The organism is Duganella aquatilis, assembly GCF_009674565.1.
Classification (GTDB): domain Bacteria; phylum Pseudomonadota; class Gammaproteobacteria; order Burkholderiales; family Burkholderiaceae_D; genus Rugamonas; species Rugamonas aquatilis.
This window is the reverse complement of the sequence record NZ_WKJL01000008.1, coordinates 110,402-206,749: the sequence shown is the minus strand read 5'-3', so window position 1 is coordinate 206,749 and position 96,348 is coordinate 110,402. Positions and strand designations below refer to the sequence as shown.

At 64.7% G+C, this 96,348-nt stretch carries 75 protein-coding genes and 1 tRNA gene (1 of these 76 running past the window's edge); 39 read left to right on the top strand and 37 right to left on the bottom strand.

What is annotated here, in order from left to right; all coding sequences use genetic code 11:
* Window positions 1-619 precede the first annotated feature (619 nt).
* Window positions 620-695, bottom strand: a tRNA-Arg gene (locus GJ698_RS13585).
* A 201-nt stretch (window positions 696-896) separates the two neighbouring features.
* Between GJ698_RS13585 and GJ698_RS13580 the strand changes: the two genes are divergently transcribed.
* Window positions 897-1,466, top strand: coding sequence for a c-type cytochrome (locus GJ698_RS13580; RefSeq protein ID WP_154358145.1), 570 nt, complete (start codon window positions 897-899; stop codon window positions 1,464-1,466).
* Window positions 1,467-1,514: 48 nt separating this feature from the next.
* On the opposite strand, the gene GJ698_RS13575 is transcribed toward GJ698_RS13580, so the two are convergent.
* The 6 genes from GJ698_RS13575 to GJ698_RS13550 all read right to left on the bottom strand — a co-directional run bounded on the left by GJ698_RS13575 (window position 1,515) and on the right by GJ698_RS13550 (window position 11,481).
* Window positions 1,515-2,075, bottom strand: coding sequence for a hypothetical protein (locus GJ698_RS13575; RefSeq protein ID WP_154358144.1), 561 nt, complete (start codon window positions 2,073-2,075; stop codon window positions 1,515-1,517).
* Window positions 2,076-2,247: 172 nt separating this feature from the next.
* Window positions 2,248-4,311 (bottom strand): M13 family metallopeptidase, encoded by a 2,064-nt coding sequence (locus GJ698_RS13570; RefSeq protein ID WP_371865295.1) that lies wholly within the window; start codon window positions 4,309-4,311, stop codon window positions 2,248-2,250.
* A gap of 68 nt (window positions 4,312-4,379) precedes the next feature.
* Window positions 4,380-6,401: a M13 family metallopeptidase gene (locus GJ698_RS13565; protein WP_154358143.1), complete on the bottom strand. Its 2,022-nt coding sequence runs from the start codon at window positions 6,399-6,401 to the stop codon at window positions 4,380-4,382.
* A 77-nt stretch (window positions 6,402-6,478) separates the two neighbouring features.
* Window positions 6,479-8,473: a M13 family metallopeptidase gene (locus tag GJ698_RS13560; RefSeq protein ID WP_154358165.1), complete on the bottom strand. Its 1,995-nt coding sequence runs from the start codon at window positions 8,471-8,473 to the stop codon at window positions 6,479-6,481.
* 57 nt (window positions 8,474-8,530) lie between these two features.
* Window positions 8,531-10,762 carry a TonB-dependent receptor plug domain-containing protein gene (locus tag GJ698_RS13555; protein ID WP_154358142.1) on the bottom strand — a complete coding sequence of 744 codons (2,232 nt, stop codon included), beginning with the start codon at window positions 10,760-10,762 and terminating at the stop codon, window positions 8,531-8,533.
* A 119-nt stretch (window positions 10,763-10,881) separates the two neighbouring features.
* Window positions 10,882-11,481 (bottom strand): hypothetical protein, encoded by a 600-nt coding sequence (locus GJ698_RS13550; RefSeq protein WP_154358141.1) that lies wholly within the window; start codon window positions 11,479-11,481, stop codon window positions 10,882-10,884.
* A 344-nt stretch (window positions 11,482-11,825) separates the two neighbouring features.
* On the opposite strand from GJ698_RS13550, the gene GJ698_RS13545 reads away from it, so the two are divergent.
* Both GJ698_RS13545 and GJ698_RS13540 read left to right on the top strand, forming a co-directional pair.
* Window positions 11,826-13,259, top strand: coding sequence for a S41 family peptidase (locus GJ698_RS13545; RefSeq protein ID WP_154358140.1), 1,434 nt, complete (start codon window positions 11,826-11,828; stop codon window positions 13,257-13,259).
* A gap of 194 nt (window positions 13,260-13,453) precedes the next feature.
* Window positions 13,454-14,575, top strand: coding sequence for a beta-ketoacyl-ACP synthase III (locus GJ698_RS13540; protein WP_154358139.1), 1,122 nt, complete (start codon window positions 13,454-13,456; stop codon window positions 14,573-14,575).
* On the opposite strand, the gene GJ698_RS13535 is transcribed toward GJ698_RS13540, so the two are convergent.
* Both GJ698_RS13535 and GJ698_RS13530 read right to left on the bottom strand, forming a co-directional pair.
* Entirely contained in the window at window positions 14,572-15,102 is a 531-nt protein-coding gene (locus tag GJ698_RS13535) for an FMN-dependent NADH-azoreductase (RefSeq protein WP_154358138.1), read from the bottom strand. The two genes, GJ698_RS13540 and GJ698_RS13535, sit on opposite strands and share 4 nt — an antisense overlap.
* Window positions 15,099-15,518: a GNAT family N-acetyltransferase gene (locus GJ698_RS13530; RefSeq protein WP_154358137.1), complete on the bottom strand. Its 420-nt coding sequence runs from the start codon at window positions 15,516-15,518 to the stop codon at window positions 15,099-15,101. The genes GJ698_RS13535 and GJ698_RS13530 overlap by 4 nt, the downstream gene beginning before the upstream one ends.
* An 80-nt stretch (window positions 15,519-15,598) precedes the next feature.
* Between GJ698_RS13530 and pdxR the strand changes: the two genes are divergently transcribed.
* The 4 genes from pdxR to GJ698_RS13510 all read left to right on the top strand — a co-directional run bounded on the left by pdxR (window position 15,599) and on the right by GJ698_RS13510 (window position 20,120).
* Entirely contained in the window at window positions 15,599-17,008 is a 1,410-nt protein-coding gene (gene pdxR, locus GJ698_RS13525) for a MocR-like pyridoxine biosynthesis transcription factor PdxR (protein ID WP_154358136.1), read from the top strand.
* An 87-nt stretch (window positions 17,009-17,095) separates the two neighbouring features.
* The gene (locus GJ698_RS13520) at window positions 17,096-17,542 is read left to right on the top strand and encodes a carboxymuconolactone decarboxylase family protein (RefSeq protein ID WP_154358135.1); all 447 of its coding nucleotides are present in this window, start codon (window positions 17,096-17,098) and stop codon (window positions 17,540-17,542) included.
* Between the two features lie 80 nt (window positions 17,543-17,622).
* Window positions 17,623-19,338 (top strand): cation:proton antiporter domain-containing protein, encoded by a 1,716-nt coding sequence (locus GJ698_RS13515; protein WP_154358134.1) that lies wholly within the window; start codon window positions 17,623-17,625, stop codon window positions 19,336-19,338.
* On the top strand, window positions 19,338-20,120 hold the full coding sequence (locus GJ698_RS13510; RefSeq protein ID WP_154358133.1) for a substrate-binding periplasmic protein: 783 nt from the start codon (window positions 19,338-19,340) through the stop codon (window positions 20,118-20,120). Before GJ698_RS13515 ends, GJ698_RS13510 begins: the two co-directional genes overlap by 1 nt.
* 10 nt (window positions 20,121-20,130) lie before the next feature.
* Here the strand turns inward: GJ698_RS13510 and GJ698_RS13505 are convergent, their stop codons facing one another.
* The gene (locus GJ698_RS13505) at window positions 20,131-22,176 is read right to left on the bottom strand and encodes an NADPH-dependent 2,4-dienoyl-CoA reductase (RefSeq protein ID WP_154358132.1); all 2,046 of its coding nucleotides are present in this window, start codon (window positions 22,174-22,176) and stop codon (window positions 20,131-20,133) included.
* 96 nt (window positions 22,177-22,272) lie between these two features.
* Here GJ698_RS13505 and GJ698_RS13500 point away from each other — a divergent pair, with 96 nt between their 5' ends.
* Complete coding sequence (locus tag GJ698_RS13500) at window positions 22,273-22,869, top strand: SRPBCC family protein (protein ID WP_229259973.1); 597 nt, start codon at window positions 22,273-22,275, stop codon at window positions 22,867-22,869.
* Here the strand turns inward: GJ698_RS13500 and GJ698_RS13495 are convergent.
* The 6 genes from GJ698_RS13495 to GJ698_RS13470 all read right to left on the bottom strand — a co-directional run bounded on the left by GJ698_RS13495 (window position 22,866) and on the right by GJ698_RS13470 (window position 28,046).
* Entirely contained in the window at window positions 22,866-23,318 is a 453-nt protein-coding gene (locus tag GJ698_RS13495) for a hypothetical protein (RefSeq protein WP_154358131.1), read from the bottom strand. The two genes, GJ698_RS13500 and GJ698_RS13495, sit on opposite strands and share 4 nt — an antisense overlap.
* A 20-nt stretch (window positions 23,319-23,338) precedes the next feature.
* Window positions 23,339-23,779 carry a DUF2721 domain-containing protein gene (locus tag GJ698_RS13490; protein WP_154358163.1) on the bottom strand — a complete coding sequence of 147 codons (441 nt, stop codon included), beginning with the start codon at window positions 23,777-23,779 and terminating at the stop codon, window positions 23,339-23,341.
* A gap of 69 nt (window positions 23,780-23,848) precedes the next feature.
* A complete protein-coding gene (gene pip, locus GJ698_RS13485) occupies window positions 23,849-24,805 on the bottom strand; it encodes a prolyl aminopeptidase (RefSeq protein WP_154358130.1) in 957 nt (318 codons plus the stop codon).
* Window positions 24,806-24,896: 91 nt separating this feature from the next.
* On the bottom strand, window positions 24,897-25,637 hold the full coding sequence (phbB, locus tag GJ698_RS13480) for an acetoacetyl-CoA reductase (protein WP_154358129.1): 741 nt from the start codon (window positions 25,635-25,637) through the stop codon (window positions 24,897-24,899).
* A gap of 73 nt (window positions 25,638-25,710) precedes the next feature.
* Window positions 25,711-26,889 (bottom strand): acetyl-CoA C-acetyltransferase, encoded by a 1,179-nt coding sequence (locus GJ698_RS13475; protein ID WP_154358128.1) that lies wholly within the window; start codon window positions 26,887-26,889, stop codon window positions 25,711-25,713.
* Window positions 26,890-27,137: 248 nt separating this feature from the next.
* Entirely contained in the window at window positions 27,138-28,046 is a 909-nt protein-coding gene (locus tag GJ698_RS13470) for a LysR family transcriptional regulator (protein ID WP_154358127.1), read from the bottom strand.
* 107 nt (window positions 28,047-28,153) lie between these two features.
* Here GJ698_RS13470 and metE point away from each other — a divergent pair, with 107 nt between their 5' ends.
* The 4 genes from metE to minE all read left to right on the top strand — a co-directional run bounded on the left by metE (window position 28,154) and on the right by minE (window position 32,490).
* Window positions 28,154-30,499 carry a 5-methyltetrahydropteroyltriglutamate--homocysteine S-methyltransferase gene (metE, locus tag GJ698_RS13465; RefSeq protein ID WP_154358126.1) on the top strand — a complete coding sequence of 782 codons (2,346 nt, stop codon included), beginning with the start codon at window positions 28,154-28,156 and terminating at the stop codon, window positions 30,497-30,499.
* A 117-nt stretch (window positions 30,500-30,616) separates the two neighbouring features.
* Window positions 30,617-31,393, top strand: coding sequence for a septum site-determining protein MinC (gene minC, locus GJ698_RS13460; protein WP_154358162.1), 777 nt, complete (start codon window positions 30,617-30,619; stop codon window positions 31,391-31,393).
* 27 nt (window positions 31,394-31,420) lie between these two features.
* Window positions 31,421-32,236, top strand: a complete 816-nt coding sequence (minD, locus tag GJ698_RS13455; protein WP_166455020.1) for a septum site-determining protein MinD — start codon at window positions 31,421-31,423, stop codon at window positions 32,234-32,236.
* A gap of 2 nt (window positions 32,237-32,238) precedes the next feature.
* Window positions 32,239-32,490: a cell division topological specificity factor MinE gene (gene minE, locus GJ698_RS13450; protein WP_154358125.1), complete on the top strand. Its 252-nt coding sequence runs from the start codon at window positions 32,239-32,241 to the stop codon at window positions 32,488-32,490.
* Here the strand turns inward: minE and GJ698_RS13445 are convergent, their stop codons facing one another.
* Window positions 32,491-33,003: a hypothetical protein gene (locus tag GJ698_RS13445; protein ID WP_154358124.1), complete on the bottom strand. Its 513-nt coding sequence runs from the start codon at window positions 33,001-33,003 to the stop codon at window positions 32,491-32,493. It lies immediately after the preceding gene.
* A 236-nt stretch (window positions 33,004-33,239) separates the two neighbouring features.
* Here GJ698_RS13445 and GJ698_RS13440 point away from each other — a divergent pair, with 236 nt between their 5' ends.
* The 5 genes from GJ698_RS13440 (at window position 33,240) to prmC (ending at window position 37,837) form a co-directional block, all read left to right on the top strand.
* Complete coding sequence (locus GJ698_RS13440) at window positions 33,240-33,929, top strand: response regulator transcription factor (RefSeq protein ID WP_154358123.1); 690 nt, start codon at window positions 33,240-33,242, stop codon at window positions 33,927-33,929.
* Window positions 33,930-34,026: 97 nt separating this feature from the next.
* The gene (gene hemA, locus GJ698_RS13435) at window positions 34,027-35,301 is read left to right on the top strand and encodes a glutamyl-tRNA reductase (protein WP_154358122.1); all 1,275 of its coding nucleotides are present in this window, start codon (window positions 34,027-34,029) and stop codon (window positions 35,299-35,301) included.
* Between the two features lie 69 nt (window positions 35,302-35,370).
* Window positions 35,371-36,447 (top strand): peptide chain release factor 1, encoded by a 1,077-nt coding sequence (gene prfA / locus GJ698_RS13430; RefSeq protein WP_154358121.1) that lies wholly within the window; start codon window positions 35,371-35,373, stop codon window positions 36,445-36,447.
* Window positions 36,448-36,518: 71 nt separating this feature from the next.
* On the top strand, window positions 36,519-36,998 hold the full coding sequence (locus tag GJ698_RS13425; RefSeq protein ID WP_154358120.1) for a disulfide bond formation protein B: 480 nt from the start codon (window positions 36,519-36,521) through the stop codon (window positions 36,996-36,998).
* Window positions 36,995-37,837, top strand: a complete 843-nt coding sequence (prmC, locus tag GJ698_RS13420) for a peptide chain release factor N(5)-glutamine methyltransferase (RefSeq protein ID WP_154358119.1) — start codon at window positions 36,995-36,997, stop codon at window positions 37,835-37,837. The genes GJ698_RS13425 and prmC overlap by 4 nt, the downstream gene beginning before the upstream one ends.
* Here prmC and GJ698_RS13415 read toward each other — a convergent pair.
* From GJ698_RS13415 to GJ698_RS13405, 3 genes are all read right to left on the bottom strand, one after another.
* On the bottom strand, window positions 37,827-38,756 hold the full coding sequence (locus GJ698_RS13415; protein ID WP_154358118.1) for an ATP-binding protein: 930 nt from the start codon (window positions 38,754-38,756) through the stop codon (window positions 37,827-37,829). The two genes, prmC and GJ698_RS13415, sit on opposite strands and share 11 nt — an antisense overlap.
* Entirely contained in the window at window positions 38,753-39,556 is an 804-nt protein-coding gene (locus GJ698_RS13410) for a response regulator transcription factor (RefSeq protein ID WP_371865296.1), read from the bottom strand. Before GJ698_RS13410 ends, GJ698_RS13415 begins: the two co-directional genes overlap by 4 nt.
* A 107-nt stretch (window positions 39,557-39,663) precedes the next feature.
* Entirely contained in the window at window positions 39,664-52,719 is a 13,056-nt protein-coding gene (locus tag GJ698_RS13405) for an Ig-like domain-containing protein (RefSeq protein WP_166454860.1), read from the bottom strand.
* A 239-nt stretch (window positions 52,720-52,958) separates the two neighbouring features.
* Here GJ698_RS13405 and gshA point away from each other — a divergent pair, with 239 nt between their 5' ends.
* Both gshA and GJ698_RS13395 read left to right on the top strand, forming a co-directional pair.
* Window positions 52,959-54,560, top strand: coding sequence for a glutamate--cysteine ligase (gene gshA / locus GJ698_RS13400; protein ID WP_154358115.1), 1,602 nt, complete (start codon window positions 52,959-52,961; stop codon window positions 54,558-54,560).
* Window positions 54,560-55,603 carry a histone deacetylase family protein gene (locus tag GJ698_RS13395; RefSeq protein WP_154358114.1) on the top strand — a complete coding sequence of 348 codons (1,044 nt, stop codon included), beginning with the start codon at window positions 54,560-54,562 and terminating at the stop codon, window positions 55,601-55,603. The genes gshA and GJ698_RS13395 overlap by 1 nt, the downstream gene beginning before the upstream one ends.
* Here the strand turns inward: GJ698_RS13395 and GJ698_RS13390 are convergent.
* Window positions 55,569-56,615 carry a serine hydrolase domain-containing protein gene (locus GJ698_RS13390; protein WP_208023818.1) on the bottom strand — a complete coding sequence of 349 codons (1,047 nt, stop codon included), beginning with the start codon at window positions 56,613-56,615 and terminating at the stop codon, window positions 55,569-55,571. The two genes, GJ698_RS13395 and GJ698_RS13390, sit on opposite strands and share 35 nt — an antisense overlap.
* Window positions 56,616-56,640: 25 nt before the next feature.
* Window positions 56,641-59,034, bottom strand: a complete 2,394-nt coding sequence (locus GJ698_RS13385; protein WP_371865293.1) for a PepSY domain-containing protein — start codon at window positions 59,032-59,034, stop codon at window positions 56,641-56,643.
* A 190-nt stretch (window positions 59,035-59,224) separates the two neighbouring features.
* On the opposite strand from GJ698_RS13385, the gene GJ698_RS13380 reads away from it, so the two are divergent.
* Both GJ698_RS13380 and GJ698_RS13375 read left to right on the top strand, forming a co-directional pair.
* The gene (locus GJ698_RS13380) at window positions 59,225-59,650 is read left to right on the top strand and encodes an organic hydroperoxide resistance protein (RefSeq protein ID WP_154358113.1); all 426 of its coding nucleotides are present in this window, start codon (window positions 59,225-59,227) and stop codon (window positions 59,648-59,650) included.
* 92 nt (window positions 59,651-59,742) lie between these two features.
* Complete coding sequence (locus tag GJ698_RS13375; RefSeq protein WP_154358112.1) at window positions 59,743-60,195, top strand: GNAT family N-acetyltransferase; 453 nt, start codon at window positions 59,743-59,745, stop codon at window positions 60,193-60,195.
* Here GJ698_RS13375 and GJ698_RS13370 read toward each other — a convergent pair.
* Together GJ698_RS13370 and GJ698_RS13365 are read right to left on the bottom strand one after the other, a co-directional pair.
* Window positions 60,192-61,403, bottom strand: coding sequence for a sensor histidine kinase (locus GJ698_RS13370; protein ID WP_154358111.1), 1,212 nt, complete (start codon window positions 61,401-61,403; stop codon window positions 60,192-60,194). The two genes, GJ698_RS13375 and GJ698_RS13370, sit on opposite strands and share 4 nt — an antisense overlap.
* On the bottom strand, window positions 61,393-62,775 hold the full coding sequence (locus tag GJ698_RS13365) for a sigma-54-dependent transcriptional regulator (protein WP_154358110.1): 1,383 nt from the start codon (window positions 62,773-62,775) through the stop codon (window positions 61,393-61,395). Before GJ698_RS13365 ends, GJ698_RS13370 begins: the two co-directional genes overlap by 11 nt.
* A 168-nt stretch (window positions 62,776-62,943) precedes the next feature.
* Between GJ698_RS13365 and GJ698_RS13360 the strand changes: the two genes are divergently transcribed.
* Genes GJ698_RS13360 through GJ698_RS13345 form a run of 4 tightly spaced genes read left to right on the top strand, consistent with a single transcriptional unit; the run spans window position 62,944 to window position 69,754 of the window.
* Window positions 62,944-64,248, top strand: a complete 1,305-nt coding sequence (locus tag GJ698_RS13360) for an efflux RND transporter periplasmic adaptor subunit (protein ID WP_229259971.1) — start codon at window positions 62,944-62,946, stop codon at window positions 64,246-64,248.
* A gap of 32 nt (window positions 64,249-64,280) precedes the next feature.
* On the top strand, window positions 64,281-64,961 hold the full coding sequence (locus GJ698_RS13355) for an ABC transporter ATP-binding protein (protein WP_154358109.1): 681 nt from the start codon (window positions 64,281-64,283) through the stop codon (window positions 64,959-64,961).
* A complete protein-coding gene (locus GJ698_RS31275) occupies window positions 64,961-67,351 on the top strand; it encodes an FtsX-like permease family protein (protein ID WP_154358108.1) in 2,391 nt (796 codons plus the stop codon). The genes GJ698_RS13355 and GJ698_RS31275 overlap by 1 nt, the downstream gene beginning before the upstream one ends.
* A 3-nt stretch (window positions 67,352-67,354) precedes the next feature.
* A complete protein-coding gene (locus GJ698_RS13345) occupies window positions 67,355-69,754 on the top strand; it encodes an ABC transporter permease (protein WP_154358107.1) in 2,400 nt (799 codons plus the stop codon).
* A gap of 44 nt (window positions 69,755-69,798) precedes the next feature.
* On the opposite strand, the gene GJ698_RS13340 is transcribed toward GJ698_RS13345, so the two are convergent.
* Both GJ698_RS13340 and GJ698_RS13335 read right to left on the bottom strand, forming a co-directional pair.
* On the bottom strand, window positions 69,799-70,638 hold the full coding sequence (locus tag GJ698_RS13340) for an FKBP-type peptidyl-prolyl cis-trans isomerase (RefSeq protein ID WP_229259970.1): 840 nt from the start codon (window positions 70,636-70,638) through the stop codon (window positions 69,799-69,801).
* 115 nt (window positions 70,639-70,753) lie between these two features.
* On the bottom strand, window positions 70,754-72,634 hold the full coding sequence (locus GJ698_RS13335; protein WP_154358105.1) for a potassium transporter Kup: 1,881 nt from the start codon (window positions 72,632-72,634) through the stop codon (window positions 70,754-70,756).
* Window positions 72,635-72,842: 208 nt separating this feature from the next.
* Between GJ698_RS13335 and rarD the strand changes: the two genes are divergently transcribed.
* From rarD to GJ698_RS13305, 6 genes are all read left to right on the top strand, one after another.
* Complete coding sequence (gene rarD / locus GJ698_RS13330; protein ID WP_154358104.1) at window positions 72,843-73,727, top strand: EamA family transporter RarD; 885 nt, start codon at window positions 72,843-72,845, stop codon at window positions 73,725-73,727.
* A 64-nt stretch (window positions 73,728-73,791) separates the two neighbouring features.
* Window positions 73,792-75,705 carry a CocE/NonD family hydrolase gene (locus GJ698_RS13325; protein WP_154358103.1) on the top strand — a complete coding sequence of 638 codons (1,914 nt, stop codon included), beginning with the start codon at window positions 73,792-73,794 and terminating at the stop codon, window positions 75,703-75,705.
* 110 nt (window positions 75,706-75,815) lie between these two features.
* A complete protein-coding gene (gene ettA / locus GJ698_RS13320) occupies window positions 75,816-77,483 on the top strand; it encodes an energy-dependent translational throttle protein EttA (RefSeq protein WP_154358102.1) in 1,668 nt (555 codons plus the stop codon).
* Between the two features lie 66 nt (window positions 77,484-77,549).
* Window positions 77,550-77,813, top strand: coding sequence for a hypothetical protein (locus GJ698_RS13315; RefSeq protein WP_154358101.1), 264 nt, complete (start codon window positions 77,550-77,552; stop codon window positions 77,811-77,813).
* A 91-nt stretch (window positions 77,814-77,904) separates the two neighbouring features.
* Window positions 77,905-78,336, top strand: a complete 432-nt coding sequence (locus tag GJ698_RS13310; RefSeq protein ID WP_154358100.1) for a hypothetical protein — start codon at window positions 77,905-77,907, stop codon at window positions 78,334-78,336.
* A complete protein-coding gene (locus GJ698_RS13305) occupies window positions 78,333-78,623 on the top strand; it encodes a hypothetical protein (RefSeq protein WP_154358099.1) in 291 nt (96 codons plus the stop codon). Before GJ698_RS13310 ends, GJ698_RS13305 begins: the two co-directional genes overlap by 4 nt.
* Window positions 78,624-78,688: 65 nt before the next feature.
* Here the strand turns inward: GJ698_RS13305 and GJ698_RS13300 are convergent, their stop codons facing one another.
* From GJ698_RS13300 to GJ698_RS13290, 3 genes are all read right to left on the bottom strand, one after another.
* Entirely contained in the window at window positions 78,689-79,294 is a 606-nt protein-coding gene (locus GJ698_RS13300; protein ID WP_154358098.1) for an outer membrane beta-barrel protein, read from the bottom strand.
* Between the two features lie 186 nt (window positions 79,295-79,480).
* Window positions 79,481-81,145 carry a methyl-accepting chemotaxis protein gene (locus tag GJ698_RS31270; RefSeq protein ID WP_307766655.1) on the bottom strand — a complete coding sequence of 555 codons (1,665 nt, stop codon included), beginning with the start codon at window positions 81,143-81,145 and terminating at the stop codon, window positions 79,481-79,483.
* 93 nt (window positions 81,146-81,238) lie between these two features.
* The gene (locus tag GJ698_RS13290) at window positions 81,239-81,835 is read right to left on the bottom strand and encodes an alpha-ketoglutarate-dependent dioxygenase AlkB family protein (RefSeq protein ID WP_154358096.1); all 597 of its coding nucleotides are present in this window, start codon (window positions 81,833-81,835) and stop codon (window positions 81,239-81,241) included.
* Window positions 81,836-81,878: 43 nt separating this feature from the next.
* Here GJ698_RS13290 and GJ698_RS13285 point away from each other — a divergent pair, with 43 nt between their 5' ends.
* On the top strand, window positions 81,879-82,457 hold the full coding sequence (locus tag GJ698_RS13285) for a putative pterin-binding protein (protein WP_154358095.1): 579 nt from the start codon (window positions 81,879-81,881) through the stop codon (window positions 82,455-82,457).
* A 100-nt stretch (window positions 82,458-82,557) separates the two neighbouring features.
* On the opposite strand, the gene GJ698_RS13280 is transcribed toward GJ698_RS13285, so the two are convergent.
* From GJ698_RS13280 to GJ698_RS13250, 7 genes are all read right to left on the bottom strand, one after another.
* Window positions 82,558-82,920, bottom strand: a complete 363-nt coding sequence (locus GJ698_RS13280; protein ID WP_154358094.1) for a hypothetical protein — start codon at window positions 82,918-82,920, stop codon at window positions 82,558-82,560.
* A 231-nt stretch (window positions 82,921-83,151) separates the two neighbouring features.
* Window positions 83,152-83,979 carry a Rossmann-like and DUF2520 domain-containing protein gene (locus GJ698_RS13275; protein WP_154358093.1) on the bottom strand — a complete coding sequence of 276 codons (828 nt, stop codon included), beginning with the start codon at window positions 83,977-83,979 and terminating at the stop codon, window positions 83,152-83,154.
* Window positions 83,979-84,551, bottom strand: a complete 573-nt coding sequence (locus GJ698_RS13270) for a DUF924 family protein (RefSeq protein WP_154358092.1) — start codon at window positions 84,549-84,551, stop codon at window positions 83,979-83,981. Before GJ698_RS13270 ends, GJ698_RS13275 begins: the two co-directional genes overlap by 1 nt.
* 11 nt (window positions 84,552-84,562) lie before the next feature.
* Window positions 84,563-85,309 carry an MgtC/SapB family protein gene (locus tag GJ698_RS13265; RefSeq protein WP_154358091.1) on the bottom strand — a complete coding sequence of 249 codons (747 nt, stop codon included), beginning with the start codon at window positions 85,307-85,309 and terminating at the stop codon, window positions 84,563-84,565.
* An 8-nt stretch (window positions 85,310-85,317) separates the two neighbouring features.
* The gene (locus GJ698_RS13260) at window positions 85,318-85,569 is read right to left on the bottom strand and encodes a hypothetical protein (RefSeq protein WP_154358090.1); all 252 of its coding nucleotides are present in this window, start codon (window positions 85,567-85,569) and stop codon (window positions 85,318-85,320) included.
* Window positions 85,566-87,380 carry an aminopeptidase P family protein gene (locus GJ698_RS13255; RefSeq protein ID WP_154358089.1) on the bottom strand — a complete coding sequence of 605 codons (1,815 nt, stop codon included), beginning with the start codon at window positions 87,378-87,380 and terminating at the stop codon, window positions 85,566-85,568. Before GJ698_RS13255 ends, GJ698_RS13260 begins: the two co-directional genes overlap by 4 nt.
* An 82-nt stretch (window positions 87,381-87,462) precedes the next feature.
* Window positions 87,463-88,236 carry an SDR family oxidoreductase gene (locus GJ698_RS13250; protein ID WP_154358088.1) on the bottom strand — a complete coding sequence of 258 codons (774 nt, stop codon included), beginning with the start codon at window positions 88,234-88,236 and terminating at the stop codon, window positions 87,463-87,465.
* Window positions 88,237-88,312: 76 nt separating this feature from the next.
* Here GJ698_RS13250 and GJ698_RS13245 point away from each other — a divergent pair, with 76 nt between their 5' ends.
* On the top strand, window positions 88,313-89,254 hold the full coding sequence (locus tag GJ698_RS13245; RefSeq protein WP_371865291.1) for a LysR family transcriptional regulator: 942 nt from the start codon (window positions 88,313-88,315) through the stop codon (window positions 89,252-89,254).
* Window positions 89,255-89,279: 25 nt separating this feature from the next.
* On the opposite strand, the gene GJ698_RS13240 is transcribed toward GJ698_RS13245, so the two are convergent.
* Window positions 89,280-89,969, bottom strand: coding sequence for a Crp/Fnr family transcriptional regulator (locus tag GJ698_RS13240; protein ID WP_154358087.1), 690 nt, complete (start codon window positions 89,967-89,969; stop codon window positions 89,280-89,282).
* Between the two features lie 110 nt (window positions 89,970-90,079).
* On the opposite strand from GJ698_RS13240, the gene GJ698_RS13235 reads away from it, so the two are divergent.
* The 6 genes in view from GJ698_RS13235 to GJ698_RS13210 are tightly spaced (at most 21 nt apart) and all read left to right on the top strand, a layout consistent with a single transcriptional unit that may run on beyond the window.
* Window positions 90,080-92,026: an AMP-binding protein gene (locus tag GJ698_RS13235; protein ID WP_154358157.1), complete on the top strand. Its 1,947-nt coding sequence runs from the start codon at window positions 90,080-90,082 to the stop codon at window positions 92,024-92,026.
* A gap of 18 nt (window positions 92,027-92,044) precedes the next feature.
* Entirely contained in the window at window positions 92,045-92,869 is an 825-nt protein-coding gene (locus GJ698_RS13230; protein ID WP_154358086.1) for an ABC transporter ATP-binding protein, read from the top strand.
* On the top strand, window positions 92,869-93,765 hold the full coding sequence (locus GJ698_RS13225) for a branched-chain amino acid ABC transporter permease (RefSeq protein ID WP_208023817.1): 897 nt from the start codon (window positions 92,869-92,871) through the stop codon (window positions 93,763-93,765). Before GJ698_RS13230 ends, GJ698_RS13225 begins: the two co-directional genes overlap by 1 nt.
* A 3-nt stretch (window positions 93,766-93,768) precedes the next feature.
* Complete coding sequence (locus GJ698_RS13220) at window positions 93,769-94,827, top strand: branched-chain amino acid ABC transporter permease (RefSeq protein ID WP_154358084.1); 1,059 nt, start codon at window positions 93,769-93,771, stop codon at window positions 94,825-94,827.
* Window positions 94,828-94,848: 21 nt separating this feature from the next.
* Window positions 94,849-96,153, top strand: coding sequence for an ABC transporter substrate-binding protein (locus GJ698_RS13215; protein ID WP_154358083.1), 1,305 nt, complete (start codon window positions 94,849-94,851; stop codon window positions 96,151-96,153).
* Window positions 96,153-96,348, top strand: partial view of an ABC transporter ATP-binding protein gene (locus GJ698_RS13210; protein WP_154358156.1) — the beginning only. The gene runs 608 nt beyond the window's last position; only the first 196 of its 804 coding nucleotides appear in the window; its start codon is at window positions 96,153-96,155; its stop codon lies off the right edge, out of view. The genes GJ698_RS13215 and GJ698_RS13210 overlap by 1 nt, the downstream gene beginning before the upstream one ends.

Sequence of the window (96,348 nt, the reverse complement as noted above, 5' to 3'; positions counted from 1 at the left end):
AGTAATGCCACGTCAATCACTCCGATCCCCTACTCATTCAGATAAGTAGGATTGTGTGCTAAACGTGGGTCAATTTTCGATGCAAATTATGCGGCTAAGTGGGTCAGTTTTCGGTGCAAATCAACACGCAGAATTTATTTTGACTACAGATATGCCCAAACTGTCTTACGAACAGACCGAGCCTCTGCTGGAGCTTGTGGATAATCTTCTCAAGAAAGTCGACGGGTCGTCAAAAGAAAAGCTCGCTTCTATTCTAAAGCGCGAACGCGATGGTAAATCGAAACAACGCCTTGGAAAAAACTAAGGATTTGGATGGGATGCTGGCGGCGATGAGGGACAACAATCCCTACAAAGAATAGTTTAAGCCGCACGAAGCAATTGCAGACACTTTTGACTCAAATCAAAAATCTGTGAAAAATTTTTAAGCAAGGATGTCGCCATAAACGCCGAATTCAAGCTTTAAGACCGATTCGCTTCGCAGCGAGCGAGATAATAAATGCTGCAGTGGCACAATACAACGACGGAATCTGGCACAATTTTGGCAGAGTGACACTGCTCTTTATTGCAGAATAACGCACTACATTGCACAAGCTAAGTATTTGATTTTATAGAGAATATATGGTGCGGCTGGCGGGGATCGAACCCACGACCCTTGGCTTCGGAGGCCAATACTCTATCCACTGAGCTACAGCCGCGACAGGGGGATGCGCTAACGCGTGCCGTAGGATACCGTTTTTATCGGGAGCCGTCCATGGGCCAGTGTCGTTTTAGACATGTTTGCGTTTCCTTCGCGGCATTCTTGTGTCTATAATCACCCGTTTGGTGAAGGTTTTACAAGGCAGCTGCTGATCAACTCTTCGCGCCACCCGGCTTGAATTTAGTCTCTTAAGGAAATCATGAGCGACGCACACAACGAACAAGAATCTCTTATCCGCACTCCCAAGCAGCTCGTAGTCGCCGTCGTCGGCTTCTTCGCAGTCACTATTCTCGGCATCATCCTGCTGGTTCAATACGTCACCACCACCAAGCTGACCGGCGCCGGTTCCAACAGCCAGGCGCCGGAAGAAGTGGCGGCGCGCATCGCGCCTGTAGCCAACGAAGGCTACACGCTGAAAGACGCCAACGGCCCGAAAGTGCTGCAGACCGGCGAAGCGGTCTACAACGTGACCTGCGTGGCCTGCCACGGCACCGGCGCCGCCGGCGCACCGAAGTTCGGCGACGCCGGCGCATGGAGCGCGCGTATCGCCCAGGGTTATGACACCATCGTCAAGCACGCGATCGAAGGCCTGCGCGCGATGCCGGCCAAGGGCGGCAACCCGGATCTCGACGACGTCGAAGTGGCGCGCGCGGTGGTCTACATGGCCAACAATGGCGGCGCCAAGTTCAAGGAACCGGAAGTGCCGGCGGCCGCCGCGGCTTCCGCCTCCGCTGCTGCCGCGCCAGCTGCGTCGGAGCCACCGAAGTAAGCTGCGCTTGCCTTCAATAAAAAACCGGCCCTCGCGGCCGGTTTTTTATTAGCTGCACAGACCGTAGGCTTTGCGGTCCGCGAAATAGCGGTAGGTGAAGGTGCGCATCGGATATTTGTGCAGCGCGATCTCGAACGCCGGCGGCGTCAGGTCGAAACGCTCCGGCAGTTTTTCCGTCACGCGCAGGCGCACGCGCCAGATGGTTTCCTCGCCGGTGGCGCCGGCGATCAGCATGTCCGGCACTTTCGGAATCGCTTCGACGATTTCGGCCGGCGAGTTGGTGGTGCGCTGGTAGAAGGTCACCAGTTTGGCGTTGGCGATCACCGGGCCTTTCGGCTGGGTGACGTTGTAGTCGCGGGTCTGGAACAGCGCACGCTCGCCGCGCGGCACCAGGTAGACGAAGGTGAACTCGGCGCCGCCATCGGGCAGCGTCACCGGCGGCGTGGTCGACACGCTGATGCCGCGCGGCAGCTCGAAGCGCGAACCCTCCTGCCACGCCTTGCACTCCGGCGTCTTGGCCATGTACAGATCGACAGGCGTATAGGAATCGCCGCAGGCGCTCAACAGCAGCGGCAGGACAAGGGAAGATGCGACGTAACGCAAACGCATGATGGCTGGCTTCTTGAATGGACAAGCCGCTAGTATAACCGGGGTCAGTTCTGCCAATCGCACACGGGCTCAACTACGCTGTAGTTGAGCCCGTGTGCGATTGGCAGAACTGACCCCGGATGAAAAAAGGCCGCATCGCTGCGGCCTTTGCTTTCATTGCGATGTCACCGCATTACCACATGATCACGCGGTCTTTGGGCGCCAGGTACATCTTGTCGCCTGGCTTGACGCCGAAGGCGTCGTAGAAGCCCGGCTGGTTGCGCATCGGGCCGTTGGCGCGGAACTGGCCTGGCGAGTGCGGGTCGGTCTTGATCTGCTGGATCTGCGCCGCTTCACGCATCTTCAGGCGCCACACTTGCGCGAAGCCCATGTAGAAGCGCTGGTCGCCGGTCAGGCCGTCGATCACCGGCGCCTTCTTGCCGTGCAGCGACAGCTTGTAGGCCTTGTAGGCGATCGCCACGCCGCTGTTGTCGGCAATGTTCTCGCCCAGGGTCAGTTCGCCGTTGACGTGGTAGCCAGGCAGCGGGCTGAACTCGTTGTACTGCTCGACCAGCATCTTGGTCTTGGCCGCGAACGCCTTGTGGTCGGCGGCGGTCCACCAGTCGCGCAGATTGCCGTCGCCGTCGTACTGGGCGCCCTGGTCGTCGAAGCCGTGGCTGATTTCGTGGCCGATCACGCCGCCGACAGCGCCGTAGTTGACCGCGTCATCCGCGTCGAAATTAAAGAACGGCGCCTGCAGGATCGCTGCCGGGAACACGATTTCGTTCATCTCCGGGTTGTAGTAGGCGTTGACGGTTTGCGGCGTCATGCCCCATTCGTCGCGGTCGATCGGTTTGCCCAGCTTGTTCAGTTCCTTGTTGTAGTCGAACTGGCGCGAACGCAGCACGTTGCCGACCAGGTCATCCTTGCTGGTGGTCAGCGCCGAGTAGTCGCGCCATTTGTTCGGGTAGCCGATCTTGTAGGTGAACTTGGCCAGCTTGGCTTGCGCCTGCTTCTTGGTGGCCGGCGTCATCCAGTCCAGCTTGTCGATGCTGGTCTTGTAGGTGGCCAGCAGGTTCTTCACCATCTCTTCCATGCGCGCCTTGCGGTCGGCCGGGAAGTATTCCGCCACGTACAGTTTGCCGATGGCTTCCCCCAGTGCGTTCTGGGTCACGGACACGCCGCGCTTCCAGCGTGGACGCTGCTCGGTCACGCCGCTCAGCACGGTGCCGTAGAAGGCGAAGTTCTCATCGACGAAGGCTTTGTTCAGGTAAGCCGCGTTGGTGCGCAGCAGCTGCCATTGGAAGTAGGCCTTCAACGTGTCCAGCGGCGTGCTGTCCAGCAGCGCGGTCATGCCTTTCAGGTAGCTTGGCTGGCTGACGATCACGTAGCTGACCTTGCCGGCGACGCCGGCGTCGGTCAGGTAGGCGTTCCAGTCGTAACCTGGCGCCACGTCGTTCAGCTTGGCGATGTCGACCTTGTTGTAGGCCTTGATCGGATCGCGCAGTTCGACCTTGGTCCATTGCAGCTTGGCCAGTTCGGTTTCAAACGCGACGATGGCGTGGGCGGTTTCCGCGCCGTGGGCATCGCCCGCCAGCGTCAGGATTTTCGCCACGTGCAGTTCGTACTTGGCCAGGATGTCGGCCAGTTTCTTGTCGTCCGCTTTCAGGTAGTAATCGCGGTCCGGCAGGCCCAGGCCGTCCTGCGAGATGTCGGCCACGTACTTGGTCGAATCCTTGTTGTCCTGGTGGATGCCGTAGCCGTAAGGCGCGGTCACGCCGATCTGGTTGAAGTGCGAGATCAGTTGCGGCAGCTGTTTCTTGTCGTTCAGCGCGGCGATCTTGGCCAGTTCCGCGTTCAGCGGCGTCAGGCCCAGTTGCTCCAGCCGGGCTTCGTCCATGAAGCTGGCGTAGAAGTCGCCGATGCGCTGCGCTTCCGGACCGCCGGCCTTGTTGCTGGCGGCGCCTTCGATGATCGCGCGCAGTTGCGGCTGGATATCGTCATTCAGTTTGGCGAAGCTGCCCCAGCTCGATTTGTCGGCCGGGATTTCGGTCGTCGCCAGCCACTTGCCGTTCATGTGGGTGAACAGATTGTCCTGCACCCGCACCGACGGATCGATGTACTCGGTGGCGATGCCGGAGACGGGTTTCTTGACTTCCTTGGCGCTGGCCGGAGCGGTGCTTTTGGCAGTGTCCGCGGCGCCTGCCAGGCCTGCGATCAGGCTCAGCATCAATGCACTTACGAGATGACGTTTCACGAGTTATCCTTCTACTATATTAAGTGAAGGCCCATTGCTCACATGGGCCGAACTGCTTTTATATCACATCACCACATGATGACGCGGTCTTTCGGCGCCAGGTACATCTTGTCCCCCGGCTTGACGCCAAAGGCTTCGTAGAAGCCCGGCTGGTTGCGCACCGTGCCGTTGGCGCGGAACTGATCCGGCGAGTGCGGATCGGATTTCAGATAGACGATTTGCTGGGCGTCACGGATCTTGCTGCGCCACACCTGGCCGAAGCCCATGTAGAAGCGCTGCTCGCCGCTGAGGCCGTCGATCACCGGCGCCGGCTTGCCCTGCAGCGAAATCAGGTAGGCCTTGTAGGCGATCGCCGCGCCGCTGTTGTCGGCGATGTTCTCGCCCAAGGTCAGCTCGCCGTTGACGAAGTAACCCTTGACCGGACTGTAGGCGTTGTACTGCTTGACCAGCATCTGCGTCTTGGCCGCGAAGTTCTTGTGGTCGGCCTTGGTCCACCAGTCGCGCAGGTTGCCGTCGCCGTCGTACTGCGCGCCCTGGTCGTCGAAGCCGTGGCTGATCTCGTGGCCGATCACCGCGCCGATGGCGCCGTAGTTGACGGCGTCGTCGGCGTCCGCATCGAAGAACGGCGGCTGCAGGATCACGGCCGGGAACACGATCTCGTTGAGCTCGGGGTTGTAGTAGGCGTTCACCGTCTGCGGCGTCATGCCCCACTCGTCGCGGTCGATCGGCTTGCCGAGCTTGTCGACTTCCTTCTGGTAATCGAAGGCGTGCGAGCGCAGCACATTGCCGACCAGGTCATCCTTGGCCACCGTCAGTTTCGAGTAGTCGCGCCACTTGTTCGGATAGCCGATCTTGGTGGTGAACTTGGCCAGCTTGGCCTGCGCCTGCAGCTTGGTTTCCGGACTCATCCAGTCCAGCGTGTTGATGCTTTCCTTGAAGGCCGCCAGCAGGTTCTTCACCAGCGCTTCCATGCGCGCCTTGCGCTCGGCCGGGAAGTGCTGCTCGACATACAGCTTGCCCAGCGCCTCGCCCAGCGCGCCGTCGGTGGCGTTGACGCCGCGTTTCCAGCGCGGCTGCTGCTCGTCGATGCCGCTCAACACCTTGCCGTAGAAGGCGAAGTTCTCCAGCGCGAAATCCTTGGCCAGGTAGGGCGCGTTGGCGTGCAGCACCTGCCACTGGAAGTAGACCTTCCAGGTCGACAGCGGCGTCTTGTTCAGCAGCTTGTTGAAGCCGGTGATGAAGCTCGGCTGACTGACGATCACGTAATCGACCTTGCCGCCGATGCCGGTATCGTTCAGCCAGGTGGTCCAGTCATAGCCCGGCGCCAGCTTGGACAGCTGGTTCAGCGGCACCTTGTTGTAGGCCTTGACCGGATCGCGCAGCTGCACCTTGGTCCATTGCAGCCTGGCGATCTCGGTTTCCAGCGCCACGATGGCCTTGGCGTCGGCCGCGCCGTTGGCGTTGCCGGCCAGGGTCAGCATCTTCGCCACGTGCTGCTGGTACTTGGCCAGCGTTTCGGCCAGTTTCTTGTCCGATTTTTTCAGGTAATAGTCGCGGTCCGGCAGGCTCAGGCCGTCCTGCATCAGGTCGGCCACGTACTTGGTCGAATCCTTGTTGTCCTGGTGGATGGCGAAGCCGTAGGGCGCGGTGTAGCCGTAGCGGTTGAAGTGGGCGATCAGCGCCGGAATCTGCTTCTTGTCGCTGAGCGCGGCCACGCGGTCGAAGTCGGCCTTCAGCGGCGCCAGGCGCACTTGCTCCAGCCTGGCCTCGTCCATATAGCTGGCGAAGAAATCGCCGATGCGCTGCGCTTCCGGGCCGCCGGCCTGGTTGGCGGCCGCGCCTTCGATGAGGGCGCGCAGCTGCGGCTTGGTGTCGTCGTCCAGTTTCTCGAACGAACCCCAGCTCGACTTGTCGGCCGGGATCTCGGTCTTGGCCAGCCACTTGCCGTTCAGGTTGAGGAAGAAGTTGTCCTGCGGCCGCACCGCCGGATCGATGTCGGCGATGTCGACGCCGGAGGTTTTTGGCTGTGCCTGTACGCCGGCCGAAGCCAGCAGCGCCAGCAGCAAGGCGCTGAGCAGATGTGATTTCATTGTAGTGGCTCTCCCGAAAGTCTTGAAACAATAACAAAAAAGCCACGCGAGGTGGCTTTTTTGCAGGGGCTAAACGCTTACCAGATGATGATGCGCTGTTCTGGCGCAACATACAGCTTGTCGCCCGGTTTTACGCCGAAGGCGTCGTAGAAGCCCGGCTGGTTGACCACCGGGCCGTTGGTGCGGTACTGGCCCGGCGAATGCGGATCGGTCTTGATCTGCAGGATCTGCTGGTCTTCGCGCATCTTCACGCGCCAGATCTGGCCGAAGCCCATGAAGAAGCGCTGCTCGCCGGTGAAGCCGTCGATCACCGGCGCCGGCTTGCCGCCCAGCGACAGCTGGTAAGCCTTGTAGGCGATCGCCATGCCGCTGTTGTCGGCGATGTTCTCGCCCAGGGTCAGCGCGCCGTTGACGTGGTAGCCCGGCAGCGGGCTGTAGCCGTCGTACTGCTTGACCAGCGCGTCGGCCTTGGCCTTGAAGTTGGCGCGGTCTTCCTTGGTCCACCAGTCGCGCAGGTTGCCGTCGCCGTCGGACTGGCTGCCGCCGTCGTCGAAGCCATGGCTGATCTCGTGGCCGATCACCGCGCCGATGGCGCCGTAGTTGACCGCGTCGTCGGCCTTGGCGTCAAAGAACGGCGGTTGCAGGATCGCGGCCGGGAACACGATCTCGTTCATGGTCGAGTTGTAGTAGGCGTTGATGGTCTGCGGCGTCATGCCCCATTCCTCGCGGTCGATCGGCTTGCCCAGCTTGGCCAGCATGCGCTGGTGGCGGTAGTTCGAGGTGCGCAGCACGTTGCCCACCAGGTCGTTCTTGATGATCACCAGCGTCGAGTAGTCGCGCCACTTGCTCGGATAGCCGATCTTCGGCGTGAACTTGGCCAGCTTGGCCTGGGCTTCCAGCTTGGTGGCCGGGCTCATCCAGTCGAGATTGTCGATCGAGGTCTTGTACGAGGCCAGCACGTTCTTCACCAGCTCGTCCATGCGCGCCTTGCGCTCCGGCGGGAAGTAGTCGGCCACGTACAGCTTGCCCAGCGCTTCGCCCAGGCTGCCTTCCACCAGGCCGACGCCGGTTTTCCAGCGCGGCGGCTTGACCGCCACGCCGGTCAGCACGGTGCTGTAGAAATCGAACGACGCATCGGCGAAATCTTTCGACAGGAACGGCGCGGTCTCGCGCAGCAGCTGCCATTCAAAGTAGGCTTTCCAGGTGGCCAGGTCGGTCTTCTCCAACACCGCGCCGAAGCCGGTCAGGAAGCTCGGCTGGCTGACGATCACCGAGTCGATCTTGTTGGCAACGCCGGCGGCGGCCAGCGCGTGGCCCCAGTCATAGCCCGGCGCCAGTTCGGCCAGCTGCTTGAGCGGCATCTTGTTGTAGCGCTTGACCGGGTCGCGGTTCTCGACCTTGGTCCATTGCACTTCGGCCAGCGCGGTTTCCAGCGCGATGATTTTCTTGGCGTTGGCGCCCGGATTGCGGTCGCCCGACAGCGTCAGCAGCTTGGTGACGAACAGCTCGTACTTGGCCAGGGCGTTGGCCATCTTGGCGTCGTCTTTTTTCAGGTAGTAGTCGCGGTCCGGCAGGCCCAGGCCGCTCTGGCTGACGTACACCGCGTACTTGGTCGATTCGCGCGCATCCTGGCGCACGCTGACGCTGTACGGCGTGGTGATGCCGATCTGCGCCAGGTGGGCGATCAGGATAGGCAGGCCCTTCTTGTCCTTCAGCGCGCGGATGTGGTTCAGCTCGCCGGCCAGCGGACGGATGCCCAGCTCGTTGAGCTTGGCTTCATCCATGTAGCTGGCGTACAGGTCGGCGATCTTCTGCGCTTCGCTGCCGTTCTTGCGGGTCTTGTCGGCTTCGGCTTTTTCGATCAGGCCGCGCAGCTGCGGCAGCGTGTCGTCGCGCATCTTGGCGAAGGTGCCCCAGCTCGATTTGTCGGCCGGGATCTCGGTGGTCTTCAGCCAGCTGCCGTTCAGGTAGGTGAAGAAATCGTCTTGCGGACGCACGCTGGTGTCCATGTTCGGAATGTCGATGCCGGAGGACAGGGTGTCGGCGGCGGTGGCGGCGCCGAAGGCGGTCATCAGGCTCAGGGTCAGAGTGGTCAGCAGCAATCGTTTGTTCACAGCGTGTCCTTATGGTTAGAACTTCATTTCATATTTGACGCTCCAGACGACATACGTCTGGTTGGTCGTGTTGGCCAATTGTGTCAGGCCGTTGGTGCTCACGGTGTTGGCGCCGATGGCGTCCTCCGCCATCAGATTATTGGCGGAAACGCGCAGCTGGTTGCGGGCGTTGAACTTCCACAAGCCATAGGCGTCGAACGAGCGCTTGCGGCTAGTGTAAACCAGCTGCGACACGCTGCTCTGGATCAGCGTTTCCGGCGTCCAGTTGAGGCTGCCACCGAGAGTCAGCGGCGCGTCCTTCATGCGGTAGTCCAGGCCGACGTTGGCGGTCTGTTTCGGCTGCGCGTCGAGGCGGTTGTTCGGGCCCGGAATATCATCCACGCTGGACCAGAAATGGCTGTAGTTGCTGCGGAAATCGATGGCCGGTCCGTCGGCCACCAGCTCCTGCAGCTGGAACTTGGCTTCCAGCTCGATGCCCTTGGTCTGCGCGTGACCGATATTGCGCGGCGTCGACACCCAGCGCGGACCGGTCAGCGTGTTTTCCAGCGAAATGTCGCGCCGGATCAGGTCTTCGATATTGCGGATGAAACCGCTGGCGCTGAGGATACCGGCGCGGCCCAGGTAATGCTCGTAGGCCAGATCGAGGCCGGTGGCCAGCTCCGGCTTCAGGTTGGGATTGCCGGTGCGGTCAGGCTGCGTGGCGCTGTTCAGGCGCGACAGCGCCGGCAGCGCGATCAGGTCCTGGATATTGGCCGCCTTGTAGCTCTTGGTCAGGCTGGCGCGGATCTGGTCCTTGTCGTGGCCGGGAATGCGGTAGACCGCGTGCAGCAGCGGGCTGAGTACGCTGCTGGTGTTGCTGATCTCGCCCGCGCTGCCGCCGCTGCTGGTGGTGCGGATGCCTTCCCAGCGCACGCCGGCATAACCCGACCATTGCGCCGAGATATCCCACTCGTCCTGCGCAAAGACCGCCAGGCGGCGCGTGTCGGCGGTCAGGTTGTCGCCGGAATCGGCAAACTGCGCGGCGCCGTTCTTGTCCAGCGAGACCTTGGTTTCCTGGCGGTGGCCCAGTTCCACGTCCCAGCCGGCCGCCAGCGAGTGCTGCTTGCCGATCGGCGTGCTGTACTTGCCGCCGGTGTTGGCGCTGCGGTCGCGCACGGTGGCGGTGTCGGTAAAGCGGTCCAGCAGATTGCCGGCGTTGTCGTACTGGTAGCGCAGCGCGTCGTTGTCGCTGTGGCCGGCGCCGAAGCCGAACTTGACGTCCAGCTTGGAGGCGCCCTGCAGCTTGTGCACCCAGTTGCCGAAGCCGCGCAGAAAGGTCGACTCGGTGTGACCGTCGGTCAGCGCCAGATTGTATTCTGGCGGTTGCAGCAGACTGGGCGGCACCAGGCCGGCGCCCTGCGCCAGGTCGCTGCGGCCGTTGCTGTCGCTGCGGTTGGCCATCAGGAAGGGCTGGAAATTCAGCGTGTCGCCGCTGTCGAACTTGTACGACAGGCGCGGAGTCAAAAACAGGCCGCGCGTCTCGCGCCGGGTCTCGTCGAGGACGTTCTCGTCCTTGACCACCACGCCGTCGGCGCGCGTGTCGCGGTCCACGGTTGCGGTCTGGTCGTGCTGGTGGTTGTCGAACAGCGAGCCGGTCAGCAGCCAGGTCAGGCTGCCGGTCTTGCCCGGCACCGTCAGCGAGAGATTCGGCGAATGGCGGCCCTGCTCGATCGAATCGGTGAGCTTAAGCTGGTTGTCGCGCTGCTGGTAGCCGTCGCGCAGGATGATGTTGATGGTGCCGGCGATGGCGCGCGTGCTGTGCTCGGCCACCGGGCCGCGCATGATCTCGACCCGCTCCACCTGGTCCGGCGCCAGCGACTCCATCGAGAAGCCGGCCGGCGGCCGTTCGCCGTTGACCAGGATCTGCGTGTAGCCGCTGCCCATGCCGCGCATGCGCACGTCGCCGCCGCGGCCCGGGCGGCCGCCCAGCGTGACGCCCGGCAGGCGCTTGAGCACGTCGCCGAGGTTGCTGTCGCCGTTGCGGTCCAGCTCCTCGCGGCCATAGACCTGCTTGCCGGCCACCGAGTTGCGGCGCTCGTCCATGTCGCTGGCGCGGCCGCCGCTGATGGTGACCTGTTGTACTTGCTTGTCGTCCGCTGCCGCCTTGACGGCGGGCCGTGGTGCATCCGCCGCTGCGCTATCTGCTTGCGCGCAGGCGTCGGCCGCGCCCAGCACGGCCAGCCAGGCGAGGGGTAGTAATTTGCTCATGATCGTTATCGGATGGAATTCTTGCCGGGAATTCTACCGTCAGCCCAGCCGGCAGCCATGCTTGCGGCGGGCTTTTTACTTTACGATACAGTAGCAACAACACTTCCTACGTGTATCCCTTAGCCGCCGCTGCCCGGCAGGCTGACGTTGACGCCGCCGGCGCCGACACCCATGCCGCCGCCGCCCATGCCGCCACGGCCGCCGCCCTTGCCGCCGCGATGCTCGCCGCCCTCTTCCTTGCGCTCCGGACGCGCAGCGCCGCCGCTGTCCGGCACGCGCTGCAATTGTTCGCTGAGCAGCTGCACCACGGTCTGGCGCTGGCTTTCGGACAGGGCGTCGTTGACCATCAGCCACCATTCGCGCAGCTGCTTCTCTTCCGTGGTGCTGAGGTTGGTTTCATCGTCGATGGCCTTGGCCAGGTCGCGCAGCTCGACGTTGGCGCCTTGCGTGCCGGCCAGCGTGGCGGCCTGCAGGCGTTCGCGGCGCGCCTTGCGTTCGCGCAGCAGGTTGCGGGTCCGGGTTTCGGTCTGCGCCCACAGCGTTTGCTGGTTGGGGTTCAGGTTCAGCGATTTCTTCAGTTCGGCCGCCATCGGCAGATAATCTTCGGCGCGCATCTCCATCACCGGCAGGGCGAAGGCGGGCGACAGCAGGGCCGACAGGGCCAGCGCGGCGCCGGCGCGGCGCAGGAAGGACGGGGATGGAAATGGCAGAAATCGCATGTATGCTCCGTAGATAAAAAAAAGCCAGCGCTTGGGGCGCTGGCAAAAAACCACTTCAGGGTAGAGAGAAATACGAGCTCAGTGTAGGGCGCGAAATTGGGTGTTTCAGGGGTTCTTACAATTACTTACCGTCGTCAACGGTAGGGATACACTGTACACAAACCTGTCAACATAACGTTACGCCAGGCCCCGTTTGGTGCCGTTTAAAAGTCAACGGCAAGCGTTGTAAAACCTCGTAAAGGTATAAATCATTTCGTGACGGCTACTACGTTTGCTGGGAATCAGGTTTATACTCAATTCATGCAGGCTGCAACTCCGCAGCGGCTAGCTAAGACAGGTGAAACATGGGCAAGAAGTTAAAGAATTCCGGTCTGGTCGGACTGGGCGTGGTGGCCGGCGTCGCCATTTCTCTGCAATTTTCCGCCATGGCGCAAAAGCCGGTGGACCCGCCGCTGCCGCTGGAAGAGCTGCGCCAGCTGGCCGATGTGTTCGGCCTGATCAAATCCGACTACGTCGAGCCGGTCGAGGACAAGAAGCTGCTGACCGAAGCCATTTCCGGCATGGTCGCCTCGCTCGACCCGCACTCCGCCTACCTGGACAAGAAAGCCTACGCCGAACTGCGCGAAGGTTCGCAGGGCAAGTTCGTCGGCCTCGGCATCGAGATCGGCCCCAGCGAGGATGGCTATATCAAGATCGTGGCGCCGATCGAGGACTCGCCGGCCTGGCGCGCCGGCATCAAGCCGGGCGACCTGATTAGCCGTCTCGACAACATTCCCGTCAAGGGCATGTCGCTGGACGACTCGGTCAAGAAGATGCGCGGCGAACCGAACAGCAAGGTCAGCATGACCATCCTGCGCAAGGGCGAGGCCGAGCCGCTGGTGTTCAACATCACGCGCGAGGAAATCCACCAGAAGAGCGTCAAGGGCAAGCTGGTCGAGCCGGGTTATGCCTGGCTGCGCATCTCGCAGTTCCAGGAGCCGACGGTGGACGACATGGCCGCCAAGATCCTCGAACTCTATAAACAGGACCCCAACATCAAGGGTCTGGTGCTGGACCTGCGCAACGACCCGGGCGGCGTGCTGCAAGGCGCGATCGGCGTCGCCGCCGCCTTCCTGCCGAAGGATTCGCCTATCGTCTCGACCAACGGCCAGCTGCCGGACCAGAAGCAGATTTTCTACGGCCGTCCCGAATACTACGAGCTGCGCGGCGAGAACGACGCGCTGGCCAGGCTGCCGGCTGCCGTCAAGAAAGTGCCGATGGTGGTACTGGTGAATACCGGATCGGCCTCGGCCTCGGAAATCGTCGCCGGCGCGCTGCAGGACTACAAGCGCGCCGACATCATCGGCTCGCAGACCTTCGGCAAGGGCTCGGTGCAGACCATCCGCCAGCTGACCGCCGACACCGCCGTCAAGCTGACCACGGCGCGCTACTACACGCCGAACGGCCGCTCGATCCAGGCCAAGGGCATCACGCCGGACGTGGCGGTGGATGAAAACGCCGACGGCGACGGCCTCAACGCGCTGCGCACCCGCGAAGCCGACCTCGACAAGCACCTGGCCAACGACCGCGAGGCCGAAGGCGCCAAGAGCAAGCGCGACGAGCTGGAAGAGCAACTGCGCATGGTCGCTTTGGAAAAGAAACGCAAACCGCTGGAATACGGCAGCGACGACGACTTCCAGCTGCAGCAGGCGCTGAACCACCTGAAGGGCCTGCCGGTCCAGCTGGCCAAACAAGGCACCACCGTGGTCTCGGTGGACACCGCCGCGCTTAAAAAATAAGCAGTGGTTGTAGCGAACCCCAAACCGGGGTCAGTTCTGCCAATCGCACACGGGCTCAACCATTGCAATGGTTGAGCCCGTGTGCGATTGGCAGAACTGACCCCGGTTGTTTTTATTTGCGCTGACCGCGCACGCATTGTGTAGAATTTGCTCCATTATTGGCATCTGCCATTGCTCAATTTGAAAGTTTAATCATGAAACAAGCCGTCATCAGCGGTACCGGCCTCTTCACTCCGGCGCAGTCGATCAGCAACGAAGAACTGGTCGCATGCTTCAACGCCTACGTCGAACAGTTCAACGCCGACAACGCCGCCGCCATCGCGGACGGCGCGGTGACGGCGCTGGAACCGTCCAGCGTGGCCTTCATCGAGAAAGCCTCCGGCATCAAGGCGCGCTATGTGATGGAAAAAGCCGGCATCCTCGATCCCAAGCGCATGGTGTCCTACATCCCGGAACGCGCCGACGAGGAACTGTCGCTGCAGGCCGAGATCTGCGTCGCCGCCGCGCGCCAGGCGCTGGACCGCGCCGGCCGCACCCCGGCCGATATCGACATGGTGCTGGTGGCCTGCTCCAACATGCAGCGCGGCTATCCGGCCATGGCGGTCGAAGTGCAGGGCGCGCTGGGCATCGACGGCTACGGCTTCGACATGAACGTGGCCTGCTCCTCGGCCACCTTCGGCATCCAGCAGGCGGTGGCGGCGGTGCAGAGCGGCCAGGCGCGCGCGGTGCTGGTGCTGAATCCGGAAATCACCTCGGGCCACCTGAACTGGCGCGACCGCGACAGCCACTTCATCTTCGGCGACGCCTGCACGGCGATGGTGATCGAAGCGGCCGACACGGCCAAGGGCGCGCACCGCTGGGAAATCCTGGAGACCAAGCTGAAGACCAGCTTCTCCAACAACATCCGCAACAACTTCGGCTTCCTCAACCGCTTCGACGAAGCCGGCGTGGGCCAGGCCGACAAGCTGTTCCGCCAGCAGGGCCGCAAGGTGTTCAAGGACGTGTGCCCGATGGCCGCCGAAATGATCAAGGACACCATCGCCGGCGCCCAGCTGGAAGTGCCGCAGGTGAAACGCTTCTGGCTGCACCAGGCCAACCTGAACATGAACCTGCTGATCAGCCGCATGGTGCTGGGCCGCGACGCCGAACCGGGCGAAGCGCCGGTGATCCTGGACGAATACGCCAACACCTCGTCGGCCGGCTCCATCATCGCCTTCCACAAATATTCCGACGACATGGCGGCGGGCGAGCTGGGCGTCATCTGCTCCTTCGGCGCCGGCTATTCGATCGGCTGCGTGGTGGTCAAGCGCCTCTAAACGAAATGCAGGTCTTGCAGGCCGATGGTGCTCAGGATGGCGCGCAGGTAGGGTTCGAGGAAGTCCGGCTGGCGCGCGCGTTCGCCGCTGCGCGGACCGCCTGAGCTGACCGCGATATAGACCGGCCGGTCGGCCAGCGTGCCGACCTTGCCTTGCGGCGTGGCGTTGAAGGTGACGCCGATGCGCACCACGTGATCCAGCCACGCCTTCAGCACCGACGGCACGGTGAAGTTGTGCATCGGCGTGGCGATCACCACCGCGTCCGCCGCCTTCAATTCCTCGATCAGCAGATCCGACCACGCCAGCGACGACAAGCCCTGCGCATGCGCCGCGCCGCCCGGCAGCCGCGCCAGCGTGCTGGCATACAGGCTGTCGATATGCGGCACCGGTTCGGCGTACAGATCGCGCGACACCAGCCGGACCTCCGGATGCTGTTCCCGCAATTGGGCGATCACCTGCCGCGACAGGCGGTAACTGGCCGATTCCTCGCCGCGCGCACTGGCGCTGATATGCAATATCGTCTTCATGCAAACACCTTCGCAAAACGCAGCGAGCCAGGCAGCATCCCTTCGCGGAAGTAGAAACGCTGCGCCAGCACATTGGTCAGTCCCGTATCCAGCACCAGCCGGGCGCATTGCGCTTCCTCGGCCATCGCCGTCAGCTTGGTCAGCAGCAGCGCGCCCCAGCGGCGGCTGCGGTGCTGCTCCGCCGCGATGAGATCATCGACGTACAGGAAGCGGCCGTACACCGTGTTCTCCTGCAGGCGGTAGCCGGCCAGCGCCACCACTTCCCCGCCTTCCCACACCGCCAGGATGCGGTAGCCCTGTTCGCGCTGGCGCAATATCTGCGCCACAAACGCGTCTTCCGATTGCAGGTGCGGGCGCAGCTCCTTCATCACAGGATAGCAGGCGCGCAGCTCTTGTTCCGTTTCTACGATTTTCATGGCATGTCCTTTCAAAGACACCATCGTAGTCCGCCGATGGCATAATCCACAGAGCCATGAAATGACATATGGAGTAGACCATGGATTTCCTGCAGCTGGACACCAGCGCGGCGGAGCCGTTGTACCGCCAAATATACACCCGCTTCCGCAACGCGATCGCGGAAGGCCTGCTGCAGCCGGGCGACCGCATCCCCGCCGCGCGCGCCCTGGCGCTGGAGCTGGGCCTGGCGCGCGGCACGGTGGAATCGGCCTACGGCCTGCTGACGGCGGAAGGCTATGTGGAAGCACGCGGCCAGGCCGGCACCGTGGTCACGACCGCGCTGGCGCACCGCGCACCTGCGACGCCTGCCCCCATCCAGTCCTCGGCGCCGGTCCACAGCAACCTGGGCGACGCCGCCTCCTCCACTAGGCCGTTCCAGATGGGCATACCGGCGCTGGACGTCTTCCCGCGCAAGGTATGGGCGCGGCTGGCCGCGCGCGCGATACGCGCCACGCAGCCGGAGCACATGATCTATCCGCCGTGGGCCGGCCTGCCCGAACTGCGCATCGCCATCGCCACCTATCTGCAGCTGTCGCGCGGCATCGACTGCACGCCGTCGCAGGTGTTCATCACCAACGGCTACCGCAACAGCATGGAGCTGGTCACGCGCGCGCTGCTGCAGCCGGGCGACCAGGCGTGGGTCGAAGATCCCGGCTACCCGCCCACCAGCGAGCTGCTGCGCGACGCCGGCCTGACGCCGGTGCCGGTACAGGTGGACGCGGAAGGCCTGATGGTGGCGCACGGCGTGGCCAGGGCGCCGCGCGCCAGGGCCGCCATCGTCACGCCGGCGCATCAAAGCCCGCTGTGCGTGTCGCTGTCGCTGCCGCGCCGCCTGGCGCTGCTGGACTGGGCCGCGCAGGCCGGCGCCTGGATCGTCGAGGACGACTACGACGGCGAATACCGCTACGTCAGCCGCCCGCTGCCGGCCCTGAAAAGCCTGGACCGCGACGGCCGCGTGCTGTACTCCGGCACCTTCAGCAAGGTGCTGTTCCCGGCGATCCGGCTGGCCTACCTGGTGGTGCCGCCGGCGCAGGTGGAGCGCTTCGAACACATCACCCGCACCTTCGCCGCCGCCGGACCGACGCTGATGCAGCACATCGTCGCCGACTTCATGAACGAGGGCCATTTCGCGCGCCACATCCAGCGCATGCGGCGCCTGTATGCGGAGCGCCGCCAGATCGCCGCCGACGGCCTGGCGGCGGCGCTGGGCCAGCACGTGCAGGTGGAACCGCAGCCGGGCGGCATGCACCTGGTGCTGCGCATGAAGGGCCGCCACACCGACCGCGCCGTGGCGGCGCGCATGCGCGACCATGGCATGTCGGCATTGGCGCTGTCCGAACGCGGCGTGCTGCCGCACGGCGGCCCGGCGCTGCTGCTGGCCTTCACCAATATCGACACGCCGGCGCGCGCGCGTGAGCTGGGCAAACGCATCCTGAAAATCATGGCCTAGTTCCAAATGCCATTTATGGCCCTTCAAGCATAGGCCATATGCGCGCACAATGATTCCATCGTCATTCACCACTTAAAGGAAATCATCATGAGCAAGCGTCTGGAAGTATTCAAATTTGCCCCTGAAGCGTATAAAGGCTTCGGCGCCGTCCACGAGTATGTGAAGTCGGCGCTGCCGGCCGAGCTGCTGGAACTGGTCTACCTGCGCATTTCGCTGATCAACGGCTGCGCCTACTGCATCGACATGCACACCCGCGACCTGCTCAAGCAAGGCGTGAAGAGCGACAAGATCGCGCTGGTGCCGGTGTGGGACGAAGCGGCCGCCCTGTTCAGCGACAAGGAACAGGCCGCGCTGGCCTGGGCCGAAACCGTCACCCGCGTCGAGCAGACCAAGGTGCCGGACGCCGCCTACCAGCAGGCGCTGAAAGTGCTGAGCGAGCAGGAACTGGCCGACATCACCGTCGCCGTGGCGCTGATGAATGCCTACAACCGCTTCGGCGTCAGCTTCCGCATGCAGCCGGCGGCATTGGCTTAAAAGGCAAGCTTAAGGTTCTGGCAGGGCGAGTATGATAATCTCAGGGTTTCCCTTATCATTTTTGAAGGAACCCTGTACGCATGCCCCACAATATCAGTCTGATTACCACCATCGCCGCCGCGCTGGGAGCCGGTCTCCTGTTCGGTTATCTTGCAACGCGCCTGAAGCTGCCGGCGCTGGTGGGTTATCTCGCTGCGGGCATTATCATCGGTCCGGCCACACCGGGCTTCGTGGCGGATACCGCCCTGGCCGGCCAGCTGGCCGAAATCGGCGTGATGCTGATGATGTTCGGCGTCGGCCTGCACTTCTCGCTGGAAGACCTGTGGGACGTGCGCAAGGTGGCGCTGCCCGGCGCCATCCTGCAGATCGCCGTCGCCACCGCGCTCGGCATGGGACTGGCCCACTTCTGGGGCTGGACCATCGGCGGCGGCCTGGTATTCGGCCTGGCGCTGTCCGTGGCCAGCACCGTGGTGCTGCTGCGCGCGCTGGAGGAACGCGGCATCCTCGATACCTTCAACGGCCGCATCGCGGTCGGCTGGTTGGTGGTGGAAGACCTGGTCACCGTGCTGGTGCTGGTGCTGCTGCCGGCGCTGGCCGGTTCGCTCGGCGGTGAGGCGGTGGATGGCCACGGCGCCGCCGGCGACGGCGGCCTGTGGACCACGCTGGCCATCACCCTGGGCCAGGTCGGCGCCTTCATCGTGCTGATGCTGGTGGTCGGCCGCAAGCTGTTCCCGTGGATTTTGTGGCAGGTGGCGCGCACCGGCTCGCGCGAGCTGTTCACGCTGTGCGTGATCGCCGCCGCCGTCGGCATCGCCTACGCCTCCACCCATTACTTCGGCGTGTCGTTCGCACTGGGCTCCTTCTTTGCCGGCATGGTGCTGCGCGAATCGGCGCTGGCGCACCGCGCGGCCGAGGAATCGCTGCCGCTGCGCGACGCCTTCGCGGTACTGTTCTTCGTCTCGGTCGGCATGCTGTTCGAGCCGTCGATTCTGGTCGAGCAGCCGCTCAAGCTGCTGGCCGTGGTCGCCATCATCGTGGTCGGCAAATCGGTGGCGGCCTTCCTGCTGGTGCTGCTGCTGCGCTACCCGGCCAAGACCGCGCTGATGGTCTCGGCCAGCCTGGCGCAGATCGGCGAGTTCTCCTTCATCCTGGCGGCGCTGGGCCTGTCGCTGAAGCTGATGCCGGTGGAAGGCCAGAGCCTGATCCTGGCCGGCGCCATCATCTCCATCGCCGTCAATCCGGTGGTGTTCCGCCTCACCAAGCCGCTGGAGCGCTGGCTGGGCAAGAATCCCGGCCTGGCCGCCAAGTTCGACCGCCCGGCCGACCCGCTGGCCGAGCTGCCGATGAACGTGCCGCACGAGCACCTGCGCAACCAGGTGGTGCTGGTCGGCTACGGCCGCGTGGGCCGCCGCATCGCCGCCGCGCTCAAGGAGCAAAAGATTCCCTACGTGGTGGCGGAGCAGAACCGCGAAGTGGTGGACCAGCTGCGCAAGGAAGGCACGCCCGCGGTGGCCGGCAACGCCGGCGAGCCGGCGGTGCTGATCCAGGCCCACATCCAGCACGCGTCGATGCTGGTGATCGCCACGCCGGACACCTTCCACGTGCGCGCCATGATCGAAACCGCGCGCGCGCTCAATCCCGGCATCAAGACCGTGGTGCGTACCCACAACGATGCGGAAGCGGACCTGCTGCGCAGCGAGCGCGCCGGCGAGATCTTCATGGGCGAGCAGGAACTGGCCAAGGGCATGACCGCCTACGTGATGGACACGCTCAAGAAAACCGACCACGCGCATTAATGAAGAACACTGTACTCGCCTTGTTGGCGCTCGCCGTCCTGAGCGCCGTAACGCCGGCCCAATCGGCCACCCAGGCCGATGAACGGCAGGAGATCCCGGTATTCCTGCCCGAGCAGATCGAACCGAATGGCCAGCCCTCCACCGGCATGGTGACCATGAGCGGCATCATCAACCTGCTGGCGGCCGAATCGGGACTGAAGCTGGTGGTGCATGCCTATCCATGGCGCCGCGCGCAGATGAAGGCGAAGAATGGCGAAGGCCTGCTGTTCGGCGCCGCCGAAACACCGGAACGCGCGCGCATCTTCAACTTCACCAAGCCGCTGTATGAAGTCAACCAATGGCTGGTGACGACGACGCAGCGGCCGATCGATTTCCGCACCTGGGAAGACTTGCGCGGCAAGGTCATCTCGATTCCCAGCGGCGGCCAGTTCGGCCCTGATTTCGAAGCGCATCGCGGCAAGACTTTTACCGTCGAAGAAAACGCTGTCACGATCGCCAGCCGCTTCAAGATGCTGGACACCGGCCGCGTCGACGCGGTGCTGGTCGACAGCAACCGCACCGCGCCGCAGCTGGAAGTGCGCCTGAATTGCCTGTTCCCCGCCACCGGCAAATGGGTGGTGACGCCCAAGTCGGTCAACGCGGAACCGGCGGTGATCGCGGTGCCGAAAGCCTCGTCCTTCAACAGCTATATACCGGCGCTGAACGAGGCGGTCGAACGCATGAACAAGGCGCACAGCGTGCAGAAATACCTGGACAAGCGCAGCGCCGAGAGCAGCTGCTGACCGCCCGCTGCTAGAGCGCCACGGCCAGCTCGGCGCCTTCCTTGATGGCGCGCTTGGCGTCCAGTTCCGCCGCCAGCGCGGCGCCGCCGATCTTGTGGAAGCGCGGCCATTGCGCATTCGCCCTGGCCTCTTCCTCGCTCGGCATCAGCTCCACCAGGCTGTCCTGCCCGGCGCAGATCACCACGTTATCCACCGACAGCAGGCGCTGTTCGCCGCCCACCGTGATGTGCAGGCCCTGCTCGTCGATGCGGTCGTACTGCACGCCGGCGATCATCACCACGCCGTTGCGCGCCAGTACCGCGCGGTGCACCCAGCCCGAGGTCTTGCCCAGGCCCGCGCCAAGGCGCGAGGTCTTGCGCTGCAACAGATACAGCTGGCGCACCGGCTCCGGCTGCGACGCCGGCACCAGGCCGCCCGGCGTATCGCCCTTCATGCTGACGCCCCACTCTTTGGCCCAGACATCCAGCGCCAGCGGCAGCGGATGTTTTGCATCGTGCAGCAGGTACTCGCCCATGTCGAAGCCGATGCCGCCGGCGCCGATGATCGCCACGCGCTTGCCCACCGGTGCCTTGTCGCGCAGGACGTCGAGGTACGACAGCACCTTCGGATGGTCGATGCCGTCGATCGGCGGCATGCGCACCTTGATGCCGGTGGCGACGATCACGTCGTCATAGCCGCCGGCCAGCAGCTGTTCGCGCGTGACGCGCGTGTTCAGTTGCAGCTTGACGCCGGCCAGTTCGATCTTGCGGCCGAAGTAGCGGATGGTCTCGGCGAATTCCTCCTTGCCCGGCACCTGCATGGCGATCTTGAACTGGCCGCCGATGCTGTCGCTGGCGTCGAACAGCGTGACATCGTGGCCGCATTCGGCCGCCACCGTGGCCGCCGACAAGCCGGCCGGCCCGGCGCCGACCACCGCCACCCGGCGCTTCTTCGCGGCCGGCGCGTACACCAGCTCCGTCTCGTGGCAGGCGCGCGGGTTCACCAGGCAGCTGGCGCGCTGGCGCGAGAAGGTGTGGTCCAGGCAGGCCTGGTTGCAGCCGATGCAGGTGTTGATTTCGTCGGCGCGGCCCTCGGCGGCTTTCACCACGAAATGCGAGTCGGCCAGGAACGGCCGCGCCATCGAAATCATGTCGGCCTCGCCGCGCTGCAGGATGCCTTCCGCTTCGGCCGGCATGTTGATGCGGTTGGACGCCACCACCGGAATACTGACCTCCAGCCGCAGGCGGCCCGCCAGGCTGGCGAAGGCGCCGCGCGGCACCGAGGTGACGATGGTCGGCACGCGCGCCTCGTGCCAGCCATAGCCGGTGTTCAGGATCGATACGCCGGCCTGCTGCAAGGCCTTGGCGACGGTGACCACGTCGTCCCAGGTATTGCCGCCTTCGACCAGGTCCAGCAGCGAATGGCGGTACATGATGATGAAGTCATTGCCCACTTCCGCGCGGATGCGCTTGACGATTTCCACCGACAGCCGCATGCGGTTCTCGATGCTGCCGCCCCACTGGTCGGTGCGCAGGTTGGTGCGCGCGCACAGGAACTGGTTCAGCAGATAGCCCTCGCTGCCCATCACCTCGACGCCGTCGTAGCCGGCCTCGCGCGCCAGCCTGGCGCAGCGGGCGTAATCGCGGATGGTCTGTTCGATGCCGGCCTCGGTCAGCGCGCGCGGCTTGAACGGCGAGATCGGCGATTTCTTGTCGGAGGCCGACACCACGAACGGCTGGTAGCCATAGCGGCCCGAATGCAAAATTTGCATCAGAATCTTGCCGCCCTCCTCGTGCACCGCCTTGGTCACACGGCGGTGATTGACCACGTCGCCCTTGTAGTTGAGCGTACCTCCAAAGGGTAACAGCCAGCCGGACCGGTTGGGAGAAATGCCGCCGGTGACGATCAGACCGACGCCGCCGCGCGCGCGTTCGCGATAGAATGCCGCGAGTTTGCCGTAGTTGTAGAAGCGGTCTTCGAGGCCGGTATGCATCGATCCCATGACGACGCGGTTGCGCAGCGTCGTGAATCCGAGGTCGAGGGGAGCCAGCAGGTGGGGGTAAGGTGTCGTTTTCATAATGCCCGCATTAAATCCCAAATCTCTAGACCCGGGCTTCTAAAGTCCGTGCGTGCTGCTCTTGTATTCTGCCACCCTTTACCGTACGCTGGTCGAATGATGCGATTCCTTGTGTTTTTGTTGTTGGGTGTGACCGCCCCGGTGATGGCGCAAACACCAAAGCTTGAATTGCCTAAGCTGGAAGTGTCGGTCAACCGCGTCGATCAGGACGGCCAACATATGTATGAAGTGGACGCCACCGGCACGGTGGCCGCGCCACTGCCCAAGGTATGGCGCATCCTCACCGGTTACGACCGCATGGCGGAATTCGTGCCGGACATGGAATCGTCCAAGGTTTTGTCGCGCAACGGCGGTGAAGTGATCATCGAACAATTCGGCGTGGCGCGCTTCCTGTTCATGGCCAAGACCATCCACCTGATCGTGCGCGCGGTCGAACAGCCGATGTCCTCGATCGAGATCTCGCTGATCTCCGGCGACATGAAACATTACGAGGCACGCTGGGAACTGGTGCCGGTGCCGGAAACCGGCGGCACCAAAATCATCTACCACGGCAAACTGATGCCGAACTTCTACGTCCCCAGCCTGCTCGGCGCCAAGATGGTGCGCGGCGACATCGAGAAAATGATGAACGCCGTGCTGGCGCGCCTCGATCGGCGCGACGCGCCGAAGGTCGAGGCGATTCCCCAGCCTTAAGCCAGGTAGGTGTCCTGCGAGCGCAGCTCGGCGAAGTTTTCCAGGCTGCCGATCTTGATCAGCACCGGATTCAGACTCAATTGCGCCTGCATGGCGCGCCACGCGAACTGCCACTCCTGCTCCTGCGCTTCGGCGGCGGTCTTGGTGAAGGCCGCGCCCAGGGCCGCGCGCGTGCCGTATTCCACGGCGCCGTCGATGCCGGCCCAGCTGGGCAAGGCACGCTGCACCGCGCGGTGCAGGCGCTCGCCGAATTCCTCGGTGTTGTGCACGATCAGGCAGGCATCCGACGAGAACAGCTCGAACAGCTTGCTGTCCCAGGCCTGCGAAAAGCTCAGGGTCAGGCAGTTGGAGGCGGGACGGAGGATGAACTGGCCCTGGGTCAGCGCCAGTTCCAGGTCTTCGCGCACGCCGTAGCGGTACAGGGTGGGCGGGCGTTGGTAGTCGTGCATGATGTTCTCACAAAAAAAGGTTAACGCTTGCGGCGCACGTGGCGCTGGGAACGCATCCACGCCGACGCCACAAAGATTTCGCGCATAAGGGCGACAAAGCTGCCGACCAGGCAGAACACCGCCACCACGAACATGCTGGCGATGTATTTATCGAGCGCGATGTTGGTGATGTCCCCCAGGAACAGCAGGGCGATGATCAGGCAGACCATCAGTCCGCAGGCGGTCGACAGGCCGATCGACATATTGATCAGGTGCGAACGGCGGTACAGCAGATCCAGCTCATTCAGGTACGGGTCGCTGTAGGCGACATCGAGCCGGTCTTCCAGCACGCGCGAACGGTCGATGATGCGCGCCAGCCGGTTGGTCAGCACGATCAGGTTGGTGCACACGCCCGAGAGCAGGAACACCGGCGCGATCGCCAGTTGAATGATATGACCGATGTCCCCGGTCTGGATGTTCATGATTGCCATACGTTTTATTCTTATCGATTAGTTCACAGTGTAGCAGCCCGCGTCTCGGACGGGCCGTTTTCAGGCAAAGCGGCGCTGCTGCTTGAACTGCTCGGTGGCCGTCACCAGCGCCTGCGCGATGCCTTTTTCCATGGCGCCGTGGCCGGCGTCCGGAATCATGTGCAGCACCGAGCCGGGCCAGGCCTGGTGCAGCCGCCAGGCCGATACCGGCGGGCAGATCACGTCGTAGCGGCCCTGCACGATCACCACCGGCAGATGGGCGATGCGGCTGACGTTCCGCACCAGCTGGTCGTCGCTGAAGAAGCCGAGGTTGGCCATGTAGTGCGACTCCAGCCGGCCGATGCCCAGGTCCAGCGCGTCGGACGGCGTATCGTCGGGCTGCGGCAGCAGGAACACGCGGCGGCCCTCGAAACGGCTCCAGGCCCGTACCGCCGGCCAGTGCACGGCCGGGTCGTCGCTCATGATGCGCTTCACATACGCCTGCAGCAGGTCGCCGCGCTCGGCCTCTGGAATCGGCGCGATGAATTCGGCGTGGATTTCAGGATGGAACCACTGGGCGCCGTCGAGGAACCAGTCGATTTCCTTTTGCGTGCACAGGAAAATGCCGCGCAGCACGAAGCCGAGGCAGCGCTCCGGATGCGCCTCGCCGTAGGCCAGCGCCAGCGTCGATCCCCACGAACCGCCAAACACCAGCCATTGTTCTATACCGAACATCAGGCGCAGGCGTTCGATGTCCGCGATCAGCAGCTGGGTGGTGTTGTTGCGGCACTCGCCTACCGGCGTCGACTTGCCGGCGCCGCGCTGGTCGAACAGGATCACGCGGTACTGTTCCGGATCGAAGAAGCGGCGGTGCTGCGGCGACAGGCCGGCGCCGGGGCCGCCATGCAGGAAAATCACCGGGATGCCTGCCGGATTGCCGACCTCTTCCCAATAAATGGTGTGGACGTCGTCGACCGCCAGCATGCCGTGACGGGACGGCGCGATCGGCGGGAACAAGGTGGAGGCAGGGTCGAACATGGCTATCCTTTAGGCATCGATAGCAGATTGTACGAAAAAAAAGCCGGGATCGCGAACGAACCCGGCTCTGGCGTTTCAACGGTGCCGCGTGTTACGACATGTGCTGACCGCCGTTGATGGCGATGTTGGCGCCGGTCACAAAGGCCGCCTCATCCGACGACAGGTAAGCCACCAGGCCCGCCACTTCGTCCGGCTTGCCCAGGCGGCCCATCGGGATCTGCGGGATGATTTTGCTGTCCAGCACGTCCTGCGGGATCTCCATCACCATCTTGGTGCCGATATAGCCCGGCGAGATGGTGTTGACGGTCACGCCCTTCTTGGCCACTTCCAGCGCCAGCGCCTTGGTGAAGCCGTGCATGCCGGCCTTGGCGGCCGAATAGTTGGTCTGGCCGAACGCGCCCTTCTGGCCGTTAACCGACGAGATATTGATGATGCGGCCCCAGCCGCGCTCGATCATGCCGTCGCACACCGGCTTGGTCATGTTGAACACGGAATCCAGGTTGGTCTTCATGACCGCGTCCCAGTTCACCTTGTCCATTTTCTTGAACGTCATGTCGCGCGTGATGCCGGCGTTGTTGATCAGGATGTCGACCGGGCCGATGTCCTTTTCGATCGCGGCGATGCAGGCCTGTGCCGACTCGTAGTCCGACACGTCGCATGGATAGGCGCGGAAGTTGTAGCCCTGGTCGCGCGTCGTCGCCAGCCACTGTTCCACCTTCGGATTGCCTGGCGAATAAGTCGTCACGACGCAATAACCCAGCGCCGACAGTTTATAACTGATTGCCTCGCCCAGACCACCCATGCCACCGGTTACCAATGCCACTCTTGCCATAATTGTCCCCTCGTATGATGCCGAAAATTCGAAGTTGGCCCGGCCTGGAGCCGGGCCGCTGTTTTTATTGTGCTTACGCGCGTTCGATCGCCAGCGCCACGCCCATGCCGCCGCCGATGCACAGCGAGGCCAGGCCTTTCTTGGCGTCGCGGCGTATCATTTCGTGGATCAGCGTGACCAGGATACGGGCGCCGGACGCGCCGATCGGGTGGCCGATGGCGATGGCGCCGCCATTGACGTTGATCTTGCTGGTGTCCCAGCCCATTTCCTTGTTGACCGCCACCGCCTGCGCGGCAAACGCTTCATTGATTTCCAGCAGGTCCAGGTCGTCCGGCGTCCAGCCGGCTTTTTTCAGGCACAGCTTGGTGGCCGATACCGGGCCCATGCCCATGTAGGCCGGGTCCAGGCCGGACGAGGCGTAGGCCTTGATCCTGGCCAGCACCGGCAGGCCCAGTTCCTTGGCCTTGGTGGCGGTGGTCATGATGACGGCGGCGGCGCCGTCGTTGATGCCGGAAGCGTTGCCGGCGGTGACGGTGCCGTCCTTGGCGAAGGCCGGACGCAGGCCGGCCAGGCCTTCCAGCGTCGAGCCCGGCTTGACGTATTCATCGGTGTCGAAGACAAAGCTGCCCTTCTTCTGCACGATTTCCAGCGGCAGGATTTCGTCCTTGAACTTGCCTTCTTTTTGCGCGGCTTCCGCTTTCAGCTGCGATTGCAGCGCGAACTCGTCCTGCTCGGCGCGCGAGATCTCGTATTTCTTCGCGACGTTCTCGGCGGTGGTGCCCATGTGGTACTGGTTGAAGGCGTCCCACAGGCCGTCGACGATCATGCTGTCGATCATCTTGATGTCGCCCATGCGGAAACCGTCGCGCGAGCCTGGCATCACGTGCGGCGCGGCGCTCATGTTTTCCTGGCCGCCGGCGATGATGATCTGCGAGTCGCCCGCCTTCAGCGCCTGCGCCGCCAGGTGGGTGGCCTTCAGGCCGGAGCCGCAGACGTGGTTGATGGTGAAGCCGGGAATGGTGTTTGGCAGGCCGGACTTGATCACGGCCTGGCGCGCCGGATTCTGGCCGACGCCGGCGGTCAGCACCTGGCCCAGGATGGCTTCGCTGATCAGGTTGGGATCGATGCCGGATTTGGCCAGCAGGCCCTTGATGACATGCGCGCCCAGCTCGGAAGCCGGGATTTTGGCCAGACTGCCGCCGAATTTGCCCACACCGGTGCGGCCGGCGGCAACGATAACTACATCATCCATGTGATTCTCCAATGCGCCAGCCGGAGCCGGCTAAGTTGAGCGACAACGCGAACTTTTATCATACGCCGTCCGTCTGAAAGGCGTGGGAGGTTTCAATGCTGCGCTGCCGCGAGAAACTCCAGATTTGCTAGCAGCATCCATGCCCGCAGCGCCACTGGTGGGCACTCATCGTATGCGCCGATATCCGCACGCACGTTGATGCGTATCAAAGTCCTATGCGTATATTTTGCAGAAACAATAACTATTTGTCACGATAATAATTTGATACCGTCGAGCGAAGCGGCGCATTGCTCGCGTATCACATTGACGAAGTCGAGCACGTAGGCCTTGTGCTTTTGCGACTCCTGGACCGACACAAACAGGTCGCTCCACAAGCCCTGCTCACCGACCGGGCGGGCGATGACGTAGTCGTAGTCGACATAGTTCTTGATGGCCCAGTTGGGCAGCGCGGCAATGCCACGGCGGCTGGCGACCAGTTGCAGCACCGCCACCGTCAGCTCGGCGGTGCGGCGCTGGAACGGGATGTGGGCCGGATGCAGCACCTCGCGGATGAGGTCGATGCGTTCTTCCGGCACCGGGTAGGTGATCAGCGTTTCGCCGTCGAAATCGGCGGCCTGCAGGCGGCGCAGCTGGGCCAGGCGGTGCTTCTGCGCCATCACCACCAGGATTTCAAAACGGAACAGCGGGAAGGTGGCGAAGTCCGGGCCGTAGTTCGAACCGATGACCAGGTCGGCTTCGCCGCTGCGCAGCAAATCGGCCGGCTCGCTATGGAAGCCGGACACCAGGTCGATCTCCACTTCCGGCCAGCGCTTGCGGAATTCATCCATCACCGGCATCAGCCAGTCGAAACAGGTGTGGCACTCCAACGCCACCCGCAACTGGCCGGTATCTCCCTGCATCAGGCGCGCAACTTCGCGCTCGGCGGTTTCAATTTCCGGCAGCAGCAGGTCGGCCAGCTTGAGCAGCCGGCTGCCGGTGGCGGTAAAGCCGATCGGCACCGATTTGCGCTCAAACAGCGGCCCGCCGTAGCGATCTTCCAGCAATTTGATTTGATGTGACAGGGCGGACTGCGTCAGGTTGAGCAGTTGGGCAGCGCGTACGAGACTGCCGGCAGAGCGCAGGGCGCTCAGCGTGCGGAGGTGGCGTATCTCTAGCATGGTCTATTAATTTTTTTCATGTGAAGCCGCAAAATCTTTCGTTTTGATTATAGACCGGTTTGCCGCACACTTTATATCACCAATATTAAATGCGGATGACAGGCACCATGACTACCACCAAGAATGCAATCCATACCCACGTTCCCGGCTTCCCGCGCATCGGCGCGGCACGCGAACTGAAATTTGCGCTGGAAAAAAACTGGCGCGGCGAACTGAGCGACGCCGAACTGGAAAGCGCCGGCCGCGAATTGCGCGCCCGCCACTGGGCCTTGCAGCGCGACGCCGGCCTCGATTTCGTCAGCGTCGGCGATTTCGCCTTTTACGACCAGGTGGCCAACCACATCCAGCTGCTGGGCTGCGAACCGGCGCGCTACGGCTTCCAGCCCGAGCAGTCGCAACTGAGCCGCTACTTCACCATGGCGCGCGGCCGCAGCGGCGACGCCCATGAAGCCGGCTGCGGCTGCGGCGCGCATGAGGCCGACGCCCTGCCGGCCGCCGCCGCGCTGGAAATGACCAAGTGGTTCGACACCAACTACCACTACCTGGTGCCGGAATTCACGCCGGAAACCGCCTTCTCGCTGGCCTGCGAGCGCCTGTTCGACGAAGTGGCCGAAGCGCAGGCCCTCGGCCACGCGGTCAAGGCCGTGCTGATCGGCCCGCTGACCTTCTTGTGGCTGGGCAAGACCAGGACCGCCGGTTTCGACCGCCTGACCCTGCTGGACCGGCTGCTGCCGATCTACGGCCAGGTGCTGGACCGCCTCAAAGCCCAGGGTGTGCAATGGGTGCAGGTCGACGAACCCATCCTCGGCCTCGACCTGCCGGCGCCGTGGCGCAGCGCCTTCGAGAATACCTACTGGCAGCTGAACCAGGTCGGCGTGCCGCTGCTGCTGGCAAGCTATTTCTCGCCGCTGGAAGAAAATCTCAGCCTGGCCTGCCGCCTGCCAGTGGCCGGCCTGCACGTCGACGGCGTGCGCGCGCCGCAGGAACTGACCAGCATCGCCGACTGGCTGCCGGTGCACAAGGTGCTGTCGGTCGGCATCGTCGACGGCCGCAACATCTGGCGCACCGACCTCGACGCCGCGCTGGCCGTGCTGGCGCCGATCGTCGAGAAGCGCGCCGGCAGGCTGTGGCTGTCCTCGTCGTGCTCGCTGCTGCACGTGCCGTTCACGCTGGCGGCCGAAACCCAGCTCGATGGCGAGATCCGCTCCTGGCTGGCCTTCGCAAGCGAAAAGCTGGACGAACTGAACATATTGAAACGCGCCCTGCACGGTGATGACGCAGCTGCCGTGAATGCCGCGCTGGCCACGTCCCGCGCCGCCGTCGCCAGCCGCCGCGCCAGCCCGCGCGTGCACCAGGCCGCCGTGCGTGCGCGCCTGGACGCGCTGCCGGCCGACGCCGGCCAGCGCCGCTCCGGCTTCGCCCAGCGCCAGGCCGAACAGCGCGCCCGCTTCCAGCTGCCGGCCTTCCCGACCACCACCATCGGCTCCTTCCCGCAGACGGCGGCCATCCGCAGCGCCCGCGCCAGCTTCAAGCGCGGCGAACTCGACGCCGCCGGCTACGCCGCCACCATGCGCCAGGAAATCGCCTACGCCGTGCGCCAGCAGGAAGCGCTGGGCCTGGACGTGCTGGTCCACGGCGAAGCCGAACGCAACGACATGGTCGAATACTTCGGCGAGCAGCTCGACGGCTTCGCCTTCACCCGGCTGGGCTGGGTGCAGTCCTACGGCTCGCGCTGCGTCAAGCCGCCGGTCATCTACGGCGACGTCAGCCGCCCGAAAGCCATGACGGTCGACTGGACCGTGCACGCCCAAAGCCTGACCGGCAAACCGATGAAAGGCATGCTGACCGGTCCCATCACCATCCTGCAATGGTCCTTCGTGCGCGACGACCAGCCGCGCTCGCGCACCGCGCTGCAGATCGCGCTGGCCATCCGCGACGAGGTGGCCGACCTGGAGCAGGCCGGCATCGGCATCATCCAGATCGACGAGCCGGCCGTGCGCGAAGGCCTGCCGCTGCGCCGCGGCCGCTGGGACGCCTACCTGGACTGGGCCACGCAGGCCTTCCGCGTGTCGGCCAGCGCGGTGGGCGACGCCACGCAGATCCACACCCATATGTGCTACGCCGAGTTCAACGACATCCTGCCGCAGATCGCCGCCATGGATGCCGACGTCATCACCATCGAGACCAGCCGCTCGGACATGGAACTGCTGAACGGCTTCGGCCAGTTCCGCTACCCGAACGAGATCGGTCCCGGCGTCTACGACATCCACTCGCCGCGCGTGCCGGACCAGCAGGAGATGGTGCGCCTGCTGCAAAAGGCCAGCGCCGTGATCCCGCCGGCCAATCTGTGGGTCAATCCGGACTGCGGCCTGAAGACGCGCGGCTGGCCGGAAACCCAGGCCGCGCTGCGCAATATGGTCGCCGCCGCGCGCCAGCTGCGCGCCATCTACTAGGCAAATCCCGCATTTTTCAAGGCCCGCACGCGTGGCGGGCCTCCCCATTCCCCATTTTCCACAGTAGAATGCTGGTGCCTGCGCATGCGCGCGAGGCTAACCCTGATACTGTCGCCCATGTCCAAGAGCCTGTTTCAAAAGCCTATCGAAATCAAGATTTCCACCGTCGTCGCCGTCTCCGCCATTCTGGCCACGGCCGACCGCCTCGCTCTCGACGCCGCGCTGGCCGAAATGACCGGCGGCACCGCCGACTTCTTCGAAGACGACCTGACCGTGATCGACGTCGCCGCGCTGCCGGACGGCTGCGAAGCGGTCGACTGGGGCGGCCTGATCGCCCTGCTGAAAAAATACCGCCTGAACCCGGTCGCCGTGCGCAACGCGCCGCCGGAGATGGCCGCCGCAATCGCCGCCCACGGCCTGAGCCTGGAAACCGCCAGCGCCAAGCCGCGCGACGAGGAAGCGGCCAGGCCGGCGCCTGCCGCCACGCCGGACACCGCGCCGACCCCGGTGGCGGTGGCTGCCGCCCAGGCCCAGCCGGTTGCCGACGGCGGCGTGATGATCATCGACACCCCGGTGCGCGCCGGCCAGCGCATTTATGCGCGCGGCTGCGACCTGGTGGTCACCGCCGTGGTCAACAACGGCGCCGAGATCATCGCCGACGGCAGCATCCACGTGTACAACACGCTCAACGGCCGCGCGCTGGCCGGCGCCTCGGGCAATGCCCAGGCCCGCATTTTTGCATTGAACATGTCGCCGGAGCTGGTCTCCATCGCCGGCGTCTACAGCACGTTTGAAGACGGTTTCCCACAGGAATATGCGCGCTCGCCGACGCAAATTCGCCTGGTCGGTGACAGAATCGATATATCATCTGTCAATACGGCTAACCGCGCTTGACGCACACCACTCTGAAAAGGATTATTCGTGGCAAGAATTATTGTTGTAACGTCCGGCAAGGGCGGTGTCGGTAAAACCACCTCCAGCGCCAGCTTCTCGACCGGCCTGGCCATGCGCGGCCACAAGACCGCGGTCATCGACTTCGACGTCGGCCTGCGTAACCTCGACCTGATCATGGGCTGCGAACGCCGCGTGGTGTACGACCTGATCAACGTGATCAACAAGGAAGCGACGCTGACCCAGGCGCTGATCAAGGACAAGCACTGCGACAACCTGTTCATCCTGCCGGCCTCGCAGACGCGCGACAAGGATGCGCTGTCGGAAGACGGCGTGGAAGAAGTGCTGCATGAACTGATCAACATGGGCTTCGAGTTCATCATCTGCGATTCGCCGGCCGGTATCGAGCACGGCGCGCTGATGGCGCTGACCTTTGCCGATGAAGCGATCATCGTCACCAATCCGGAAGTGTCGTCGGTGCGCGATTCGGACCGCATCCTCGGCATCATCCAGGCCAAGTCGCGCCGCGCCCAGACCGGCGGCGAGCCGGTCAAGGAACACCTGCTGATCACCCGCTACTCGCCGAAACGCGTGGAAGCGGACGAGATGCTGTCGTTTGAAGATGTGAAAGAGATTCTGCGCATTCCACTGATCGGCATCATTCCGGAATCGGAATCGGTGCTGCATGCTTCGAACCAGGGCAACCCGGCGATTCACTTCAAGGGCACCGATGTTGCGGAAGCCTACGAAGACGTGGTGTCGCGCTTCCTCGGCGAAGACTTGCCGCTGCGCTTTACCAATTATGAAAAGCCCGGCCTGTTGCAGCGTATCTTCGGGAGCAAGTAACCATGGCACTGCTTTCTTTCCTGTTTCCGCCTAAACAAAAAACCGCCACCGCGGCCAAGGAGCGGTTGCAGATCATCATCGCGCGCGAGCGCAGCGGCCGCGCCGGTCCGGACTTCCTGCCGGCGCTGCACAAGGAACTGATCGAGGTGATCTCCAAGTACACCAAGGTCAATGCCGACGACATCAAGATCTCGCTGGACCGCCAGGGCAACCTGGAAGTGCTGGACGTCAACGTCGTCCTGCCCGACGCGTAATCAAACCGGCCGGTGCACGCCGGCCGTCACCAACTCCTGCGCCACCCTGGCGCAGGCGTCCACGTGCTGGTAGCCGATCTGGCGGAAGGCGAAAAAGCCGATGCCGGCCGAGGCCAGCTGCCCGGCCAGCGGCACCAGCTTGCCGGCCTGCCTGGCCACCGCCTTGAAACCGGTGCGCTTCAACAGCTGCACCACCACTTCCCGCGTCACCACCTTGCCCACCAGCATGCCGCCGACGCCGATCGCCGCTTCGTAGGCGATCAGCCGGAACTTCGGCTGCAGGCGCTCGATCTGCTGTTCCGACAGGCCGAATTCCTGGTTGATGTCGTCGATCAGCAGCGCGAACAGACGCAGGTCGGACACCACGTCCAGGCCCGGAATCGGCACCGCCGCCACGCCGGCCGACAGCATCGCGCGGCGCCGCACCAGCTGGCGGCAGCGGTCGCGCACGGCGGCGATATCGCGCTCCGAGGCCGGCACCAGCGCCCAATTTGTGTCTTTTTTGCTGCGCATCGCACCTCCCGGGTGGCCTTGTCACTTCTTGCTATTTTTCAACTTCTGCATTGAATTCAGCGTTTTTCCAGTGTACCGTGTAATCAACATGCGGGCGCGCACAGGGAAATCAAGCATTATCAGGAAGCCATGGATAGTGTCTTAAAAAAATATTTTTAGCCTTTTTGCTAAGGTATTTGTAAATCTCTGTTATATTTGGAGTGACTTCTCCTTAACATTTTCCAGCAGGCAGCAGTATGAGAATTGCCGTACTCGACAACGATCGCAGCCAAGCCGAACTGATTTGCCAGGTGCTCACCTCGGCCGGCCACATCTGCCACAGCTTCCAGACCGCCAAAGACGTGCTGGCGCAATTGCGCAAGGACAGCTATGACATGCTGATCCTCGACTGGCAGGTGGTCGACCTGGGCGGCGCCGAAGTGTTACGCCGGGCCAAGGAGAAGCTGCACGACAACGCCCCCGTCCTGTTCCTGACCACCAGCTCGGGCGAGGACGACATCGTCGCCGGCCTGGCCGCCGGCGCCGACGATTACATGATCAAGCCGCTGCGCCGCAGCGAAATGGTGGCGCGCGTGCAAGCCCTGCTGCGCCGCGCCTACCCGGCGCAAAACGGCGCCGAGCAGCTGCAATTCGGTCAGTACGTGTTTGAAACCCGCCCCGGCCGGCTGCTGATGGACGGCATAGTGTTGGATGTGACCCACAAAGAGTTCTACCTGGCACTGTTATTTTTCCGCAACATCGGCCGTCCCTTGTCGCGCGCCTACATCCATGAAGCGGTGTGGATACGCGAGACCGTGGTGCCGTCGCGCACCATGGACACCCACGTTTCGCGCGTCCGCAACAAATTGCAATTAAAACCAGAAAATGGCTTCCGCCTGGTCCCGGTCTACAGCTACGGTTACCGCCTGGAAAAACTCGGCGCCTGACGTCCGCACGGGCTGCTGCTATCTCTTTGAGCAGTCCTAGAAGCAACATCCGGGTACTCACGGTATAATGACCGCATATTCAATGCCTGGACCCGAAATGCAGCTGCTTGCCGTCGGCCTCAACCACACTACCGCCCCGGTCTCGCTTCGCGAGCAGCTGGCGTTCGCCCCCGATCAGCTCGGGCAGGCGGTGGTGGCGGCGCGCTCGTGGTTCGAACGCATCGACCATCGCGGTTCCGACGAGGCAGCCATTTTGTCGACCTGCAACCGCACCGAGTTGTACGCCGCCAGCACCGTGCCCGATCCGCTCGACGCCGGCGCCCATTTCCTCGCCGATTTCCACCAGCTGAACTACGCCGAACTGCGCCCGCACCTGTACATGCTGCCGCAGCACGACGCCGTGCGCCACACCTTCCGCGTCGCCTCCGGACTGGACTCGATGGTGCTGGGCGAGACACAGATCCTCGGCCAGATCAAGGACGCCATCCGCACCGCCGATGAAGCGGGCGGCCTCGGCACCTATCTGCACCAGCTGTTCCAGCGCTCGTTCTCGGTCGCCAAGGAGGTGCGCAGCACCACCGAAATCGGCGCCCACAGCGTGTCGATGGCGGCCGCCGCCGTGCGCCTGTCGCAGCGCATCTTCGACAAGATCTCCGAGCAGAACGTGCTGTTCATCGGCGCCGGCGAAATGATCGAGCTGTGCGCCACCCACTTCGCGGCGCAGAATCCGAAATCCATCACCATCGCCAACCGCACGCTGGAACGCGGCGAGCTGCTGGCGCACCGCTACGGCGGCCGCGCCATCCGCCTGGCCGATCTGCAGGACAAGCTGCACCAGTACGACATCGTCATCTCGTGCACCGCCTCGTCGCTGCCGCTGATCGGCCTGGGCATGGTGGAGCGCGCGATCAAGGCGCGCCGCCACAAGCCGATGTTCATGGTCGACCTGGCCGTGCCGCGCGATATCGAACCGGAAGTGGCGCGCCTGAACGACGCCTTCCTGTACACCGTCGACGACCTCGGCAAGGTGGTGCAGACCGGCCTCGAAAGCCGCCAGGCCGCCGTGGCGCAGGCCGAGGCCATCATCGAAACCCGCGTCCAGTCCTTCATGCACTGGGTCGACGACCGCGCCGTGGTGCCGGTGATCCAGAGCCTGCACGAAAACGGCGAAGCGCTGCGCCTGCTGGAACTGGAACGCGCACGCAAGATGCTGGCCAAGGGCGAGGACATCGACACCGTGCTCGAAGCCCTGTCCAAGGGCCTGACCGCCAAGTTCATGCACGGCCCGCAGCAGGCGCTGCGCCATGCCCACGGCGACGAACGCGCGCAACTGGCGGAAATCCTGCCGCAGATGTTCCGCGGCCGCCGTTAGCGCTTCTGCTGCTCCGCTGTCTTCCCTCGCCGCCCCGCGGCGCCTGCTTCACTCTCCAAAGAATACGCTATGAAACCATCCATGCTGGCCAAGCTCGATCAATTGGCAAACCGTCTGGTCGAACTCGATGAACTGCTGATGTCCGAAGGCGCCACCGACAACATGGACAGCTACCGCAAGATGACCCGCGAGCACGCCGAAATCGGCCCGCTGGTGGCGGTCTACAAGTCCTACCAGGAAGCGCTGGGCGACATCGCCGCCGCCGAGGAGATGCTGGCCGATCCCGACATGAAGGACTTCGCCCAGGAAGAAATCGACGCCGCCAAAACGCGCACCGCCGAACTGGACCTGGAGCTGCAGAAAATGCTGCTGCCGAAGGACGCCAACGACGACCGCAACATCTTCCTGGAAATCCGCGCCGGCACCGGCGGCGACGAGTCGGCGCTGTTCGCCGGCGACCTGCTGCGCATGTACACCCGCTTCGCCGAACGCAACCGCTGGCAGGTGGAGATGGTGTCCGAATCGACCTCGGACCTGGGCGGCTACCGCGAGGTGATCGTGCGCCTGGTCGGCAACGGCGTGTATTCCAAGCTGAAGTTCGAATCCGGCGGCCACCGCGTGCAGCGCGTGCCGGCCACCGAAACCCAGGGCCGCATCCACACCTCGGCCTGCACGGTGGCGGTGATGCCGGAGGCCGATGAGGTGGAGGACGTCAACATCAATCCGTCCGAGCTGCGCATCGACACCTACCGCGCGTCCGGCGCCGGCGGCCAGCACATCAACAAGACCGATTCCGCCGTCCGCATCACCCACCTGCCGACCGGCATCGTGGTCGAGTGCCAGGACGACCGCTCGCAGCACAAGAACAAGGCGCAGGCGATGAAGGTGCTGGCCACCCGCATCAAGGACGTGCAGCTGCGCGAGGCGCAGGCCAAGGAGGCGGCCACCCGCAAGAGCCTGATCGGTTCCGGCGACCGCAGCGAGCGCATCCGCACCTACAACTACCCGCAGGGCCGCATGACCGACCACCGCATCAACCTGACCCTGTACAAGCTGGACTTCATCATGGACGGCGACCTGACCGAGATGACCAACGCGCTGATCGCCGAACACCAGGCCGAACTGCTGGCGGCGCTGGGCGATTAAGACCGGGCTAAGGCTTAAAAAGCAACTTTGTGCGAGAATCATCCGCTATTGCTTATTCATCGGATCAACTCATGATAACTACCCGCTCCCTGCTGCTGTCCATCGCCATCGCCGCCTTCGGCCTGATCGGCGTCGCCCTGTACCTGCAGCACGGGCTGGACATGCTGCCTTGCCCGCTGTGCGTGATCCAGCGCTACCTGTTCATCGCCATCGGCGTGTGCGCGCTGATCGGCGCCTACGTCGGCAAGCCGAAGCCGCTGGCGCCGGTCGGCCTCGGCCTGCTGGCCGCGCTGGGCGGCCTGGGCACCGCCGGCAAGCACCTGTGGGTGCTGGCCCATCCCGGCCTGTCGTGCGGCATCGATCCGATGGAAACCATGCTGAACAAAATCCCGACCGCCACCTACCTGCCCTTCCTGTTCCAGGCCGACGGCCTGTGCGAGGACGCGCTGGCGCCATGGTTCGGCCTGTCGATTCCACAGTGGTCCTTCCTGTGGTTCGCGCTGTTCACGCTGGCCCTGGCCTGGGTGCTGATCCGCCGCGTGCGCGCATGATCGATTCCACCAGCGCCATCACGGCCGGCGTCACCATCGCCGCGCTGCAACGGCAATCGCTGCTCGACGGGCTGGATTACCGCGTCCTGCTGTGCCACGCGCTGGAGCTGAACCGCATCGCCCTGATCACCCAGTCCGAACGCGCATTAACCGCCGACGAGGCGCAGCGCTTCGCCGCGCTGGTGCAGCGCCGCCTGGACGGCGAACCGATCGCCTACATCGTCGGCCAGCGCGAATTTTTCGGCCTGCCGTTCGAGGTCGGCAGCGCCGTGCTGATACCCCGTCCCGATACCGAACTGCTGGTCGAGCTGACGCTGGACCGCCTGCCGCTCAACGGCCGCGCGCTCGACATGGGCACCGGCAGCGGCGCCATCGCCGTCGCGCTGGCGCACACGCGGCGCGACGCCGACATCACCGCGCTCGACGTCAGCGCCGACGCCCTGGCCGTCGCCCGGCGCAACGCCGATGCCAACCACGCCCGCGTCACCTTCCTGCAAAGCGACTGGTACGCGGCGCTGCAAGGCGCCGCGCCGTTCGACGTGATCGCCTCCAACCCGCCCTACATCGCCAGCGGCGACCATCATCTGTCGGAAGGCGATCTGCGCTACGAACCGGTGGGCGCGCTGACCGACCACGCCGACGGCCTGTCGGCGCTGCGCGTCATCATCGCCGGCGCGCCCCCGCACCTCACGCCGCAAGGCTGGCTGCTGATGGAACACGGCTACGACCAGGCGCAAGCGGTGCGCGAACTGCTGACCGCGGCAGGCTATGCCGACGTGCGCAGCTGGCAGGACCTGGCCGGCATCGAACGCGTGAGCGGCGGCCGTCTCAAATCCTGATTTGCAGGCGCCGGCGCAAGGCCGACAGCAGCAGCGCCGGCGGCGCCGGCTTGTACAGCACCTCGACGAAATCCATCGGCCGCGACGGCGGCACCACGCCGTGCAGCAGCACCGGCGGCGCTTGCTCGCGCGGCCAGATATCCCACACGCTTTCGTCGGCGCACAGGATCAGCGCCGGAGCGCGGTCCTGCGGCTCGTACTGCACGTCGAACTCCGCGCTTTCCAGGATCTCGCTCAGGTAATCCTGCATCGGCTGGTGCGGTTCCAGCAGCAGGATGGCGTGGCCGCTGCCGAACGGCTCGGGCCAGTCGAAGTGCGGCGTCGGCGGCATGGCGTCCCGCTCCTCGGCCAGCGGCGCGCTCGCCTCGAAGCGCAGGGCGTCGCCGCTCTGCTGCAAAACCCCGCCCATGGCGCGCACCAGGTGCGCCGCCACCATCACCCCGGGCAGGATGCGTTCGTCCGCCAGCGAGCCTTTAAACGCGCGCCAGGGGCCTTCCGCTGTGCCGGACTGGAAATGCAGCCGCACCTCGCCCGGCGTCCCCGATGCGCGCCGCACTTCCAGCACCAGCGGCCCGCCCGAATGCTCGCGCAGCCGCGCCAGCACCTGCGCCAGGCGGCGCGCATCGAGCACCGCCAGCGGCGGCAGCGCGGCGCCGTCGTGCGTCACATGCCGCATCAGCCCATGCAGATAGGCCGGCGCCGCCGCCAGTTCCGGCGCCTGCAGCTCGAAGCGCGCGCACTCCTGCAGGTCGGACAGCCATTCCAGCTGGCGTCGCGCGTCGTGCTCCATGGCCGGCACGTCGACCCAGCCGGTGCTGGCGCGGGTGGCGATGCGCGCCAGCGGCGCGCGCAGGTCGTGGTGCAGGGCCGCCAGCAGGCGGGCGCGGATGCGGGCGGCGTCCAGCTCGTCCGCGCTCACGGCAGCAAAACCTGCTGGCGCATGGCCTGGCGGTAGGCGGTGGGGGTGCTGTCGACCTGCTCGCGGAAGGCGGTGGCGAAGTTGGCGGCGCTGCGGAAGCCGGTCAGCTCGGCGATCTGCTGCACCGTCATGTCGGTGTCGGCCAGCAGCTGCCGGCCGCGCCGGATGCGCGCCTCGCCCAGGTAGGCGAACACGGTGGTGCCGACGTGGCGGCGGAAGGCCTGCGACAGCCGCTTCTCGTGCGTGCCGAGCGCGCGGGCGATGCCGGTCAGTGTCAGCGACGCCGCCAGGTTGTCGTCGATCAGGCGCATGGCGGCCAACGCCACCACCTCGTCCGGATCGTGCAGGCTGGGCAGCGCCGGCGCCGGCGCATCCTCGGCGGCCGGCCCGGCCTTGCGCAGGCCGGCCAGTTCCAGGTGGATGCGCACGCGCGCGAACACCTCGGCCGGGTGGTAGGGCTTGGCGACGAAATCGACGCCGCCCATGGCCAGCCCGGCGACTCGTTCGTCCGGCTCATCCAGGGCGCTGAGGAAGATGATGGGAATCGCGCGCGTGGCCGGATTGGCCTTCAGCAGCCGGCAGGCGGCAAAGCCGTCCATGCCCGGCATGCGCACGTCCATCAGAATCAGGTCCGGCGGCGACGCCAGCGCGGCTTGGTAACCGGCCATGCCGTCGCTGGCGCTGCGCACGTGGTACAGCTGGCGGCGCAGCAGATCGGTGAGGAAGCGCAGTTCCTCCCGCTCGTCGTCAACGATCAGGATGCCGGGCCGTGCTTGTTCAGTTGTATTCAGGGCAAGAATAGCGTGCTCCTCGTCAGGAACTACCGCCCGATTATGCCCAGGTTTTTTTCTCTGTTGTGGAGTCCGCCTTCCGGCAAAACCGTTTTCACCTTGTTCAGAATGGCATGTTACAAGCTAGCGATCAGGCTCATGCCGTTGGCGCCGAACTGGCTGCCCACCAGCGTCACGTCGTGCGCCAGCGCCAGGGTCAGGTCGGCGCGGCTATGCGTATCCAGGTAAGTGTCCCACTTGGCCAGCGTGGCGCTGTCGGCCTGCTGGCCGGCATTGTGGTACAGCAGGTTAACGAAGGCGTTGTCGTCCAGGCTGCCGAAGCGGGCGCCGAATTCCACCGACTCGATGAAGCCGGCGCCCAGCGCAGCGTTCTGCAGGCCGCTGTCCAGCCAGAGAACAAAACCTGGCAGATCGCCGGCGCGGCCCAGCGTCAGGTGGTACAACATGCCCAGTTCCTGCAGCTTGGCGGCGCCGGCCTGGGTAAAGCCGAGGTCGCGCGTAACGCCGTTGAACTCGCCCAGCTCGATCTGGCGGATGGTGTCCAGGCTGCCTTCCGGCTCGGCGATCATGACGTCGCCGGCCTTGCTGAGCGCCAGGCTGTAGTCCTTTTCCGCGCCACTGTAGACCACGGTGTCGATGCCGTCGCCGCCGACCAACAGGTCGGAGCCGGCGCCGCCTTCCAGGCGGTCGTTGCCGGAATTGGCGAGCCAGCCCTGCTCCTGGGTCAGCAGCTTGCCACCGAGCGGGATGCCATCGTCGGTGAGCCACAACGCGCGGTGGGCGCTGGACAGGGCGATGTCGGTCAGCACGTCGGCGCGCGCCAGGGTGCTGTCGGACGCCGCGGCGAGCCGCGCCAGGTACGGCGTCAGCGCCGCCTCGTCCGGCGCCTTGCCCAGCGTGTCGGTCAGCAGTCGCGCCACATAATCGTGGTTATTCAGCGTCATCAGCCCTTGCAGCGACTCGGTTGACAGCAGGAAGCCGACAGCCAGTTGCTGGTTGGTCAGCGTGCCATGCACCGCCCAGTTGCTCAGTCCTTCCAGATCCGGCGCGCGGTCGAAGGCGGCGTGGTACAGCAGCGACAGGGTCTCCAGCCGCGCAACATCGGTGGTGGCGAACTCCAGAGCCTGGAAGCCGTGGTTCAGTTCCGCTGCCGTTACGGTTTCGCTGCCGCTGGCGCCAGCCATCGCGGTCTGGTGGATGCCGATCACTTGGCCGCCCTTCAGGTAGAACTGCCACTGGCCGCTGTCGCTGCGGCCGCCCTGCAGCACGTCGTTGCCGGCGCCGCCGACCAGCGTGTCGTTGCCGCCGCCGCCCGCCATCTGATCGTTGCCGTCGCCGCCGTTCAGGTAATCGTTGCCGGCGGCAGTGATCAGCACGTCGTCGCCGCCGTTGCCGTACAGCGTGTCGTTGTCGCTGCCGGTGGTCAGCACGAAGCGCTGCGCCTCGCCGTCGCCGATGAAGAAGTTGGCGCCGGCGCCGCCGGTGATGGTGGCGGCGCCCATGATGGCGGCAAACTGCACGTTATCGAGCTGCAGGCCGATGCCTTGCGGCAGCGCATGGGTGTCGATCACCAGCGCGCTGGCGGTATTGTCCGGCGTGGCGGCGTGCTGCGGGCCGCCGCTGGCGCCGCCGGCGGCAACGATGTCGCTGCCGTCGATGATCACGGTGCCGGTGGCGCCACTGGCGCCGCTCATCGCCAGCGTGGCGTGCTGCAGCAGCACGTTCGGCGCCAGGCCGGCGAGAAATTCCTGCGCCTGGGCTTCCATCGCCACGCGGGTGGCCTGGCCGGCCGCCGTGTGGTCGTCGATGCGGCCGATCAGATCGGTCAGCGCCATCGTCCCACTCAGCAGCGACGCCGGACCGGAAGCCTCGAAGCCGACACCGACCGGCAGGCTGACCACCAGGCTGGTGCCGGGATTGCCGCCGCTGGCGGCGATCCCGATCGGGATGTCGGCCAGGTTGGCGTGCTCGGTGCTGTGGTCTTCCGGCCGGCTGCTGCTGATGGTCGGCACGGTGATGGTGTGCGTGGTCAGCCCGGTGCGGCTGTCGACGCCGGTCTGGGTGGTGATCTGCACGCCGTCCACCAGCGACGGCGTGCCGGGATTGACCGGCGGCGGATTGGTGTTGACCGCCACCACCAGCGGCGTCGCCGCCGTGCTGGCATTGCCGGCGGCGTCGTTGAACAAGCCGCCGCCGACGTTGACCGTGATCGGCGTGGTGCTGTTGGCCGGCGGCGTGATCACCACCGTGTAGGTGGTGCCGCTGCCGCTGAAGCCGCTGACCACGCCGCCGGTGACCACCAGGTCGGCCTGGGTCAGCACACCCGGATCGCTCAGCGTCAGGGTGATGGTGGTGCTGCCGCCCTGTCCCACCTGTGTGGCGCTGCTGGCCAGCGTGACCGTGGGCGCGGTGGTGTCCAGCGTGTACTGCACGCTGTGGGTGGTGCTGACGTTGCCGGCGGCGTCGGCCACCCGCACCATCAGCGCGCGCGTACCGGGCACCAGCGTGCGCCCCAGCGACCAGGTGGTACCGCTGACCGTCGCCAGGTGCCAGGTCACGCCGCTGTCGACCGAGACTTGCACCACGTCACCGGCCGCCAGCGGCGCGCTCAGCGTACCGCTCAGCGTCTGGTTCGGGTTATTGGTGATCAGGTCGCCGCCGGTGCCGCTGTCGTTAGAGAAGGCGACGCCGCCGCTGGCCGTCGCCGTCGGCGCCACCGTGTCGATCTGCAGTGACGGAATCGCAGCGCTGCCGCCGGTGTTGCCGGCAACGTCGGTGTAGCCGCTGACGCTGATGGTGGCGCTACCGGACGCCACGCCGCTGGTCGGCGTGAAGGTGGCGGTATAGACCAGCGGATTGCTGGTCGGCGTCAGCGTGCCCAGCATGCCGCCGGCCACCGTTATATTGCTGTTGCTAAAGCCGACCGGCGCTTCGGAGAAAGTGAACGTGATGATGGCCGGATCAACGCCGTTGGCCACCGGCACATTGCTGGTGATGGTCACCGTCGGCGCACTCTGGTCGAACACATACGGCGTGCTGGTCGGCGCGCTGTAGTTGCCTGCCGTGTCGATCACGCGCACCTGCATCACGCCGCTGGCGGTCAGCATGTGCGCCAGGCTCCAACTATTACTGCTGACAGCGGCCGTATCCCAGGTGCCGCCATTGTCGAACGATACCTGCACCGATTCGCCGGCGCCCAGCGGCGCCGACAGCGTACCGCTGACCGTCTGCGCCGAAATGGCAGTGATCAGGTCGCCGGCGACGCCGGTATCATTGCTGAACACCGGCGTGCCGGTAGCGGCCGCCAGCGGCGCCAGCGTATCCAGGCTGAGCGACGGCGTACTGGCGCCCAGCCCGCCGTTGCCGGCCAGGTCGCTATAGACATTTGGCGCCACGCTGATGACCGCACTGCCGGCGTTGATGCCTGGCGTCGGCGTGAACACGGCGGTGTACACCAGCGGATTGGCGGTGGCGGTGAAGCCGCTCAGCGTGCCGCCGGTGGCGGTAACGTCGCCAGCGGCAAAGCCCAGCGGCGCCTCGTTGAAGGTGAAAGTGATCAACGCCGTGTCGCCGATCTTCAGCGACGCCAGGCTGCTGCTGATCAGCAGCGTCGGCGGTGCCGCGTCGATGCTGATCGGGCTGCTGACGGCGCCGCCACCGACATTGCCGGCAGTGTCGGTGTAGCTGCCGGCCAGCACCGAGACCGCGGCCGGCAGACTGTAGCCGGCCGCCGGCGTGAACTGCGCCGTGTACACCAGCGGATTGGCGGTGACGGTGAAGCCGCTGATGCTGCCGCTGCCAGGCGGCAGCACGATGTCGCCAGCGGTGAAGCCGCGCGGCGCTTCGCTGAAGGTGAAAGTCAGCGTGGCGCTCTCGCCGGCCTTGAGGGCGGCGGCATTGCTGCTGATGGTCATCGTTGGCGGCGTGGTGTCCAGCACATAGGCGGCCGAGTAAGCGGCGCCGTGGTTGCCGGCGCCGTCGGTCACGCGCACCTGCAGCGTGCCGCTGCCGCTGAGGAACACCGGCGTTCCCAGCGCCCAGTTGACGCTGCCCACCGGCGCCACCGCGCTGGTCCAGCTGGCGCCATTGTCCACCGACACTTCGACGATATCGCCGCCCTGCACATTGGCGTCCAGCGTGCCGCTAATGGTCTGCACCGGGCTGGTCGTGATCAGGTCGGTGTTACTGACGCCGGTGTCGACGCTGAATGCCACCGTGGCGATGCCGGTGTTGGGCGCCTGGGTGCTGTAGCTGATCGGCGTGATGGCGGCCGCCAGGCCGGCGTTGCCGGCGGCGTCGAGGAAGCTGCCGGCGCCGACCACGATGGTGCCGCTGCCGCCGGACACACCCGGAGTCGGCGTGAACAGCGCGGTGTACACCAACGGATTGGCGGTCAGGCCGAAGCCGCTCAGGGTGCCGCCGGCGACGCTGATGCCGCCCAGCGTGAAGCCGAGCGGCAGCTCGCTGAAAGTGAAGGTGATGGTGGCCGATTCGCCGATTTTCAGATTGGCGGCGCTGCTGGTGATCTGCAGCGAAGGCGGCGCCGTGTCCACCGTGATCAGCGGCGAGACCGCACCGCCGCCGGCATTGCCGGCCAGGTCGGTGTACATGCCGGGCGCCAGCGTGACGCCGGCGCTGGCGCCGCCCAGGCCGGCGGCCGGCGTGAACAGCGCCGTGTACACCAGCGGATTGCCGGCGCTGACGGCGAAGCCGCTCAGCGTACCGTTGATGGGCACCAGGTCGCTCTGCGTGAAGCCGGTGGGGGCCTCGCTGAAGGTGAAGGTCAGCGTCGCCGCCTCGCCGGCCTTGAGCGTGGTGGCGCTGCTGGTGACGGTCATGGTCGGCGCCACCAGGTCCAGCACATAGCCGGCCGAGAACACCGAACCATGGTTGCCGGCGGCGTCGCTGACCCGCACCTGCAGCGTGCCGCTGCCGGTCAGCGACTGCGGCAGCAGCGCCCACTGGCCGGGCGCCGACGTCACCGCGTTCAGCCAGGTGGCGCCATTGTCCAGCGACACCTGCACAAATTCGCCGGCGCCGACCGGCGCGCTCAGCGTGCCGGTGATGATTTGCGACACCGCATTGGTGACCAGATCGCTATTGCTGGCGCCATTATCGGCCGAGAAGCTGAGCGCCAGCACGCTGGCGGTCGGCGCCAGCGTGTCGATTGCGATCGGCGCGCTGTTGGCGTTGGTGCCATGGTTGCCGGCGGCGTCGGCATACACGCTGCCAGCCACGCTGATGACGGCGTTGGCGCTGGCGATGCCGGCGCCCGGCGTGAAGGTGGCCGTGTACACCAGCGGATTGCTGGTGGCGGCCAGACCGCTCAGGGTGCCGTTGCTGGCGCTGATGCTGCCCAGCGCGAAGGCGCTCGGCGCGTCGCTGAAGGTGAAGGTGATGGTGGCGCTGTCGCCGGCCTTGAGCGCGCTGGCGCTGCTGGTGATGGCCAGCGTCGGCGCCAGCGTGTCGACGCTGATCACCGGCGAGCTGCCGCCGCTGCCGTCGTTGCCGGCGGCGTCGGTGTACAGATTATTGCCCAGCGTGACGCTGGCGTTGCCGTTGAAGCCAGCGGTCGGCGTCAGCACCACCGTGTACACCAGCGGATTGCTGGTCGCGGTAAAGCCGCTCAGCGTGCCGCCGGTGGCGATCAGGTCGCCCAGCGTGAAGCCGGACGGCGCTTCGCTGAAGGTGAAGCTGATGGTGGCGCTCTGGCCGGCGCGCAGTGTGCTGGCGTCGCTGCTCATCGCCACCGTCGGCGCGGTGGTGTCCAGCACATAATTGTGGGTGGTGACGACGCCATGGTTGCCATTGGCGTCGCTGACCCGCACCTGCACCGTGCCGTTGCCGTTCAGCGTCTGGCCGAACAGCGACCACAGATTGCTGCCGGCGCTGGCGCTGGCGGTGGTCCAGCTGGCGCCGTTGTTGAGCGAGACTTCCACCACGTCGCCAACCGCCAGTACGCCGCCGTTCAGCGTGCCGGCGATGTTTTGCGCCGCGGTCTTGGTGATCAGATCGGTGTTGCTGCTACCGGTATCGGCCGAGAACAACACCGTGCCGCCGCCCAGGGTCGGCGCCAGCGTGTCGATGCTGATCGGCGGCGAACTACCGGCGGCGCCGCCATTGCCGGCCAGGTCGGCATAGGCGCCGGCCGCCACGCTGATCACGGCGCTGGCGCCGGCCACATTGGCGGCCGGCGTGAACAGCGCGGTGTACACCAGTGGATTGGCGGTCTGCACCAGGTTGCTGATGGTGCCGTTGCTGGCGCCGATGTCGCCCAGCGTGAACGAAGCCGGCGCCTCGCTGAAGGTGAAGGTGATGGTGGCGGTGGTGGTGCTGTTGAGCGCACTGGCGCTGCTGCTGATGGCCAGCGTCGGCGCCAGCGTGTCGACGCTGATCGCCGCCATCGTGCCGCCGACGCCGAGGTTGCCCAGCGTGTCGGCAAAAGTGCCGCTGGCAATGCTGATGGCACCGCTGCCATTGGCGACGCCGGCGGTGGCGCTGAACACCGCTGTATAGATCAGCGGATCGGCGGTGGCGCTCAGGCCGCTCAGCGTGCCGCCGCTGACGGTGATATCGCCAAAGGTGAAACCAACCGGCGCGCTGCTGAACTTGAAGGTGATGTTGGCGACATCGCCGGCCTTGAGCGCGGTCACATCGCTGAGGATGGCCACGCCCGGCGCCACCGTTGCGTAGGTAATGGTCGGCACGACACCGCCGGCCCCGTTGTTGCCTGCCAGATCGGTATACGCACCAGTGGCCACCGACACCGCGCCGATGCCGGCCGCCTGCCCGGCCAGCGGCGTGAAGATCGCCGTGTACACCAGCGGATTGGCAGTGGCGGTGAAGCCGCTCAACGTGCCGCCGCTGACGGCCACACTGGCGGCGCTGAAGCCAACCGGCGCCTCGCTGAAGGTGAAGGTGATCAGCGGTGTATCGGCGCTGTTCAGCACCAGTTTGCTGGAAGTGATCGCCAGCGTCGGCGGCGTCTGGTCGAGCGTGTAGGCGGCGCTATAGGCTGAACCATGGTTGCCGGCGGCGTCGCTGACGCGCACCTGCACGTTGTGGCCCGCGCCGCTGCTGAGCGTCTGGCCGGCCAGCGACCAGGTGTTATTGCCGGCGCTGGCGGTGGCGCTGGTCCAGCTGGCGCCGTTGTCGAGCGACACTTCCACCGTCTCGCCACCTAGCAGGTTGGCGCTGAGCGTGCCACTGAGGTTTTGCGCGGCCACATTGGTGACCAGATCGACCGCGCCGCTGTCGGCGGAGAACACCACGCTGGCGCCGGTGGTGAGCGGCGCCTGGGTGTCGACGCTGATGCCGGGCGAAGTGGCGCCGGCGCCGGCATTGCCGGCCTTGTCGGTATAGCTGCTGGCAGCCAGCGTGATGTTGTCGATGACGCCGTTGACGCCGACCGCCGGTGTGTAGGTGGCGGTGTACACCAGCGGATTGCTGGTGACGGTCAGGTTGCTCAGCGTGCCGTTGCCGGCGCTGACGTCGTTCAGGTCGAAGCCGCTGGGCGCCTCGCTGAAGGTGAAGGTGATGGTGGCGGTTTCGCCGGCCTTGACCGCGGCCACATTGCTGCTGATGCTGGCCGTCGGCGGCGTGTTGTCCAGCACATAGCTGGTCGAGAAGGTGGCGCCATGGTTGCCGGCGGCGTCGGTGACGCGCACTTGCAGCGTGTTGCTGGCGTTCAGCGTCTGGCCGGCCAGGCTCCAGGCGCTGCCGGCGCCGGTGGCGGTGGTCCAGCTGGCGCCATTATCCAGCGACACCTCGACGTACTCGCCGCTGCCCAGCGGCGCCGCCAGCGTGCCACTGATGGTCTGGGCGCTGGTGTTGGTGACCAGATCGGTCGCGCTGCTGCCGCTGTCGACCGAGAACACCACCGTGCTGGCGACCGCCACCGGCGCCAGCGTGTCGATGCTGATCGGTGGCGTCACCGAGCCGGTGTTGCCGTTGCCGGCGGCGTCGGTAAAGGCGCCGCCGGCGATGGTGATGCTGGCGGCGGTGTTCTGGATGCCGGCGGTCGGCGTGAAAGTGGCGGTGTACACCAGCGGATTGCCGGGGTTGACCGTCAGGCTGCCCAGGGTGCCACCGGTGGTGACCACGTCGCCGGCGGTAAAGCCGACCGGCAGTTCGCTGAAGGTGAAGGTGACAATGGCGGTCTCGCCTGCCTTGACCGCCGCCACATTGCTGGTGATCGCCACGGTCGGCGCCAGCGTGTCGATGTTGATGACCGGCCCGGTGGCGCCGCCGCCGCTGTTGCCGAAGGCGTCGGCATAGGCGCCGGCGCTGACGCTGATGTCGGCTGTGCCGCTGCCAATCCCGGCGTTGGGCGTGAACACCGCCGTGTACACCAGCGGATTGGCGGTGGCGGTAAAGCCGCTCAGGCTGCCGTTGTTGTAGCTGATGTCGGCTGCGGTGAAGCCGGTCGGCGGCGTGCTGAAGGTGAAGGTCAGCGTGGCCGCCTCGCCGGCTTTGAGCGCGACGTCGTCGGCGGTGATCAGCAGCGACGGCAGCGTGGTGTTGATGGCGATCGGCACTGTCAGGCTGGCCTGGCCGTTGTTGCCGGCGGCATCGATATAGCCGCCGGCGTTGACCTGCACGGTGGCGGTCACGCCCAGCTGACCGGCGGCCGGGGTGAAGGTAGCGGTGTAGATCAGCGGATTGGCGGTTTGCGTCAGGCCGCTGATGGTGCCGCCGGTGACCGTCAGCGACGACGCGCTGAAGTTGGCCGGCGCCTCGCTGAAACTGAAGGTCAGGGTAGCGGTCTGGCCGGCGTTCAGCGCGCCGAGGTCGCTGGTGGCCAGCACCGTCGGCGCGGTGGTGTCCAGCACATAGCCGGCGCTGAAGGCGGCGCCGTGGTTGCCGGCGGCGTCGTTGACGCGCACCTGCAGCGTGTTGCTGCCAGCCAGCGTCACGCCGCCCAGGCTCCAGCTGTTGCTGCCGGCACTGGCGCTGGCATTGCTCCAGGTTACACCGTTATCCAGCGATACCTGCACCGTCTCGCCCGATACCAGCGCCGCGGTCAGCGTGCCGCTGACGGTCTGCGCCGCAGCGCGGGTGACCAGGTCGCTGCTGCTGACCCCGGTGTCATTCGAGAAGCTGAAGCCGCTGCCGGTGGTGGTCGGCGCCACCGTATCGATGCTGATCGACGGCGAGGTGCCAGCGGTGCCGCTGTTGCCGATCAGGTCGGTGTAGTTGCTGCCGGCCACGGTGATGCTGGCGGCGCCGCTGGCAATCCCGGCCGACGGCGTGAACTGCGCCGTGTACACCAGCGGATTGGCGGTCCCGGTAAAGCCGGTCAGGGTGCCGCCGCTGACCGCCACGTCGCCGGAGGTGAAGCCGAGCGGCGTCTCGCTGAAGGTGAAGGTGATGGTGGCGACATCGCCGGCCTTGACCGCCCCCAGGTCGCTGGTGATGGCCAGCGTCGGCGCCTTGGTGTCGACCAGGATCACCGGCGTCACGCCGGCGCCGCCGGCATTGCCCAGACCGTCGGTATAGCTGCCGCTGGCGACCGTGATCGAGGCCGGCGCGCTGACATTGGCGCCCGGCGTGAACACGGCGGTGTAGATACCGGCGCCCTGGCTGGTCAAGTTGCTGATGGTGCCGCCGCTCACCACAATGTCGCTGGCGGTGAAACCCGACGGCGCGCTGGTGAAGGTAAAGGTGATGTTGGCCGTGTCGCCGCTTTTCAGCGCCGCCGCGTCGCTGGTGATCACCACGCTGGGTCCCAGCGTGGTGATCGAAATCGCCGCCGAGGTGGCGCCGCTGCCGTTGTTGCCGGCCAGGTCGGTATAGCTGTTATTGGCCAGCGTGACGCTGCCCAGCAAGCCGCTGAGGCCGGCGTTCGGCGTGAATTCGACCGTGTACACGCGCGGATTGGCGGTGGCCACCAGGTTGGCCAGCGTGCCGCCGACAGCGGTGAAGTCGCCCAGCGTCAGGCCGTCCGGTGTTTCGTTGAAGGTCAGCGTGATGACGGCGCTCTCGCCGCTCTTCAGCACGCTGACGTTGCTGCTCAGCGACACCGTCGGTCCGGTGGTGTCCAGCACATAGGCGTTGTTGCTGGCGGCGCCGGCGTTGCCGGCCGCATCCACCACGCGCACCTGCAGCGTATTGCTGCCGGTCAGCGTCTGACCGGCCAGCGACCAGGCGTTGCTGCCGGTGCTGCCGCTGGCATTGACCCAGCTGGCGCCGTTGTTGAGCGACACTTCCACGTGCTCGCCGGACGCCAGGCTGGCGCTCAGCGTGCCGCTGATGGTTTGCGCGGCGGTCTTGGTGATCAGGTCGCTTGAGCTGGCGCCGGTGTCGGCCGAAAACGCCACGCTGGAGGAGGTGGTGGTGGGCGGGGTGTTGTCGATCGCATAGCTGGCGCTCAGCGGCGTGCTGCTGCCGCCCGGATTGGTCACGCGCACCTGCAACGTGCCCGAGCCGCTCAGGGTCTGGCCGTTCAGCTGCCAGCTGGTGCTGCCGGTGGCTGCCGTGGCGGTGGCCCAGGTGCTGCCGTTGTCGAGCGAGACCTCGACCCGCTCGTTGCCCAGCAAGGCGCTGCTGAGCGTGCCGGAAATGTTTTGCGCGGCGGTCTGCGTGATCAGGTCGCTGTTGCTGATGCCGGTATCCGACGAGAACGCCACGCTGAGCGCGGTGGTGCCGCTCGGCACCGCCGACACCACGGTGGTGGCGTTGTTGCTGACGATGACGCTGCCGTCGTTGACGGCCACGGTAAACGTGGTGGTGGCGCTGACCCCGGCCGCGCTCTTGAAGATCAGCGCCTGCAGCGCGGCCTGCGCCGCGCTCGGCGCCGCCGCCGACAGCGTGTAGGTGACGCCGCCGTCGGTGGTGACGAAGCCGGAGGCGCTCAGCGAGGCCGGCGTGAACGCGCCCTTGGCGGCGCTGTCCGGCGTGATGGTGACGATCACCGAGGCGCCGACGTCCGGGTCGCTCAGGGTCACCGCCGAGAACGGATGCAGTGTGCCGCCGGCCGTCATGTTCTGCGCCGCCGCCGTGCCGGCCAGCACCGGCGCATCGTTGATCGAGGTGGCGGTGATGACGGTCGAGGTATTGGTGACGCTGGCGCCGTTGGCGTCGGTGGCCACCAGCGTGAAGGTGGTGTTGATGTTGACGCCCACCGCCGCCTGGTTGGCGGTCGGCGTGAAGGTCAGCGCCTTCAGTGCGGCGGTCAGCGCCGCCGGCGTGGCCGCGCTCAGCGTGTAGCTGCCGCTGCTGCCGGACAGGCCGGCGCCGCTCAGCGTGCCGTTGGCGGCGTTGAAGCTGATCGTCATGCTGACGTTGTCGCCGTTGATGTCGGCCACGGTGACGCTGGAGAACGGCTTGATGGTGGCGTTGTCGCCGACGCCGGCGGTGGCGGCGCCGGTGATGGTCGGCGGACTGTTGCTGGTGTTGTTGACCACCACGATGGCGGCGCTGACCGCCGTGTTGGCGTTGCCAATGACGCTGTTCCAGTCGTCGCCGGCCGACAGCACGTAGCTGGTGCCGCCGGCCGAGATCGAGCCGTTCTTGTTGAGCAGCGCCTCGACGGCGGCGATGTCCGCGCCCGACAGGGTGACCGAGAACGAGGTCGCGCTGTTGACTTCCACGTTGCTGGAGGTGGAGAGGAAGCGCGTGACGCCGCCCTCGCCCGTCAGCCCCAGCTTGGCCACGGTGATGTCGTTGTTGTTGCCGACCACGCCTACAAGGTTGGCGCCGGTGACGGTCAGCACATGGGTGGCGGCGTTATAGCTGGCCGAGCTGATGGTCGGCAGCTGCACATTGCTGACCGAGATCGGATTGCCGGTCAGGTCGGCGCCGTTGCTGAGGTTGCTGTCCCAGTTGGCGGCGGCCGCGATATTGAAGCCGGTGCCGTCGACGCTCGACGAGCCGTTGTTGTTCAGCAGGCCGTTGATGGCCAGCTTGTCAGCGGCGTTCAGCGTGATCGCCGCCGCAGTGGTGCTGCTGGCGCTGACCACGGGCGAGGTCAGCGTGTAGGTGGCGCCGTTGGCGCCGGTGATGGTGAACTTGGTCGGGTCGATGGCGTCGCCGGCGCGGATGCCGCTGGCAGTAATGTTCAGCACGCCGGTGCCGGCGTTGTAGGCAGCCGAGGTGACGCTGTTGGCGGCGCGCGCGTTGGCGATCTGCAGGTCGTCGATGGCGACCTCCATGCCCAGCGGGTTGACGATGCGGATGCCGTAGATGCCCTTGAAATTGGCCATCGAGTCGAAATTCAGCAGGCCGTATTCATTGACCAGCAGGCTGGTCAGCGACACGCCGACGCCGGTGGGCTGGTAGTTCGCGTCCAGCGCATAGACCGTGTAGACCACCGTGCCCAGCAGGTTACCCAGCAGGCTGCCGCTGCCGAGGTTGATGCTGACAGCGTCGAACACGCCGCTGTTGGCGCGCAGGTCGACATAGCTGACCGGCGAGAACAGCGAACCGTTGACGGTCAGCCGGTCGTCGCTGAGCGGTATGCCGATCAGGTTGCTGCCGTTGACGTTGACCACCTGCACGCCGCCGCCGTTGGTGCTTTGCGTGTAGAGATCCAGCCCCAGGCCGAGGATGTTATCCGCATGCACCACGGCGCCGGCCGCCAGCCCGGTGGCGTTGAGCAGTGTGACGTTGGCGTTGGTGCTGAAGGTGATGGTGCCGTTGCTGCCGTTGTTCACCAGCGCCAGGTCGGCCTGATACGCCTGCTGCGCCGCCAGGCTGACCGCGCCGGCCGCCTCGATGGCGCCGCTGTGGTATTCCAGGTCCCAGTCGCCGTGCGCGCCGGTCAGGTTGGTCGAGGCGGCCACATCGGCGCCGCTGACATGGGCCAGCGCCTCGACAAAGCTCTGGCCGGCCACGCCGGCGGCCACGTCGCAGCCGTACAGCAGCAGGTCGCCGTCGTCGCTGAGCGCGGCGCCCCATTCGCGCACGGCGGCCTGGTATTGTTCCAGGTGGGCGGCGTCCAGTACCGTATTGCCCAGTTGCAGCTGGCCGGCGGCGCCGTGCGAGATGATCTGGATGCTGTCCAGGCCCTGGTAATCGCGCAAAACGGTGGCAATCTGCTCGACGCCGTCACGCCATGAAGCCAGTTTCACGACTAGTACATCATCCGCAACACCGGCCGCGAGCGCATCGGCATTCGCTACGCCTGCATCGATGAACAGCACCGAGTGGTAGGTACGGTTTGGGTCACTCATATTGCTTCTCCGCATCATTCTTGCCGATAAGCGATTATGAGTAGCTTCAAATGGAATACAAAATTTTCCTGTTTGCCAAACGTTCTGTCCGGTGTGGCAAATACGTGGGCGGGGTGGCGCACCGAAGACTGGCGCTGCTTTTGTTAAAATGCTCTTTTTACCGCCCGGCGGCGAGTTCGGCCAATTTCGGTTACTCTCAGCACCAATAATTTATTTGCTGCACCAGAAAGGATTTCAAATTGCCAACTCTTCTAACACGACGCCTGGCCCTGCTGGCCGAAGAAAAACACCGCGCCGTGCTGGCTGGCGGCTTGCGAGGCATCGAACGGGAGACCTTGCGCGTTGACCGCGCCGGCCACCTGGCGCGCACGCCGCATCCTGGCGCGCTGGGTTCGGCGCTGACGCATCCGCAAATCACCACCGATTACGCTGAGACCCTGCTGGAGTTCATCACGCCTGCCGAAAAAGACATCGGCGTCACCATCACCAAGCTGGACGGCATCCACCGCTACGCCTACAGCAAACTGGGCAACGAACTGCTGTGGAGCCAGTCGATGCCGTGCGAACTGCCGGCGGAACAAGACATCGAGATCGCCTGGTACGGCACCTCCAATCTGGGCACGCTCAAGCATGTGTACCGCCGCGGCCTGGCGCTGCGCTACGGCAAGGCGATGCAATGCATCGCCGGCATCCACTACAACTACTCGCTGGACGAACGCCTGTGGCGCGTGCTGGACGAGAATGAAGTCAGCGGCAAGCGCCTGACGCCGCGTTCCTTCCAGTCGGAATCCTACCTGGCGACGATCCGCAACTTCCGCCGCTACAGCTGGCTGCTGATGTATCTGTTCGGCGCCTCGCCGGTGCTGTCGGCCGGCTTCCTGCGCGGCCGCGCCCACAAGCTGGAGACGCTGTCCGACGACACGCTGTACCTGCCCTACGCCACCAGCCTGCGCATGAGCGACCTGGGCTACCAGAACGACGCCCAATCGGGCCTGCGTCCGCACGAGAACTGCCTGGACAGCTACGTGGCGGCGCTGACCAAGGCCGTCAACCAGCCCTACGAACCGTATGCGGCGCTGGGCACCAAGCGCGACGGCGAGTGGATACAGCTGAGCACCAACGTGCTGCAGATCGAAAACGAGTACTACTCCACCATCCGCCCGAAACGCGTGATCCAGACCGGCGAACGGCCGATCCAGGCGCTGTGTGCGCGCGGCGTGCAGTACATCGAAGTGCGCTGCATGGACGTCGACCCGTTCGAACCGGTCGGCATCAGTGTCGCCACCGGCCGTTTCCTCGACGCCTTCCTGCTGTTCTGCGCGCTGGAAGAAAGCCCGCTGATCACGCCGGAGCAAAGCGCGCGCTACACCGAAAACTTCGCCCGCACCGTCAAGGAAGGCCGCCGTCCGGGCCTGACGCTGCACAACGGCGACGCCGAAGTGCCGCTGCCGGCGTGGGGCGCCGAGCTGCTGGAGCGCATCCGCCCGGTGGCCGCCCTGCTCGACTCGCTGCGCGGCGACAGTGCCCACAGCGACGCCCTCAACGCGCAATCGGTCAAGCTGACCGACACCGAACAGACGCCGTCGGCCAAGGTGCTGGCGGCGCTGCGCGCCCACGGCCAGTCGTTTGCCGCCTTCGCGCTGGCGCAGAGCGAACAGCATGCGGCCTATTTCCGCAGCCAGCCGCCGACCGCCGACGAGGCGGCCTACTTCGACGGCCTGGCCGCCGTGTCGCTGGCCGAGCAGGCCGAGATGGAAGCGGCGCCGCAAGCCAATTTCGACGACTACGTGGCGGCCTATCGCAACAGCAATCTGTGCCGGTCCAGCCAGGACTGTGACTGATGCTCACCTTCTACAACGAGCTGCACGCGCAGCACCGCGGACGCCACGAATTTTTTCGCGGCGAACAGGTGCCCTGCTTTGAAAAGCCGGAGCGTGTGGATTCGGTATTGGGAGAACTGGGCCGGCGCGGCCTGGGACGCATCGTCACGCCGCACGGCGTACCCCTGATGTCGCTGGAGCGCGTCCACACGCCGCGCTACCTGCACTTCCTGCGCAGCGCCTGGAACGACTGGGTGGCGCTCGATCCGGCCAACGCCAAGAAGGACGCCTTCCCTTCCGTGTGGCCGGTGCGCACGCTGCGCAGCGACATCGAGCCGGACAACTTCGCGGCCAAAATGGGCTTGTACTCGATGGACAGCGGCACGCCGCTGACCGCCGGCACCTGGACCGCCGCCAAGACCGGCGCCGACTGCGCGGTCAACGCCGCGCACGCGCTGCGCCTCGGCGAGCGCGGCACCTTTGTGCTGAGCCGTCCGCCGGGCCACCATGCGGGCGCGGACTTCTTCGGCGGCTACTGCTTCCTCAACAACGCGGCGCTGGCGGCGCAGCACCTGCTGGACGACGGCGCGCGCAAGGTCGCCATCATCGACATCGACTACCACCACGGCAATGGCACGCAGAGCATCTTCTACCACCGCGACGATGTGCTGTTCATTTCCATCCACGCCGATCCGCGCAGCGAATACCCGTTCTACCTGGGCCACGCCGACGAACGCGGCGAAGGCGCGGGACTGGGCTACAACCTGAACGTGCCGCTGGCGGCCGGCAGCAGCACGCAGGCGTGGTTCTCGGCGCTGGAAACCGCCTGCATCCGCATCGGCAGCTTTGCGCCGGACGCGCTGGTGGTGTCGCTGGGCGTCGATACCTTCGGCGGCGATCCGCTGTCGAAATTCAGCCTGCAAAGCGCGGACTACCTGAAGATCGGCGAGCGCCTGGCGTGGCTGAATTTGCCGACCGCCTTTATCTTCGAAGGCGGCTATGCGGTCAAGGAGCTGGGCGTCAACGTGGTCAACGTGCTGGAAGGGTACGAGACAGCGCTGTAAAGATATAGTCGGTCAGCAGCTTCTCGCTGACCGCGTGCGGCTGGCGCACCTGGAAGTTGGTGGTGGTGATGACGATGACCGCGCGCTGTTCCGCCATCACGATCACCTTGTTGCCGCCGCTGCCAGACATCATCGCCGTGCTGTAGGTTTTGCCGTCCTGCGTGAACTTCTTCAGCCACCACAGATAGCCGTAATCGGTATTCTCATCGACCTGCGCGTGCGGCGACAGCGACTGCCTGACCCATGCCGCCGACACCACCTGCCTGCCTTCCCATACGCCGCCGTTCAGGTACAACTCGCCCAGCTTGAGCAGGTCGCGGCTGCGCAGATAGAGGCCGCCGCCGGTCATGGCCGGCCCGGTGGGCGTGTATTGCCAACGCAATTTCGTGATGCCCAGTGGATTGAACAGGGTGCGTGCCGCAAACTGGTCGGTTTTTTCGCCGGTGGCCTTCTCCAGCACGGGACCGAGCATGGTCGGACCGGCGGTGCAGTAGGAGAAGCTGCGGCCATAGGGCGCGTCCTTGGGCTTGGTGGTCCAGTCGGCAAAGCCGCGGATCGGCAAATCCATCGCGAACTGGGTCCAGTCCTCCAGCAGATACATGGCTTCCTCGTTGCCGCGCGAGTACTGGTTCTGATCGTCGCACTCCAGCAGGGAACTCATGGTGAGGAAATCCTCGACGGTGATCTTTTCCTTGCGCGGATCGGGATAGCGCACCGGATGCTTGTCGGGGAAGAAGGCAAACACCGGCGCATCGAGTTTCAGCTTGCCCTGGTCGATGGCGATCCCCACCAGCATGTCGGTCACGCTCTTGGTGACCGAACGGGTGTTGCGCAAGCCTTCGGCGCCATCGTTGTCGAAATAGGTTTCGTGAACCAGCTTGCCGTCCTGGGAGATCAGGACACTGGTGATCTGCTTGAAGTCGCCCTTGCGGATCGCGGCGTCCATGTCCGCAAGGGGTTCCGCCGTCGCGGTCACGCACACCAACATCAGAGGAAGAAGCACGCTTTTCATGACCGCTCCAATCGGTTAGACCGGATCAGTATACATCGCGCCGGTAGCGGCCTTCCTCCGTCAGCTGCTCCAGCTGCGCGCGGCTGATGATGGCGGCCAGCGCGTCATCCACGCCGCCGGCCATGCCCTGCAGGCTGCCGCAGACGAAGATGACGGCGCCGTCGGCGATCCAGTTGCGCAGCGTGTCGGCGCGGTCGCGCATGCAGTCCTGCACATAGCCGCCGCCGGTGACGTCGCGCGAATACACCAGATCCAGCTCCGGCAGGAAGCCCTGGGCGCGCCAGCCCCGGATTTCTTCCGCGCAGACCGCATCGTGTTCCTGCTGACGCTCGCCGAAAATCAGCCAGTTGCGCTGCGCGCCTTCCAGCACGCGCGCGCGCAGATGCGAACGCAGGCCGGCAATGCCGGAGCCGTTGCCGATGTAGATGGCGGGCGCCGGCTGCGGATACGCATCGAAGGACGGGTTGGCGATCAGGCGCACGCGCACCTCGTCGCCGATGGCCGCCTGGTCGGTCAGCCAGCCGGACGCCAGGCCCAGGCCGCGTTCGCAGCGCACCTGGCGCACCACCAGCTGCATGCTGCCGTCCTGCGGAATCGACGCCAGCGAATAGCGGCGCGGCGCCGCGTCCGGACCGTAGTGGCCCGGCCAGATGTCCACCAGCGCGCCGGGACGCCAGCCTTCGCCGATGGCGCCGGTCAGCGTGATCTCGTACAGCGGCAAGCCGATGCTGCCGGGATTGAGCAGCACGCGCTGGTCCAGGCGCCAGCTGGCGTAGTCGCTGTCGTCGGCAGCGGCGGTCAGCGCGACCTCGGCGGCATCGTTGCCCATCAGGCCGCGCAGCGCATTGCCCCAGCGGGCCAGCGCGCCGGCGTCGCCGTTGTCCACTTCAATCATCGGATGCAACGGCTGCGCGCCGAGCACCGCCAGGCGCTGGTCCAGCGTGCGGCCGAAACCGCAGAACTCCGCGTAATTGCGGTCGCCCAGCGCCAGCACGGCGTACTGCACGTGCTTCAATTCTTCTTTTGCAGCGTTCAGCAGACGGCTGAAGCGGCGCGCGCTGTCCGGCGGTTCGCCTTCGCCGAAGCTGCTGGCGACGAACAGCGCGCGGCGGTATTTGCCTAGCTGCGGCGGCGTCAGTTTTTCCAGCGAATGCACGTGCACCGCCACGCCGGCCTTTTGCAGCGCGGCCGCGCTTTGCAGCGCCAGGCGTTCGGCCTGGCCGGTCTGGCTGGCGTAAGCCATCAGCACCGGATCATCCTGCGCGCCGGCCGGCGCCGATGCCGCAAACTGCGCGCGCTCGGCCCGCGCAATGCGCTTCTGCCTGCGGCGGTTCAGGTAGAGCATCCAGCCGGTGATGCCGAAGCCCGGCAACGCCAATGCGGCGATAAAGACAATCAACTGGCCGACCACGCCGAAGTACGTCCCCAGGTGCAGCGGATAGATGGTCGACTGGAAGCGTGCGCCCACCGGCTTGTCGGCGTACAGCTCATTCTTCAGCAAGGCGCCGGTCTGCTGGTTGATCGACATGCTGCTGCGTGCGCGCACGTGTGGCGCATCCTTGGCCACCCACAGGATCTGCAGCGGCGCGCTGGCGCGCTCCGGCGGACGCAGGAAAGCCATATGCCAGTTGGGCGCGTTCTGTTCGAAGGTGGCCCAGCTTGCGGTCAGGTCGGCGGCTTCCGCCTTGGCCGGCTTGTCGGCTTTCGGCGTTTTCGGTTTCGGCGCGGCGTCGCGCGGCGGACGCAGGGTGCCCATCCAGCCATCCGCCATGTCGCGGATCGGATCGAAGGCCCAGTACACGCCGGACATGGTGAACACCAGGAACACCACCATCACCCAGGTGCCCACCACCGAGTGCAGGCCCCACAGGAAGGAGCGGCCCTTCATGCGCGTATCGAAGGTCAGCCAGGTGCGCCAGTCCCACACGCGGCGCGGCCAGCGCAGATACAGGCCGCTCAGCGCAAGCCCCATCAGGCAGAACGCCAGCACGCCGCTGACCATCTTGCCCGGATCGCGCGGCAGCAGCAGGAAGCGGTGCAGCTGTTCGACCCATTCGAAGAAGCCTTCGTAATGCAGCTCCGGCAGCAGCGCGCCGTTGTACGGATTCAGATAAACCGTTTCGCCCTTGCGTTCGCCCGGCGCCGGCGCCAGGCCGACGCGCGCGCTGGAACCCGGCGTGTCATACAGGATGATGCTGGTGACGCGCTCGTGCGGCTTGACCAGCCGCGCGGCCTGCATGATCTGCTGCGGCGCCATCACCGGCGCGCTCTGCACGGCGACAGTGCGCACGCCGGGATTCAAGGCGTCGAGGATCTCCTCGCGGAAGGCAAGCGTGGCGCCGGTCAGGCCGATCACCATCAGGACGGTGCCGGCGGTGATGCCGACAAACCAATGCAACTGGAACCAAAGCTTTTTCACGGATCACTTTCACGTACAGTATCTGCCCATTCTATAGATAATGCGAATCATTATCAATTATGAGCTGTTACAACTCGATACAAATATATAGCTTGCTATTAGATCGTGCGCTATGTATAGTTCATACATCGGCGCAGCAAACGGCGCAAACTGTAGTAAATTATCAAACTACTCACTGAAAGGAATTATCATGTCGATCGAAAAAGTTCTGTACACCGCACACGCTAAAACCACCGGCGGCCGCGAAGGCCAATCCGCTTCGTCGGATGGTCACCTGTCCGTCAAGCTGAGCACCCCGAAAGAACTGGGCGGCGCCGGCGGCGAAGGCACCAATCCTGAGCAGCTGTTCGCTTCGGGCTACGCCGCTTGCTTCATCGGCGCCATGAAATTCGTTGGCGGCCGCGACAAGATCGCCGTGCCTGCAGACGTGTCGGTGGAAACCGCCGTCGGCATCGGCCAGATCCCTACCGGCTTCGGCATCCAGGTTGAGCACAAAATCTCCCTGCCAGGCCTGGACCGCGCAACCGCCGAAAAACTGGTGGCCGCTGCCCACATCGTCTGCCCTTACTCGAACGCCACCCGTGGCAACATCGACGTGACCCTGACCATCGTTTAATCGACCGTCAGCTGATCGCCAGGCCGGCCCTCCATGGAGGCGCCGGCCTTTTTTCACATACAATTATGTTTTGATCCCGAACGAGACAAGCAATGATTGAGTGGCACTGGCTGGCATTTGACGACATTCCCCGCAACGACTGGTACGAGGTGCTGCGCCAGCGGCAAGCGGTCTTCATCCTCGAACAAACCTGTTTGTATCCCGACATCGACGGCTGCGATCCGGTATGCCACCACTTGATGGGCTGGCGCGAGATCGACGGCCAGCGCACGCTGGTGGCTTACCTGCGCTGCGTGCCGCCGGGCGTGAAGTTCGACGAGATGTCGCTGGGCCGCGTGCTGACCACGCAGGCCGGCCGTGGCGCCGGCGTGGGCCGCGAGCTGCTGGCCAAGGCAATTCCTTTGTCCGAGAAGCTGCATCCGGGTCATGCCTTCCGCATCGGCGCGCAGGCGCACCTGGAAAAATTCTACGGCAGCTTCGGCTTCAAGACGGTGACCGAGCCGTATGACGAAGACGGCATCATGCACGTGGACATGGTGCGCTAAAACGTCAAGATGAAGCGCGCGCCGGCGCCGACCGAGCGCGCGTAACGCACGGTGCCGCCGTTGGCGTGCACCAGGTGCCGCACCATCGCCAGGCCGATGCCCCTGCCCTGCTTCTTGGTCGAGAAGAATGGCGTGAAGATGTGGGCGGCCAATGCTTCCGGCACGCCGGGGCCATTGTCCGAGACGTCGATGCGCAGGCGGCCGCCCCGGCTCAGGCGCGCACGCACCTGCGCCTGCGTCGCGGCTTCGGACGCATTTTTCAATAGATTGATCAGCGCCTGTTCCAGCTGGCCGGGATCGATCATCACTTCCAGCGACGCCGGCTCCACCGAGAAGGCCAGCTTGCCCTGCCACTGCGGTTCCAGCAGTGCGGATAACCGTTCAAACAATTCTTCCAGCAGCACGCGCTGCGGCTGCGCCTGCGCCACGGTCGACAGGCTGCGGTAGCTGCCCACGAAGTCGACCAGGCTGGCGGCGCGGCGGGCGATGGCGTCCAGCGCGGTATCCAGGTCGGCCTCGATGTCGGGCGGCAGGTTGCCGTGTGCTTCGTCCAGCAGGCCGCAGGCGGTGCGCGACAGCGAGGCCACCGGCGTCAGGGAGTTCATGATTTCGTGCGTCAGCACCTGCACCAGTTCGCGCCAGGCGTTCAGGGCTTCGGCTTCCAGTTCGCTTTCCACCGGCATCAGCGCGGCCAGGCGTTGCGACGCGCCTTGCAGCGTGAGCGCGGAGACGGCGACCAGCGCGCGTTCGGCGCCGCGTTCGGTGTCGAAGCTGACCAGCTGGCGTTGACCGACCGGCTGCGCGGCCAGCAGCTGGTGCAGGTCTTGCGGTGCGATGGCGCGGCCGGGCGCCAGCAGGCGGCGCGCGCTGGCGTTGAGCGGCGCCACCGCGCCGGCGCCGGCCGCGTGTTCGATGCGGAACAGGGCGATCGGGGCGTGTTCGAGACGGGCTTCCAGCGACAACAAGGCGTCTGTCGGCAGCGATGTTTCATGGGCGGCGGCAGGGATGTTTTCCATGCGCGGCGCGCGCGGCGTCAGGCGGCGCAGGCATTGCCACAGCAGCGTGGCGGGTGCCAGGGCAAGCAGCGCGCACAGCACCATGCGGCGCGGTTCGGGCGTTAGCGACAGCAGGTCGGCGGCAGCGGATAGCGCCATCAGGCCAGTCACGCCGGCCGCCACGCCCCACTTGAGCGCACGTTCAGATGCCATGCTTGCCCAGCTTGCGGTACAAGGCGGCGCGGCTGATGCCCAATGTTTTGGCGGCATGGCTGATATTGCCGTTGAATTGCGCCAGCGTGGCGGCGATGGCGGCGCGTTCGATGGCGTCCAGCGTGGCGTCGGTGGCCGGCGCGGCGGCAGCGGCGCGATCAACGCTCTCGCCGCCCGAGACTTCCGCGTGCGGCGGATAGCCGAGCGGCGCGGCCGGCGCGGTGGCGAGGCCGAAATCGGCCACCGCGTATTCTGCGCCCTGGCCGAGGATGACGGCGCGCTCGCACGCGTGGCGCAGCGCGCGCACATTGCCCGGCCAGTCATGCCGCGTCAGCGCGTCCATCGCGACGGCGGCCACTTCGCGCGACGGCCGCTGGTACTGGCTCTCGTACATTTTCAGATAATGCGCCAGCAGCAGCGGCACATCCTCGCGCCGCTCGCGCAACGGCGGCACGCGGATCACGATGGTATTCAGCCGGAACAGCAAGTCTGCGCGGAACACCGAGGGATCGAACAGGCGCGCCTCGTCCAGATTGGTGGCGCTGATGATGCGCACATCGATCGCCTCCGGCTTGTCCGCACCAATCGGCGTGACTTCGCGCCGTTCCAGCGCCGTCAGCAGCTTGGCCTGCGCCGCCAGCGGCATATTGCCGATTTCGTCCAAAAACAGCGAACCGCCGCGCGCCGCCTGGAAGCGCCCCGCCCGGTCGGACCTGGCGTCCGTGAACGAACCTCTGCGGTGGCCGAACAACTCGCTCTCGAACGTCGATTCGGGCAGGGCGCCCATGTCCACCGCCAGCATGGTGCCGGCCGCGCGGCGCGACGCCGCATGAATCGCCCGCGCCACCAGTTCCTTGCCGACGCCGTTCTCGCCCAGCACCATCACATTGGCCTCGGTAGGCGCCACGCTGGCGATCAGCGCCTTCAGCTCGCGCATGGCGCGCGACTCGCCCATCAACTCCGGCGAACCGGCGGCGGCGCCATGCACCGCCTGGCGCCGCGCCAGCGCCTGGTCCACCGCCGCGATCAAGCGCGCGTTGTCCCACGGCTTGGTGATGAAATCGCCGGCGCCGCGCTTCAGCGCTTCCACCGCCAGCGGCACGTCGGCATAGGCGGTCATGGCGATCACCGCCGGCGGACGCGCCTGGGTGCGCAGAACGTCCATCAGCGCCAGCCCTTCGGCGCCGTTGATGCGGCCCGGCGTGAAGTTCAGATCGAGCAGCACCACGTCCGGCACGCCGCGCGCCAGCAGCGCCGGCAAGCCCGCCGGATCGGACAAGGTGGCCACCTGGCCATAGCGTCGGCGCAGCAGCAGCTGGGCGGCAGTGGCGACGTCGGCATCGTCATCGAGGATCAGAATATAGGCAGTCATGCAGGCATTCTAGCAGCCGCCAAAGCGCTGTAAATGGCCACTCCGGGGGGCTGTCCACTTGCGAACAGCGCGCGGTGTCCGGAAATGAACACCTGCAGGCCATTTGCGTCCGCAGGCAGCCAGAAACAGGCCTTTCCGGCATGGCACAGGGTTTGCTGTAAGGCCGGTATGCATATCAAAAAAAAATTTGAAGCCGCCGCTACTCCCCTCCCCGCCAGCGGCATTGCGATGGATACCGTCGTTCCGCGCCGGCGCGGCAGGCGTATCGCCATCATCGCCGCCGCCGTGGTCGCGGTAGCGGCCACCGCCTGGACGCTGTGGTCGTGGATGCCGCGCGGCCTGCAAATCGACGGCGCCGACCTGCGCATCGGCCAGGCCGCGCGCGGCGTGTTTGTCGACGAGATCATCGTGCGCGCCAATGCCGAACCGCTCAACGCCGTGATACTCGACGCGGTGGAATCGGGCCGCGTGGAGGAAGTGTTCGCCGCCGACGGCGCACTGGTGAAAAAAGGCCAGCTGCTGTTCCGCATCTCCAACCCGCAGCGCAACCTGGAGCTGCTGGCGCGCCAGTATGAACATTCGGTCAGCGTCTTCAACCTGTCCAACTTGCGGGTCGCGCAGGAATCCAGCGCCAGCGACCACCAGCGCCGCCTGGACGACCTGCAATTCGCGCTGGACCAGGTGCGCAAGCAGCACGCGCGCAACGTACGCCTGGCGGCGCAGGGCTTTATCTCCACCGCTTCGCTGGAAGAGTCGGAAGACAAGGTCACGCAGCAGGAGCGCATCCTCCAGCAGGAGCAGCGCGCCAACGTGGCGGAAAGCCGCGTGCGCCAGAGCGCCGAGCAGCAGCTGGAAAGTTCGATCCAGGGCCTGAACTCCGGTTTGAAGCTGGTCTCCGCCACCGTCGATGCGCTGGCCGTGCGCGCGCCGGTCGAGGGCCGGCTGACCAACTTCCGGCTGCAGGTGGGCGAATCCATCGCCACCGGCAAAAACATCGGCCGCATCGACGATCCAGCGCGCTTCAAGCTGTCCGCCAGTGTGGATGAGTATTACCTGAACCGCATGGCGGTCGGCCGCCACGGCAGCGTGCAGCAGGATGGCCGCACCTACGGCGCCGACATCCGCACCATCTACCCGCAGATCAAGGATGGCCGCTTCACCGTGGAGCTGGTGTTCACCAATGGCCAGCCGCCGGTGCTCAATCCCGGCCAGAGCCTGGACGCTCGCATCACCCTCGGCGAGCCGGCGCCGGCGCTGCTGCTGCCCAACGGCGCCTTCATCAACGATAGCGGCGGCGCCTGGGTCTATGTGGTCGACGCCAGCGGCCGCAACGCCCAGCGCCGCGCGGTGCGCACGGGCCGCCGCAACAACAGCCAGATCGAAGTGCTGGAAGGCCTGAGCCCAGGCGACAAGGTCATCCTGTCCAGCTACGCGGCCTATGGAAATTCACCACGCCTGCAAATTACGCAGTAACCTCTCACTACCTCACCATAAGGCACACGCACATGCTCAAACTCGTCGGCGTCAGCAAAGTTCACCAAGCGGGAGAAATCCAGACCACGGCCCTGGACCGCATCGACCTGGAAATTGAAGCGGGCGAATACGTCGCCATCACCGGCCCTTCCGGCTGCGGAAAATCGACCATGCTGGGCATCCTCGGCCTGCTGGACGTGCCGACGCGCGGCGAATACTGGTTCGAAGGCCAGAACATCGCCGGCTGGAGCGAGGCGCAGCTGAACAAGCTGCGGCGCGGCCGCATCGGCTTCATCTTCCAGAGCTTCAACCTGATCGAAGAACTGACGGTATTCGAAAACGTCGAACTGGCGCTGGAATACAACGGCACGCCGGCGCGCGAACGGCGCGAGCGCGTCACCGCGATGCTCGACAAGCTGGGGGTCGGCCACCGCGCCGGCCACCGTCCTTCGCAGCTGTCCGGCGGCCAGCAGCAGCGCGTGGCGATCGCGCGCGCGCTGGTGTCCGGCCCCGCCGTGCTGCTGGCCGATGAACCGACCGGTAACCTGGACAGCGCCCACGGCGATGAAGTCATGCGCCTGCTGCGCGACATCAACGCCGAAGGCACGACGGTGGTCATGGTGACCCACTCGCCCGACCACGCGGCGCAGGCCTCGCGCACCCTGAACCTGCTGGACGGCCGCGTGATGGTCGATGCGCTGCAGGCAGCGTGATGCTGCGCGATTTCCGCATCGGCTGGCGGCTGCTGTTGCAGCAGCCGGCCTACTCGCTGGTGGTCACCGGCGGCCTGGCGGTCGGCTTTGCCGCCTGCTTCCTGCTGTTCGGCTACGTGGCTTTCTGCCTCAACTACAACAGCAGTATCCCGGACAACGACCGCGTCTTCGTGGTCAAGCAGCGCATCAATGTCTTCGCGCGCCCGGATTGGCAACTGCGCGCGTCCCTGCCGTTGCGCGACATTGCGCTCAACAGCGGCATGGTGAGCGAGGCCGCCTTCATCAAGAACATTGATACGCCGCTGCGCACCGGCACCGAACTGCACGCGCTGCCGCTGTTCGCGGTGGATCCTGCTTTCCGTGACATCTTCGGCATTCAGGCATTGGCGGGTGACGTGGCTGCCGCGCTGGCGCAGCCGGACGGCCTGGCACTGACGCAGAGCGGCGCGGCCAAGCTGTTTGGCGCCGAAGCGGCCCTGGGCCGCAGCGTCCATATCAAGGACACGACCTTGCAGGTGCGCGCCGTGTTGCCCGATCCACCGGCCAACAGCACCCAGCAATACGAGGCGCTGGTCGGCACCCACAGCAGCGCATGGGAGGAACGCGACACCGCCGCCGACAAATGGCTCACTGGCATTCTCTACCTGAAACTCAAACCCGGCGCCGCCAGCGACGGCGTGACGGCGCAACTGCAGGCGGCCATAGAAGGCTCTCCGCTCAACCAGCGCGTCAAGAATGGCGCCATGGGCAGGAGCCTGAACGGGCGTAATGTCTCGGACATCCGCATGCAGTCGCTGCGCGCCGCCTACTTCGACGAGGACATGGCGGCCAGCCGCGCCGGCGACAGCTACGGCAGCAGCAACAGCGTATTCGGACTGGCGGCGGGCGGCTTGCTGATCCTGCTGCTGGCGGCGATCAATTACGTCAACCTGGCGACCGTGCGCACATTGCGCCGCCAGCGCGAGATCGGCCTGCGCAAGCTGCTGGGCGCCACCACCGGACAGCTGGTACGCCAGTTCCTCAGCGAGGCGGTGCTGACCGCCATGCTGTCGGCCGTCGTCGGCCTGATGCTGGCCTGGCTGCTGCTGCCGGTGTTCTCCGACCTGGTGAACCGCCGGCTGGATGGCATATTCACGCCGTTGAGCTGCCTGATCGCACTGGCCTTCAGCATCGTCATCGGCATGGCCGCCGGCGCCTATCCGGCATGGCTGGCGCAGCATGCACGTCCGGCCAGCGCCCTGGCGGGACGCGGCAACAGCGAGGCCGTCGCCGGCCTGTGGCTGCGCCGCGTGCTGACGGTGCTGCAATTCGGCAGCGCGATGGCGCTCAGCGCCGGCACGCTGGCCGTCGGCTGGCAAACCTGGTATGCCAGCCATGCGTCGCCCGGCTTCGACCCGGCGAATCTGCTGGTGCTGGACCTGCCGGATGATAGCCTCGGCAAACCGGCGATGGACGCCATGCTGGAACAACTACGCCGCCTGCCTGGCGTGCAGGGCGTGGCCACCATCTCGGAAGCCGTCGGACGCGATGGCCTGAAGCTGATGAACCTGGTCGCCACCCGCGACGGTGGCGAGATTCCGCTGGAGGCCAAGTTCGTCAGCCCCGGCTGGCTCGGGGTGAGCCGCCTGACCCCGGTTTTCGGCCAGGGCTTCAATCCCCAACTGGATCCGCACGACGACAAGGACAGCGGCGGCGTGATGCTCAATGCCGCCGGCGCCGCCGCGCTGGGCTTCGCCACGCCGCAGGAGGCGGTGGGCGCCATCCTGCCACAGGGATTCCGCATCATCGGCATTGTGCCGGACATCCGTTTCCAGGGCTTGCGCGCGCCAGCCAAGGCGCTGATCTACCGTGTGCGTCCCGGCTCCGTGGCGATGGTACGCACATCTTCCTCGCTGGAGCAGGCTTACGCCATGATCGATCCGCTGTGGCGCCGCAACTTCCCCAACGCGATCATGCAAATGACCACGCAGGAAGCGGTGCTGGCCGAGCGCTATGCGGACGACGCCCGGCTGATGCGCATCCTTGGCATCACCAGCGCCACAGCGATTGCGCTGGCGGCGTTCGGCATCTACGTGCTGTCGGCCTACAGCGTGCAGCGCAGCCGGCGCGAGATCGTGCTGCGCAAGCTGCACGGCGCCAGCAGCAAGGACATCGCGCTGATGCTGGCGCGGGAATTCTCGGTGCTGGTCGGCATTGGCGCGGTGATTGGTTTGCCGCTGGCGGCGGTGGCCACCCAGCGCTATCTGGCCACCTATACCGAACACGCGCCGGTCGCCGGCTGGACGCTGGCGGCGGCGCTGCTGCTGGCGGCGCTGGTCGCACTGCTGGCCACCACCCGTCACACGCTGACGGCCATGCGCATGTCGCCGGTGCTTGCCCTCCAGGAGTAATCCATGATGAACTTCCGCGTCGGCTGGCGTTTGCTGTTGCGCCACCCGTTCAATACCGCCGTCGAACTGCTCGGCCTCGCGGCCGGTTTCGCGGTGTGCTTTGTGCTGGTGGGCTTTGTGTACTACTCCTTCAGCTACGACCGCGACGTGCCGCAGCGCGAACGCGTATTCGTCATCAAGCACCGGCTGAACTTCATCCCGCAACCGCAGTGGATGGAGTACACGCCGTTTGCCATGCGCGAGGTGGCGCTGCATAGCGGCCTGCCGTTGCAGGCGAGCGTCTGGTGGCCCAGCAAGGCAGTGCTGAACCAGGGCGGCGCGCTGCGCGAGATCGACATCACCGCGGTCGATCCGGTATTCGAGCAGATCGCCGGGCTGCGCGCGCTGCAAGGCGACCTGCGGCAGGCGCTGGCCGCGCCCGACGGCCTGGCGCTGACGCAGAAGGCTGCGCTGCAACTGCTGGGCACCAGCAAGGCGCTGGGCCGCACCGTGGTCGTCAACCAGCAAACGTTGCAGGTACGCGCCATTCTGCCGGACCGGCCGTCCAACAGCACCATGCAGTTCGGCGCGCTGGTCGGCATCGGCAGCACGCTGTGGCCGGAAAAGGAAAGGCAGCAGGTGCTGTCCAACTGGATGGGCATCGCCGGCCGCATTTACGTCAAGACCGACGCCAACCCGCAAGCGCTGCAAAAAGTGCTGCAGGACGTGATCGACAAGGCGCCGTGGGATAACCTGGCCACGCCGGAGATGAAGGCGGCGCTGGCCAAACGCAAGATGGTCGATATCGGCCTCGGTCCGCTGGCCGACGCCTATTTTGACCGCACGGTCGCCAACACCATGGGCACGGGCCCGCGCGGCGACATGCGCATGGTGCTGGCGCTGGGCCTGGCCGGTTTGCTGATCCTGCTGCTGGCGGTGGTCAACCACATCAACCTGGCGACGGTACGCACCTTGCGCCGCCAGCGCGAGATCGCCATGCGCCGCGTGCTGGGCGCCACCACGCGCCAGCTGCTGGTGCAGTTCATGGCGGAGGCCACGCTGCTGTCCACCGCCGCCGCCGCACTGGGCCTGCTGCTGGCGTGGCTGCTGCTGCCGCTGGCGTCGGAGCTGCTGCAACGTCCGCTGGATGGCGTGTTCACGCCGTCGACCGTGTGCGCCGGCCTGCTGGGCGGTGCGCTGGTGGGTGGGGTGTCGGGCTGGTATCCCGGCTGGCTGGCGCATGGCGTCGACATGCGCGCCACGCTGGCGCAGCGCAGCGGGGAAACGGCCAGCGGCGCCTGGCTGCGGCGCGCGCTGACCGCCTTGCAATTCGCCGCCGCCATCGGCATGGGCAGCATTGCGCTGGCGATCCTGTGGCAGACCCGGTTTGCCGCGTCGGCCTCCCCCGGCTTCGATCCGGCGCCGCTGCTGACGGCGGAAATGCCGGTCGGCGTCAACGATCCGGCCGGCCGCGCCTTCCGCGACGCGCTGGCGCAGCTGCCCGGCGTGGCCGGCGTGGCCGACAGCCGCGACCTGCCGGGCCGCGACGACCATACCGGCACGCGCGGCAGCACCACCGTCAAGCGCAACGACGGCACCGACGCCGGCATCTCGGTACACTGGGTAGGCGCTTCGTTCTTCCAGGTGTACGGCCTGCCCTCGCTGGCCGGACGCCTGTTCGATCCACGCATCGACCAGGCCGGGGTTCAAGGCGAGGAAGGCGTGATGCTCAACCAGGCGGCGGTGCGCGCTTTGGGCTGGGCCTCGGCCAGCGAAGCGGTGGGTCAGCGCATCAACGGCACCCGGATGCGGATAGTCGGCGTGGCGCCGGACCTGCGTTGGGAGACGCTGCGCGATCCGGTGCAGCCGACCATGTATTCGCTGGCGGCCGACAGTCGGCTGCTGACGGCGCGCGTGCAGGGACGGCCGGAGGCGCTGGAACCGGCCGTGATGGCGCTGTGGCAGCGTTACTTCCCGCTGCAGCCGCCAGTGGTACGGCGCGCTTCCAGCTACTATGCGCAGGCTTATGTGGACGATGTGCGGCTGGCCCATTTGCTGGCCTGCGCCACGGCGGTGGTGCTGGTGCTGGCGGCTTTCGGGGTGTATGTGCTGGCGGCGCACAGCGTCCAGCGGCGCGCGCGCGAGATCGTGCTGCGCAAGCTGCATGGCGCCGGCCGCGCGGCGATTGCGGTGCTGGTCGGCCGCGAGTTCCTGCTGCTGACGGCGGTGGCGGCCCTGATCGCGCTGCCGCCGGCCTGGCTGGCGATTGCGCGCTATCTGGCGCCGTTCGCCGAACGTTCGCCGCTGGGGCCATGGGCGCCGATGGCGGCGCTGGCCTGCGCGCTGGGCGTGGTGGCTGTAGCCACCGCGCGCCATACCTGGTCGGCGATGCGCATCGCGCCGGCGCGGGCGCTGCGGGAATAAAAAAAAGGCAGCCCGCGGGCTGCCTTTTTTGTTGCACGATCCGCTTACTGGATCGAGATCAGCGTGATATCGAATACCAGCGTCGAATTGGCTGGAATACTCGTCTGCGCGACGGCGCCATAACCCAGGGCCGGCGGGATGATCACGGTACGCGTACCGCCAACCTTCATGCCGATGATGCCGGTGTTGAAGCCGGTGATAGTGCCAGTGCCGCCAACAGCCACCGTCAGCGGCGTTGTAGCGCTCTGGTTATTGTCAAACGAGGTGCCCTTGAAGTTGCTGCGGGTACCGTCATACAGCCAGCCGGTGTAGCGCACAGTCACGGTCTGGCCGTTGACCACCGCAGTGCCGGTGCCGACGACCAGGTCGGTCGTGGTCAGCACGGTTGGCGCAGGCTGGTTGGGAATGGTGACCTGCGGGCTGACGAAGACCATCTCGAAGTCATACACCAGCGGCGCATTGGCGGTGATGGCGGCGTAGGTGATGCCGTTGATGGTCTGCGCCTCGCGGGTATTCGCGCCGTAAGCCAGGTTGGCCGGCAGGATGGCGGTGCGCTTGGTGCCCGCCTGCATGCCCAGCAGCGACTGGTCCCAGCCGGCCAGCATTGCCCCAACGCCCACCGTGGCGGTGTAGGTGGAGCCCAGGTCGACCGAGCTTTCAATCTTGGCGCCCTTGAAGTCGGACTTGGTCGAGTCGTACAGGTAGCCGGTGTACTTGAAGGTCACCAGGTCGCCCGCCGCCGCCGCGCGGCCGGTGCCGGTGGCGGTTTCGGTCAGCTTGTAGGCCGGCTGGACCACCACAGGGGTGATCGGGGTTTTGTCTCCGCCGCCACCGCAGGCGGTCAAGACCGCTGCGCAGACCGCAGCGGCGATAAATTGCAACATCGCTTTCATATTTACCTTTGATGGAATTCGTGTGTTTCGGTAGTCCCGGCGCAGAAGTTTAGCAGACGACGCCACTTCCACTCCCGGCACTACATTCAGTTACATTATTTTGTATTCAAATTTCCACTTGCGTGCCAAGTTCAATCACGCGGTTTGGCGGAATCTGGTAGTAGTCGGCGGCGCCGCGCGCATTGCGCGACATCGCCACAAACAGGTGCTCGCGCCAGGTCGCCATGCCCGAGCCAGGTGCCGAAATCACGGTCTGGCGGGCGATGAAGAACGAGGTCTCCATCATCTCGAACGGCAGGCCCAGGCACTCGCACAACGCCAGCACCTTCGGAATATCCGGTTCGTCCTTGAAGCCGTAGTAGACGTTCAGCTGGTAGCACTGATGGCCCAGGTCGGTGACCTTGACCTGTTCGTCTTCCGGCACCCACGGTTCCTCGACCACGTGCACGGTGAAGAACACCACGCGCTCGTGCAGCACCTTGTTGTGCGACAGATTATGCAACAGCGCGTGCGGCACGCCGTCGCTCTCGCCGCGCAGGAAGATGGCGGTGCCGTAGACGCGCGTCGGCGGCGCCACGAACAGCGAGGACAGGAAGTCTTCCAGCGGGATCGCGTGCTTTTGCAGGTTTTCAAACACCAGCTCGCGGCCGCGCTTCCAGGTCAGCATCACGGTGAACAAAATCGCGCCCAACAGCAGCGGGAACCAGCCGCCGTGGAACAGCTTGAGCGTGCTGGCCGAGAACAGCACGATGTCGATGACGATGAAGAAGCCGGTGGCGCCAAAGCACAGCCACAGCGGGAAATGCCAGCGGTAGCGGATCACGAAGAAGGTCAGGAAGGTGGTGGCCAGCATGGTGGCGGTAACCGCGATGCCGTAGGCGCCGGCCAGCTTGTCCGAGGAGCCGAAGCCCACCACCGCCAGCAGCACCACGCCCAGTTGCAGCCAGTTGACCGCCGGGATGTAGATCTGGCCGATTTCGGTGGCCGAGGTATGCAGGATGCGCATGCGCGGCAGCAGGCCCAGCGCGATGGCCTGCTTGGTCATCGAGAAGGTGCCGGAAATGGTGGCCTGCGAGGCGATCACCGCCGCCATGGTCGACAGCACCACCAGCGGGTAGACGCTCCACTCGCCCAGCTGGTGGAAGAAGGGATTGGTCACCGCGTCCGGACGGGTCAGCAGCAGCGCGCCCTGTCCCAGGTAGTTCAGCGCCAGCGCCGGGAACACCACCAGGAACCAGGCGGCGCGGATCGGTTTCTTGCCGAAGTGGCCCATGTCGGCGTACAGCGCCTCGGCGCCGGTCAGCGACAGCACCACCGCGCCCAGCGCGACGAAGGCGATCATGCGGTTTTCATACATGAAGCGCAGCGCGTGATACGGGTTCAGCGCGTACAGGATCTGCGGCGCCTCGACGATGTTGACCAGGCCCATGACGGCCAGCGCGGCAAACCACACCACCATGATCGGGCCGAAAAAGCGGCCGATGCCGGCGGTGCCGTGGCGCTGCATCGCGTACAGCGTGATCAGCACGACGATGGTCAGCGGCACGATGTACTGTTCCAGGCCGGTGGCGGCCACTTCCAGACCCTCGATTGCGCCCAGCACCGAGATGGCCGGGGTGATCACGCTGTCGCCGTAGAACATGGTGGCGCCGAACACGCCGAGCAGCATCAGCGGGTAGTGCCAGCCGTGCGCCACCTTGCTGACCGAATTGAGCGCCAGCGCCATCAGCGCCATGATGCCGCCCTCGCCGCGGTTGTCCGCGCGCAGCACCAGGGTGACGTATTTGAGCGACACAATCAGCGTCAGGCCCCAGAAAATCAGCGAAATGATGCCCAGCAGATTGCCTTCGCTCAGCGCCAGGCCGTGCTCGGGATCGAAGATGGTTTTGAGGGTGTAGAGAGGGCTGGTACCGATGTCGCCATAGACGATGCCGACAGCCGCCAGCGTGAGTGCCGCGAGACTGCTTTTCTTGTGTTGCTCGGTCAAGATTGCACCTGTTGTTGTTTTGGTGCATTGCACAATAGGTGATGACTACACAAAAGGCAAGGAGATTTTGGCATACGGAAGCGTTCCAAATGATCAATACCGAGAGTGTACGCCGCCCGGGACGCCAGCGCGAGCGTGGCCGTCAGCGGAGCGCGTAAAGATGGGAGATAATGTCAGACCGTCCACATCTTTTGGCAGATTCGCCCCAATGAATTCAGGAATTCTGTACGCCACCTTCGCGTTCTTTTGCTGGGGCTTGTTCCCGCTGTACTTCCACGCCATCGGCGAGGTGCCGCCGCAGGAAATCCTGGCGCACCGCATGCTGTGGTCGTTGCTATTCCTGGTGATCGTACTGACCGTGCGGCGGCAGTGGCAGTGGCTGCCGGCGGTGCTGCGCCAGCCGCGCATCCTGGCCAGCTTCGTCGCCAGCGCCGTGCTGCTGACCGCCAACTGGTTCATTTACATCTGGTCGGTCAACAATGGCCACGTCATCGACGCCAGCCTGGGGTATTTCATCAATCCGCTGATCAATGTGCTGCTGGGCGTGCTGGTGCTGAAGGAAAAGCTGCGCCGCGGCCAGTGGATCGCCATGGCGGTGGCGGCCAGCGGCGTGGCCTGGCTGACCTGGCAGGCCGGCCAGCTGCCGTGGATTGCCTTAATTTTAGGCATCACCTTCGGCGGCTACGGCCTGCTGCGCAAGACGGCGGCCCTGGCCGCGCTGGAAGGCCTGTCGCTGGAAACCATGATGCTGTTCCCGCTGGCGCTGGTGTATGTGCTGTGGCTGGGCTGGCACGGCCAGAACACCTTCGTCAACACGCCATACGACAGCACGCGCTGGCTGCTGGCGGCGGCCGGGCCGATCACGGCGATTCCGCTGCTGCTGTTCGCCGCCGGCGCGCGCAAGATTCCGATGGCGGTGCTGGGCCTGATTCAATACCTGTCGCCGACCATGCAGGCGCTGCTGGGCGTATGGGTCTTCCATGAAGCGTTCTCGTCCGAACGGCTGGTCGGTTTCCTGATCATCTGGGCGGCGCTGCTGCTATACGTGGTGGAGGGATGGTGGATCAGCCGGCGCCAGGCTGCTGCCGCCTGACGCCGCTTCAGCTACAATCGATTGGATTTTTCCTCGGCTCACTTTTTTTGAAGGGTAGCGGCACATGCGACATCATCTCCTCCCTGTATTCCTTGCCAGCGCACTGGCGGCATCGGCAGCATCGGCGCAACAAGCGCCCGACGCTTCCATGATCCAACTCGGCAGCGATATCCCGGCCAAATGGAAAGCGCCCGAAGGCGCCTACAACTTTGTCCGGCACGAGGTGATGATACCGATGCGCGACGGCGTCAAGCTGCACACGGTGATCCTGGTGCCGAACGGCGCCGCCAGCCTGCCGATGCTGCTGGAACGCACCCCTTACGACGCCGATGGCTTCGCGCAAAAAGGCATCCTGAACATGCGCGACGCCGTACGCTCGGCCAACCGCGAGTGGGTCGACGACGGCTACATCCTGGTGTACCAGGACATCCGCGGCAAGTACGGCTCGGAAGGCAAGTACGTGATGACACGTCCGCCGATCGGCGCGCTGAACCCGACCAAGACCGACGACACCACTGACGCCTACGACACCATCGACTGGCTGGTGAAGAACGTCAAGGAAAGCAACCAGCGCGTGGGCATGATCGGTTCGTCGTATGACGGCTGGACCGTGACCATGGCCCTGCTCGGCCCGCACCCGGCACTGAAAGTGGCTGCGCCGGAAAGCCCGATGATCGACGGCTGGATGGGCGACGACTGGTTCCACTACGGCGCCTTCCGCCAGGTCAACCTCGACTACTTCAGCGGCCAGACCAGCAAGACCGGCAAGGGCGACAAGGTGCCGCGCGTGGGCGTGGACGACTACCAGAACTTCCTCGACGCCGGCACCGCCGGCAACTGGGCCAAGCAGAACGGCTTCGACCAGCTGGGCTTCTGGAAACGCCTGTCGGAACACCCGTCCTACGACGCCTTCTGGCAGGGCCAGGCGCTGGACAAATTCGTCGCCGCCAAGCCGTCGAGCGTGCCGACCATGTGGCTGCAGGGCCTGTGGGACCAGGAAGACATGTACGGCGCCATCATCACCTGGGAAGCGCTGAAGGCCAAGGGCAAGGCCGGCAACAACCACCTGGTGATGGGTCCGTGGTATCACAGCCAGGTGAACGGCTCGGCCGAGCGCCTGGGCCCGTTCAAGTGGAAAGGCGACGCGTCGGCCGACTTCCGCAAGGACACCCTGATCCCCTTCTTCAACACCTACCTGAAGGACCAGAAGCCGGCTGAAGCGCTGCCGCCGGTGCTGATCTACAACGCCTCGGAAAACCGCTGGGACAAGTTCGCCGACTGGCCGGGCGCCACCACGCTGACGCCGCTGTACCTGCAGGCCGACAGCGGCCTGGGCTTCAAGGCCGCCGCCGCCGGCGAGGACAGCTATGTCTCCGATCCGGCCAAGCCGGTGCCGTTCCTGGCGCCGCCGATGAGCTTTGGCGACCGTTCGCGCTGGACCACCTGGCTGCTGCAGGACCAGCGCGCGCTGACCACCCGCACCGACGTGCTGTCGTACAAGACGCCGGTGCTGACCGAGGCGGTCACCGTGCAGGGCGCGCCGTATGCCGACATCTACGCCAAAACCACCGGCACCGACGGCGATTTCGTCGTCAAGCTGATCGACGTCTACCCGCCGACCGTGGCCGAGCAGCCGGAAATGGGCGGCTACGAGCTGCCGGTGAGCATGGACATCTTCCGCGGCCGCTACCGCGAGAGCTTCGAGCATCCGTCGGCGATTCCGGCCGGCGCGGTGCAGCAGTACAAGTTCCGCCTGCCGACCGTGAACTACGTGTTCAAGCCGGGCCACCGCATCATGGTGCAGATCCAGTCGACGCTGTTCCCGCTGTACGACCGCAATCCGCAAACCTATGTGCCGAATATCTTCTTCGCCAAACCTGAAGATTTCAAGAAAGCCACCATCTCGGTACAACACGGTACGGCCGGCGCCAGCGCCGTGCTGCTGCCGGTGGTGCCGGCCAGCACCGCCGTCAAATAAACCGGCGCACAGGCCGGCAAAGCGCGCCGCTCCGCATGGCGGCGCGCCTATAATGCACGCCATCGCCTGTAAAATTAGTTATTGTTTATTTTTTTTAGAAAGCCTCAGTAATGGCCAATTACGTCTACACCATGAACCGCGTGGGCAAAATCGTCCCGCCCAAGCGCCAGATCCTGAAAGATATTTCGCTGTCCTTCTTCCCGGGCGCCAAGATCGGCGTGCTGGGCCTGAACGGTTCCGGCAAGTCCACCCTGCTGAAAATCATGGCAGGCATCGACACCGACATCCAGGGCGAAGCGCGTCCGATGCCGGGCCTGAACATCGGCTACCTGCCGCAGGAACCGCAGCTGGATCCGGAAAAAACCGTGCGCCAGGAAGTGGAATCGGGCCTGGGCGAAGCGTTTGAGGCGCAAGCCAAGCTGGACGCCGTGTACGCCGCCTACGCCGAGGAAGACGCCGACTTCGACGCGCTGGCCGCCGAGCAGGCGCGCCTGGAGGCCATCATCTCGTCGTCCGACGGCGGCAACCTGAACCTGCAACTGGAAATGGCGGCCGACGCGCTGCGCCTGCCGCCATGGGACGCCAAGGTCGGCATCCTGTCCGGCGGCGAGAAGCGCCGCGTGGCGCTGTGCAAGCTGCTGCTGTCGAAGCCGGACATGCTGCTGCTCGACGAACCGACCAATCACCTGGATGCGGAATCGGTGGAATGGCTGGAGCAGTTCCTGCTGCGCTTCCCGGGCACCGTGGTCGGCATCACCCACGATCGCTACTTCCTGGACAATGCGGCCGAGTGGATCCTGGAACTGGACCGAGGCCATGGCATTCCATGGAAAGGCAATTACTCGTCGTGGCTGGACCAGAAGCAGGACCGCCTGAAGCAGGAAGAAGCCACCGAATCGGCGCGCCAGCGCGCGCTGCAAAAAGAACTGGAATGGTCGCGCCAGAATCCGAAGGCGCGCCAGGCCAAGTCGAAGGCCCGTCTGGCCCGCTTCAACGAGCTGAGCGAGTATGAATACCAGAAGCGCAACGAAACCCAGGAGATCTTCATTCCCGTGGCCGAGCGCCTGGGCAACGAAGTGATCGAATTCAAGAACGTGTCCAAGGGCTTCGGCGACCGCCTGCTGCTGGACAATGTGTCCTTCACGATTCCGCCGGGCGCCATCGTCGGCATCATCGGCCCGAACGGCGCCGGTAAATCGACGCTGTTCAAGATGATTGCTGGCCTGGATCAGCCGGACAGCGGCGAAGTGGTGATCGGCAAGACCGCGAAAATCTCGCTGGTCGACCAGAGCCGCGACAAGCTGGCCGATGCCAAGACCGTGTTTGAAGACGTGTCGGGCGGCGCAGACGTGCTCAGCGTAGGCCGCTTCGAAATGCCATCGCGCGCCTACCTGGGCCGTTTCAACTTCAAGGGCGGGGACCAGCAGAAGATCGTCGGCAACCTGTCCGGTGGTGAGCGCGGCCGCCTGCACCTGGCCAAGACCTTGCTCAAGGGCGGCAACGTCTTGCTGCTGGATGAACCGTCGAATGACCTGGACGTGGAAACCCTGCGCGCGCTGGAAGATGCGTTGCTGGAATTCGCCGGCTCGGTGATGGTGATCTCCCACGATCGCTGGTTCCTGGACCGTATCGCGACGCACATCCTGGCGTTCGAAGGCAACTCGCAAGTCACCTTCTTCGACGGCAACTACCAGGAGTACGAAGCCGACAAGAAGAAACGCCTGGGTGAAGAAGGCGCCAAGCCAAAACGCATCCGCTACAAGCCGCTGACGAACTAAACGTCGACGCAGCAAACCTCGAAAGCCGGCAACGGTTTTCGAGGTTTTTTTACTTTAGAGACCGCCATGTTTCGAAAAATCTTCATCGCGCTAGTCTTCATCAACTTCTTCAGCCTGTTTGCCAGTTCGATACTACTCGGCGGCGACGGACTCAACGGCAAGCAGGTCGACGGCCACTTCTTCCTCGGCAGCCACGGCAAATACACCGAGGTCAGCGAAGCGGTCTACACCTACAGCCGAATCCACGGCATTTCGCTGTTCATCATGGTCGGCATCGTCCTGATCATGCACCTGATCGACCGTGAAACAAAAAACCGGCCCCCACGCTGAACAGGCACCGTCCACGTCTTTGCGACACCACAAGCTGCGCGCTTTCCAACTCACCAGAATGGTATTCCTGACCTGGCTTAGGAACGTCAACATGGAACCCCGCTCTCTTGGAACGCAAGTCACGCAATTTGAGGAACGCAGTAGAATTGAATTCACTGAAATCGGATGGAACTTACTTTCCAATAAGACCACTGAGTTTTACGCGAGTCTCTACGCCGAAACCAGACGAGAATGTGTGATGCGCTCGGAAGGCTTGGCGACGAACCTTTATAGCGAAGTTGATGTAGAGCGCGCGGCATTGCGCTTGGATTTTCAACGTTTCGTTTCGCGCAGGCGTACTCAAAGTTTTTTTCGACTTGGCACGATGACCGGTAGCCTTCTAAGCGGCATTTTCGGAAACTGGGCATTTTCCGATATCAACAATGGGCATCCCTCTATGCTTCCTTGGTGCCTGCTCATTTTTTCCGTCGTCTTGACGACGGCTCTCTATCATCTTCAGGTGTTGAGGGAAATTGAACCATGAGTCCGAAATTCAAAAACAGCTTTCTCATTCTTCAAAAGCTGCATCAACTCTCTGGCGGCGTCGCTGAACACCACTATGCTGATATTTTTGAAGTAGGCAGAGAATTGAGGATGAACGAGCTTGCAACGCTTGATACGTTTATTTATCTGCAGCGCGAACGTTTGGTGAAATGGGGAACCCTCGGGGGAGTAGCGTCCATTACTCAACAAGGCATCCGGGAAATTGAGGGCGCGATGGCCGGCAAGCGTACTGCATATTTTCCACAAGATATTGCTGACACGGTATAAAACAAAGGGCCGGGCCCGCATTGGCAGGACCGGCCCTTGTTACTTGACGAGACTACGCGGCGCGCTTAGAAGTTGTAGCGCAGGCCGGCGGTGACGGCGCCGGCTTTGCGGCCGGTATCGATGTCAGCCTTGCCGTAGTTTTCATACTCCAGCGAGACCTTCACGTTTTTGTTGATGGCGTACTCGCCCCCCACCGAGGCGTACAGCGCGGTTTTGTTGTCGCTGCCGCTCACCGAGGCGATGCCCGAGGTGGTCACTTCGTTGTGGTTGCGGGCCACACCCAGTTTGCCGAACACGGCGAAGTCGCGGGCCACAGGCCAGGTGCCTTTGCCAGCCACGTAGTACGAGTGGGCGTCGGTGTTCAGGCCGCCGGCGGCGCCGCCCTGGGTGTAGTTGTAGCTGCGTTTGCCGAAGTCGGTGTAACCGGCTTCCACGGCCCAGGTGCTGTCGATGTTGTAGCCACCGTAGATTTTACCGGCCGCCTTGGTGCCGCTGTGGTTGTCGCCACTGACGGCGCCAGCGCCGGCATTGTCGAAGCTGTAACGGCTGCCCACGACGCCCGCACCGATGTAGCCGGTGCCTGCGGCATCTTGCGTGTTCGATTGAGCATAAGCGGCGGAACCACCCAGGGCGGCTGCGGAAGCGACTAAAGCAAAGATAATTTTTTTCATGATTTTGATCTTTCAGCAAAATGGTTGAAGCGGACTTGCTTGGGATCGCAGTTGCTATTGAATTGCGATGTATCCAAGATAGCACTCCAGCCAACCATCGTCACGGCCGAATTAGTAAGAAGTGTGACGAGATGTAAGCCAAACGATCATTGGGAAATTTCAAGATCTGCCAAACTTAAGGATAGCTTAAAATTCCTCCCAATCCGTTGCCGATTGTTTAACAACGGGCTTGCGCGGCGCCGGTCTGGGCAACTTCAGCGCCGGTTTTGGCGCGACGCGCGGCACCGGCCGGGCTGCTGAACCCTGCTCGACACGGAAAACGCTTACAAGTTCGGCCAGTTTGCGGGCCTGATCCTGCATCGCTTCCGACGCCGCCGCCGATTCCTCCACCAGGGCGGCGTTTTGCTGCGTCACCTGATCCATCTGCACGATGGCCTGGTTGATCTGCTCGATGCCGGTGGTCTGCTCGCTGCTGGCGGCCTGGATGTCCGCCATGATGTCGGCCACGCGCTGGATGCTGGCGACGATTTCCCGCATCGTCACGCCCGCCTCGTCCACCTGGCGCGCGCCATCGCCCACCTTGCTGACCGACTCATCGATGAGCTGCTTGATTTCCTTGGCCGCCGTGGCCGAACGCTGCGCCAGCGTCCGCACCTCCGACGCCACTACCGCAAAGCCGCGTCCCTGCTCGCCGGCCCGCGCCGCCTCCACCGCCGCATTCAGGGCCAGGATATTGGTCTGGAAGGCGATGCCGTCGATCACGCCGATGATGTCGGCAATCTTGCTGGACGATGCGTTGATCGCGCCCATGGTGCCTATCACCTCGTCCACCACCACGCCGCCGCGCTGCGCCACGCTGGAGGCCGAGCGCGCCAGCTCGGTGGCCTGACGCGCGTGGTCGGCGTTGGCCTTGACGGTCGAGGTCAGTTCCTCCATCGACGACGCGGTTTGTTCCAGCGCGCCAGCCTGCTCTTCGGTGCGCGCCGACAAGTCCTGCGTACCGCTGGCGATCTGCGCCGACGCAGTGGCAATGGTGTCCGTGCCGTTGCGCACCTGGCCGACGATGCCGCCCAGGCTATCGCGCATGGATTTCATCGCGAACAGCACGCTGCGGTTGTCGTTCTGCCGCAGGTCGACGTCCACCGTCAGGTCGCCGTCAGCAATCTTGCCCGCCACCTGGGCCACGTCACCCGGTTCGCCGCCCAGCTGGCGCGTCAGCGCGCGGGTGATCAGCGCCCCCAGCGCCAGACCGGCCACCAGGCTGCCCACAACCAGCGCGATCATCAGCGTCAGGCTGAAGTGGTACAGCGCGCTGGTGGCGGCGGCCTTTTCGGCCGCGCGCTTTTCCTTCAGGTCCGTCATGCCGTCCAGCAGCAGGTCCAGATTGTCGGCCTGGGCCCTGGCCAGGGTGTGGGCGCGCGTGGCTTCTTCGGATCGCGTCGCCAGCGGCTCGCGGGCCGCCACGTCCAGCGCGGCGGCGATCACGCGCCGGTATTCCTGGGCCGGCGCCACATAGTCGCGCAGCATTTTCTGTCCGGCTTCGGAAACGAACAGCGGCTTGGCCTTGGCCAGGTAGTCGTCCATCACGTCCAGGTATTTCATGACGTCGGCCTTGACCTTGGCGCGCTCCTCGCCGGAGGTGGCGGCCAGGAAGGTGGTGCGGGCGCGGCCCGCGTAGATCAGGTTGATGTTGGCTTCCTTGATGTAGGAAAGCCCGACCAGGTCTTCCCGGTACATGGCATCGGCTGCGGTGTTCAGCCGGCTCATGCTGATGATGCCAATGCAGGCGACGATGGCGCCGATCACCGCCACCAGCGTGAAGCCAATGATGAGTTTGGTACCGACTTTCATGTTGCTAAGCATAGGTCCTCCCAAGTGAAGAGAACTACGATAGCAGCCCGCACCGCGTCTGGCTGTTGCTAATCTAACCGTGCGCAGCCCGGTTCAGACGATCATGCGGAAGGTCAGGTTGATGCGCGGTCCGCGCGGCGTGCGTTCCTTGTTGATGCCGTGCAGCCAGTGCTGCTGCAAGGCACCGGCCATCAGCAGCAGACAGCCATCGCCCAGCGCCAGCTTGATGGTCTTGGGCAAGGTGCGGTGCTTGAGGGTGAAGGTGCGCGGCGCGCCGAAGCTGACCGAGGCCACCGCCGGGTCCGGCCCCAGTTCGCGCTCGTCGTCGGCGTGGAAGCCCATGCTGTCGCGCTCGTCGCGGTAGTAGTTGAGCAGCACGCTGTTGAAGCGCCGTCCCGTTTCACGTTCGACCGCCTGCTTGATGTGCAGTTGCAAAGGCGTGAACGGCAGCGGATCAAAGGTTTTGCCGGAATAACGGTAGCGGGCCTCGCCATGCCAGGCCGACAGTCGCGGCTGCATGTGCAATTTGCCCCAGACCTGGATTTCTTCCGCCCGCCATTCGGTCTCGGCCTGCAAACGGCGCATCACCTCGTCCGGCGCCAGGTCCAGCGCCAGCCGTTGCTGGAACCATAGTTCGCCATCATCGATCGGGATGGCCTGGAGGGTGGTGTCATCGGCAAATAAGTCCATGCACGGTATGATACCGGCACTACGCATTCGAGGAGTTCTCCGCATGAAGAAACGCCAGTTCCTGGGCACGGCCGCGCTGGCCGGCCTGTCCGCCGCCGCCTTGCCGGCACGCGCCGCCGCAGCAGCCGGCCCGACGCTGCTGACCGTCACCGGCGCCATCGGCAAGCCGAATCGCGGCAAGCTCGATCCGGCGCGCGATGTGATGATGGCCAAGCAGAAAATCAGCTTCGAGCAGGCGCACGCGTTCGATTACGCGGCGCTGACGGCGCTGCCGGCGGTCAGCATCAAGCCGACGCTGGAATACGACGCCAAACCGCACACGCTGCGCGGCCCGCTGCTGCTGGACGTGGTGCAGGCGGCCGGCGCGAAACTGGGCGACGACACCAAACTGATCTTGCGGGCGGTGGATGGCTATGCGGCGGCCGTGACGGTGGCGCAGGCGCGCGAGCAGCGCTGGATCGTCGCCACCCAGATGGATGGCGCACCGATGGCGCTGGGCGGGCTGGGCCCGTTATGGGCGCTGTGCGATGCGGATAAAGTGCCCGAGCTGGCCGCCCTCCCGCTGGCGGGACGTTTCGGCGGCGCGCCCTGGGCGCTTTACCATATCGAAGTGGCGCCATAGAGATTGTTTCAAAATGGCCGCAGCGAGGCGCGGCGACGAAGACAGTGCAGCTGCACGGCAAGGAGCCGGAACGAAGCTGCGGTCTTTTTGAAACGATCTCTTAGGCGTAGGCTTCGGCCAGGCTCATTACACGTGGCGCGATGGTGATGCCGATACCGCCGAACAGCGCAGTAATGGCCGCCATATTGGCTTCCAGCTCTTCGGCCTTCCAGCCTTCGAACAGGTCGGTGCCGGCTTTCTGGAAGTGCAGGTCCAGCACCTTGCCGCGGTCCTTGTGCGTATAGCCGCCGCTGTAGGTTTGCTTGAAGCCGAGCGCGGCCAGTTGCGCCAGCACTTCGGTGGGAGGATTGTCCGGATCGGTTGCCACGAACACGCCAAAGGTCTTGCCTGGCGGTTTAGCGGCGATGTCTACGTCGTAAATCCCAGGCGCTTTCGTGACGGTCGTACTCTTCAGAAATAACATGTTCTACCCCTACTATCCAAATTTAGCGCCGGTTAGCTTGCAGATTGATTCTTATAGAAAACATTCTAAGAAACAAGCTTATTGCTAATCGTGCGGTTTGTCGACTGATCCCGCACTTATTTTGTGAATTCGTGGCATTACAACTGCAAGCCACTTGTCCCGGACAAAGGGCGCAACTACCTGAAATATAGTTGTTAAGTAGTAATTTGCAAGGAGATACGCGAGGAAGCCCTATTTCTGCTGTTTTCTGCGCGCCAAGTCGGTGGTTGGCGCAACCAGCGCCTGATACAACGCTCCGGTGTCCGCATCCCACTGGCTGACGGCCTGCTGCTGGCGCGCCACGGTGGCCAGGTCGCCGCGCGCGATGGGACCGCTCAATGCGGCGGCCGCGCCCAGCCGGAACACATTCGCCATCGATTCGGCGGCCAGCGGCTGCGCCAGCTGGCGCGCCACCGCCTCCGGAATACCGGCAGCCTGGTAGGCACGCAAGGCGGCGTCCAGGACGGTGACCAGGTAATTGCTCGCGAAGACCGCCGCCGCGTGATACACGGTCTTGGCGGCAGCATCGATCGGCACCGGTTGCGCGCCGATCGCCTGCAGCGCCGGCATCAGCACCGCCAGCGCGCCGGCGTCGCCTTCGATGCCGCAAAAAGTGCCTGAAAATTGTGCAGCCACCGCGGCCGGATCGGCAAAGCTGCGGATCGGATGCACGCTGGCCACCAGCGCGCCGGCGTCGCGCGCGGCCTGCAGTTTGTCGGACGCCAGCGCGCCGCTGCAATGGAACACGATGCTGCCCGCCAGCGGCACGGCGCGCGCCAGCGCCTCGCAGGCCGGAACGATCTGGTCGTCGCCCACCGCCAGCACGTGCACGGCCGCCGCCTGCAGCTGATCGCAGGCGCGGATCGCACTGCCGGCGCCGATGAAGTCCACCGCCTGCTGCGCCGAGTCCTGCGACCGCGTCAGCACCTGCCCGATCTGGAACACGCCATGCTGCGCGAACAGCCGCCCGAACACGCGGCCCACATGGCCTGCGCCGATCAGATTCAAAGCGGAAGCCATCAGAACCTCGATCCGGGCTGCTTGAGAAATTCCACCTCGGCCGGCGTCGATGCGCGCTTGAGGATCTCGTTACGGTGCGGGAAGCGGCCGAAACGCCGGATCACGTTGTGGTGACGCTTGGCGTAATCCAGCATGCCGGCGATGCCCTTGTCGCCCGGCTCCGCCTCGGCCAGGCGCGTGAACATCGCCACCGCCTGTTCCTGCATGGCGATATCCTCCGCGTGCTCCAGCGGCATGTAGACAAAGGCGCGCTCGAATGGCGCCAGCTGCTGGTCCTCGCCGGCGTCGATCATGTCCAGCGCCGCCTGCAAGGCCTGGTGGTCGCCGGCAAACGCCAGCGGCGTGTCGCGGTAGACGTTGCGGCAGAACTGGTCCAGCACCAGGATGCGCGCCAGCGCCGCGCGCGGACCTTCAGCATCCCACTGATGCAGGCCGCCTTCCAGCGCCTGCTCGATCTCGGCGCCGAAGCGCTGGGCGATTTCGCGGTCGAAGGCGTCGTCCTTCTGGAACCACTCGCGGCGCGGCGCGCCGGTGAACCAGAAATCGAAGATGGCTTGGGCTTGTGCGTTCATGGCGTGCTTCTTCAGTTACGTGCGTGGGTCAGCTGGAAGCTGTGGATGCCTTCAAATTCGGCCAGTTCCGCCGACAGCACCGACATCGGCGCGCCACTGCGCTTGCTGAAGGCAATGGCGACGAAGCGCCATTCCTGCATGCCGCTGTCGCAGCCGATCATCAGCGAGCCGCCGGCGATTTCGTAGCCGCGCTGCGCGGCCATCGCCCGCAGCGCCTGTTCCTGCGGCTTGTAGCCGGTCCTGAAGCGCATGGTGATGGCGATGGCGTGGCGCGACGGCAGCCAGGCTTCCACCTTGGTCAGGAAAATCATCGAGCAGGCGCACAGCAAGGCCAGGCCCATGGCCCCCATGTAGAAGCCGACGCCCACCATCACGCCGATCACCGACGAAGCCCAGATCGACGCCGCCGTGGTCAGGCCGCTGATGTTGAAGCCCTCGCGCATGATGACGCCGGCGCCAAGAAAGCCGATGCCGGTGACGATGCCCTGCACGATGCGCGTCGGATCGGAGCTGACCAGGTACTGCGACACGTGGCCGCCGAACCAGTGCGACGGATAGCCGCCGATCACGGTCAACGCAGCGGAGGCCATGCACACCAGGCCATAGGTGCGCATGCCGGCGGCGCGGCCATGATACGAACGCTCATAGCCCACCATCAGCCCAAGCAGCAGGGCGCCCAGCAAATTCAGCAAAATCACCAGGTTGGTGGCGAGTTCGGACTGCGACCAGTAAGCCGTGAGGAAGTCGATGGGGGGCATGAAGTGCCTTATTTTTTAACCAGCTGTTTTTCGAAGGCGATATCCAGTTTGCTCACGCGCTTGGGCGCGAGCGGGGCGATGCTGTTGACGAAGGCGACGAAGTCGTCCAGCTCCATCGGCGCGCACAGCGGCGGATTGCCAGCGCCTTCAGCCAGGAAGAAGTGGCCGCTGCCGGTCACCGACATCGAGTATTTTTCGTTGCCGGTGCGGCGTTTCAGGCGGTCTATCGCTGATGTGGCTCGGGTTGCGCGTCCGCTCATAAGGTCTCCGTACGGGTGGTCAGCCAATCCAGCGCGTCGCCGGACAGCAGTGGCGACAGGCGCTTGCGCACCGTCGCGTGGTAATCGTTCAGCCAGCGCTTTTCATCGTCGCGCAGCAGCGTGGGTTCGATGCAGCGCGTGTCGATGGGGCACAGCGTCAGCGTTTCGAAGTTGAGGAACTCGCCGAACTCGGTCTGGCCGGCGGCGCGGTTCAGCACCAGGTTTTCGATGCGGATGCCCCAGCGGCCCGGCCGGTACAGGCCCGGTTCGATCGACGTGATCATGCCCGGCTCCATGGCGGTGTGCGGCTCCGGCATGGCCGACGGCGAAATCGACTGCGGGCCTTCGTGCACGTTCAGGAAGTAGCCGACGCCGTGACCGGTGCCGTGGCCAAAGTCCAGGCCCTCGGCCCACAGCGGCGCGCGGGCGATGGCGTCCAGCATCGGCGATTTCGTCCCGCGCGGGAAGCGGGTGGCGGACAAGGCGATCATCCCCTTCAGCACCAGCGTGAAATCGCGCCGGTGCTCGTCGCCGATGCGGCCGACCGCCACCACGCGCGTGATGTCGGTGGTGCCGCCCAGGTACTGGCCGCCGGAGTCGATCAGCAGCAGGCCGTTACCTTCGATGGTGGCGTGGCGCGCCTCGGTGGCGCGGTAATGCATGATGGCGCCGTTGGCGCCGAAGCCGGCGATGGTGGCGAAGCTCGGGCTGATGAAGCCGGGGCGGCGCGCGCGGGCGGCGGTCAGGTGCCTGTCGATGTCGACTTCGGTCAGCGGATCGCGGTCCGGGTTGGACAGGGTCTGTTCCAGCCAGGTGAAGAATTCGCACAGCGCGGCGCCGTCCTGCTCCATGGTGGCGCGCACGTGAATGGCGTCCTGTTCGCTCTTGCGCGATTTGGCCAGCGTGGTCGGATTGATCGCTTCGACCACTTTGACCTTGGCCGGTATCCACTGGCGCGTGCCGTAGGTGACGCGGCGCGGATCGAGCAGCAGCGTGCTGTCGGCCGGCAGCGCGGCCAGCGCCGCGGCGGCCGATTCGTAAGGCGCGACCTCGATGCCTTCGTCGGCCAGCGCGGAGCGCAGTTCAGGCGAAATTTTGCCATCGGCGACGTACAGCGTGGCGCGGGTCGGCGTGACCAGCGCGTGCGACAGGAAAATCGGGTTGAAGTTGACGTCGGCGCCGCGCAAGTTGAACAAATAGGCGATATCGTCCAGCGTCGAGATCAAATGGCGGTTGGCGCCGGCCTGCTGCATCGCGCCGCGCAGGTCGGCCAGCTTGCCGCTGCGGCTTTTCGACGCGTACGGCGGCAGATGCTCGTACACCGGCGCGGCCGGCAGCGCCGGGCGGCCTTGCCACACCTGCTGCAGCAGATCGAGATCGGTGCGCAGCTTGACGTCCTTGGCGTCCAGCGCGGTTTGCAGCAGGCGCGCGATGGCCAGGCCTAGCACGGCGCCGTCGACGGCCAGGGTCTGACCGGATTTCAGGTGGCCGGCCAGCCAGTCCACATATTGGACGCTGGCGCCCGAGGTCAGTTTCATCAGCTGGATGCCGGTTTCGGCCAGCTGCTGCTCGGCCTGAGTCCAGTAGCGGGCGTCGGTCCACAGGCCGGCGAATTCCGGCGTAACGATGAAGGTGCCGACCGAGCCGGTGAAACCCGTGGCCCATTCGCGGCCCTGCCAGCGCTCCGGCAGGTATTCGGACAGGTGCGGATCGGCCGACGGAATCATCAGCGCGTCGATGTTCAGCTGACGCATGGCGGCCCGCAACAACGCGAGGCGCTCGGCGACTTGGGAAGGGTCTGGAGTATGCATGGCAGGGTTCAAATTCCGTGCGCCGCTACTGCGGCATAGCTTGTCGCTATGATACTCCGAATGCCTTCCCTCCGGCGGGCGCTCAGGCCACAGGAATAGTGCCGCCGTCGATGACGTATTCCTGGCCGGTAAGGCCGGCCGCCAGCGGCGAGGCCAGGAAGGCGATCAACCCGGCCACTTCGCGCGGCTGGGCCGGACGGCCGAGCGGAACGCCGCCCAGCGCCTGCATCACGCCCTGGCGCGCGGCTTCATAGCCGGTGCCGGCCTTGGCGGCCAAATCGTTGACGAAAGCCGTGGCGGCATCGGTCTCGATCCAGCCCGGCGACACGCGCAACACCCGTACGCCCTTGGGGCTGACTTCTTTCGACAGGCTTTTGCTGTAGGTGGACAGCGCCGCCTTGGCCGCCGCGTAAGCGGTAGTCGACTCCGGCAGCGGGAGCCGGCTCTGGATCGAGGTGACGTGGATAATCACGCCGTTGCCCTGCTCCAGCATGGCTGGCAGCAGCGCCCGGTCCAGGCGGACGGATGGCATCAGGTTGAAATCCAGCGCCTGCGCCCATTCTTCATCGTCCAGCACGGCAAAACCGCCAACCGGCGCCTTGGAGCCGCCCGCCACGTGGACGATCAGGTCGACGCCGCCCAACTGCTCCTGTACCGCCTGCGCGACGGCGGCGCAGCCCTGCGCCGTGCTCAGGTCGGACGCAATAAAGATGACGCCCGGCGGCAGCTGATCGCCGGGGCTGCGGGCGGTGGTCAGCACGCGGGCGCCTTCGGCGTGCATCAGCGCCACCACCTCCCGACCTACGCCTTTGGTGCCGCCCGTGACCAGTACCCGTTGGTTTTGCAAAGAAAACATGATGTCCTCCGTGGATTGAAACGGCCATCTTAGGCGGGACGATTGTGATCTTAAAGAGCGTCAGCTGATATGCTCTGTGAACTATAAGTTCACAATCAATATCATGAAGACAGCTTCCCTCGACGGCGTCCGCACCTTTTTGGCGGTGGCCGAGCAGCGCAGTTTCAGCGCTGCTGCCGCAAAAACAGGCATCACCACCACGGCCGCCAGCAAGGCCATCAAGATGCTGGAACAGCGTCACGGCGTGGTTTTGTTCAAACGCACAACGCGCAGCGTGGCGCTGACAGAGGCAGGCGCAGCCTTATATGCGCAACTGCGTTCGGCAACGTCGCAAATAGACGACGCTTTTTCCGCCTTGAATGCCTACCGCGACAAACCAATAGGCACGCTGCGTTTAACCGTACCGCGCAATCTGGGCCGACTGGTTTTAAAAACGCTGGTTCCGCAATTTCACCGTGTATATCCGGAGATAACATTGGATATATCGCTGGATGACGGCGCTATTGATTTAATCGCGGGCGGCTTCGATGCCGGCATACGGCTGGGACAGGCTGTCGCCCAGGATATGGTCATGGTGCAGCTGACGCCGGAACTGGAATGGTGCGTCGTAGGCTCGGCCGATTATTTTACAGAATATGGCCACCCGGAGACGCCGGAAGAGTTAATTACACGACAAACGATCCGTTATCGATTTACCGGTTCGGGTGCTTTACATCGCTGGCGCTTTTCGCGCAATGGCCAGGATTTCGAAGTAGAGACTGGCGGTGGATTAATCGCCAACGATACGGCTTTAATCGCCGAATTTTGCCGCCAATCACAAGGACTGGCTTATCTGCCTGAAATGGAAATCACCGCCGATCTGGCGACAGGACATCTGCATAAAACGCTGGCGTCATTTATTCCGCCAACGTCCGGACTATATCTCTACTTCCCTGCGCGCACCCAGCAGCAGGCCAAGCTGAGAGCCTTCATCGACCTTGCACGTGCCGGAAATTGGCGAGTATATGCCAATTATTAGCATACTCTGGCGAAAAAAAAGCCTGCTAAGCCTCATAACGCCGTAATCCTTCCAGGTCGAAGATGCGAATACCGCCGTAATCTAGACTGAGCAGTCCTTGCTTTTCCAGCAGTTGCAAAGCCTGATTCGCGCGCTGACGGGAGGCTCCGGATAATAATCCCAACTCCTCCTGCGATATAAGTACGCTTTTCTCCAGGCTGGGATATAAATGCGAATGGTATAAAGACGCCAGGCAGCGTGCCACCCGCGTATCCGGATTCAATAAACGATCGTTTTCGACCATGCCGATAAACTGTCCGAGACGTTCGTTTAATTGCATCAGCAGGAAACGGCTAAAAGGCAGGCTATTATCCAATAGCCACATAAATGTCGCGACCGGCATGCGTGCGATACGGCTGTCGCGCAACGCCATGGCGTCATATTTCAGTGTTTCGTTTTTTAACACCGTGCCTTCGCCAAACCAGCCGCCGGTCGGCACGCCGGTAAATGTCACGCTTTTGCCACTGGAAGAGAAATTATTCATCTTCACCATGCCATCGATAATGCCCAGCCAATTCTCGACCATTTCTCCCTTGCGGCAGACATAACCGCCTTTGGGCACAAAGGTTTCAAACGTGTCGGCCTCGACGCGCGCCATTTGTTCCGGCGTCAGGTCTTTCGCCCAGATCGCGGAGCGCAATGCTTCCCTCAAAGTAATTTGATCTCGATCAGACATTTTTGCGATGCACCATAGAAAAGTCCGTGAATTGTCGTCGAAAAGACAACCTGCCTCCTCGCGGCAGGCTAATATCATCACACAAAAAAACAAAACAGCAACAGGAGACACTGGTGCAAAACGAACACGAGACCTTTCCTCGGCGACTGCTCGCGCACGGCCAGATCCGGCCCGGCAAACCCGCGTTCCGCGAAAAGTACCTGGGCATCTGGCAGACCTGGAACTGGGCCGAGGTCAACGACGAAGTGCGCGCCCTCGCCTGCGGCCTGGCGGCGCTCGGCTTCGAACGGGGCATGAACCTGGCCATCATCGGCGACAACCGCCCGCGCCTGTACTGGTCGATGCTGGCCGCCCAATGCCTGGGCGGCGTGCCGGTGCCGCTGTACCAGGATGCGCCAGCCGCCGACATGGCCTACGTGCTGGAAAACGCCGAAATCCAGTATGCCATCGTTGAAGACCAGGAACAGGTCGACAAGTTACTGGAATTGCAATCCCAATACCTGCACATCCGCCACATCGCCTATGACGACGAGCGCGGCATGCGTCACTACCGGCAGCAAGGCCTGCTGTCCTTCGCCCGGCTGCAGGAACTGGGCCGCGCCTGGGACAAGGCGCATCCCGGCTTTTTCGAAGCCAACGTGGCCGAAGGCCGGGGCAGCGACAACGCCATCATCCTCTACACCTCGGGCACCACCGGCAAGCCCAAGGGCGTGTGCCAGACCCACGCCGCGCTGACGGCGGCCGGCACGGGCGGCGTCGGCTTCGAACGCCTCACCGATCAGGAAGACATCCTGTCCTACCTGCCGATGGCGTGGGTGGGCGACTGCCTGTTCTCCTTCGCGCAGGCGATGACGGCCGGTTTCACCGTCAACTGCCCCGAATCCGGCGAGACCGTGATGACCGACATGCGTGAAATCGGCCCTACTTATTACTTCGCCCCGCCGCGCGTGTTCGAGAACATGCTGACCACCGTGATGATACGGATGGAGGACGCCAGCGCCATCAAGCGCCGCATGTTCCACTACTTTATGAGCGTGGCGCGCCGCTGCGGTGCTCAAATTTTAGACAACAAGCCGGTGCCGCTGAGCGACCGCCTGCGCTACGCGCTGGGCAAGGCGCTGGTCTATGGCCCGCTGAAGAATGTGCTGGGCATGTCGCGCATCCGCGTCGCCTACACGGCCGGCGCTGCGATCGGACCGGATCTGTTTCGCTTCTATCGCTCCATCGGCGTGAATCTGAAGCAGTTCTACGGCTCCACCGAAACCTGCGCCTATATCTGTCTGCAACCGGATGGCCAGATCAAGTTCGACAGCGTCGGCCTGCCGGCGCCCGGCGTCGAGGTCAAGCTGGCCGACAACGGCGAAGTGCTGGTGAAGTCGCCCACCCTGATGGCCTGCTACTACAAGCGTCCCGACGCCACCAGCGAAGCAATCGATGCGCAAGGCTACTTCCACACCGGCGACGCCGGCCTGTTCGACAGCGACGGCCACTTGAAGATCATCGACCGCGCCGCCGATGTCGGCCGCATGAACAGCGGCGCCATCTTCGCGCCCAACTACGTCGAGAACAAACTCAAGTTTTTCCCCTTCATCAAGGAGGCGGTGGTGTTCGGCGACCGGTGCGACGCGGTGTGCGCCTTCATCAATATCGATATGGAGGCTGTGGGTAACTGGGCGGAACGCCGCAGCATCGCCTATTCCGGCTACACCGACCTGGCCGCGCATCCCGCCGTGTATGGGCTGGTGAAGGACTGCATCGAACAGGTCAACGCCGACCTGGCCGCGGAAGCCGCGATGAGCGACACGCAGATCCACCGCTACCTGGTGCTGCACAAGGAGCTGGACCCGGACGACGATGAGCTGACCCGCACGCGCAAGGTGCGCCGCAAATTCGTCGCCGAGAAGTATGCGGTACTGATCGATGCGCTCTACGGCGGCAAGGCCGCGCAGCACATTGAAACGCTGGTGAAGTTTGAAGACGGCCGCACCGGCATGGTGGCGGCGGACCTGAAGATCGAATCCTGCAAGACCTATCCTGCCCTGCGGGCGGCGGCATAACAGAGGCGGGAGGTGCACATGCAAATGAACGAACCAGAGGCGCATTTCGGCACCACGCCGGCGCAGCGCGAAACGGGACCGGTGATCCTCGACCTGAAAAACATCTCGCTGTCGTTCGGCGGTGTGAAGGCGCTGACCGACATTTCCTTTGACGTGCGCCAGCATGAGATCCGCGCCATCATCGGCCCGAACGGCGCCGGCAAAAGCTCGATGCTCAACGTGATCAACGGCGTGTATCGCCCGCAGCAGGGGGAAATCGTCTATCGCGGCGAAGTGCGCAGGAATATGGACTGCCACGCCGCCGCCAAATCCGGCATCGCCCGTACCTTCCAGAATATCGCGCTGTTCAAGGGCATGACGGTCCTCGACAACATCATGACCGGCCGTAACCTCAAGATGAAATCCAATTTCCTGATGCAGGCGCTGTATTGGGGACCGGCGCGGCGCGAGGAAATCGCCCACCGCATCAAGGCCGAAGAGATCATCGATTTTTTAGAGATTCAAGCCATCCGCAAGACGCCGGTGGGCCGCCTGCCCTACGGCCTGCAAAAGCGCGTGGAACTGGGCCGCGCATTGGCCGCCGAGCCGGAGATTCTGCTGCTGGACGAACCCATGGCCGGCATGAATGTCGAGGAAAAGCAGGACATGTGCCGCTTCATCCTCGACGTCAACGATCAATTCGGCACCACCATCGTGCTGATCGAACATGATATGGGCGTGGTGATGGATATCTCGGACCGCGTGGTGGTGCTCGACTACGGCAAGAAAATCGGCGACGGCACGCCGGACGAGGTGCGCGGCAACCAGGATGTGATCAACGCTTACCTTGGGGTGGGATGCTGATGAACTTCTTTTTCGAGGTGTTGATTGGCGGCCTGCTGTCGGGCGTGATGTATGCGCTGGTGGCGATCGGCTTTGTGCTGATTTATAAGGCATCCGGCGTGTTCAACTTCGCGCAGGGCGCGATGGTGTACTTCGCCGCGCTGACCTGCGTGGGCGTGATGGACAAGCTGGGCGCCTCGCTGTGGATAGCGCTGCCGATCACCGTGGCGGTGATGATACTGCTCGGCCTCGCGATCGAACGCGTGGTGCTGCGGCCCCTGGTCAACCAGCCGGAAATCACGCTGTTCATGGCGACCATCGGCCTGGCGTTCTTCATCGAAGGCCTGGCGCAGCTGGTGTTCGGCGCGCAGGTACGCAAGCTGGAGCTGCCGATAGAAGACGTGCCGTCGCAGTACCTGATGGACAACTACAACATCCTGGTCTCGCAGTTCGACATCATGGCCGCCGCCGTGTGCGGGCTGCTGGTGACCACGCTGGCCCTGCTGTTCTCGAAAACCAAAGTGGGCCGCGCGCTGCGCGCCGTCGCCGACGATCACCAGGCAGCGCTGGCGGTCGGCATCCCGCTGCAACGCATCTGGGCCGTGCTGTGGGCAGTGGCGGGACTGGTGGCGCTGGTGGCAGGCATGCTGTGGGGCGCGCGCAATGGCGTGCAGTTCGCGCTGACGTTTGTGGCGCTGAAGGCGCTGCCGGTGCTGATCCTTGGCGGCTTCACCTCGATGCCGGGCGCGATTGTCGGCGGGCTGATTATCGGCGCTTCCGAAAAACTGGCCGAGGTCTACATCGGACCGATAGTCGGCGGCGGCATCGAGGGCTGGTTCCCTTACGTGCTGGCCTTGCTGTTCCTGCTGGTGCGGCCCGAAGGGCTGTTCGGCGAAAAAATCATCCGGAGAATCTGAGCCATGCTCTATCGCGAAGCAGGACAGTTCAAGACCAGCTACCAGGCCGACGGCCAGATCTTCCCTATTCTGCAGGACCGCATTGCGCTGCTGGCGCTGATGGCGGTGGCGATTGTCGCCGTGCCGCTGCTTGCGTCGCCCTATGCGCTGTCGGCGATCCTGATACCGTTTCTGATTTTCTCGCTGGCCGCGATCGGCCTGAATATCCTGACCGGCTACGCGGGCCAGCTGTCGCTCGGCACGGCGGCCTTCATGGCGGTGGGCGCCTTCGCTTCGTATAACTTCATCCTGCGCATTCCCGGCCTGCCGGTGCTGCTGGCGTTTGTGCTGGGCGGCTTGAGCGCGGCGCTGGTCGGCATCGCCTTCGGGCTGCCGTCGCTGCGGATTCGTGGTTTCTACCTGGCCGCCGCCACGCTGGCCACGCAGTTCTTCGTGGTCTGGTGCCTGACCAAGATTCCTTACCTGACCAACTACAGCTCTTCCGGCGTCATCACCGCGCAACCCATCGTCATCCTCGGCTATGTCTTCGATACGCCGGCCAGCAAATACCTGCTGGTGCTGGCCGTGGTGGCGGTGATGGCGCTGCTGGCCAAGAACATGATCCGCTCCAACGTCGGCCGCTCGTGGATGGCGGTGCGCGACATGGATGTGGCGGCCGAAGTGATCGGCTTCCGCCTGATGCGCACCAAGCTGCTGGCGTTTGCCGTCAGCTCGTTCTACTGCGGCGTGGCCGGCGCGCTGTATGCGTATGCCTATCTCGGCACGGTGGAGCCGGAAGCCTACAACCTCGATCTGTCGTTCCGCATCCTGTTCATGATTATCATCGGCGGCGTCGGTTCGGTGCTTGGCTCCTTCCTCGGCGCGGCCTTCATCGTGCTGCTGCCGGTGCTGCTGAACATTGTGGCGCACAGCCTTGCGCTGCCGACCAGCGTTGCTTCCAACCTGGAGCTGATGGTGTTTGGTGCGCTGATTATCTTCTTCTTGATCGTCGAGCCGCACGGCTTGGCGCGTTTGTGGCAAATAGGTAAAGAGAAATTGCGTCTGTGGCCGTTCCCTCACTAAAAAAATACAGGAGACAAGTCTATGAAACGCTTTGCATCCCTCGTCGCAGTGCTGTTACTGGCCGCCAGCGGCGCGGCCATCGCGCAGCCTGCGGAACAGTATATCGCCCTGCCCTCGTATCGCGTCGGCCCTTATGCGGCGGGCGGTTCCGGCTTTTATGGCGGGATTATCGACTACTTCAACCTCGTGAATCTGTCCGGCGGCGTGAACGGCGTGAAGATTTCATGGGAAGAGTGCGAGACGGAATACAACCCGTCGCGCGGCGTGGAGTGCTATGAGCGGCTGAAAACCAAGAACGGCGGCGCGACGCTGGTCGAACCGCTGTCCACCGGCGTGGCCTACGGCATTCTGGATCGCCTGGCCGTCGACAAAATCCCGATGACGATGATCGGCTACGGCCGTTCGGATGCCGCCAACGGCAAGGTCTTCCCCTATGTCTTCCCGCTGATTACCAGTTACTGGAACCAGGCCGCCGCGATGATCAAGTACCTCGGCGACAAGGAGGGCGGCATGGCCAGGCTCAAAGGGAAGAAGATCGTGCATCTGTATCACGACTCGGCGTTCGGCAAGGAACCCTTGCCGGTGCTGGAGGCGCTGTCGAAACAATATGGCTTTGAACTGATCAAGATCCCCGTCACGCCTCCGGGCAGCGAGCAGCAGTCGCAGTGGCTGCAGATCCGCCAGGCCAAGCCGGATCATGTGATCCTGTGGGGCTGGGGATCGATGAACGCGGTCGCCATCAAGACCGCGCAGCGCAACGGCTTCCCGCGCGAAAAAATCCTCGGCGTGTGGTGGGCCGGTTCGGAAGAAGATACCGTACCTACAGGCGATGCTGCCAAGGGTTACAGCGCCATGACCTTCAACACGCCCGGCAATTATCCTGTGCTGGATGAGATCCGCAAAAAACTCTACGACGCCGGCAAGGGCAATATGGCCGACGCATCGCGCATCGGCAGCGTGTACCACATGCGCGGCGTGAGCGCGGCGATCCTGTGGGTGGAGGCGATCCGCACCGCGCAGGAGAAATTCGGCAAGGGCAAGCGCATCACCGGCGAGCAAATGCGCTGGGGCCTGGAGAACCTGAATGTGGACGAGGCGCGGCAGAAAGCCATCGGCGCCTTCGGCATGCTGCCGGTGGTGAAGACCAGCTGCGACGATCATGAAGGCTCCGGCGCGGTCAAGGTGCAGCAGTGGGACGGCAAGAAGTGGAATGCCGTCACGCCCAACTGGATCGTGGGCGACAAGGCGCTGACCCGCCAGCTGCTGGAGGAAAGCTCCGCAGCCTATGCGGCCGAGAAGAAAATCACGCCGGCCTGCGCGAAATGATGACGCCGTATCTGTCTGTGAATAACGTGGAAGTTATCTACGACCACGTCATCCTCGTGCTGAAAGGCGTGTCGCTGCAGGTCCCGCAAGGGAAGATCGTCGCGCTGCTGGGCGCCAACGGCGCCGGCAAGTCGACCACGCTGAAGACCATCTCCACGCTGCTGCGCGGCGAGCGTGGCGACGTGACCAAGGGCG

Coding starts and splice junctions, on each gene's coding strand:
- GJ698_RS13580 (WP_154358145.1), top strand. CDS start 897: ATGAGCGACGCACACAACGAACAAGAATCTCTTATCCGCACTCCCAAG.
- GJ698_RS13575 (WP_154358144.1), bottom strand. CDS start 2,075: ATGCGTTTGCGTTACGTCGCATCTTCCCTTGTCCTGCCGCTGCTGTTG.
- GJ698_RS13565 (WP_154358143.1), bottom strand. CDS start 6,401: ATGAAATCACATCTGCTCAGCGCCTTGCTGCTGGCGCTGCTGGCTTCG.
- GJ698_RS13560 (WP_154358165.1), bottom strand. CDS start 8,473: ATGACCGCCTTCGGCGCCGCCACCGCCGCCGACACCCTGTCCTCCGGC.
- GJ698_RS13555 (WP_154358142.1), bottom strand. CDS start 10,762: ATGAGCAAATTACTACCCCTCGCCTGGCTGGCCGTGCTGGGCGCGGCC.
- GJ698_RS13550 (WP_154358141.1), bottom strand. CDS start 11,481: ATGCGATTTCTGCCATTTCCATCCCCGTCCTTCCTGCGCCGCGCCGGC.
- GJ698_RS13545 (WP_154358140.1), top strand. CDS start 11,826: ATGGGCAAGAAGTTAAAGAATTCCGGTCTGGTCGGACTGGGCGTGGTG.
- GJ698_RS13540 (WP_154358139.1), top strand. CDS start 13,454: ATGAAACAAGCCGTCATCAGCGGTACCGGCCTCTTCACTCCGGCGCAG.
- GJ698_RS13535 (WP_154358138.1), bottom strand. CDS start 15,102: ATGAAGACGATATTGCATATCAGCGCCAGTGCGCGCGGCGAGGAATCG.
- GJ698_RS13530 (WP_154358137.1), bottom strand. CDS start 15,518: ATGAAAATCGTAGAAACGGAACAAGAGCTGCGCGCCTGCTATCCTGTG.
- pdxR (WP_154358136.1), top strand. CDS start 15,599: ATGGATTTCCTGCAGCTGGACACCAGCGCGGCGGAGCCGTTGTACCGC.
- GJ698_RS13520 (WP_154358135.1), top strand. CDS start 17,096: ATGAGCAAGCGTCTGGAAGTATTCAAATTTGCCCCTGAAGCGTATAAA.
- GJ698_RS13515 (WP_154358134.1), top strand. CDS start 17,623: ATGCCCCACAATATCAGTCTGATTACCACCATCGCCGCCGCGCTGGGA.
- GJ698_RS13510 (WP_154358133.1), top strand. CDS start 19,338: ATGAAGAACACTGTACTCGCCTTGTTGGCGCTCGCCGTCCTGAGCGCC.
- GJ698_RS13505 (WP_154358132.1), bottom strand. CDS start 22,176: ATGAAAACGACACCTTACCCCCACCTGCTGGCTCCCCTCGACCTCGGA.
- GJ698_RS13500 (WP_229259973.1), top strand. CDS start 22,273: ATGATGCGATTCCTTGTGTTTTTGTTGTTGGGTGTGACCGCCCCGGTG.
- GJ698_RS13495 (WP_154358131.1), bottom strand. CDS start 23,318: ATGCACGACTACCAACGCCCGCCCACCCTGTACCGCTACGGCGTGCGC.
- GJ698_RS13490 (WP_154358163.1), bottom strand. CDS start 23,779: ATGAACATCCAGACCGGGGACATCGGTCATATCATTCAACTGGCGATC.
- pip (WP_154358130.1), bottom strand. CDS start 24,805: ATGTTCGACCCTGCCTCCACCTTGTTCCCGCCGATCGCGCCGTCCCGT.
- phbB (WP_154358129.1), bottom strand. CDS start 25,637: ATGGCAAGAGTGGCATTGGTAACCGGTGGCATGGGTGGTCTGGGCGAG.
- GJ698_RS13475 (WP_154358128.1), bottom strand. CDS start 26,889: ATGGATGATGTAGTTATCGTTGCCGCCGGCCGCACCGGTGTGGGCAAA.
- GJ698_RS13470 (WP_154358127.1), bottom strand. CDS start 28,046: ATGCTAGAGATACGCCACCTCCGCACGCTGAGCGCCCTGCGCTCTGCC.
- metE (WP_154358126.1), top strand. CDS start 28,154: ATGACTACCACCAAGAATGCAATCCATACCCACGTTCCCGGCTTCCCG.
- minC (WP_154358162.1), top strand. CDS start 30,617: ATGTCCAAGAGCCTGTTTCAAAAGCCTATCGAAATCAAGATTTCCACC.
- minE (WP_154358125.1), top strand. CDS start 32,239: ATGGCACTGCTTTCTTTCCTGTTTCCGCCTAAACAAAAAACCGCCACC.
- GJ698_RS13445 (WP_154358124.1), bottom strand. CDS start 33,003: ATGCGCAGCAAAAAAGACACAAATTGGGCGCTGGTGCCGGCCTCGGAG.
- GJ698_RS13440 (WP_154358123.1), top strand. CDS start 33,240: ATGAGAATTGCCGTACTCGACAACGATCGCAGCCAAGCCGAACTGATT.
- hemA (WP_154358122.1), top strand. CDS start 34,027: ATGCAGCTGCTTGCCGTCGGCCTCAACCACACTACCGCCCCGGTCTCG.
- prfA (WP_154358121.1), top strand. CDS start 35,371: ATGAAACCATCCATGCTGGCCAAGCTCGATCAATTGGCAAACCGTCTG.
- GJ698_RS13425 (WP_154358120.1), top strand. CDS start 36,519: ATGATAACTACCCGCTCCCTGCTGCTGTCCATCGCCATCGCCGCCTTC.
- prmC (WP_154358119.1), top strand. CDS start 36,995: ATGATCGATTCCACCAGCGCCATCACGGCCGGCGTCACCATCGCCGCG.
- GJ698_RS13405 (WP_166454860.1), bottom strand. CDS start 52,719: ATGAGTGACCCAAACCGTACCTACCACTCGGTGCTGTTCATCGATGCA.
- GJ698_RS13395 (WP_154358114.1), top strand. CDS start 54,560: ATGCTCACCTTCTACAACGAGCTGCACGCGCAGCACCGCGGACGCCAC.
- GJ698_RS13390 (WP_208023818.1), bottom strand. CDS start 56,615: ATGAAAAGCGTGCTTCTTCCTCTGATGTTGGTGTGCGTGACCGCGACG.
- GJ698_RS13380 (WP_154358113.1), top strand. CDS start 59,225: ATGTCGATCGAAAAAGTTCTGTACACCGCACACGCTAAAACCACCGGC.
- GJ698_RS13375 (WP_154358112.1), top strand. CDS start 59,743: ATGATTGAGTGGCACTGGCTGGCATTTGACGACATTCCCCGCAACGAC.
- GJ698_RS13370 (WP_154358111.1), bottom strand. CDS start 61,403: ATGGCATCTGAACGTGCGCTCAAGTGGGGCGTGGCGGCCGGCGTGACT.
- GJ698_RS13365 (WP_154358110.1), bottom strand. CDS start 62,775: ATGACTGCCTATATTCTGATCCTCGATGACGATGCCGACGTCGCCACT.
- GJ698_RS13360 (WP_229259971.1), top strand. CDS start 62,944: ATGCATATCAAAAAAAAATTTGAAGCCGCCGCTACTCCCCTCCCCGCC.
- GJ698_RS13355 (WP_154358109.1), top strand. CDS start 64,281: ATGCTCAAACTCGTCGGCGTCAGCAAAGTTCACCAAGCGGGAGAAATC.
- GJ698_RS31275 (WP_154358108.1), top strand. CDS start 64,961: ATGCTGCGCGATTTCCGCATCGGCTGGCGGCTGCTGTTGCAGCAGCCG.
- GJ698_RS13345 (WP_154358107.1), top strand. CDS start 67,355: ATGATGAACTTCCGCGTCGGCTGGCGTTTGCTGTTGCGCCACCCGTTC.
- GJ698_RS13340 (WP_229259970.1), bottom strand. CDS start 70,638: ATGTTGCAATTTATCGCCGCTGCGGTCTGCGCAGCGGTCTTGACCGCC.
- rarD (WP_154358104.1), top strand. CDS start 72,843: ATGAATTCAGGAATTCTGTACGCCACCTTCGCGTTCTTTTGCTGGGGC.
- GJ698_RS13325 (WP_154358103.1), top strand. CDS start 73,792: ATGCGACATCATCTCCTCCCTGTATTCCTTGCCAGCGCACTGGCGGCA.
- ettA (WP_154358102.1), top strand. CDS start 75,816: ATGGCCAATTACGTCTACACCATGAACCGCGTGGGCAAAATCGTCCCG.
- GJ698_RS13315 (WP_154358101.1), top strand. CDS start 77,550: ATGTTTCGAAAAATCTTCATCGCGCTAGTCTTCATCAACTTCTTCAGC.
- GJ698_RS13310 (WP_154358100.1), top strand. CDS start 77,905: ATGGAACCCCGCTCTCTTGGAACGCAAGTCACGCAATTTGAGGAACGC.
- GJ698_RS13305 (WP_154358099.1), top strand. CDS start 78,333: ATGAGTCCGAAATTCAAAAACAGCTTTCTCATTCTTCAAAAGCTGCAT.
- GJ698_RS13300 (WP_154358098.1), bottom strand. CDS start 79,294: ATGAAAAAAATTATCTTTGCTTTAGTCGCTTCCGCAGCCGCCCTGGGT.
- GJ698_RS31270 (WP_307766655.1), bottom strand. CDS start 81,145: ATGAAAGTCGGTACCAAACTCATCATTGGCTTCACGCTGGTGGCGGTG.
- GJ698_RS13290 (WP_154358096.1), bottom strand. CDS start 81,835: ATGGACTTATTTGCCGATGACACCACCCTCCAGGCCATCCCGATCGAT.
- GJ698_RS13285 (WP_154358095.1), top strand. CDS start 81,879: ATGAAGAAACGCCAGTTCCTGGGCACGGCCGCGCTGGCCGGCCTGTCC.
- GJ698_RS13280 (WP_154358094.1), bottom strand. CDS start 82,920: ATGTTATTTCTGAAGAGTACGACCGTCACGAAAGCGCCTGGGATTTAC.
- GJ698_RS13275 (WP_154358093.1), bottom strand. CDS start 83,979: ATGGCTTCCGCTTTGAATCTGATCGGCGCAGGCCATGTGGGCCGCGTG.
- GJ698_RS13270 (WP_154358092.1), bottom strand. CDS start 84,551: ATGAACGCACAAGCCCAAGCCATCTTCGATTTCTGGTTCACCGGCGCG.
- GJ698_RS13265 (WP_154358091.1), bottom strand. CDS start 85,309: ATGCCCCCCATCGACTTCCTCACGGCTTACTGGTCGCAGTCCGAACTC.
- GJ698_RS13260 (WP_154358090.1), bottom strand. CDS start 85,569: ATGAGCGGACGCGCAACCCGAGCCACATCAGCGATAGACCGCCTGAAA.
- GJ698_RS13255 (WP_154358089.1), bottom strand. CDS start 87,380: ATGCATACTCCAGACCCTTCCCAAGTCGCCGAGCGCCTCGCGTTGTTG.
- GJ698_RS13250 (WP_154358088.1), bottom strand. CDS start 88,236: ATGTTTTCTTTGCAAAACCAACGGGTACTGGTCACGGGCGGCACCAAA.
- GJ698_RS13240 (WP_154358087.1), bottom strand. CDS start 89,969: ATGTCTGATCGAGATCAAATTACTTTGAGGGAAGCATTGCGCTCCGCG.
- GJ698_RS13230 (WP_154358086.1), top strand. CDS start 92,045: ATGCAAATGAACGAACCAGAGGCGCATTTCGGCACCACGCCGGCGCAG.
- GJ698_RS13225 (WP_208023817.1), top strand. CDS start 92,869: ATGAACTTCTTTTTCGAGGTGTTGATTGGCGGCCTGCTGTCGGGCGTG.
- GJ698_RS13220 (WP_154358084.1), top strand. CDS start 93,769: ATGCTCTATCGCGAAGCAGGACAGTTCAAGACCAGCTACCAGGCCGAC.
- GJ698_RS13215 (WP_154358083.1), top strand. CDS start 94,849: ATGAAACGCTTTGCATCCCTCGTCGCAGTGCTGTTACTGGCCGCCAGC.